This window comes from Methanomassiliicoccales archaeon LGM-DZ1 (assembly GCA_030168595.1).
Classification (GTDB): Archaea; Thermoplasmatota; Thermoplasmata; order Methanomassiliicoccales; family Methanomethylophilaceae; genus Methanomethylophilus.
On record CP115556.1, the window covers coordinates 230686 to 346028 of the forward strand.

Genomic DNA, 115343 nt, shown 5'->3' on the forward strand with positions numbered 1-115343 from the left:
CATAAGATCCAGGCCATGGTCATGCAGGACCTCGGGCTCACTTACGAGCCGGCCGCCACCCAGGTCGTCGGCAGGGACAGGTACACCGAACTGATTTGCCTCATGGCCACCCTCGGGACCTCCCTCGAGAGGTACGCAACTGAGGTCAGGAACCTCCAGAGGTCCGAGATCGGCGAGGTCTCCGAGTACTTCGACAAGGAGCACCAGGTGGGCTCGTCCACCATGGCCCAGAAGAGGAACCCCATCAACTCCGAGAACGTCTGCGGCCTCGCCCGCATACTGAGGGGCTTCGTCATGCCGACCTTCGAGAACCAGGTCCTCTGGCACGAGAGGGACCTCTCCAACTCCAGCGCCGAGAGGTTCACCCTGCCCCACGTCTTCACGCTCATCGATTACATGCTCTATAAGATGAACAAGGTCTTCTCCGGCCTCGAGGTCCACCGCGACAAGATGCTCAGGAACATCGCTTCGGCGCACGGCCTTGTGATGGCCGAGCCGGTGATGATGGCCTTCGTCGGCAAGGGCATCGGCAGGCAGGACGCCCATGAGATCGTGAGAGAAGCCTCCATGGAGGCCGAGGACAGGGAGATCGACCTCTCCGAGACCCTCTGGGAGAGGAAAGAGGTCCGCGACCGCTTCACCAAGGAAGAGCTGGCCGCGGTCATGGACCCCGCAGGCTACACCGGAGCTTCCGGCGAGATCGTCGACAAGATGGTCGACGCCGTCGAGTCCGCTCTGGAGAGGAAGGTCGAGTGATGGGCTCCAAGACCACCGCCATGACCCGCCACCGCATGAAGTGGGCGGCCATCATCGGCGGAGCCGTGGGCTTCGCCGTGGGGTGGGTCGGGTGGCTCATGTACGACTCGCTCTTCTACATGCTCATGATCGTATTCGGCGCCGTGATCGGCGCCTATACGGTCAAGTACATGGACGGAGCGCCCGACGACTGAGCGCCGGTCACTCCTTGTACTTCATGCCGGCGTGCTCGCCGGGGGCCGTGTCGTACACATCGGTGACGGCGATCTTTATGAGGCCCTTCGCAGGGAAGGCGGGGTTCTTCTCGTGCGCCATCTTGACGGCGGCCTCGTAATCGGGGCCGAAGTCGAAGTACCTGCATGCGCCCTTGACCTGTATGCAGTCATGGCCCTCTCCCGCCAGGGCGTACACGGCGGCGACAGGGTTCTCCTTGATGTTCGCAAGGGTCTTGTTCATGTAGTTGTCGATGACCCAGATCTCCTTATCATTGGCGACCCACAGGAAGCCGATGGGGACGACGTTGGGGACACCGTCCTTGGAGGCGGTGGCAAGCGCGAAGTACTTGTGCGATTTCTTATGGTCCTCGAACAGGGCCTTCATCTTGGGCGTAATCATTGCCATGCCATATGGATGGCCTAACGCAGATTTAAGAATTGGTCGGTGAGAGCGGGGGGCGGGCATGGCCCGCCCGGCGCTCAATGCCCCTGGCGCTGGAGGAGCTCAAGCAGACGGGCGGCCGCCTGCTTCGGGAAGGCAGGGTCGTCCGACCCGGCCATCGCCTCGAGCATCTTCCTGACGTTCGGGGACTGGGGGATCATGTAGCCCGCTTCGCGGTAGAGGTCCTCGGCCTGGCGGCGGAAGGAGAGCTCCATGGCCTCGGCGGTCTGCTTCCGGATGGGGTCGCGGGCAGCCTCCGCCGCCCCGCGGCACAGCGATTCGGCGGCAACGCGGCAGCGGGCCTGCGCGAACACGGCATCGCAGATCTCAGCGGCCTTCGGCTGCTGGAGCGGGTACAGGTCCGGCACCAGCGAAAGGGCCTTGCTGGGACAGCTGCGGACGCACATCCCGCACCCTATGCATTTGGTGAAGTCGATCTGCCCTGTCTCGGTGTCCGTCGCCCCGGTGGGGCATACGTACAGGCAGAGGCATTCCTTCTCGCACATCTTCAGATTCCTTATCGCATGCATCAGATCTGCCTCCTCTCGATCTTGACCAGCTTGTCGCGCGGCACCTTGCAGACAGGGCAGATCTCCGGCGGGTCGTTCCCGACATAGATGAACCCGCAGATGTCGCATACCCAGACGCCGGTGCTCTCCAGGAAGCCCTCGCCTTCCTTGCCGAGGCGCTCCACCAGGGCCTGCAGGATGCGGGCCACCTTGGTGCTCCAGAGCATGGCGCGCTTGGCCCCGCGGTCTCCTGCCGCGCCTGCCGCGGCATCCGCCGAGTCATAGGCGGCAAGCCCCTCGTTGATGAGTGCCAGAAGGCGCTCGTCGGTGAGGTCCGAGGCAGGCTCCGCGCGCTTGCGGTAGTAATCCGAGATCTCGCCGAAGAGGCCGGCCTCCTCGGTCAGGTACTGCTTCTCGCATCCCCTCTGGAGGTTGGAGCAGAGGTCGGCCATCTCCGCGAAGGACATCTCCCTCATGCGGTCGCCTCCCTCGCCGGCAGGTATGGATACGGCATCTTTCACCGGACCTGCGGAGACAGGCTCGGATGGTGCAGGGGCTTCTTCGATTTTCTTGAACATGCTCTTGGGCGAACCGCACATCGGGCATGTCCAATCGTCCGGAAGGTCTTCGAAGCGGGTACCGGGGGCGATACCGCTCTCGGGTATGCCCTTGTCCTCGTCGTAGACGTATCCGCACAGCGTGCAGACGTATTTCGCCATGATGCGATGTCACGGCCTCTGGCATATATAACTGATTACCGGCCAGAGGCCGATTGTGGGCCCTGTCCAAAGGCCCGAAAAGGTTTCGGTCAGTGCTTGGCCGCGCAGGCGTCCATGCAGTCCTTTATTGTCTTCTTCGCGGCCTCGGGGCCCTCGATCTCTCCGGTCTGGGTCTTCTTGCCCTCGAGCGCCTTGTAGACGTTGAAGAAGTGCTGGATCTCCTCGCCGAGGTGCTTGGGCAGCTGGGCGATGTCGGTGAAGTCCTTGAACATAGGGTCCTTGGGCATGACGGCTAGGACCTTGTCGTCCTGGTCGCCGCTGTCGTTCATCCTCATGATGCCGATGGGGCGGCATTTGGCCAGGCATCCTGCCTGGATAGGCACGCTGCTGATGATGAGGACATCGAGCGGGTCCCCGTCGGGAGCGACGGTCAGGGGAATGAGCCCGTAGTTCCAGGGGTAGGCCGTTGAGGTGTAGAGGATCCTGTCGACAGCGAGAAGACCGGTCTCCTCGTCAAGTTCATACTTCATCTTGCTGCCTTTGCTGATCTCGACGAAGGCGGTGAACTCCTCCGGCTTCACCCTGTCCTTCGATATGGTGTCGACGATGCTTGCCATGCTTCTCCTAATAAGGATTATTGATAAAAGGATAACGAGAAGGCGATCTGACATCATTTATCGGATTGATTGTCCCTCGATTGCAAGTTCTCCCCGAATTAGGAATTAATTCCGATAATCCCCGAAATTTTATCCTTTTTTGGAAAATATTTTACAAAGGTACATATAGAATCCAGCCAGATTCGATTTCAACAGAAAGGCATACCATGAACGCTAAATTTTGGTCCACCGCCATCATCGTCGTCGCCATCATGGGCGCGATGGCCGGCATCATCGTCTACGATGAATCCATCAACGATGACAACGGCTCTAACAACGTCTACAACATATTGGCACGTGTGAACACCGAGGGATCGGGCATATACATTGACAAGGGCGAAGTGGAATCCACTGTCACTACGACGTTCACCGCCACCGTCGACGGTTCAGAGGTAACATACAGCGTGAACGTCCCCTACCGGAACGGCACTCCTTTCTACACTCCCTCTGCGGACTCTGAGGGAAATCTAGTATATTCTGTCAGTTCGGATAATGCGGCTGCCTGGGGAGGCCTCATATGCGGAACCCCGGGAAACACCTCCATCCAGCACGTTCAGATGAACCAGATAGTTACCTCGATGGGGCTTTCGTTCGTGCTGTACGAATCCGGGACGTCGGTGTCATCCAGCCAGGTGGCATACATCTCGACGTTCACCAATGCCAGCAAGATTATGCACGATACTCCCCATCCGGACATCGGGATCATATGGGAACCTCAGTACTCTGCAGTCATCGATGCCGAAGGCACTGCATTCCAGGGCCTGGGCCTTACCAACTACTTCTTCCCCGGGCACACCTGCTGCGTCCTCGCGGGTTATTCCTCTTATGTGAACAGCCACCAGGACGTCACCGAGAGGTTCCTCGCCGGATACATCGAATCGGTCAACTGGGTCAATGCGGCCCTCAGCGACACTTCGTCCGATAATTACAATACCCTGGTGAGCACCTGCGTGAGCTCCACCGGACTCAGCGAGACCGACATCAAGGACGCTCTCAGCAACATCACCTACGTCTACGCGGACGAGGATGGGACCCTGACGCAGCTCAAGTACGATATCGCCGACATCGTCGAGGCGAACTCGAGCACCCTCAGGTACAGCATGTCCGACCTCGGCTTCTCCAACTCTGTGCAGTTCGCCAACAGGTTCGTCGACGAGTCGTACCTGCATGAGGCGGAGAGCTACGGCAGCTACAACGGGACCAGCACCACCGTGACGGTCGCCGTCATCTCCGGAGACATCCACCAGATCGCCCTCCAGGTCGGAGTGGCTCAGGGGTTCTTCACACACTACGGGATCAACATCCAGCAGGTCAACGAGTCGAACGGCGCCGGCGTTGCAGTCGCCATGCAGAACGGCTCTGCGGACTTCGGGTTCATGGGAGCTCCCCCTGCGACCATAACCTGCGTCAACGGGCAGCTCGTGACGGTCTGAAGGCGATAGATTGGCACTGGAGTTCAGGGAAGGCGGGATCGCGGACACGGTCCTGCATTTCAAATACGACAAACACAACAAATACCACCGGGCAGGAAGGAAGCTCCTGATCACCGCGATATCGCTGGTGATGTTCGTGGAGGCCTGGTGGGTCATATCCATCATCGCAAACTCGTACACCATCCCCAACCCCGCGGACACCTGGGACGCCCTTGTGGACTTCTACAGCAACGGGGACACCATGTCCGGCGGGAAGTCCATGTGGTCGTACATCAGCTCATCGCTGTCCACTTACCTGGAGGGATTCATCCTCGCCCTGGTGGTGTCCATACCCCTGGGCCTGGTCCTCGGCAAGTTCGCTACCCTGAGGGAGTTCGCCACTCCGATGATCGAGGTCCTCAGGCCCATCGCGCCCATCGCATGGGCGCCTATCTTCATGGTCGCCATCGACTACGAGACCGGGCCCATGCTGGTCGTCTTCGTCGGTATCTTCTTCCCTCTGCTGACCAACGTCATCTTCGGGGTCTCGAAGATCGAGCCGAACCTCATAGATGCCTCCAAGACGCTGGGGGCCTCCGACGCCCAGATCTTCGTGAAGGTCATGATACCGTCCACCGTTCCCTACATCATGAACGGGATTAAGGTCGGGCTCGGCATCGGCTGGATGTGCATCGTTGCCGCGGAACTGTACGCCTCTCCTCTCGGAGGCATCGGGTTCTACCTCTCCGAGCAGGCGACGGCAGGCTTCTGGCCTTCCGCCTACGCCGCGATCGTCATCATCGCAGTGCTGGGGATCCTCACCTCCGGGCTCGCCGACTACATACACAAGTACATATCGAAGAGAATGGGGATGGATGTCTGATGGCTGCCAACGACGGGATAAAGACAGAAGGCCCGAGGTACAGGTCCAGGGACCGTGTGAGAGCGGACCGCACCGACCTGCTTTACAAGGACATCCCCGAGGGCGAGACCCTGATGTCCATCAAGGACCTGCACGTGGTGTACAAGACCGACGAGTCGGAGACCACCGCGGTGGAGAACTTCAGCCTTGACGTGAAGAAGGGGGAGCTCGTCTCCATCGTAGGTCCGTCAGGATGCGGGAAGACAACCATCCTCAGATGCATCGCGGGGCTCCTGCAGCCCACATCCGGGACCATCACCATGGGCGGGAAGCCGTGCACCGCGCCGGGCTCCGACCGCGGGATGGTGTTCCAGGACTTCGCGCTCTTCCCCTGGAGGAGCGTGAAGCAGAACGTCGAGTTCGGGATGGAGGTCGCAGGCGTCCCCAAGGCGGAACGCGAGGAGAGGGCCATGAGGTACATCAAGGCCGTCGGCCTGGAGGACTTCGCGGACTCCCGTATCTATGAGCTCTCCGGAGGCATGAAGCAGAGGGTGGGCATCGCCCGCGCCCTGGTCATGCACCCGGCGGTGACCCTCATGGATGAGCCGTTCGGAGCGCTCGACGCCCAGACCAGGAACATCATGCAGGAGCAGCTGACGAGGATCCTCATGCACAGCGAGAGGACCATCATCTTCATCACCCACTCCGTCGACGAGGCGCTGTTCCTGTCCGACCGCGTGGTCATCCTAACCAAGAGGCCTTCGACGGTCTACAAGGTCATCGACGTCCCGTGGGAAAGACCCAGGGACAGAGCGTCCCCGGAGTTCACCAAGCTCAGGCGGGACATCCTCGATTACCTGGAGAACCAGAACGTGATGTCCGACGACGCGGGGATCGTGAGCAGGAAGAAGCCCAAGAAGGGATTCGGCCTCAGCATGTTCAAGAGCAAGGAAGAGCCGAAGGTCAGCTCCGAAAGTGCAACTTCCGCGACAGATCCGAGTCTGAATGAAAAACAGAACTGAAACCCTGCGAAACATTTTTACCAAATAGCCTCTCCCGTCCGCCGCCATCGGCGGGAGAGGACTATTTTCCATCGATTCTGGGCTCGCTGCGGCTTTCGATTGGCAACCGTTATATAGCCAAGCGGTGTGAGCATCATTTCGGGCCCGGACGGACGCAGTCTTTTCGTCCAAGGTATGCGCACGCTCGGACCCCTTTCTCCAGTTTTCCGACGTTCCGTTCGATACCATCTTATCGGTGCTCGCAATAGAACATACCATGAAGAACGCCGACCAGGAGCTGTCCGAGGGTGTGAAGTACATCACGGAAGGCGATCACCGCAGAGCAGGGCGCATCTTCAGGAGGCTGGCCCGCCGCAACGTGGCGGAGGCCATGTTCAACCTCGGCCTGATGTACTATGATGGCAACGGGGTGAAGCAGGATTACGCGAAGGCCGCCAAGTGGTACACGAAGGCCGCGGCCGGAGGGATGGACACTGCGAGGCTGAACCTGGCCATCATGTACCTCTACGGCGAAGGCGTCAAGCAGGACCGGAAGAAGGCCTTCGACCTGATGCAGGAAGCGGCCGACCACGGCTACGACCGCGCCGAGGCCCAGCTGGGGATCATGTACGAGAACGGCTACGGGACCGAGAAGGACACCGCGATGGCCAAGGCCTGGTACAGGTCCGCTGTCCAGCAGGGCCTCCCGGAGGCCGCCCTGCTGCTCGCCGAGCTCATACTGCAGGAGGAGAAGGGGCCTGCCCGCGGAGAGGCCGCCGAGCTCCTCAGCAAGGCCGCGGAGGATGGGTTCGGCCCCGCCCAGGAACGTCTGGGACTGCTGTATTATTCGGGGGACACCGTCCCGCGCGACCTGTCCAAGGCGTTCGAGCTCTTCACGAGGGCAGCGGATCAGGACCTGCCTGATGCGCAGTATTTCCTGGCCTGCATGTACTCCGACGGGGAGGCCGTCCCGATCGACGAGGCCAAGGCGTTCGAGCTGTTCAGCAGGGCCGCCGACAACGGCAACACCGACGCTCAGTTCAACGTCGGGGTGGCCTACGAGACGGGCGTCGGCGTCGGGATAGACTACGGCAAGGCCATCTCATGGTATTGGATGGCCGCCATCGGAGGGAGCAGCGACGCCGTCTGCAACCTCGGCGACATGTACGAGAACGGCCGGGGCATCGGGAAGGACTACGAAGTCGCCAAGAAGCTGTACGGCATCGCCTCCGAGCACGGAAGCAGTCTCGCCACCTGCAGCCTGGGCGACATGTACCGCCTGGGGGAGGGCGTGGAGAAGTCCCCGGAGACTGCGGAGAGGTACTACCGCCAATCGGCCGAGCAGGGCTGCCCGGAGGCGGTCGAGGAGCTTAGGAAGATGGGGAAGGACGTCTCCATGTACGGTAAGGAGGTAAGAGAACGAACGGAGGCACAGCGAGGAAGATCGAAGAGCACCTGAACGACTGCTTCGGGGCGGAGCCGCAGAGGAAGACGACGGTAGGGAGCGATCCGTCCTACGGGATGCTCATCTACGCCCCGGACCGGAAGTATGATTTCTGGAAGATCTGCACCGTCGGCGCCTCCGATTACAAGATGCCGAAGCGCGAAGGCGTGCGCTACGGGGAGACCGCGAGCTTCCACAATGAGTACATGATGTTCGTCCCCCCGGGCATCGACTTCAGCGAGGGGAAGAACGGCTGGCACTGGTACGCCGAATACCTGTGGAGGGCGGCCTCGTTCGCGCAGCTCAACAAGACCGGCGTGGTCGCCACCGACATCCTCGACTTCAAGGACCGCACCCAGCCCATGAGCGCCGTCACCCTGCTGTTCCCGGAGGCCATCGAGAACACCGATATCCTCCAGCTGCGGCTGGGCCTCGGGAAGACGATCACGTTCCTGCAGGTGATGCCTGTGACCGCCTCCGAGGCCGACCTCGGGGACGTCCTCTACGAGAGGTTCTACCCCCACGACGGCGTCCGCCCGCAGATGTTCCTGGCCAGGAGAGGCGCATGATCTCCCCCTTCGGGATGACCTCCGAGGGCCCCGCGGACAAGATCGACCTGGAGGCCGGGGAGGTCTCCTGCTCAGTCATCACCTACGGGGCCGCCCTGCAGTCGCTGACCGTCCCCGACCGCGAGGGCTTCTACACCGACGTCGCCCTGGGGTACCAGACGGCCTCCGAATACGAGAGCAGGCACGGCCGGATGGGGGCTGTGATCGGAAGGTTCGCCAACCGCATCGCTGACGGCAGGTTCCCCTTCGAAGGGAGGACCGTGGAGCTCTCGAAGAACCGCGGCCCGGACCACATCCACGGCGGATTCAGGGGATTCGACAGGAGGATCTGGCACATCGATGAGTCGGGAGAGGATCACGCCGTCCTTTCGATAAGGAGCGCGGACGGGGAGGAGGGCTACCCGGGGAACCTGGAGGCCTCGGTCCGCTACACCGTCTCCGAGGAAGGGCTCAGGATCGACTATCTGGCACATTCCGATGCCGACACCGTCTGCTCGCTGACCAACCATTCCTACTTCAACCTCGCGGGCCAGGGGAACGGCGATGTCTCGGGCCACACGCTGAGGATCGGCGCCTCCCGCTACCTCCCGTCCGGCGACCGCTCGCTCCCCACCGGGGAGATCGTCGCCGTGGACGGAACGCCCATGGACTTCCGGGAGCCCCGCTCGCTGGGGGCCAGGCTCCGCAAGTACGGGGGCTACGACTGCTGCTACCTCCTGGACGGGGAGGATGCGGCCGAGGTCTCCTGCGGCGACACCGGGATAACGATGAAGCTGAGGACGGACCTCCCGGCGCTGCAGTTCTACACGGCCGAGGGGCTGAAGCCCTGCACCGGGAAGGACGGGGCCTCCTACGGGAGACGCAGCGGCCTCTGCCTGGAGACCGAGTTCTGCCCAGACTCCCCCAACCACGGGAACTTCCCCTCCTGCGTCCTGCATGCGGGCGAGGAGTACCGCCACTACGCCCTCTTCTCCTTCAGATGAGGTTTTTCCAATCCAATCCTGTTGTTCCTGTGAAAGGATAATTATCGGCAGGGCGATGCCCGACCGAACCGGCAGGGCGTTTCATGATTTTCAGATACCTGGGGAAAGGAGGGTGGGCCCTCATCGCCGTCCTGGCATGCCTGATAATGGGGCAGGCGTACCTGGACATCAGCATCCCCGGCTACATGAACGACATGACCGACGCCATCCAGGAGCAGGTGGTGTCCGGGGACACCTCGAACTCCGCCGTCACCGAGAACGGCATCAAGATGGTCTCCGCCGCCCTCCTCAGCCTGATCCTGGCCGTCCTCTCCTCCACCGTCGCGGCCCGCATCGGCGCATCCCTGGGAAGCACGCTCCGCCGTCTGGAGTTCGCCAAGGTGCAGTCCTTCTCCGAGGAGGACATGAACACCTTCTCGGCCGCCAGCCTGGCCACCCGCTCGACCAATGATGTCTACCAGCTGATGCAGTTCACGGCCAGGGGCCTGACCCTGATGATAAAAGCGCCGCTAACCGCGGCCTTCGCCATCGTGATGATCTCCGGCAAGCACTGGGAATGGACGGCCGCCACCGCCGCCGCGGTCGCCGTCCTGATCTGCGTCACTGTCTTCACCACGTACTTCATAGTGCCCAGGTTCAAGAGGATCCAGTGGCTCACCGACGGGGTCAACCGGGCCGCCAGGGAAGAGCTGGAGGGCCTGCGCACCATACGCGCCTACGGTACGGAGGCCGTCCAGAGGGAGAAGCTGGACAGGGCCAGCGACGAGCTCCTGGACAACAACCTCTCCGTCGTCCATGCGATGGCCCCGATGCACCCGATATTCAGCTCGGTCAGCAACTTCCTGACCCTGGCCATCTACTGGATCGGAGCAGGGATAATCGCATCGTCGTCCGGCACGGCGGCCAAGATGTCCGAGTTCTCCGACATGGTGGTCTTCACCTCCTACGCATCGCAGATCATCTCGGCGTTCATGATGATGAACGGCGTGGTCAGGATGTTCCCCCGCGCCATGGTGGCGTCCCGGCGCGTGGAGGAGGTCATCGACCACGAGCCCTCCGTGAAGGACGGGCCCAGGGAGTCCGGCGAGCCGGGGAAGGAGGGCACCGTCGAGTTCAGGCATGTCACCTTCACCTATCCCGGCTCCGATACGGCCGCCCTGAGCGATGTGAGCTTCTCCGTCGGGAAGGGGGAGACCATCGCCTTCATCGGCCCCACCGGGAGCGGGAAGAGCTCCATCGCGAGGCTCATCCCTCGCCTCTACGACCCTGATTCCGGGCAGGTGCTGGTGGACGGGACGGACGTCAGGGAGTTCCGGCAGACCGCCCTGCATTCCAGGATAGGCTACGTGCCCCAGGACGCCGTCATCTTCACCGGGACCATAAGGGAGAACGTCGGGTATGGGGGAAACGGCGGGGAGAGGTCCGAGGCGGAGATCCGCGAGGCGCTGGACATCGCGCAGGCGTCGGAGTTCGTCAGCGCCTCCCCCGACGGCCTCGATACCCGCATATCCCAGTACGGCAGGAACATCTCCGGCGGGCAGAAGCAGAGGGTCTGCATCGCCAGGGCCGTGTGCATGCGCCCGGAGATCTACGTCTTCGACGATTCCTTCTCGGCGCTCGATTTCAAGACGGACCTAGCTCTGCGCGAATCCCTCCGGAAGAGCACCGAGGGGGCCACCCGCATCATCATCGCGCAGAGAGTGGGGACCATCATGGACGCGGACCGCATCGCCGTGGTGGACGGCGGGAGGATCGTGGGCCTCGGCACCCATGACCAGCTGATGCAATCCTGCCCCATCTACAGGAGCATAGCCGAATCGCAGCTCGCAGGAGGGTCCTGATGCCCGGGAATCCCGGCAGTGCGCCGAGATGGGCGGCCTCCGGCGAGAGACCGAAGAACATCAGGGGGACCCTGCGCCGGCTCATCGGCTACATGGGAGACTACCGCCGCGAGGTCTACGCGGGCATAGCGTTCTCGGTGCTGTCCACTATATTCTCCCTGATCGGGCCCCAGTACCTCGAGGCGATCACCGACGAGATCTCCGGCGCCGTGCTCGGGGGCAGGGACATCGACTCCGATTTCATCGCCGGCACCGCCTTCTTCCTGCTGGCCGTCTACGCCCTCTCGATGCTGTTCATGACCGCCAGCGACTACCTCATACCGGCGGCCTCTGAGAAGATAGCCAACCTGGTGAGGAGGGACCTGAGCAGGAAGATCAACACCGTCCCCCTGAACTACTATGACGGCCGCACGACCGGCGACGTCATGAGCCTGATGACCAACGACGCCGACATCATCGGGAACCAGAGCGCCGATTGCATAACCCAGGCGGTCTCTTCGGTGACGATCGCCGTCGGCGCGGTGATCATGATGCTGTACACCGACTGGAAGCTCGCCGCCCTCTCCGCCCTCCCCACGGCCGCCGGCCTGCTGTTCATGCTGTTCATCATCAGGCATTCCGGGAAGTACTTCAGCAGGCAGAGCAGGGACCTGGGCCTCATAAACGGCATCGTGGACGAGAACTACTACGGGCACGAGATCGTCCGCACCTACAACGGCGAGGCAGGCGCCACGGAGCGCTTCGCCGAGGTTGACAGGGACCTGTTCAGGAGCTCCTTCCTGGCCAGGACCATGGGCGGGACGATGCCGGCTGCCATCAACTTTGCCTCCAACATCTCGTACGTGGCGGTCTGCGTCTTCGGCTCGATGCTGGTCGTCGAGGGCGAGATCGGGTACGGGGTGGTGGTCGCCTTCATAGTCTATTCCGGCATGCTCTCGAGGCCTCTCATGATGCTGTCCGAATCGCTGACCTCGATGCAGTCCGTGTCCGCATCGGCGGACAGGATCTTCGCTTTCCTGGACACCCCCGACATGCCCGACGAGTCCTCCAAGACCGCCCGCCCCGGGAAGGTCAGGGGCGAGGTGGAGTTCGACGGCCTCAGGTTCTCGTACGTACCCGGGAGGGAGGTCATCCGCGGCCTGAACATCTCCGTGAGGCCGGGGGAGAAGGTGGCCATCGTCGGCCCGACGGGGGCCGGCAAGACCACTCTTGCGAACCTCATGCTGCGCTTCTACGACGCCGACAGCGGCGACATCAGGATAGACGGCGTCTCGATATACGACATGAAGCGCGAAGATGTGCGCTCCCTGTTCTGCATGGTCCTCCAGGACTCCTGGGTCTTCGACGGGACGATAATGGAGAACGTGGCCTACGGATGCGGCGGTGTATCGGATTCCCGCCTGGAGGAGATCCTCGGAGACGTCGGCCTGGGACCGTTCCTCGAGTCGCACGCCGGCGGCCTGGATGCGAAGATAGCTGCCTCATCGCTGTCCTCGGGCCAAAGGCAGCAGATATCCATCGCCAGGGCGATGGCCAAGGACGCGCCGCTGCTCATCCTCGACGAGGCCACCAGCTCGGTGGACACCATAACCGAGCGCAGGATACAGGATGCTATGGACCATCTGATGCGCGGGAGGACCTCGTTCGTCATCGCGCACCGCCTGTCGACCATCGTGAACTCCGATATCATCCTCGTGGTGAGGGACGGGAATATTGTGGAGAAGGGCAGCCATCAGGAGCTGATGGCCCTGGGCGGGTTCTACCGCAGCCTCTACGACAGCCAGTTCGAAGGGTGCGACTGAGGCCGTCCGCTGCGCAGATGAATCCAACTGGGTCATCTGCCCGATAACGGCTAAAAACACCTACCCCATATGGGCTTCGGATGCTGATCAGGTTCTGGGTCGAGAACTACCGCTGCTTCCGCGGGAGGGCGAAGCTCGACTTCACCGACAAGAAGAACTACCGTTTCGGGAAGATGTACGTCCGTGGCGACCTTCTCGGGAAGATAGTGCTCATCGGCAACAACGGGTCCGGGAAATCGAGCTTCGGGTATGCCCTCTGCGACATCATAACCACCCTGACGGGACTCGACAATAATGTCGGGCAGAAGGACCCGGACTGCTTCATCAACGGCTACGGAACGTCAGACCGGGCGGTCTTCCATTACGAGTTCGCCTTCGGCGGGTCCACCGCGGTCTATGAATATTCGAGGAAATCCCCGTCGCTCCTGGCCTCCGAGATGTACTCTGTGAACGGGAGGACGGTCTTCGATTACGATCTCGACGACCCTTCGGGCAATTCGTTCAGCCTGGCGTCGATCGGGGCCGGGAACGTGAGCACCGAGGGCCTGGACGGCTCCGAGTCCCTGCTCAGGAGGGTCCTGGACCGTTCCCTCAGCAGGGACGATGTCACCGAGGGGATGCGCGAGACCGCCCGGAGCTCGATGTACTACATGGCCATGTGGAAGCACGACTTCCACCTCGGCCTCACCGGCACCGAGAACGACAACGAGGAGTACATCATCTCCAACGGCCTCGTCGGGGACTTCCGGTCGTTCCTCAGGGACGTGTGCGCCATAGAGGCCGACCTCGTCTCCGACGGAGGGAGGCTGTACATCGTCAAAGGCAGCAAGAGGCTGCCGTTCTTCGAGACGGCGTCCCGCGGGACCGCCCTGATCTGCCGCCTGTACTGCTGGTGGAAACGCTCCCGCGGGCGCGGGGGCTTCGTCTTCCTCGACGATTTCGACGACCTGTTCGATTACCGCACATCCGACAGCTTCATCGAGAGGATAATCGCCGGCAACAAGACCCAGTGCATATTCGTCACCCACAACCCCGAGATAATCGCCGGCGAGGACGTCCGCCCCGACTGCTGCTTCCTGCTCAAGGACGGGGAGCTCAGATCGCTCGCCAGCCTCACCGACAAGAGCATCCGCAGGGGGAACAACCTCCTGAAGATGCTCAGGGAAGGCGAGTTCGACAAATCATGAGCGCCCGGCCCTATTGAACAGGGACCCGAGGATGTACATGGCGCCGTCGAGGCCCATCACAGGGGCCTTTGAGAAGTCCACATACGCGGATGACGGGAACCCGATGTCGATGCCCGTCCCGCAGCGCCCGGAGCGCTCGGCGAAGAGGGCGTCATCCCCCGGCGCGAAGAGAACGTCGGGCCTGCCGGCGGCGGGCACCATGCCGAGGGACGATTCCAGCCATCTGCCCAGCGGATCCGCCGTGGACGGAACGGAATCGATCCTGTACGACATCCCCGTCAGGTCCGTGTCTGAGGCAAGTATGCACTCGTAGGCCCGGCGGCGGGAGTTCTTCAGCATCTGGAAGCCGTGCTCGGTCTCATGCCCGGTCTCATCCGAGACCCGGCGGTAGAACCTCTCGAAGGCATCGAACCCCACGGGCGACTCCCCGGACGATACAGCCGGGGTCCCGAACATCTCCGTATAGAAGGCGGCGGTCTTCGCGCAGTGCTCGGGGCAGAGGACGATGTTGAACTCGGCCGATGCCGATGCGCGCAGCTCCTCCAGGGAGCTGCCGGCTCCCGGGAAGCTCAGCACTTTCAGCCCCGCCTTCCCGAGAAGATGCCCGACCTCCTGCTTCACGCACCTCCAGTCCTTGTGCATGATGCTCAGCCCGAGGACGTTGACCGTTCCGGGGATCGCCTCCGCCCTGTCCGGCACGGTACGCCTCAGGACCTCCCTCACGACGGTGTCGAAGCCTTCCGGGCATCCGGTGCCGAGCTGATCGGGATCGAAGGAGACCACCCTGTCCCCCGTTCCGGCCGCACGGGCCGCCCGGAGGCAGTCGTCGCCGACTATCGAAAGCCCCGGCGACGTGAACAGCAGGTACATCCCGTACCTTCCGCTGAGCGCGGAGAGCTTCTCCTCCAATTTCCTGTAGGAGGCCTCATTGGTATAATCCGCTGCAGTGACCCCCGTGAACTCTACGGAGCGGTGCCCGTCCGGGCCCCTCGGCGAGTCCTTCCTCGGATAAAGGCGGTTGCAGAGCGACAGCCCTTTCCTGCATCCGTTCTGCCCGTGCAGCACCGGCACCGCTCCGGGTATCCCCTGGGCGGCCATCACCCCTCCGACGTACGCTCCCGGGGCGCATCCTCCGGCCCCTCCCAATCCGTCTGTCATCTCCATCTCCTCCATCCGAGATCTGTCTCCGCCCTCAGTACGTTCCCGGCACGTTCCAGGAATCCTGCCGAGGCGAGATGCGATACGAACGTCTCCGGAAGGCCCATGGTGCGTATCCCCGCTCCGGGACGCGCCCAGAACGGGCAGACCGCGAGGTCCGGCTCATCCGCCGCGATCTGCTCCCTGATCTGCTCCGGGCTCCCTGCGAACCCTCCGTCCCCCGTCCCTCCCGAGCCTGCGAGGTACACGAGCGGGTCGGCGCCGGCGTCGGAGAGCGCCTCGGCGATCCAGGAGACCTCGTCCCTGTGGCCGGCGGCGACGGCAACCCTGCGCCCGGACACCCCCTTCCCGAAACTCTCCAGGGCCCCGGAGTACTCCTTCTCCGCTCTCGAGGCTGCAACAGAGGTATCATGCCCGGAGAACCTCTCCAGGGAATCCAGCCACCGCAGGGTCTCAGAGAACCCGCTGGGCAGGGCACCGTCCATGAAACGGATGCCTTTGGCGGAGAGGATCCCGCGGAGCTCCCTGCATCCGGTCCTGTCCTCCCCCATGACCGCGATGCCTGCGCGCTTCAGGTTCCTGATCGTGTATGAGCTGCAGTCCTCTAGGAAGCCCGCGGTGCGCCTGATGCCGGTGCCTGCGATGATACGGTCCGCGAAACGAAGGTTATCGCCTCTGCCGAGCCTCTCGAAAGTATCGTCCATCACCGCCAACAATGACATGTCGGGCGATACGCCGGCATCGATGAGGTCCGCCAGGCCCCTCAGGACGTCCATGTGGGCGTCCCCTCCGGTCTCGGCGGCCCCGCCGTCGGCTATGATGATGCGCATGCCGGGATGGGCCCTCTCTGTCTCCGAGGCCACGGCAGCGACATCGTCTCCGGACATCTGGGTCTGGCACGTCGTCAGGACGATGGCGGCGGGATATCCTTCGGACGCCAGCCCGTCCAGGACCGCCCTGAGGCTGTCCGCGCCTCCGAGGGCGAGACCGGCGGACGACAGCGATGACGAGATGATGTTCCATCCACCGGAGGCCGGGGGCCCGCCATACAGCCGGCGGCCCCTGAACTCGCCCATCATAGAGACCCAGCATTCGCGCGGACCGTGCACCACGGCCGGTATGTCGGACACCATGCCGGCCTCGAGCACCGCGGACATCGGCCCCTTGCCGATCCTCGGGGGTACCATCCGGATCCCGGATACGGGGGCCTTCGCGACCGCCGGGACGTACTCCCCCTTCCCCTCGATCCTCCCTTCCGACAGCAGCCTGTCGAGCTGGGCATCGGTCAAAGGCGAAGGCGTGCTGAGCGCCCTGCGTCCGGACGAGAGGGCGGTCAGGTCGTCCGCCAGTGCGGAGAACTCCGCCGCCTCCTCCGATCCGGGGAACATGCGGCAGAGAGTCTTCCCTGCCCTCTCGGCCTCGGCAAACAGCTGCGAGCGGCCGATGCGGACGGCCACCGGGACGCCGACAGCCTCGGCGAACGCATCGACCAGGGCATCCTCCCCCGGCACACCCCTGCGGTTGAGGACCAGGCCGGCGACCTTGCCGCCTCCTTCCTCGAACCGCTTCTCGCCGCGGAGTATGCTGTTGGCGGCATAGAGGGACATCGCCTCGCCGGAGGTCACGATGTAGACGGCGTCCGAGCGCCCTCTGCGCATGGGGACCGCGAACCCTCCGCAGACGACGTCCCCGAGGACGTCGTAGATGGTGATCCCCGACCTGTCAGCGCCCATTGCTTCGAGCGCCTGGAACATCATGATTATGCCCTTCCCGGCGCAGCCTACCCCCGGGTCCGGGCCTCCCGCCTCTATGCAGGTCACGCCCGCGTCACCGGCGGCGGAAACGTCCTCCAGGCGCCTGTCATGCGGGGCGGTCTCGGCCAGGTAGCCGACGACCGTGCGCAGGCCCTTCCCGGAGAGGAGGGAGCGGGAGGAATCGTGCTTCGGGTCGCACCCGATCAGCGTGACCTTCTTCCCTCTCGAACCGAGGACATATGCCAGATTTGATGAGACGGTAGATTTGCCGATCCCGCCCTTGCCGTAGACGGCCACTGAGAATCCTGCGGACAGCATGTTCACGGCTCCAGGCGGCGGTTGAGGAGGATCACCGGGCGCTCCTCGTGGGTGATGACCGTGGACCTCACCCTGTAGGTGTCGTAGATCGTCCTCTCCTCGATGACATCCTCCACAGTCCCGACCTTCTTGATCGTCCCGGGCGGGGCCATGAGCAGTATGCTGTCGGCGAACATCGAGGCGATGTTCACGTTGTGGCTTATCATGATGACCATGACGCCTTTCCTCATCGCGATCTCGTGGAGCAGCGAGGTGACGAAAAGCTGATGACCCAGGTCCAGGTTCGCGGTGGGCTCGTCGAGTATGATTATCTCGGTCTCCTGCACCAGGCCGCGCGCGATGGCGACGAGCTCGCGCTGTCCCGCGGAGAGCTCGTTGAACCTGCACTGGGCCAGATCGCCGATCCCCAAGACCTCCAGCACCGTCTTCACTTTGGCGATGTCCTCCGCCCTCGCCCTCCAGCGGTACTTGTTGGAGCGGCCGATCATCACGGTGTCGAAGACCGTCATCGAGAAGAGGTCCTCCGCCTGCACCGGGACGTAGGCGATCTTGGCGGAGATATCCTTCCTGCTCAGCGAGGACAGGTCGGCGCCGTCGATCGATACCTTCCCCTTCATCGGCGGGAGGAGCCCGTCGATGCACTTGACCAGGGTGGACTTCCCCACCCCATTGGGCCCGATAATGCAGTTCAGCCCCGGGCCCTCGAGCGTGAAATCGGCGCCGCGGACGATCGCTTTCCCGCCGTAGCCGATGTCGACATCCTCCATCTTCACCTGCATCTTATCACCATGCCCTCCTGCGCTGCTTGACGATCAGGTACAGGAACATGGGGCCGCCGATGAGAGCGGTGACCACTCCGACCTGGAGCTCAGCAGGCGCGATTATCGTCCTGCCGACGAAATCGGCGACCTCCAGCAGCACCGCGCCGAACATCGCCGAGGAGATCACGAGGTAGCGGTTGTCCGCCCCCACGAATATCCTGCAGATGTGCGGCGAGACCAATCCGACGAACCCGATGAGGCCGGTGAAGCTCACCACGACTGAGACCATCACTGAGACGACGAGGAGCAGGACGATCCTGAAGTCCTCGACGTCTATCCCCATGGACTTGGCCGAGTCGTCGCCGGCGGAGAGGATGTTCAGCTTCGCGGCGCACATCTGGGTGACTGCGACGCCTGCGACGGTCACGGCCGCCATCAGCGCTATGCTGTTCCATTTGGCGTCGCTGACCGTTCCGACCGTCCAGGCGTAGATCTTAGCCAGGGAGTCGGGGTCGGCGTTGAGCTTGAACAGGGTGGTGAACGCGTTGAAAATGAACATGACGGCGATCCCCGCCATGATCATGGTCGTCGGGTCCGCGCCCTTGATCTTGGATATGGTCAGTATGACAGCGAGGGGGATGAGGGAGAACACGAAGGCGTTGACCACTATCGCATAGTCCCCCGCCACCAGGGAGACTCCGGCGACCACCGCGATGGTGGCACCGAAGCCGGCCCCGCTCGATATGCCTGTGGTGTAAGGGTCGGCCAGAGGGTTCTTCAGGAGGGTCTGCATGGCGCATCCGGAGACCCCCAGGGCGCATCCGGTCACCAGGGCGGTGACGATGCGGGGCAGGCGCTCCTTCACCACGATGTAGTCGAGCTGCGTGTCCCCGATGTCCCCCGTGATGTGGTCCCAGAGGATGCTGTAGCATTCGGAGAACGGGATCTTCATCGTCCCGTATCCGAGCGAGAGCCCGGCGACCGCTACGGTCGCGGCGACGCAGACGAACATGAAGCCGAGCTTCCTGAGCGCCGAAGTGCGGTATTCCTTCACCGCCCGGAAGATGTCCGCAGCTTCCCCGGTGCCGTCGCACCAGAGCTTGGCCGATCTGACCACCGGGTCGTCGTCCGACATGTCCATGCCCCGCCGTCATCTCCTCAGGAGGTCCCGTATCCGGATCCGGTGTACGTGTATCCCTGCCTGGCGTCCGCTCCCGAGCGGATTCCGAAGCTGTCCAGGTACTCCTGGAGGCAGTCGAGGGCCTTCTCGGTGTCGAACATGTCGGGGTACAGGTACGAGGCGAGGATGTAGCATCCTGCCGGCCCGGCGGCATAAGGCATGATCTCGAACGAGATCGCGTACAGGGTCTGGTTCTTGTACTGGCTCGTCTCGGGGAACAGTGCCTTGTATATCTCCTCGACATAACTGTTGAAGCCTTCGTAGGTGACGCTCGCCGGCTTCTGGAACATGACGATGACCTCATCAGTCGCGCTCGACGAGAATCCCTCGTAGCCGAGGCTGGTGAAGTTGGTCTTCCCGACGTAGGCTTCCTGGAAGTTGATGATCTCGTTGAACCAGAGAGCAGGTCCCTGATCGGACCCGAAAGCGGCGATGGTGCTCTGGTCCGTGCTGTATCCCCTGACCGCGGTCACCGTCTTCTTCTCGGTGATGCCGCTGAAGCTGTCGATGATGTTGTCGTACCACTCGCGGTAGTCGTCCGAGAGGGACTGGTCTCCGAGCATGCAGGCGACCTCGAGGATCCCCTCGATGCACCTGGGCCCCTGGCAGGGGACGATGACGATCGACACCTTATCGGCTATGCCCGATTCATAGGCCTTGTCCCAGAGGTAATCGCTGTTCTGGCCTCCGGTCCATTGGAGAAGGGTGTCCAGCTTGCCCTCGCTGTTGAGCTTGGTCATGGTCTCGACGGTGATCTCCCTCCAGTTGCCGAGGGATTCCAGTTTGGTGATACCGGGGAACATGCTGTCGCCGTACATGGTGGGCGTCGTGGTATCGATGGCGGTCAGCATGCTGTAGGAATGGATGATCGGGAGGATCTGCAGCTGAAGATACTCCGCCCCGATGTTCTGCCCTATGGGATAGTTGACATAGGTCACATTCCCGTAGTAGTTAAGATAGTACATCCTCGCCGACTCCCTGTCGATGAACTTCTGTACGAGTGCGGCATCGTCCGCATCCACATCGCCGTCGTTGTCGGCATCCGCGAACGGATACTGGGTCTTCCAGTCGATGTGCTTCGTCTCATCCTCGTCGCTGTTGGCCTCGATGATCCTGTTTATGAGGTCCACATCATCGGAATCTATGGCGTCGCTTCCGTCGGCGTTGCCGAGGATCTTGAGGCGGACGTCATCCGAATCATAGGGGTTGAACGTCTTGTCGTTTCCGCCGTCGTCCCCGAGGACGGCTATGGCCGCTATCCCGGCGACGGCGATTATTACCGCGGCAGCCGCGGCGATGATGATCTTGCTTTGGATTATACCACCAACATTGGATGACTAATCCAATCTATTAAAACGAAATCCGAAGCGTAAAACAATTACAGAATGCGGCAGGAATGGATTGGAAAGGCATCCCGCAGAAGTCACAGATCAGGGAAGATGTGCGGATAAAATACCGGCCGCATCATTCTAGCATGCCGGTCAGACGGGCCATCTGGCCGTAGAATACCTGCCTGAACGTCCTGTCCGAAACGATCCTGCCGGCAGCTCTGATGGCTTCCTTCTGTTTATCGGAGAGATAACTCACAGGATATGTTCCGTGGAAAAGGATCAGTATTCCTTCGATGAAACAGCGCGAGTCCTCAGCCGACGTCCCGGGGAACCTGTTGGCTATGAGATCTGCCATGCGGTCATTGAACTCGAAGTACTTTTTCTTGAAGGCCGATATCCTTTCGATCCTGCAGCCCTCTTCGATGTTCCTCAGATCGCTGAACATCAGGAAAAGGTTCTGATAGCGGTCGGATACATCCGTTATGATCTTGCAGAGGCCGTTGGCCGTCAGAGAAGGCGCAGAATCTGTTCCCGCGAAGATCTCACCGTACCATCTGACGAAATAACGCTCGAAGAGGTCGAGCATTACCTCTTCCTTGGTCGCATAGTAGTTGTAGATGGACGGGCGCGTGAAGGAAGTCTTCTCCGATATGGCCTTGAAGGTCACTGCATCGAATCCTCCGGCCATGTAGATCTGCTCGCAGGCATTGACGATCTCGTTGCGCCTTTCAGCGATCTGCTCTGCAGTCCTAGCACGGATGAAATCCTTCATCAGGGCACTGATTAGTTTGATGGAGATAAAAACGTAACGGGGCTGTGATTATTATTGTGCATCCCGTCCCCTTCGTGATTATTGCAATCAGGATTCTTTCCGGAAAGGCCTGGGTGCTGAAGGAAAACCTTCGACGTCTCCGTGTTTTTTCCGCAATAATGGCCACAATCTTAATCTGCTGAAAAGACCGCCCCATTCAAAAAGCGACCTGCTGATTCATAGTTGCAACAAAAAACCGCAGGCCGAGAGGAATATCGCCGACCTGAGATAAAGATTGGCGCCTCGGCAGGCCTCCGGGGAAGGTTGCGGCAGGGAGGCAAGGAAAGCTTGAGGATAGCGATCGGGATGGACCTGCACAAGAAGACCGCGGTATGCTGCGCGGTCCATGCGGGCCCGGGGAAGCCGAGCGAAGACGAGGAGGAGTTCCTGAGGCGCTTCAACAGGGACCACGGCACGCAGCCGTCGGAGCCCGAGGACATAGCGCGGATCGCGGAGGCGCTCCGCGGGCATGAGGCGCATGTCCTCATCGAGAACTCCACGAAGACGCACGAGACCTACTGGGTCCTGACCAACCTCGGGATCGACACGGTCGTGGCGCAGGCCCAGGACCTCTACCGGATCACCAAGTCCGTGAAGAAGACCGACGCCAACGATGCGGCCGAGCTCGCGGGGTACATGCGGCGGAGGCTGAACGGCGAGCGCGAGTTCGCCGTCTGCAAGATGCCGTCCCCGGTCTGGATGGAGCGGCGCGAGATATGCCGCGCGGTCCTCGCGGAGAAGAGGCACCTGGCGGACCTCAAGCGCCGGGCCAGGATGCACATGCTCCTCCACGGGATCAGGCTGAGCAAGGATTACTCCGACATCTTCTCGAAGAAGGCGATGAAGGAGATGTGGGACTCGAGGGACACCTGCCTGAGGCTCCTCGTGTCGGAGGCGAGGTCGATAAAGGCCCGCACCGACGAGGAGGCCAGGCTGATCCGGGCGACGTTCGGGCACATCACCGACTTCGACCTGGTGATGAGCATCCCGGGGTTCGGCGCGGTCTCGGCCGCGTACGCGGTCTCTATGATCATCGACGTGAAGCGCTTCGGGTCGTCGGCCCAGCTGGCGGCGTACTTCGGCCTGGTGCCGAAGGTGCGCGAATCGGCGGAGACCTCGCACCGGTGCGCGACCACGCACCGCGGCGACAGAGAGATGCGCAGGCTGCTGTGCCAGTCGGCGATCGTCCACGTCCGCACCGCCGAGGACTCGGTGGTCTCGGCCCTCTACAACAGGCTGAGGGCGAGGGGGGTCTCCCACCGGGAGGCCCAGGTGGCGGCCGCGCGCAAGCTGGTGACCGTGGTCTGGTCGGTGCTGAGGAACCGCAGGCCCTTCAGCACCGACAGGGAGCTCCTGGAACGCTCCGCCGAGATGGCGGAGGAAGCGGAGGGGGATCCGGCGGCGGACTGAACCCCTGATATGCGGGCGCCGAGCGCGGGCATCCCGGGGCCTTAATCGCCGAGCACCATTTGGCCGCCGCATCAGCGGCAGGCCGAAGCAAAAGATGGCGCAAAGCCGAGGGACAGCCGGATACGCGGTGAGGTCCTCCGTCCCGGAGGGGCGGATGGGCGTGAATAAGATGGCGGCCCGGCGGAGATCCCGCCCGCACGAGAGCTGAGGCACAGCACCTGCAGAAGGCGGTCGCACAGCGGAAGCTACGCAAAGTTTAACCAAAACGGGGCTGATAATGTGGTTGGCGGGCGCTGCCTGAATGGAATAATGCACTACAACTTGCAGTAAATTTTCAGTCATATCCCGAACTGCATCGATCCGCAGATAGCGTCATGTATTCCGTTCAGTCCGTCCCGGATATCGATTCATCCGACGGGGCAGAACGGAATCGAGGAATACGCAGATTTGCTTGATTGGTGTGATGATGGTGGACAAGGCGCGATTCGAACGCGCGGCCTCTGCCTTGCGAAGGCAGCGATCTACCGGGCTGATCTACTTGCCCAATGAAAATCCCGGCAAACTCCGCTAACAGAGCAAAGGATATAAAACTTTCAATCGGTCAGCGCGGATCCAGCCGACAGCCGGACCGCAAGTGCCAGCCATAATTATCAGAACAGGACGGGACGGCTGCAAAACATCCTCTCCGGTTTCAATAAAGTTATTTCCCCGAGTGACTTCAGCTTTTGCAAAGGGAAAACTGATGGCCACCAACGCGGAGCTCACGGAGATCTCGAGGCAGAAGATAACCGATGCCTTCTGGGACATTGTGTTCGAATCAGGCCTGAACGCAGCGAACGTGAGGACCGTCATGGCGCGCACAGGCATGAACCGCTCCACGTTCTATGAGCACTTCAGCAGCATCCAGGACCTCATGGAAAAGGTTTCGGAGGATATCCTCTCATTCATCCGGGAGAATGGAGAGAGGATAATCGAGGAGGAGATGATGACCGAGCCCCCGGACTTCGAAAGATTCGTCACCGATTTCTTCCAGAAGTTCAGCAGGAAGGCCATGTTCCTCATCGGGAGCGGCGCTGTCCCTGAATTCCTTCCGAAATTCAGGGACGCCCTCAAGCCGCTGGTCTTCAAGACTTACAGCATCGAATGCCCTAAAGAGGATGAGGGCCTCATCATGTCATTCGTCATGTCTGCCCTCATGGGAGCGTCCTACAACCTTCTCGACATCGGCCCCGATACCGACATCTACGCTATGCTCAGGAAGGCGCAGGGGCTCATACTCAACGGCATCAGGCAGTACATCAAAGACGCTCATCGAGCCTTCGGGCGATACAGGAGAATTCTTCCTGACGGAGATGAAATGTGCGGCGATCAGCAGGGCTGCCGAGAACATCATCAGGCCTGCGTACCCGATTAAACATCCGTAATCGGGGGAAGATGTCCCTATGGATGTCAGCGAGTCGATGTCTACAAATCCAGTCAGCGAGAAGCAGTAGAAGTAATCGCACCAATCCGCGCCTGCCCCTGCCATCACCATCGTCGGGAAACTGAGGATCCCCAGCATCGATGACAGCAGACTCAATGCTGACAGGCCTCCTCCGAACATCAGCATCTTCTTCGGATCGGAGAACAGGCTTACTCCCAGGTATGCAATGCTCGCGAATCCCATTGCAAGAAGGAACATACCCATGTATCCCACGGGAAGGAACGCATACCCGTCCAGGTCCCCGTTCTTCAGAAGGACCAGCGCCATGTGGACGAAGAGCAGGACGGTTTCCACTGCAGCAGCCGCGAGGGCGATGGCGGCCAGCCTGTACTTGATCCTGCCGGCGACAACGCACTGCCCTCTCATTCTCGGGATGATCTCGAGCAACGCCGCAGACCCCAGCCCGCAGATCATCGCCGGAACCACTCCGGTGGCTTTGAAGTACATCCGGCTGTACATGGATCCCATTCCGGCATTGTAGTTCGTCGTCGACACTGCGATATTGTTCACGAAGAGGCAGAGGAAGCAGCCCATTACCAGAGAAAATGCGATAATGGGGCGCAGCCTCAGGAAATACCTCTTGACGTAGTGTTTGAATTCGCTTTCCATGAAGATCACTTGTTTTCCGCGATTAACTTGTACAACATTGTGTTGTATAATTTGCACAACACTATGTCTTGTAAATATAGCTTTGCTTGATCCCGGAAGGAACCTGGCACGGACGTGCTGTACGGCAAATGAACTCCCTTCAGCCGCAGACTGAATGCTAATTCGCATGCCCGGGCATTTCAGGAATCATCTGCATGAATCGGCCCCTGAATGAAGCCGCAGAATGTGCCAGATTGCATAAACAGCATCTCCGCAAAGGTCTATACCCATGTTCGGAGATACTGTGCGGAATGCCGATGAAGAGATTCTACCTGGCCGGACCGCTGTTCTGCGATTCTGAGAGGACCTACAATCTGAAGCTCAGGGACGCGTTCGCCGAAGAAGGCCTCGAACTCGTCCTTCCCCAGGAATGCCCGGCGGAGATAGACGCTGCCCGCATGGATGATGCAGAATACGCTTCCTCGAAGGCAGCGGAGGTGTTCCGCAGCGACATAGAGCTCCTGGAGTCCTGCGACGGTCTGGTGCTCAACCTCGACGGGAGGGTCCCCGACGAAGGGGCATGCGTCGAGCTCGGCTATGCGCTGGCGCGCGGGAAACCCTGCTTCGGCATCAAGACCGATGTCCGCACCGCCGAGTACGGGATAGACAACATGATGATCTCGGGGCCTCTGGCCGGACGCACCGCCCGCAGCGTCGGGGAGCTTCTGGCACTTATTACAGAAGAGGGGCGCAGGGCCCCGAGGTAAGAGGTTTCTCAGTCCTTCTTGGGGACCACGTGCACGTGGACCCCCTCGGAACTGTCTACAATGACCTTCGTGCCGGCCGAGATAGGCTCGTCGGAATCCGCGCTCCAGGTATCAGAGCCGATCTTGACCTTGCCGCGGATGTTATCCGGCGTGACCTTGACCGTCACGACCCCCTCCTTCCCGACCAGGGACTCGGAGACCGTCGTCGACGGGGGCTCCGGAGCGCCCAGGCGCTTGTAGAGGTATATCGTGCCGGCGGTCACGGGCACGGCCGCGACTATGGCCACCGCCGCGGTCACCCAGGTGAACAGGTCGTCCTGATCGGCCAGCCCGAACGCCCCGACGATGACGAGCACCCCGCCCGGGATGAGCAGATACCCTCCGGGGAAGAACGCTTCCGCAGTCAGGAGGATCAGCCCGAAGGCCAGGATGATCACGGCGGCGACCAGCTCCTCCATGGCTCACACCCTCGGCGCTTCAGGCGCGGCCATGGCGGATGACTCGTCCAGGTCGTCCTGCACGTTCTTCTTGAAGGAGTCGGTCTCGTTCCTGATGTCCTCCTGGGTCGGGATGGGGCCGAGCACCTCGTCAGGGTCGCCGACGGCCTTCTTCACGCTGTCGATGTCGGACACGGCACGGTCCGGGACCCTCTGGGCGGAGCCCATGTAGTCCGAGATCCCCTCGACCAGCCTGGTGAGCTCCATCGGGAAGAAGAACTTCGAAGATTGGCCCTCGCCGACGGCCTTCAGGGTGTCCATCGACAGGACGGACAGGGCCTTGGAGTCCATGGCCGCGGCTCCGACAGACATGATCCTGAGCTTCTGGGCCTCTCCCTGGGCCTCCAGGATGGTCGCCGTCCTCTTTCCTTCGGCCTCGAGGATCATCGACTGCCTGGTACCCTCGGCCTCGAGGATCTTGGACTTCTTCTTACCCTCGGCCTCCAGGATGGCGGCCCTCTTCTGGCCGTCCGCTTCAAGGATGGCGGCGCGCCTCTTCCTCTCAGCGGAGGTCTGCTCCTCCATGGAGTCCTTGACCTTGGCGGCCGGGTCGACCTCCTTGATCTCGACGTTCTCCACTCTGACGCCCCACTTGTCGGTGGCCTCGTCGAGGGTGTCCCTGAGCTGGACGTTGATGCTCTCCCTGTTGGAGAGGATCTCGTCAAGCTCCATCTGGCCGATGACGGAACGCAGTGTGGTCTGAGCGAGGTTGACAGTCGCTATGTGGTAGTCGGTGACCTCGAAGAACGCCTTCTCCGGGTCTATGACCTTGATGTAGATGATTGCGTCCACGGAGACAGGAGAGTTGTCCTTGGTGATGACCTCCTGCTTGGGGACGTCCAGGACCTCTGTGCGGAGGTCCAGCTTGACCACCTGGTTGATCAGGGGGCAGACAAAGTTCAGTCCCTGGTTCAGTACGCGCACGAACTTCCCCAGGCGCATGTATATCGCCTGCTCGTAGGGCTGCACGATCTTCACTCCGCTCGCCACTGCCACGACAATGGCGAAGAGGATCACGATTGCAATCGATATTACGGTCGCTGCGTCCATCGGTTAAACACCTATGGAAATGTATGCATCTGCGCATATTATACTGATTCGATGTTACGGACCGGCGATCCGATGATTGACATCATGGGGAAGATGAACAAAAAGGGAGATGGCTGGGCCCCGGGATTCCCGGGGCCGGCGGAGTTTCCCCCGCTCCCGGTTAAAAGGTTTGATCAGTACTTCCCGCTGCGCTGTGCGAGGAAGACCGCTCCGAAGACGGCGATAACAATGACAACCGCGACGATGAGCGCGAAGATGAACTCATCATCATTGTCGTCGGAGGGCTCTTCGTACATGATTGCGTAAGTCGAGAAGTGGCCAGTGGTGAAGGTGACCGTTCCGTCATCCGAGTAGTCGCAGTCGAAGGTCTCAGCCACCTGTCCGTCGTAGATGTATGCGATGTATAGGCCGGCTGCGTCCCTTCCATCGGCAAGGGCGTAGGGGAGGGTGACGGTCGCGGTTCCCTCACCGAAGTTGGTGTTGGAGCCGAAACTGATGCTGTACACAGTTCCGTCTCCGACGATGTTCCTGACCGCATCGGTCAGTTCGTCGGTGGGAATCTCATCGGCAGTGAGCTCTGCAGCCCCGGTACCGAAGTTCCTGATGGCCGCATTGTCGAACACAACAGTGATGCCGCTGCCGATGGAGACCTCCAGGGTAACGTTCTCGTCGGATTCGGCGGAGCTGACGATCGCCTGTATGCTGTCGGAGGAGATCGGAGCACCATCCGCGTCAACATTGACGGAAATGATGTCAGTTTCACTGTCGGCATCGGGAATGACAACGTCCCAAGTTGCAACGAGGGTCACATCGTGGGCAGGCATCTCGAACGGGAAGGTGCAGGCACTGCCGTTGAGGAGCCATCCTGCGAAGACGTAGCTGCCTTCCCTGACGGGGTCGGCGGGCGCGGTCACAGAGGAGTTGTACTCGACGGTAAGCTCGGAGAGTAGGACATCGCCCGCCGTGAGGTAGGTGAGGACGTAGCTGTTGATGCTGTAGGTGTAGGTCACGACGTTCTTCGAGACATCGGAGGCGATGGTGATCGTCTGGGTCTGTGCAGGCGCGGTGTATCCGTCGATCGCAGGGATCTCGGGGGTGACATCGGTGCCGAAGACGGCCTTGCCGGTGGCGGCATCAGCGATCTCATTGCCGTCGGCGTCCACGTACTTCACAGTGTAACCGTAGCTGTTGATCGTGTAGACGTAGGTCACGACATTCTTCGTTTCATCGGAGGCGATGGTGATCGTCTGGGTCTGTGCAGGCGCGGTGTATCCGTCGATCGCAGGGATCTCGGGGGTGACATCGGTGCCGAAGACGGCCTTGCCGGTGGCGGCATCAGCGATCTCATTGCCGTCGGCGTCCACGTACTTCACAGTGTAACCGTAGCTGTTGATCGTGTAGACGTAGGTCACGACATTCTTCGTTTCATCGGAGGCGATGGTGATCGTCTGGGTCTGTGCAGGCGCGGTGTATCCGTCGATCGCAGGGATCTCGGGGGTGACATCGGTGCCGAAGACGGCCTTGCCGGTGGCGGCATCAGCGATCTCATTGCCGTCGGCGTCCACGTACTTCACAGTGTAACCGTAGCTGTTGATCGTGTAGACGTAGGTCACGACATTCTTCGTTTCATCGGAGGCGATGGTGATCGTCTGGGTCTGTGCAGGCGCGGTGTATCCGTCGATCGCAGGGATCTCGGGGGTGACATCGGTGCCGAAGACGGCCTTGCCGGTGGCGGCATCAGCGATCTCATTGCCGTCGGCGTCCACGTACTTCACAGTGTAACCGTAGCTGTTGATCGTGTAGACGTAGGTCACGACATTCTTCGTTTCATCGGAGGCGATGGTGATCGTCTGGGTCTGTGCAGGCGCGGTGTATCCGTCGATCGCGGGGATCTCGGGGGTGACATCGGTGCCGAAGACAGCTTCTGCAGCGACAGCGTCCCTGATGGAGTTGCCGTCGGCGTCCACGCACTTCACGGTGTATCCGTAGCTGTTGATAGCGTAGGTGTAGGTGTAGACGTTCTCGGCCTCGACCTCAGTGATCTTGACAGATCCCTGAGTTGCAGGCGCAGTGTAGCCATCGACATCGATGATAGGCGCTTCGACGGTGGCTCCGTAGTCTGCCTTGCCGGTGGCGGCATCGGCGATCTCGTTGCCGTCGGCGTCCACGTACTTCACGGTATAGGAGTACTGGTTGACGGCGGTGGTAGCCTCAATCTCGACGTCCTTCGCGGGCATCGTGAACTTGCCGTCCTCGATGGCGACATCGTCGGATGACCAATCGGAAACGGTGTAGCCGGTCTTCGCATACTTCTCGGCGACAGCGACCGCGGACTTGTAGTCGTAGGAGACTGCGCCTTCGAGAACCACTCCGTCGACCAGATAGGTGACCTTGTAGCTATTGATGGCGTAGGTGTAGGTCACGATGTTCTTCGTCTCATCGGAGGCGATAGTGATCGTCTGGGTCTGTGCAGGCGCGGTGTATCCGTCGATCGCAGGGATCTCCGGAGTAACAATGCTGCCGAAGACAGCTTCTGCAGCGGTCGAGTCCTTGATGGACTTGCCGTCAGCGTCCACGTACTTCACGGTATAACCGTAGCTGTTGATGGTGTATGGGTAAGAGAAGACATTGTCGGCCTCATTCTCAGTAATCTTGAGGATTACCTGAACCGTAGGCGCAGTGTAGCCATCGACAGCGATGATAGGCGCTTCGACGGTGGCTCCATAGTTTGCCTTACCGGTAAAGTCAGGAGCAATCTCGTTGCCGTCGGCGTCCACGTACTTCACGGTGTACCCGTAGGTGTTGATAGTGTAGACGTAGGTCACAACGTTGCTCTCAGGGTCAGCCGTGATGGTAAGGCTCTGAATCTCAGGCGCGGTATAACCGACAACAGCCGCAAGAGGGGCTTCGAAAGTCATACCGAAATCAGCGGTGCCGCTGACTGCCTCAGCAAGAACGTTCTTGTCCTTGTCAAGATAGTTGATGGTGTAACCGTACTTGTTAGGAGTCTTAGTGGCCTTGAAAGTGACATCGGAAGTGCCGATGACGAACTTGCCGTCAGTGACCTCGATGTCATCAGTGGACCATGGGGTGATCGTGTATCCGGTCTCCTCAAGAGCCTCGCGGACTGAAACTTCTGACTTGTAATCGTAGTTCTCGATCTCGCCGACTGCCTCGCCATTGACGAGGTAGGTGACCTTGTACTGGTTGATGACGAGCTTTCCGTCATCGTTCCAGGAATAGCCGATAGGAGCAGACAGCTTAACATCAGCGGCCTTGGTCATTGTTGCATTGCCGTTGTACAGAATCGGATATTCGCTGAAGGTTCCGCCGTTGATCTCGATGGTGCCATTATCATCCGACACGCTGAGGAAGTAGCCCTTGAAATCTCCGCCCGAAATCGTCAGCTTTCCGATATCAGTGGCAGCATCGCATCCGCAATTGATGATTGCGCGGTAGACCTTGCCGTCGTCTGCGATCGCATCGAAGATGCCGCCGGTGATGGTTGCAATGTTGTGGTTCAGAACGCAAGCCTGCGTGACGTTCTCGAAGGTTCCTCCGTTGATTTCGAGGACCCCGCCGTCGTCGTTCTTGACGGTGTTGATGCCGCCGGAGAACGAACCGCCGGCGATGGTCAGCGAGGGAGCGGCCTGGTTGGTGCCCTCGACATAACCGCTCCTGGAATCAGTGGCGGGGTAGTCGTAGTATCCGTTCTCAATGAGGCTCGAGAAGTGCCCAGTGGAGTAGACAGTGGCATCCATGATTGTCATAGAGCCGTGGTTCACCAGGTTGTAGTACGAGTTGCCGTTGCCGGATTCTTTCGTGTTGTCTGCTTCTGCAGAGCGGATGAAAGTACCGTTCAGGATGGTCACGGTGCCGTTGTTGAAGACATCGGCCTTGCCGTTGGTGACGTTATCCACTGTTCCTTTGCCGTTCGAGCTGTCCTTAATGGTGAGCTCGGCCCCGGACGCTACTGCGATCGTGTCGGACGATACATTGGTCAGCTTGTAACCGTTGAGGTCGAGTGTGACAGAGCCTCCGTAGTCCTTGGCCACGATGATGTCGGCAGTGACGTCGCCGGAGAGGGTGACGTCGGCGTCGTCCGTCAGGATGATCCTTCCGATAGCCCCGGAGATCTCCAGCTTGCCGAGGTCTGTGGGTTCGTTCTTGTCGCCCTCGCAGTAGATAACGGCCGTGGCCGAATCGGAGACCTTGTAGGTTCCTCCAATGATCGAAGCATTCCCGTAGGTCATGACACAGTACTGGGCGACGTTGGAGAAGGTTCCTCCGGCAATCTTGAGGATTCCTCCGTCGTCATTCTTGACGGTATTTTTACCGCCTGTGAATGAGCCTCCGGTGATGGTCAGCTCGGGGTTAGCCGCGTTGATGCCCTCGACATAACCTTCCCTGGAGTTGGTACTGGTGTAATTGTAGTATCCGTTCTCGATGAGGCTGGAGAAGCTTCCGCTGTTCTCGAAGGTGCCGTTCTCGATGGTCATGATGCCGTGGTTGAGGACGGTGTAGTAGGAATTGCCGTTGGCGGAACCGTTGGTGTGATTCTCGCCGATGGTGCCTGCTTCCAGAGAGCGGGTGAACTTACCGTTCTCGATGACGACAGTGCCGTTGTTGAAGACGTCGGCCTTCCCGTTGGTGAGGTTGTCGACGGTGCCGTTCCCAGTGATAGTAAGGCTGGCCCCGAGCGCCACTGTGATGGTGTCATCGGAGGCGTTGGTCAGCTTGTGGCCGTTCAGGTCGATGGTGGCGGCGCCGCTGCCGCATACGATCACATCGGTAGTGACGTCTCCCGAGAGGGTAACGTCGGCGTCGTTCGCCAGTATGATCTTGCCGAGGTTCCCGGAGATCTCCAGCTTGCCGAGATCGGTGGGAGTGTCCTTGTCGCCCTCGCAGTAGATGGTCGCTGTGGCCGAATCGGAGATCTTGAAGGTTCCGCCAGTGATAGAGGCGTTCGAGTAGGTCATTACACAGAACTGCGTGACGTTCTCGAAAGTGCCGCCGACGATGGTGAGTTCCCCACCGTCATCGTTCTTGATGGTGTTGATGCCACCGGAGAACGAACCGCCAGATATTGTGAGCTCGGGCATATCGGCGTTGACGCCGTCGATATGTCCTTTCCGGGAATCGGTACTGGAATAATCGTAGTAGCCGTTATCGATCAGGCTCGAGAAGTGCCCAGTGGAGTAGACAGTGGCATCCCCGATGGTCATCTTCCCGTGGTTGACGATGTTGTAGTAGGAGTTGCCTCCGCTGTCATTGGCGTCTTTGCCGGCCTCCATCGAGCGGGTGAAGGTGCCGTTCTGGATCGTGACGGTGCCGTTGTTGAACACGTCCGCCTTCCCGTGGGAGAGGTTGTCGACGGTCCCGTTCCCGGTTATGGTGAGCTCGGCTCCGAGCGCAACGGTGATTGTGTCGTCCGAAACATTGGTCAGCTTGTGGCCGTTGAGATCGAGGACCACATTGCCAGCAGCGATCGTTACGTCTTCTTCGACGTCTTTGGCAAGCTGTATGTGGTCTCCATTCCCTGCTTTCTCGAGAGCGGCTGCGTCGAGAGCGGCTGCGATGGTCGCATACTTTCCGTCCCCGTCGCCCACAACGAGGGTCTGGTATGCATCATCTGCAGCTGAATCCTCAGAGCCCTGTACGACCGCAGCCGCGGCGAAAACCATCGCCAGCGCGGCGATCGCAGACAGGATCGCTAGTTTCTTCGCATTCATATTATCATACTCTGCATCTTCGGAGCATCTCCTGCCTTTCCCACCCATCACAGAAGATGTACAGGTGCTCTTCAGGTGTTGAATAAAGGTCTGAGGTAACACAGCCTGCCGCTACCGCATGAGCCATCGCGCATGCGAACGATTCATTGCGGCAGTCAGTCCCCATAAACGACCATTCCTTGTTTCAAGGTAGGCTACAGGCCTTTGTCGGCCTGCGGTCGGACTCAGCCGCCTCCCGAACCCAGAGAAAGACCGCCCCATTCAAAAAGCGACCTGCTGATTCATAGTTGCAACAAAAAACCGCAGGCCGAGAGGAATATCGCCGACCTGAGATAAAGATTGGCGCCTCGGCAGGCCTCCGGGGAAGGTTGCGGCAGGGAGGCAAGGAAAGCTTGAGGATAGCGATCGGGATGGACCTGCACAAGAAGACCGCGGTATGCTGCGCGGTCCATGCGGGCCCGGGGAAGCCGAGCGAAGACGAGGAGGAGTTCCTGAGGCGCTTCAACAGGGACCACGGCACGCAGCCGTCGGAGCCCGAGGACATAGCGCGGATCGCGGAGGCGCTCCGCGGGCATGAGGCGCATGTCCTCATCGAGAACTCCACGAAGACGCACGAGACCTACTGGGTCCTGACCAACCTCGGGATCGACACGGTCGTGGCGCAGGCCCAGGACCTCTACCGGATCACCAAGTCCGTGAAGAAGACCGACGCCAACGATGCGGCCGAGCTCGCGGGGTACATGCGGCGGAGGCTGAACGGCGAGCGCGAGTTCGCCGTCTGCAAGATGCCGTCCCCGGTCTGGATGGAGCGGCGCGAGATATGCCGCGCGGTCCTCGCGGAGAAGAGGCACCTGGCGGACCTCAAGCGCCGGGCCAGGATGCACATGCTCCTCCACGGGATCAGGCTGAGCAAGGATTACTCCGACATCTTCTCGAAGAAGGCGATGAAGGAGATGTGGGACTCGAGGGACACCTGCCTGAGGCTCCTCGTGTCGGAGGCGAGGTCGATAAAGGCCCGCACCGACGAGGAGGCCAGGCTGATCCGGGCGACGTTCGGGCACATCACCGACTTCGATCTGGTGATGAGCATCCCGGGGTTCGGCGCGGTCTCGGCCGCGTACGCGGTCTCGATGATCATCGACGTGAAGCGCTTCGGGTCGTCGGCCCAGCTGGCGGCGTACTTCGGCCTGGTGCCGAAGGTGCGCGAATCGGCGGAGACCTCGCACCGGTGCGCGACCACGCACCGCGGCGACAGAGAGATGCGCAGGCTGCTGTGCCAGTCGGCGATCGTCCACGTCCGCACCGCCGAGGACTCGGTGGTCTCGGCCCTCTACAACAGGCTGAGGGCGAGGGGGGTCTCCCACCGGGAGGCCCAGGTGGCGGCCGCGCGCAAGCTGGTGACCGTGGTCTGGTCGGTGCTGAGGAACCGCAGGCCCTTCAGCACCGACACGGAGCTCCTGGAACGCTCCGCCGAGATGGCGGAGGAAGCGGAGGGGGATCCGGCGGCGGACTGAACCCCTGATATGCGGGCGCCGAGCGCGGGCATCCCGGGGCCTTAATCGCCGAGCACCATTTGGCCGCCGCATCAGCGGCAGGCCGAAGCAAAAGATGGCGCAAAGCCGAGGGACAGCCGGATACGCGGTGAGGTCCTCCGTCCCGGAGGGGCTGATGGACGTGAATAAGATGGCGGCCCGGCGGAGATCCCGCCCGCACGAGAGCTGAGGCACAGCACCTGCAGAAGGCGGTCGCACAGCGGAAGCTACGCAAAGTTTAACCAAAACGGGGCTGATAATGTGGTTGGCGGGCGCTGCCTGAATGGAATAACTGAACGAACAGGCCAGCGGCTCTTCGGCCTCTACCTGGCAAAAGTATCTAACCTAGAGTAATTTAATATTTCGACGGATAACATCCAGAAAGTTATAATTCGGTTTACAATCGCCATATTTTTCTAAGCAATTTATCCCTATAAACAATTGTAAACCAGTACATTTCCACGGATATGCGGCATCTCCGGAACTTCCCCTGAAACCGCGCATGAATGCCGTTTCCCGTATCGCTGATTCCTTTCTGCGGCATGATCGCGGCCGGCACAATACAGGTAAGAAACCAATATCGGGCTCGCCGGCGGTTCCCGGGCAGTCCTTCTGATCCTCTTATTCTCGCAGTATTCTCATAGCTTGGTTTATCTAAAAGCAGACCATCGCTCTCCCGTAGCCCCCGCGGGCAGGAAGTACCATGAAGCAGCTTGTGCTTGTCAGACACGGAGAGAGCGAGTGGAACAGCCTCAACCTTTTCACGGGCTGGACCGACGTGGACCTTTCCGAGAAGGGAAGGAAAGAGGCCGCCGAGGCAGGCCGTCTCATGAAGGCAGAGGGCATGGCTTTCGACAAGGTGTACACCTCATACCTGAAAAGGGCGATCCACACCGCACATCTGGCACTTGCCGAGATGGACCTCGAGTGGATCGAGGAGGAGAAGTCCTGGAGGATCAACGAGCGCCATTACGGCGCCCTTCAGGGGCTCAACAAGTCCGAGACCGCGGAGAAGTACGGGGAGGAGCAGGTCAGAATCTGGAGGCGCTCCTATTCCGTGAGGCCGCCTGCCCTGGCCGAGGACGACCCCAGGAACCCGGCCCGCGAGCCCAGGTATGCTGGCACTCCTGCCGAGGGCCATCCGCTCACCGAGAGCTTGGCCGATACCGTGGCTAGGGCGGTCCCCTACTACGAGTCCAGGATAAAGAAGGACATCGAGAACGGCAGGAAGGTCGTGGTCTTCGCTCACGGGAACTCCATCCGCGCCCTGGTCAAGTACCTCGACGGCATGAGCGACGAGGAGATCACCAAGGTCAACATACCGACCGGCGTGCCGCTCGTCTACACCTTCGACGATGCGATGAATGTCGTCTCGAAGAGGTACCTCGGGGACCAGGAGGCACTGGCCGCCAAGCAGGCGGCCGTCGCCGCCCAGGGCAAAAAACAATGAGAACCATGGTCCGGGCCGTATGATGCCGGCCCGGGCTGCGAACATTATATAACCTGCGTTCATGGATGGGCATACGAAGTGTTCATATGAGCGATGTCAAAGTCACTGTCGACCCCGGAGTATGCAAGCTCGGCACCGTCATCAACGCCAAGATGAGCGATGACATGATGCATGTGGATTTCCAGGTCGAGTCCGCCTGCCCGCACATAAACAAGCTCGCCCAGGAGGTCAAGTCCGTCGAGTACATGGACGTCATGGGCAAGAACATGCTGGAGAACCCCTTCTACCAGGCAGCTGCCAAATGCTGCCCCCACGCCGCATGCCCCGTCCCCTGCGCCTTCAACAAGGCCCTCGAAGTGGCCGCCGACCTCGGCCTCAAGAGGAACGTTGAGTTCAAGATCGAGTGAATTCCCGGCAGGGCGCCTTATAGCATGCGCCCTGCTCTCTGATCTTTTATTCTGAAATTCTGAACGGCACCGCTCCTTCAGGCGGAAGGACCGTCACGCATCCGAGTAATGTGCCAGAGCACGGAGGTTCTCATCGGATGCCGACGGCGGCACCCCGCATCCAGGAGCGATGATCCTGTATCCTGCTTCTGCAGATGCAAGCGCCTCAGCCTTCACATCTTTCGGCGTTCCGGTGTACAGCGGGCTGACGGGCCCGATACCCCCGATGAGGACCGTCCTTCCCTCCGCCTCCCTGACCGCCGTTGCGGTGTCGGTCTGCACATCGATCGATATCCCGTCGGCTCCGATGCGGGCCATTTTTCCTACCGTCTCCGTGCAGTCCCCGCAGATATGCAGCGTTTTGCAGCACTTCAGGGAGGAATAAATCGAACGCAGGCGGTCCCCGCACACGGCATCGAACTCATCCGGAGGAAGTATGTCGGGGGATGCGAGGCCGTCCGTTATCTGCACGCAGTCGGCGGCCTCGGCGCAGAGCTTCGCTTCCGCGGCTATGAGCGGCTGCACCGCCGAGATCCACCTGCCGATCAGCGGCATGTCGGACATGGTCCCCATGACCAGGTTCTCGATGCCCAGCAGGAGGCCGACGACCGACACCGGCCCGGCGACTCCGGATACGGAGAAGAGGTCCGGGCGCTCCTTCCCGGCCAGGCGCAGGGCCTCCGGGGCCAATCCGATCAAAGGAGAGGCGGCGAACTCCTCCGGAGAGGGCATGTCGGGCACGTCCGGGACGGCCCCGCTGTCCCTGTAAGGCGATCCGACGACCATCGGCTGGCTGCTCTTCCCGCAGTCCCTCACCCTGCATCCCAGCGACTGGGCCTCCGCGGTGATGGAGAACGGCACGCGGACGGTCGGGAACCCGAACGACCTCGAGGGCTCCAGCGCCAGCCTCGCCATGAGGTCGGCCCGGTAGTTGGCCTCCGGCCAGGCGGCCCCGCACCTGTCCATCTGGGAGACGGTCGCCGATTGGGTGAAGACGGCGGCAGGAGGCCGCTCTCCGTTCCCATCCGAAAATGCTCTGATGATGCGCTCCCTCGGTTCCATGAACAGAGGACGCTTCTGAAACGCTTATCTTTTCCGCATGCCATCCTCTGCCATGGAGCCTGAAATAACCCAGGACCGCTGCCGCTGCCGCATCTCGGCGATGACGGACGGGAAGGAGGTCGGATACCTCACCTATTCCATCGAAGACGGCAGGATGGACATCGAGCACACCGTGGTCGATCCCGCATGCAGGGGGCAAGGCATAGCCGGCATGATGGTCGACCGCGCTGAATCGTTCGCCGCCGAGGAAGGGCTGAAGCTGACGGCCTCGTGCTCTTACGCGGCGAAGAGGCTGGCGGACGGCGGGAAGTAAACTCGCCACATCTCCCTCTTCGGGCCGACGAGCGGGATGAGCTTCCCGTAGCCTTTCCTCTCCATGTCCTCGATCGGGATGAACATGAGGGAGGCGCTGTTCATGCAGTACCTCACGCCGTTGGGCGATGAGCGGTCGCCGTAGAAAACATGTCCCAGATGGCTGTCGGAGACCCTCCCGCGGACCTCCAGCCTGGTCACCGGGAGGGAGTGGTCCTCGCGGATGACGACCGCGCTCGGGTCTATCGGGCGCGAGAAGGCCGGCCATCCGCAGTGGGAGTTGAACTTGTCCGAGGATACGAAAAGGGGCTCCCCGCTCACCCTGTCCACGAATATCCCGCGCCTGAACTCCGCATCGTACTCGTTATCGAAGGGAGGCTCGGTCGCGGCATGCTGGGTCACCTCGTACTGCTCCGGCGTGAGCCTCTCCCTGATCTCCTCTTCGGCGGGGCGCCGGTAATCGCCCGGGTCGAATATCCTGCCCGCGGCCGCATCGATGGTCCAGGGCTCGATGTGGCAGTAGCCGTGCTCGTTCCTGTCCAGGTACTTCTGGTGGTACTCCTCGGCGCGGACGAACCTCTTCAGCGGCTCGAGCACGGTCATGAACGGGCTGTGCCTCCGTGCCTCGACCGCCGATATCCTGCGGACGGTCTCCTCCGACTCAGGATCCCCTTCTTTCCAGAATATGCATGACTGGTACTGCGGCCCGTAGTCCCCGCCCTGCCTGTCCTTCAGGGTCGGGTCTATGGACGAGTAGAACACGTAGACGAGGAAGTCCAGGCTGACCTCGGCGGGATCGTAGACCACGTGCACGGTCTCCCGGTAGCCGGTGGTCCTGCGGCAGACCGCCTCATAGGTGGGCTCCACGGACGGGTCCCCGTTGGCATATCCGGCCTCGGTGGACACGACGCCGCGGACGGATGACATCAGCTTCTCGGTCCCCCAGAAGCAGCCCCCTGCGAACCAGATCTCCTTCTCCATCGGACGATGTACCGTCTGCCGGCGATAATTACATTGCCGTCCCGTCTCGGCGGACCCTGAAGACGGCCGGGACCTGATGGCAGAGCTCCTGGCAACAGAAGACCATTATGGAATCGTCTAACGAGGCGATGAACCGCTCCTCGCCCAGCAGGCAGGCGGGGTCCTCCACGCAGACGGCCAGCGGGCCTTCTGCACCTGCCAGGACCTCCTCCAACGGGTGGCCCCGGCCGCACATTGCCGTCGGGAGGCCCGGAGCCTCCTGCGCGATCCTGTCCCTCACCTCGGCGAGGAGCTCCTCCTTGGGCACCCTGCGCCTGCCGAGGAGGATGCGCCCCCTGCCCCCGGGCGAGATCAGCGTGCGGACGGAATCCGCCGGCATGCCGCTGATGCAGGACCGCTCCCCTTCCATGACCCAGTCTATGCCGGCCGCGGTAATCATGGTTTCGCTTGATGCCGATGACAAAAAGTCCGCGTGGCGATAGAAGTATTTTTAGGGATGACCGAAATTCACTCAAACATGCCACTTCTTGAGATCAAGGACTTGCATGTCTCCGCCGGAGGCCGCGAGATCCTGAAAGGTGTCAACCTGTCGGTCGAAGAGGGAGAGACCTGCGTCCTCTTCGGACCCAACGGTTCCGGGAAATCGACCCTCATGAGCGCGATCATGGGATTCGGACAGACCACGGTCACCCGCGGGGCCATCATATTCAAGGGCAAGGACATCACGCACATGACCGTCGACCAGCGTGCGAAACTCGGCATCGGGATCATGATGCAGAGGCCCCCTAACGTCATCGGCGTCAAGCTGGGGACCCTCGTGGAGGCCACCGCCGCCAACGGGAAGGGGACCACGGGGCGCGAGAAGGAGTTCCGCATGTCCGATTTCATGGACAGGGACGTCAACGTCGGGTTCTCCGGAGGGGAGATCAAGAGGTCCGAGCTCCTGCAGCTCGCCGCTCAGGAGCCCGACTTCGTCATGCTCGACGAGCCGGAGTCCGGGGTCGACCTGGAGAACATCGGCCTCATCGGCAGGAAGGTCCATGAGCTCATCTACGGGACGGAGACAGGCATCGTCCGCAAGAGGAAGGTCTCGGCGTTCGTCATCACCCACACCGGGCAGATCCTCGACTACATGAGCGCGGACAGGGCGTTCGTGCTCATCCACGGGAAGGTCGTCCGCGAAGGCGACCCCGACAAGATCCTCGGCGAGATCAAGAAGAACGGATACGGAGTTGACGACGAATGACCCAGCGCGATGATTCTGAGATAAAGAAGGCACTCGGCAAGAAGGCCGCGTTCGGGTCGGACATCGACCTGGACCGCTACGAAGAGGGCGAGAGGGACAAGGCGGCCCCGATAGAGAACCTGGCCGATGCCCCCGACGACCTCAAGCTCAAGATGATCAACGTCGGCGTGGACACCGACGATTCCGCCCGCTCCGGGACCATCCTGTTCATGGACAACGGCATGACCCACTGCTCCAACAGGGCGCAGGAGGGGGTCATCATCGAGCCCACCAGGCTGGCGTTCAAGCATTACCCCTGGGTCAAGGGCTACTACTGGAAGGCCGTCGACCCTGCCAAGGACAAATACACCGCCAAGACCTATGAGGAGGACTCGGACGGCTACTTCATCTACGTCAAGCCGGGATACCACCTCAAATACCCCGTCCAGACCTGCATGATGCTGGGGCAGGACAAGTCCATACAGAACCTGCACAACATCATCATCGTCGACGACAACGCGTCCCTCGACATCATAACCGGATGCACCTCGGTCCATCATGCCAACGACGCCCTCCACGTCGGCGTCTCCGAGATGTACGTCGGGGAGAACTCCTCGATGTCCTTCACCATGATCCACAGCTGGAACACCCAGACCGCCGTCAGGCCGAGGACCAACGTCATGCTGAAGAAAGGCGCCAGGTACGTCAACAACTACATCGTCCTGGACCCTGTCGGCACCGTGCAGACCTTCCCCACCGCCTACCTCGACGGCGAAGGGGCGACCTGCAGCTTCAACACCATGTGCATCGCGCACGGCAACTCCAACATCGACACCGGGGGATGCGCGGTCATGAACGCTCCCAACACCGGCGCGGAGATCCTCAGCAGGAACATCACCTACGGAGGCAAGATGATCGCCCGCGGGAGGCTGGAGGGCAACGCGCCCGGGGCCAAGGCCCACCTGGAGTGCAAGTCCATCATCCTGAAGGACGGCGGCTCCACCCAGGCCATCCCCGAACTGATCGCCACCTGCGCCGACGTCGACATGACCCACGAGGCGGCGGTCGGAAAGATCGCCCAGGACCAGATCGAGTACCTCATGTCCCGCGGCCTCACCGAGGACCAGGCGGTCTCGATGATCGTCCGCGGCTTCCTGGTCGGCGGCATCAAAGGGCTGCCGTCGAACCTCCAGAAGGAGATCGACGCCGCCATCGACAAGGCCAGCGCCGGGAACTGAAACCTTTTCGGGCGGGAACCGGCCCGCCCATTGCTTTTTTCCACGTCTGGGTCTTTTCCTGTCACGCACCCCTTCGAGAATTCAGCCGCTGCAAGCCACGTCTATTCTTCCGCTCAAAGCGGAATGCGCCCCGGCTTGCCTGGGACTTATGGATGTCAGCCGACGCCGGCATTCGGGGATGAGAACTGAAGAGAAAGGTCAGGCCCGGAGGTTTCCGGGCCGATAAGAAAAATCGGAAAAGGTTTACGCGGCCGGAAGGAAGGAGGTCACTCCTCCTCGACCTTCTTGCCGGCGATGATGTCTCCGCGCTTCTCTATGAAATAATAGGCGAAGGAGATCGAGACGAACCCGATGATGAGGGGCACGAACATCGCGTTGTTCTCGCCGCCGTGGTACAGGTAGCCCGTTATCACTCCCAGGATGAAAGTGATGATGATGCAGGCGCGGATGTACGCGGTGCACTTCTCTGCCGTGAGCTCGGAACTCATCTCAATCCCACTCCGTCACGCCGGTGCTGTCCGACAGGGCATCCTTGTGGAAGACCGGTTCCTCCACGCCCTCCGCCTTCTGCTTCCGGTAATCCCGGTAGGCCTCGAAGACCTTCCTGCTGAGAAGCGCCACGATGGTCATGTTGACCGCCGCCATGGCCGCCATGAAGGTATCGCTGAACGAGTCGACCAGGGACACGTCCTCCACGCACGCGGCGCAGAATGCGACCGCGATGACGAGCAGCCTGATGCAGTTGATGACCCTCTTGTCATCCTTGATGAACCTGGCGTTCGACTCGCTCATGGTGTAATATCCGATGAGGCTGGTGAACGCGAAGATGAACATGAACAGCGCGATGATGTAGTTGGTGATGTCGTTGCCAACGCTCTCCGAGGCGATGCTCTGGACGAGCACGGACCCCTTCTCGCCGAATGCGAGGATGCTTTCGAAGTTCCCGTAGGAGAGGATGACGACAGCGGTGAAGGTGCACACGATGAGGGTATCAACCAGAACGCCGAAGGACTGGATCATCCCCTGCTTGATGGGATGCTTCACGTCCGCGGTGGCCGCGACATTGGCGACCGAACCGAGACCTGCCTCGTTGGAGAACACTCCCCTCTTGAGGCCGGTCAGGACCACTGTCCCGATCATTCCGCCGAGAGCGCTGGGCACGGTGAAGGCATACTCGAATATCATCTTGAACGCGTGGGGCACTCCGCCGAGGTTGAAGCAGATGAGAACGACGGCGAAGACGAGCCACAGGAGCGCCATGTAAGGGACCACGCCCGCAGAGAACTTGGCAGCGGCCTTGAGCCCGCGGAAGATGATGAGCGCGGCGATGGCCGCGATGATAAGCGCGAACACGATGTGGTTATTGTCGAATTCGAAGGCCCCGCAGAGGGCATTGGAGGCGTTCGTGGACTGGACGGCGACGAAGCCGATCCCGAAAGTGAGCACAAGGAGAATTGCGGCAAGGATACCGAGATTCCTGTTGCCCAGTCCCTTAGAAGCATAGTATGCCGGGCCGCCGTAGAAGTGGCCGTCCCCCTTCCTCTCCTTGTAGATCTGCGCGAGCGTGGACTCCATGAAGCTGCTCGCGGATCCGATGATGGCGAAGATCCACATCCAGAAGACCGCTCCGGGCCCTCCGGTAACTATTGCGGTGGCGACACCGGCGATGTTTCCTACGCCGATGCGCGCGCCCATTCCTATGCAGAAGGCCTCGAAGGAGGAGATCTTATTGGTCTTCCTCCCCTCCGAGACGCCAGAGAGGGCAAGCCTCGACGTCTCCCTGATCTTGGCGATCTGCAGCCCCTTCAGCTTATAGGTGAAGATGAGGCCGAGGCCGATCAGGAAAACGAACGAAATTCCCCAGAAATAATCGTTGAGGAAGGCTATGCCGTCATTGACGCTATCACTTAAACTGTCAATAAACGAATCTAATCCCGACATTAGCTATCACACCGAAACCTGCGCGTCAAGCGCTCGGCGTCAGAGCGTGCAGGTCGAGTCGAATGCAATCACACGACTGGATGGGCAAAACAGATGTTCGTAAATAAAAGTATCCGAAAAAATTGCTGCGGATTTCGTAGATTTTTTGATATTATGCCATGCCTAAAATGAATTACTTACGATAAAATGCGTAATCCCGAAACGAAAATTGCAATTCCCGGGGCATTCGCCCCGCAGTTTATTTGAAAATCAAGGCAGGAAGGCCATTACTTCCTTTCATCCTCATTTTCTCTGCGTCCTGTTCTTTTCCCGAAGCGGCCACTGAGAAAGGCGGATGAATGATTCTTGGCATTCGATATCCTCGCCTCCTTCCCCTTGTAGTTCCCCACCTGATAGATCGTCCCGGGGTCCCTGTCAAGTTCGGCCGCATCGTCTGAGTGGAAGATGATATACGGCCTTCCGTCCACATTGCGGACCTCCGACCTGACCCCGTACACATCCTGGATGTTCTTCTCGGTGATGACCTGCTCCGGCGTTCCGTCCGAGTGGACATGCCCATCGGACAGGAGTATCACGCGGTCGCAGAACCTCGAGGCCACATTGAGGTCATGGCAGATGGTCAGCACGATGATGCCGTTCCTGTGGGCGATCTCGCGGAGGATCTTCATGACGTACATTTGGTAGTACACGTCGAGGTTCGCGGTCGGCTCGTCCAGCATAAGGATGTCCGGCTCCTGGGCCAATCCCCTGGCGATCATGACCTTCTGATGCTGCCCTGCCGACAGTTCGTCGAATTGGCGCATCGCGAATTCCGACATATGCATCAGATCGAGGCAGTTGGCAGCGATCCTGATGTCATCGTCGGAGGTGTTGAAGCCGGAAACCGGATAGCGCCCCATGAGGACGGTGTCCATGACGCTCATCGAGAAAGTCTCGTTGGACACCTGAGGGACGTAGGCGACGAACCTGGCTATGTCCTTGTAGTCCATCTCGGCAATATCTGTGCCCCCGATGTACACATGGCCGCCGCTGGGGTCGATGATCTTGTTGATCGTGTACATGAGGGTGGATTTCCCGACCCCGTTCGGGCCGAGGATCCCCACCAGGCCGGGGCGGTCGATGGTGATGTTTATGCCGCTCCAGACGTTGGTCCTGCCGTCGTAGGAAGCGGACAGGTCCTTGGTGACTATCGGTACGACCATTTCACCACGCCCCTTTCTTCTGCGAGATGATGAGGATCAGGAACAGCGGCCCTCCGATCATGGCGGTTATGATGCCGATCTGCAGGCTGTAGCCGGCGACCGTGTACCCGATGATGTCGCACAGCACCATGAGGCTGGCGCCTATCATCGCCGAGGCGGGCAGGAGGATGCGGTTGTCCGAGCCAACGAATATGCGCGCGATGTGAGGGGAGACCAGCCCGACAAAGCCGATGACCCCGGTGAAGCTGACAGTCCCCGCCGCTATGAGGGAGACGAGGATCATGATGACAATCCTGACGCGGTCGACGTTGATCCCCAGGGACTTGGCATAGGAATCCCCGGAGTTGAGGGCGTTGAGGACCTTGGTGCAGAAGAACAGCGCCACCGCGCCCAGTAGGGCGATGCAGGCCAGCATGGGCACCTCGTCCCAAGTGGTCATACCGATGCTCCCGACGCTCCAGGTGTACACAGATGATGCCGAATTAGGATCGGCGGTGAGCATCATGAACGCCTGGAAGGCATTGAAGATGTACATGACGGAGATCCCGACGAGGATCATCATGGCAGGAGTGGGCCTCCTCCATTTGGCCAGGACGAGGATGATGGCCGCCGGCACCATAGCGAACACGAAGGCGTTGACGATACGGCCGTAATAACCGCCCACGATGGTGATCCCCATCGTCATGGCCAGCGTGGCGCCGAACAGGGCGCCGGCAGAGATGCCGGTGGTGTACGGATCGGCCAGGGGGTTCTTCATCATGCTTTGCATGGCCGCACCGGCAGCCGAGAGGCCGACGCCTACGAAGATGGCCGTCAGGAGCCTCGGCATGCGCTGGTTCCAGACGATGTTATCGTAAGAGTAGTTCTCGATATCTCCCGTGAGATGGTGCCAGAGGGTGGTGTACACATCGCCGAAGGATATCGGATAGGAGCCGATTCCCAGTTTGATCCCGATGAGGATGAGCAGGATGGCCGCCGATCCGATGAGGAAAAGCATCTTGGTGTAACGGAATGCCTTGTACTGCTTGAAGGCAGTCTCTGCAGGAGCATCGCCTTCGCTCACTGCGCGTTTGGAGATGCTCGATAGGCTCACGTTCTCCCTGATTATCTTCAATCTTTCCCGTATTTTCATGCTTTTCGGCTCCGGTCCGCGGCATTTTCCCGCGGCACAGCGGGCAACGGATTCGTTTCGTACCCGCCGGCATACCATAGACCTATATCGAGAGGAGGAGCCGTGCCCCATGAGCACTGGCCCCTCTGAAAGGAGTTTGGAAGTTTCAGATCCCGTTCATGATGTTCCTGGCATCATCCTCTCCGCAGTAGAGGAGGTTCATCCCGTAGACGCCGTCGGAAGATTCGAAGGCCCAGGAGCCGCTGATGCCGATCTTCTGGCAGTAAGCATCGACGTATTCCCCGATCTTCTCCTTGGCGGCCGCGTCGTCGCTGCAGCCGAAGTACGCCTTGAACTCATCAGGGTACAGGTAGTAGCACATGATGAGCTGGTTCAGGACCTCGGATACACCGCTGCTGAACGAGTAGCCGGTGATGCATATGTCGCACTTGCTGAGGAACTCCTCCTGCGCAGCGGATTCTGTTCCGGCTATCCTCTCCAGCCACTTGTTGTAGATCTCCTTCATGTATGCCTGGGACGACTGGTAATTATCGGACCCGGTGGCCTTGGTGACGACCTGGAAGGGCGTTCCGATCATGAGAATCAGGTGCTTGAGGTTGTACTTCTCGACCATAGTGCTTACCTCTTCCGTAGATATCGTGTTCCCATGGCCCCCGGTGGTTCCTCCGTTGAGGAACGCTTCGGTGGAATCGTAAGGGTCGAGAACCATCAGGTTGGTGTACTCGCCGGAATATTCGCCGAGGATCGACAGCTCGTCGAGGTAGCCGTAGCAGGCAGTGGATCCGATCTTCCCTGCAGATTTCTTCTCATCGGGGACGCTGTTGACGATATCTATCACTTTATCGTGGACGCCCTCATACCAGTCGTAGTAAGACTGGCTCTCGGCCGTCTTCTTGAGCAGGAACCCGGCGGTCATAAGGCCGTAGAGGGTAGCGCCGTACTCCCACGAGCCGATGCGGATGACGCTGACATCGGTGCCCTTGAACACAGTCTCCATGCTAGAGCCGTAGCTGTCCGCGGTCCCGCAGACAACATTGACGCCGCCGTTGTCATCGGAGGCCTTCAGGATCTTCTCGGTATCTGGCTCATTGCAGCTGCCGACGTCGACGAGACTGTTGAAGTCGAGAGTGCTCTTGTACTCCTCATGGTACTTCCCGGTGGTGATCCTGTTGTCGGTCCCGACAATCAGATCCTGGCCGCCCATAGCGAGAACAGTGTCCAGGGGAGGAGCGATAAGGGTTATGACCTTGTTGTTGTGGGTCATATCGTAGGACACCACATTGTAATCGACGTTCACGTAATGGACCTCGCCGACCTCGGACCAGTCGCCGCTCGTGAGGGCAGACAGGATGGCATTGACCTTGTCCACGTCGTCAGAGTCGATCTTGCCGTCATAATTGGCGTCGTACATGTAGTAGTCCTCATACTTGTACGAGTCCGATTCGTCCACCTTGTCATCGATGAACTTCTGGATGGCTGTCGCATCTGCAGATGAGAACTCGGTATCGAGATCAGCGTTGCCGAGGACCGTGAGATACGTGCCGGGGTAGGCATCGAGGCTCAGGTTAACACCGTCGTCATCGTCGTCGCCGCTGAGGGCAAAATATGCCCCTGCGGCCACCACAGCGACCACAGCCACGGCGATGATCGCGAGAATTTTGTTGTCCATCATTTCACCTGTTTCGGGACACCCCTTCCGCAGCCGCGCATACGGCGGAAATGCGGCCGTGCGGCCTCTCCGAACTGGGACCTTGTATCAGACGCTCGTTAATAATACTTTCTTGTAAATAGTAACACGCTACGCATACCAACGGAAAATGAGTCACACCCAATCCCGATTGACCGATGACCGCTGCTTGCTCCGCTGATCCCGATTCTGTCGGTACTCCGTCCGGTGCCGATCCCTAGTCAGCAGCCATCCAAATCGCCGTCCGAATGTCCGCAATCGCCATGAACAGTCCTCCTGATCTGCTGATTCATTCCGGCCGGGCTTCGTTGCAGAGACTCTTTTGAATTCTGCATACGCGATGATCATAAGGCACACTCCTCCGAAGACGTGCACAGCCACCATGCACCAGAGGATCGCCCATATCGAATACTGGCACGCCACGGCATAAAGCCCCAGTTTGATGAAACCCCATACCAAGTAGAAGTCCATGGGGATCTTCGCCTTCTTCATCGATTGAAGCAGTGACGAGGCCATGCCCATCATGGCACCGAACGGGAGGACGAAGACCGAGATCCTCAGCGCCTTCACGAAATCGGGGCGCACTTCCCTCATGGACTCCTCGACGGTCATGACGGACATCAGCGGTTCCGCGAACACATACATGAGCACCAGCATCACCAGTGAGATCGACAGCGTCAGTTTCATAGTATAAAGGAAAGCAGCGCGCATCTTGTCCGTCTGCGCTTGGCCGTAGGCGGCAGAGCAGACCGGCACCATGGACCTGTCCAAAGCATGTGCGGGAAGCTGCGCGAGGCCCATGTACCTCCAGGGATAATTGTACAGCATCACGGCGTTCGTCCCGCCTGCGATGATGATGAACACCCTCTGCAGGAGATCGGTCAGATCGGAAATGATCTGCTGTCCTGTCTTCGGACCGCCGACCCCTAAGACCTCCCTCAAATCGGCCTTGGCAGGATGCAGGATGCTCCTGCGGGAGATCTCCACAACAGTCTTCTTGGTTTTGTACCAGTATATTCCAATCAAAAGGGACACCGCAGTAGAGGCAACAGTTGCAACGCCTGCTCCCATGACGTCCAATCCCAGAGCATAAATGAAGAGCGGGTCGAGGATCATATTGAAAACGGCGGCGCTCATCTGCATGAGGGTCGATTTGCGGGCGGCCCCCTCTCCCCTCAGGATCCCTCCCAGAACCGCTTCCGAAAGCAGGACCGGAGAGAGCAGGATGTAAGGCAGCATGTACAGAACGGCCTCGTCCATGACGTCCTCCGCCCCCATGAAGCGGACAGCCTGCTTGAGGAAGACGGCTGTGAGAACCGAAGCGATAAGAGAAAGCAGCAGGCCCAAGAACACGGCGGCCCCGGCGAGCCTTTCTGCGGCCTCCCTTTCGCCCCGGCCTAGACGGAAGGCAATCGTCGTGGTAGCGCCGAGTGCGATGCCGATGCCCGCAGCCGTCATCAGGTTGTAGATAGGCACGACAGTCGATACGGCGGAAGCAGATGCGGTCCCCAATCCTGAGACCCAGAAGGTGTCCACGAATTGGTTGATCTGAATGACCGCCTCAGCGATGATGAAAGCAACGAACATGCTGCGGATGGCCCTCTTCGGCTCGCCGAGCATTAGCTGAAGGTTCGAATCGCGATCATCCATTCCTTTGTGTATCGGCTTCATGTATTTAATAATAAGAAATCAAATAATCGTAACAATCATCGCTGCCGTATAATGCAACAGCGAGATGTTTCACAAAGATCTGGCACAATGCCTTTCCTGCATATCCGGGAGTCCGTCGCCATCCTTCGGGGATCTTAGATTCCATGACCTCTATCATAAGGCCGTCCGCTCCGAGCGGGGCGGCCATCGTCATTTCCTCCCCTTCCGAAGCTCCGGCAAGTATCTGTGCAGAGCGCTCCGTCCATACGATCGTGAGCGGAACTGCGATGATCCTGCCTGCAACCTCCGCTCTAAGCCTGCTCAGAGCCTTCCCGATGCTTCCCGTCTCGGACAGCGACGCTTCCTCGACCGTGTATCCTTTCTCCCTCAGCCTCTCGGCATGCTTGGCGGAATCCTTGGCGGAGTATGACATGGAAGAACCGTGCCTGATCAGCAGGATTCCGTCCCCGGAACGGCCTCCGGCCTCCATTATCCTCTTCTCCAACAGTTCAGTCACCTTGATGTGCCAGTTGAATGAGGTCGAGAACCTGACGGCCGCCTCGTGCCCTTCGGAATCATAGGTGAACGAGCAGCAGTTATCCGGCATTCCCATCGCCTTCGGCATCCTGTGAACCGAAAGCTCTCCCTCCGAAACTACCAGCGGCAGGACGACGATAGGGTCTGCATGCATGGCGGTCAGCTCATCCAATGCTTCCGTTTCCGAAGGGTGCCCTCTGTAAAAGGCCCCGGCCACGTTGGAATGCCCCCTTTCCGCCAATCTGCGGACGCACTCTTCCGTGACCCTGCGGCATTCTGGTATCTCTGAATCGAAGCCCAGGACCATGACCCCTGTAATCATCGGCGGCACTATCGATTACGAATTGAAAAATCAATCGCAATTAGTATGTTTTAAATTAATCATAATTATTACCAGACAGAGACAATGAAGAAGATCATCGCGACCGGGAAAGGCGGAGTGGGAAAGACCACCACCATGTCGACCGTGGCCACCATCATGGCCCGTGCAGGGAAGAAGGTCATCGTCTTCGACACAGACCCCAGCATGAACCTCGCGATGACGCTGGGCATTCCCTTCCTGGAGACTCCTACCATAACAGAGGACAAGGCTGAGATCAGCGATGAACTGGAAGAAGAGGGCGCCGAAGCGATCGGGAAAGAAGTCATAGAGAAGCATTCACGGGTGAATCCTGACGGCATCAGGATAGTGGTCATGGGCGCCGTACCCGAGGGCGGCAGCGGGTGCCTATGCTCCGCGATAGCGCTGGTGAAGGTCCTGCTGAACTATCTCGAATCGGACGCCTGCGAGGAGAAGTACGATATCGCTATCGTCGACTCCCAGGCAGGACCGGAGATCTTCGGGCGCGGACTGGCAAAGGAATTCGACCTCAATATGATCCTGTCGGAGCCCACCCCGAAGTCTGCCGAGGTCTCCAGGCAGGTTATGAAACTGGCCAGGGACCTCGATGTCAGAAGGAATCTGCTGGTGGTCAACAAGTCCGAGAACCCGACGGATGCCGCCAGGATGGCTGAAATGGTCGGAGTAGGTCCTGAAGATACCGTCCGCATCAGTTACGACCGCGCAGTCATACAGGCCGACTGGGACAACAGGACTCTGCTGGATGCCTATCCGAACAGCAATGCCGTGAAAGATCTGACCGCCGTCGAGAAGAGGATCGAATCCATTGTAGGGATGTGAGGAAATGTGCGAGTTCACTGTATACCTGGACGGACATGATGATGAGAACGTAGTGGCCGAGAAGGTCATCAAAGTGACATCCAAACCCGATCACATCACCCTGATGGACACTTCCGGGAAGACCTACAAGTTCCCGAGCGCAGAGATCACCAAGGTTGACACCATCATGACCGAGCTCTGGCTGCAGACCAGGGCCTGAGAAACTGCTTCCTCTCCGGGCCCGGCCTGGAACGAAGAATGTTATTTATTCATAAATTAGTATTACCGCACATGGACCCCTATTACGATCAAGACCCAGAGTTCGTCAGAAGCCAGTGCAGGATGCTCTACGGCCACGAGACCTGGCTGGAGAACCCTAGAAAAGAAGACGGGAAGATCGTCATAGACGGCAACTACGGCCACCACATGGTCAACGACAGGCCTATGCCGATAGACTACGCGAACGTCGCCATCTTCGACGCCAAAGGCAAGGCCGACATCAAATATGAGCAGGGGCCGGAGGACAACTGCCTCCGCGTGAAGTTCCCCGACGTCGGGGCCGGTCCGTACACCGTCTACTACACCTCGGACTCCGTGCCGTGGATCGAGAACGACGAGGGCTGGTCCCGCGGGATCAAAAGGGACTTCAGGAACGTGAAATACTCCGCAGCCTACAGTTTGGCGTGCAAGGCGATCGTCTCGGATGATGGAAAAGCACCCGATGTGCTCTTCTCCGACCTCGACATCACCGTCGATACCGCTAAGCCCAAGGCAGGTTCGAAAGTGAAGACCCAGATATTCTATGAAGGGAAACCCAAAGCGAACCTCAGAGTGAACGTCGTGAAGAAGGGCGCCTCCGATACAGTGAAGTTCATTACTGACGCTGACGGAAGGTTCGAGTTCCCTGTGGACTCCCCCGGCACCTACATGATCGCCGCCAAGTACGCCGATACGTCCAAGGCCGTCGAGGACGAGTTCGACGAGGCCGTCTACGAAATCACCCTGCTCGTCTACGCCCAGTGAAACATCTCGGGGGCCATGCCCCCGTTCTCGCATTTTCAGCATAGGCAGATTCGGAGAAAGGAGGGGACCCGACGGAAGAGAACATCAGGCATCATTTCAACAGGGACTGGAAAAGCTACGAGAACTACACCGAGAAGTCCCTGGAATACGACCGGAAGAACTGGCAGGCGCTGTACTCGGAAGTCCTCGCCGAACACGGCAGAAGGATCCTGAACGTCGGATGCGGGCCCGGCACCGAGGCTCTCGCGCTCGCCGACATGGGTTACGACGTGACCGCCCTGGATTTCGCGGAGAACATGATCGAGGCCGTGCGCCGGAACTCAGACAGATGGGGCATACCGGTGACAGCAGTCCGCGGAGACGCCGAGGACCTGCCCTTCGCCGACGGATCGTTCGATGCCATCGTCAGCAACTACGCTCTCTGGGCGATCCCGCACCCCGAGAAGGCCATGTCCGAATGGATGAGGGTCCTCGCCCCTTCCGGCATCGTCGCCTATGTCGATTCCGGAAAATACAACAGAGATTCCCTTGTCAGCCGGATCTGGAGGAAACAGGCTTTCAGGATGCGCGCCAAGGACGGCAACGCCCACGCCATAGAGCCGGATCCCGATGAGCAGAAGAGCCTGGAATCGCTGTGGTCCAGGGATGCGGACCGTCCGGCCGAGGACCTCCGCATGATGAAGGCCGCAGGTTTCTCCGATGTCATGGCCATAAGGGACGTGCAGAAGAAGGTCTTCAAAGGGAAGCGTTACATAGAATACGGCTACCTGAAGAACACTTTCCTGATCTCAGGCGTAAAAAGGGAGCAATGCCTCCTCTCATACCCTGCTGACAGTGTAAGTGTATCCATTGTGCAGGACGGTCATCTTCGCGACCGTTCCGTCGGAATCGACCCAGTACGTCGCGGTGCCGTCCTCGCTGCTTGTCGAGGTGTCCGATACCGTCCATATGCCGAGGTCCCCGTCGGTGCCGATCTGGGTATAGCCGCTCTCCGGCACTTTGCTCTCGGCGTTGATGATGATAATATACTCATCGTCCACCGAGTCGTCCCCGCACGATGCCTTCAGCGTGAATCCGATCAGATCCTCCCAGTCGGATTCATTATAGTTCTTGTACTCGACGGTGCCGCTGCAGGCGGTTTCCGTTCCGTTGAATACCGCAGTGTCCGACAGGGAGTACTCGGGGTCATCGCCGTCATCCGTCAACGACAGCATCATGTACCCCATGAGCGCCACCCCCATGCTCAGGATGACGACCACAACCGCCAATCCGGCATACTGGGTATTCTGCATCGGACGCCTTTCAGAGCTTCATGCTGGTCCAGCAGAGCTCGCGGTTCTCCGTGTACAGGGAACCGTCCTCCTGCATCACGGTCCTGACGTCCCTGAAGACGACGTTGTCCTTGCCGAGGAAGATCCTCTCGGACCTGCCGCCCCCGTTGAACTCGTAGATGTTGGCATAAACATGCCCGAACTGGGTCTTGATGTTTTCCGCGCCTTTCTTCTCCAGGCCTTCGAGGCTGAAGATGTAGGAACCGCAGTCCTTGGTGGTATGGAGCTCTCCCTTGGGAACAGCGTTGACCTCCAGCTTGACCGTGACGCTGTCGCCGTCGATCTTGGCGACCGTGTACTTCTCGATGGAGGGCTCATTGTGCGATCTCCCGCCGCGGGATGCGGTAAGCTGGTATGCGAACCATGTTCCTTCGGTAATCTCTGACATTTAGCTCTCCCGGAGTTCCTTAGGGAACCGCCGTTTATAAAACTGTGTATAAACAAGATGTCGGCTGGGTCATGCTGCACAGCATTCTTCCGGATAACACACGGCAGGGAGATGGATAATCTCTCAGCCATCCGGCGGGAGATGTGCGGAACAGATTAGAATCCAACATCTGGCACATCTGCAGGACAGCGTCCGGCGAAGTTCATTCCGAGATACGGTGATGATGGTTCGCCGGGCCCTTCTCTCCCGTCCTCAGCCGTATGCCGTATTCGGCCCAGGCCGCCATGAGCGCCACGCCGAACACCTCGCAGAGGTCGAACCCCCACCAGATGGCGTCCGGCGATACCAGGACCATCCCGCCGAACCAGAATGCCACGATGATGAGCATGTTGCGGATGATGGTGCTGAACAGCGAGGCCCTCGCCATGCCTATGGACTGCAGCAGCGCTGATGATATGTTGATGCCGGCGAACAGCACCGCCACCACCAGGAGGATCCTGGCCACGTGGATCATGTCCCCGCGCATGCCGATGGTGCTATCATCGTAGGTGAACAGGATCACCGCCCAATCCATGGCAGCGAAGAAGATGACGGCCAGGACCAGCGTGATCGCGGCAGCGGCCTTCATGGAGTAGGCATAAGCCGCTCTGAGCTTCTCGTAGTTGCGGGCGGAGAATGCGGCTGAGGCCACCGGTACCAGAGCGCCGGCCAGGGCCACCGACGGCACCAGGATGAGGTCGACATACTTGTACGCGGTCACATAGACAGCGAAACCGTACGAGCCCCAGCAGTAGACCACGAAGTAGTTGAGCAGGAAGTTGACGCTGTACATCACATCGAGCTCCACTGTCTTCGGGATGCCGACGGCCAGGAAGTCGTCGAGGTCGTCCCTTTTCACCGGGTATTTCCTCAGTTTCACATCGGCATAGACCGATTCCGGCTTGACGAAGTACCAGTAGATGAACGGGATGAGCGAGATGGCGGTGGCCATGACGGTCGCCCAGGACAGGCCGGCGATCCCCCAGTCGAAGACGAACGTGAACAGGGGGTCGAACACTATATTCAGCAGGGCGGCTATGACAAGGATGTACATCGATTTGCGGGATGCGCCCTCTCCTCTCAGGATACCGGCGCAGACCCCCTGCATCACGAGGATCCAGGCGCAGATGTAGAACGGGAACCCGTAGTCGCTTCCTTCGGCATAGGTATCGTCCCCTCCCACCAGCTGGAGTATGGGGTCCCCGATCAGCAGGAACACCGGGACGCAGATCAGGCCGACCGCGAGCATGAACTTCAGGGACACGGTGGCCACCCTGTCCACCCCTTCCTTGTTCTTGCGGGCGATCTTGGCCGCTATGGTAGAGGAAATTCCGATTCCGACGCCTGACCCGATGCCGACGATGATCAGGTAGAACGAGGCCACTATGCCGACGGCGGCGAGAGCGGTCTCGCCGAGCGACGAGCACCAGAAGGTGTCGACGAAGGTGTTGAGCTGCGCCACCATCAGGGACACGAACATCGGCAGTGCCATGGCCACTATCGCTTTGCGGTAGTCGCCAAGCATGGTCTTGGCATCCTGTGTCAGTTGTTTTTCGGCCGTTTCGAGTCCCTCCAGCAGACCTAAGGGCTCGGAACTATATCGTTTTTCATGAGCGACAGGGAGCGCGGCCGGCCCGGAGGACGGGCCGAAGGCCGCAGACCTCAGTCGCTGTCCAGGTCTCCCCAGAGGCCTTTGGAGAAATAGCGCTCCCCGCGGTCGGGGAATATGGTGACGATGTCGCTGTCCTTCACCTGCTCCGCGAGCTTCAGCGAGGCCCAGAGCGCCGCTCCCGACGACGACCCGGCCATGACGCCCTCGCGCCTCGCCAGCTCCCGGCAGGTGTCCATGGCGTCGGAGTCCCTGACCTTGATCACTCTGTCCACCAGGCTGATGTCCATGGTGTCGGCGATGAAGTCGTTGCCGATGCCCTCTATGTCGTAGTCGCCGTGCTCCCCGCCGCCGATAGTGGACCCGACCGGGTCCGCAAGGACCCCTTCGACGGACGGTTTCCTTTCCTTCAGGTACTTCACCACGCCCGTGAAGGTCCCTCCGGAGCCGGCGCCCGCCACGAAGTAATCTATGCGCCCGTCGAGGTCGCGGTAGATCTCCGGCCCCGTGGTCGCGTAATGGGCGGCGGGGTTGGACATGTTCCGGAACTGCTTCATCATGTGGGTATGCTCCGGGTCCCCGGCGACGATCTCGTTGGCCTTGCGCTCGGCCCCGAGCATCCCCTCGGACCTCGGCGTGTGGACGATCTCCGCGCCCAGCGCCTTCATGATGGCCAGTTTCTCCTTGGAGAACTTCAGGGGCACCACGAACACCACCCTGTACCCGCGGTTCAGTGCTGCGAGGGCGATGCCGATGCCGGTGTTCCCGGCGGTCGCCTCGATGATGGTGTCCCCTCTGTGCAGGGTACCCTGCGCCTCCGCGTCGGCAATCATGCGCATCCCGACGCGGTCCTTGACGGAACCTCCGGGGTTGAACAGCTCCATCTTGGCGAATATCCTGTTCCCATTCGGGATATCGAAGTTGTTTATCTTCAGGATCGGGGTGTTCCCGATCCCGTCCTGTATCGAATTGAGGTATCTCGTATGCTCCCCTTCTCTTCCTGTTTCCGAAACAGTTCAGATCTTCGAGGCATCGAGCGCCCGGCCGATGTCCTCCAGGATGTCGTCCCTGTCCTCGATGCCGACGGACAGCCTGACCAGCCCGTCGGTGATCCCGACCTTCTCCCTGATCTCCTTCGGGATCGATGCGTGGGTCATGCTCGCAGGATGGCAGATGAGGGACTCCACCCCGCCCAGGGACTCCGCCAGGGCGATGAGCTTCACCGAGTTCAGGAACTTCCGGTAATCATACCCGGGCGCGAACTCGAACGATATCATCCCTCCGCCGGAGCTCGCCTGGCGGCGGTTCACCTCATACCCTGGGTCTGTCGGGAGCCCCGGATAGTGGACCTTGGCTATCCTCGGGTCGGCGGCGAGATGCTCCGCTATGTACTGGGCGTTGGAGCAGTGCCTCTCCATCCTGACCCCCAGGGTCTTGAGGCTCCTGATGAGCAGGTAGGAATCGAATGGTCCCAGGACGCCTCCCGAAGCGTTCTGTATGAACGCCAGGCGCTCCGCCAGCCCTTTGTCCTTCACCACCGCGAGCCCGGCGACCACGTCGGAGTGCCCTCCGATGTACTTGGTGGCCGAGTGGACCACGATGTCGGCGCCGAGATCGAGGGGCTTCTGCAGATAGGGCCCCATGAAGGTGTTGTCCACGATGGTCAGCAGCCCGTGCCTTCTCGCCGCCTGCGCGGCGGCGGCGATGTCCGTGACGGTCATCAGCGGGTTCGCGGGGCTCTCGATGAGGACGGCCTTCGCATCTGCCGTAATCTCTGATTCGAATTTCTCTGCATCCTCGGTGTGGACTATGGAATATGAGATCCCGAAATTGCTGAACACCTTGTCGAGGATGCGGAACGTCCCTCCGTAGACGTTGGAGGAGATGAGGATCCTGTCCCCGCTCCGGAAGAGCGAGAGGACGGCGGCGATGGCCGCCATCCCGGAGGCGAACGCGAAGCCCGCGGTGCCGTGCTCCAGGACGGCGATCTCCCTCTCGAGCGCAGCCCTGGTGGGGTTGCCGGTCCTCGAATATTCGTATCCCAGGCAGCGCCCCAGCTCCGGCTGCCTGAATGTGGCGGTCTGGTAGATAGGCACGTTCACTGCCCCTGTGAGGGGGTCTTCCTTCCCGTATCCGTGGATCAGCTGGGTATCTTCCCTCAATATGATCTCCTGAGTTTCCTCAGCGTTATCAATAGTTAAGCACTATTAATAATTTAACAATAGATTAGTCGCGATTAAGAAGGAAGGCCGCGCAGGAATCACACGGCCGATAGAGTAGAGAAAACAGCCCCCGGCCGGAGCCGGGGGTAAAGGGTTTTTGGCAATCAACTCTCGCTCAGATCTCAGAATCCGTAGTTCTTGAGGTTGAGGTTGGGGATGGTGCCGACGTACTTGGCCGCGCACTGCTCCGCGAACTTGTCGGTCTCGGTGGGCAGGGCGTTGATGTCCGTCTTGCACTTCTCGAGGACCTCGTACTGCTTCTTGGTGAGAGGCAGGAGCTTGGAGTTGTATCCGCCCTCGATGAGCTCGATGGCCTTGAGCGCAGCGGCCCTGGACCTGAGGTAGTAGTCGTTGCCCTCGGCAGCGATGGCCTTTCCGATCTCGAACGCGTTGTTGTAAGCCAGGATGAAGGCCTCAGGCGACCTGGTCAGGTCGGTGATGGTGTAGAGGTCCCTCAGGGTCTTGGCCTGCTTGGTCTGGATAGCGGTGTTCATCAGAGCGCACTCGTATCCGAGGGATCCGAGCCAGCACTGGACAGAGGATCCGCCGAACTCGGGGTGGTACTCGACGGACTCGTTGGACCAGGCGTCGCAGCAGGCGGCGATCAGGTTGCCCTGCAGGTCGCAGTGGGCGCACTGGCAGTTCTTACCCTCGCAGGTGATGGGCTTTCCGTCGATCGCTTTGCAGATGACTCCCTCGTATCCGCAGTCCTTGTCGGGTCCGAGCGCACCGCACTCGCGGGCCACAAGGGACCTGGAAGCGGAGATGGCGCGGGTGACCGCGGAGAAGGTCTTCTGGACATCCTGGTCGAGCATTCCGCCGGACATGAACATGGCGACGTTCGCTCCGGAGCAGTCGGTGTCTCCGCCGGGAACGACCCTGTTCCTCTTGGCGACGTCGACCATTCCGTTCCAGACGTACTCCATGTCGTAGCAGGCGAGGTATCCGACACCGTAGAGGAAGGCGACGACGTCTCCCTGGGTGACGGCGTAGTCAGCGCACTCTTTTCCGCCGACAGACTCGACGGAGAGGTTGGATGCACCGTTCTCGCAGGCGATGTCGCAGCAGGACCAGAAGTCCTCGGGGTAGGCGTGGACGGTGTCCATGCCGGTCCTGAGTCCGTGGTCGTGCTCCCTCTTGTCGGGGATGGTCTGCCTGGTTCCGGTCAGGATGCCGTACTCCTCGTGGTACTTCTCGCAGAGCTCGTTCTGGCCCTCGACGACGGGGATGGAGAGCTTGGGGTCGGACATCTGGGAAACCCACTCGGTCTCGATGAAGAGGGCGGGCATTCCGGCGGTAACGGCCCTGTTGAGCTCGTCGGTGGTGATGTAGTCGCAGTACTCTTTCCTGAGGGTCTCAGGATCCTTCTCCCTTCCGGGCCTGGGGGCGTGGTTGATCTCGGGGATGACCATGCCGGCTCCGAATTTGAGGCCGTATCCCTGGGGAGAGGGATGGACGGCGGTTCCCATGACCATGTCGTCCGCGTTCTTGTAAGCCATTGAGGTGTATTTGATCGATGCCATTTCAGTTGCCTCCCACGATGTTGTCCCAGTCTTCCCTGATCTTCTTCCAGTCGTATCCGTCGAGGATCTTCTGGGCGATGAGCGGGGTCTGAGGCGCCTTCCTGGAGTAGATTCCGAGGTCGTAGCTGTTCGCGAACTCCCTGTTGACTGCTCCTCCGCATCCCATCAGGGGGATGTTCCAGCCTTTCTTGACGAACTCGGCCGCCTCCTTGGGGAAAGCGGACATGGTAGTGGTCATCAGAGCGGTTCCGGAGACGAAGATGGGCGGGGTTCCCGCGTCCTTGAGCTCCTGGACCTTGGCGACGACGTCGGTGATCGGAACGTCACGTCCCATGTCGACGACGGTGTAGTTGGCGGCCCTCATCATGACGGCAGCGATGTTCTTTCCGATGTCGTGGGGGTCTCCCTCGACAGCGTGCATAACGCAGAGGGCCTTGGTCTGCCTTCCGCCCTGGATCTTCTTCTCGGCAACCTTGATTCCCATTTCCATGGTCTTGGCGGCCATCATGATCTCGGGGAGGTAGTACACGTGCTCAGCGTACAACTTGGCGACGATGTCCATACCGGCGACGAGTCCGTCGTTGATGATGACGAGGGGGTCGACGCCCTTGGCGAGAGCATCGGACACAGCGGGCATGACCTCCTTGAACTTCATGTACATGACCTTCTCGGCCACGTTCTTCAGTATGGGGTCGGTCGGGAGCATTTTCTTGGCCATCTCTTCGGGAGAGAGGTCGTTCTCCAGCTGGAGATCGTAGCGGGTCAGGATTTTAGAGAAATCCACACCTTCGATGCTGATCAATTCTTCTTCCTCCAACAGGACGCTTCTTGTCCTGATGTGTAAAACATGCTGATTTCGGTATTTAATTCTATTTCCTAATGGATATCCAACACCGTCATTTTTAGAATAGATTTAAATAATAGATTAGTGGAATATACATCCAATCATAAATTGTATATTGATTCGGACTGCGTTCGAAACAGAAACAGTTAAATAACGACAGGCACCGGCCCGCCGTCAACTGATTAATAATCGGTCTGCCTAATCGGATGCATGCGGATAATCATCCTGGGAGGCTTCCTGGGCAGCGGGAAGACCAGCCTTCTGATCAGGCTCGCCGCCCAGTTCACGGAGAAAGGGCAGAACGTTGCCATAATCGTCAACGAGTCCGGATCGTCCGGGGTCGACGGCGAGACCCTGAAGCAGCGCGGGTATGATTCTTATGAGCTCCCCGAGGGCTGCATATGCTGCACCCTGGCGGGGTCCCTGCAGGACACCATCAGGCAGATCGAGAAGGAGAGGTCGCCGGACGTCATCATCATCGAGCCTACCGGGCTCGCCATGCCTGGAAAGGTAAAGGAGATGGCGGAGCAGACAGGCGCCGGGGAGGAGAAGGACATCGTCATCGGCATCGCCGATGTTCAGAGGTTCAAGGACCTCATCAAGAAGAGAGAAGGATTCTTCGTCGAGCAGATGAAGGGCTCGGACTTCATACTCATCAACAAATCCGACCTCGCAAGGCCCGGGGACATGGAGAGCGCGATGGCCTGGCTGTCGGAACGCTTCCCCGAGACCGAGGTCATCCCGGTGTCCGTCAAGACCGGCGAGAACCTCGGCAGGGTCTATGAGCTGATGGCCTGAACCGTCCCGCCCTGCCCCTCCTCCCTACTTATAGGATAAGAATAGAATATAGGGAGTATGAGAACAGCCAGGTACGGCCGGACCGCAGGCCGTCCTGCATCCCGTACTACCACTGTTATGCGGTCAGAAAACTCTATTTATACTTCTTTTTATTAGTTTCGGGTATGATTGTCTACATCATCGGCGGCTTCCTCGGAAGCGGAAAGACCAGTCTGCTCATGAGGCTCGCCACCATGCTCGGCCAGAAGAAGGAGAGGGTCGCGATCGTCGTCAACGAGTCGGGCGAGATCGGCGTCGATGGGGCGACCCTCAAGGCCCAGGGATACGATGCCATCGAGCTCCCGCAGGGATGCATCTGCTGCACCCTCGCCGGGACCCTCCAGAACGCGCTCAGGAACATCAAGAACGACATCGACCCAGACATCATCATCATCGAGCCGACCGGGCTCGCTCTCCCCGGGAAGGTCAAGAACCTCGTCCGCTCCTCCTGCATCGACGAGGACAAGGACGTCGTCATCGGCATCGCCGATGTGCAGAGGTTCCACGACCTGGTCACCAAGAGGGAGGACTTCTTCACCGGCCAGATGCGCGCCTCGGACTTCATCCTCATCAACAAGTCCGACCTCGCGAAACCCGGGCAGATCGAGGAGGCCTCCGCCTGGCTCCATGAGCGCTTCCCCGAGACCAAGGTCATCCCGGTGTCCGTCAAGACCGGGGACAACCTCGACAAGGTCTACGAGATGATAGAATGAGCGAGGAGCACGAGCACCACCACGAGAACTCCATCGAGGAGGCCGGGGGCGCCGCCGCCGGCTTCACCGGGAAGATCTTCAACTTCAACACCGACGCCGAGGCAAGGCTCGCCGATGCCCTGATGGCCGTCGGAAAGTACGTCCAGGGCGAATCTGGCTGTCTTCTCGGCCACATCAAGGCCGCAGTCTACAAGGACGACGGCACCGGGATAACCCTGAACCTCATCGACATGGACAACGGGGTCGAGCACCACGGCACCATGGCCCGCCAGGACGAGGTCAAGTTCAACTTCATGTGCGCCGTCCTCGACGTCGATGAGCACGAGCTCACCCATGTCATGCTGCATGCCATCGATGATTCCGGGCTCGACTACGCCATCGACCCGGAATCGCTGAAGCATCACCATCACCACCATCACCATGACGGGGATGAGGATGACGACCATGATGAGGAGGAAGAGCATGAGCATCACCACCATGACGATGATGAGGAAAAGCACCATCACGGATGCTGCTGCCATGATGACGATGACCATGATGAGGACGGGCACCACCACCATGACGGTTGCTGCTGCCATGATGACGAGGACATGAGTTCCCTTCTCGACGAGAACGGGAAGCTGAGGCCCGACCACCATCACGACCATCATGATGAGCACGAGCACCACCACCATGACGATGATGACGGAGAAGAGCACCATCACGGGTGCTGCTGCCACAAGCATCATGACGAGTGACAGTCCAGTCCCCGATCAGGTCCGCAAGAGCCAGACATCCTAAATAGGATGAACTGTCCTCTAAGTAGTGTTAAACGACTTCGGCCGGCTCTGCGCCGGCCGCGGGGGAAAACCGTTTCCGTGCCAACCGGCGGCACATCAAGAAGGAGTCTCTATGAGCATAGGAATCGCCATCGATGTAGGAACATCAGGCAGCAGAGCGCACGCCATCGACCTATCCAACAACAAAGTGCTGAAAACCGTCACGACCGAATGCCACCCCCTGCCTGGCGCCAACGTGATGGACCATCTCACATTCTGCATCAACAACGGCAACCAGGTGGCCCATGAGATCCTCATCGACACCGAGAACAAGGTCATCAACGCGCTCGGCATCGACAAGCACCAGATCGAGAAGGTTTCCATCTGCGGCAACCCGATCCAGATGTCCCTGTTCCAGGGGATCCCCGTCGACGACCTCGCCTTCGCAGGCGAGAACGCCAAGAAGGCCAGGGGGATCAAGGAGCAGAAGAGGGATGCGGGGGTGTTCTCCGCCGTCGACGTCGGCCTCGACGTCCCCGACGGCACCGAGCTCTACGTCCCGCCGGCGATCAGGCACGAGATCGGTGCCGACGCCCTCGCCATGATGTACAAGTCCGGATTCCTGGAGCAGAAGGCCAACTGCATGGTCACCGACTACGGTACCAACGCCGAGATGGCCCTCAAGGTCGGCGACGACATCTACACCGGGTCCGCCGCCGCGGGTCCGGCCATGGAGGGGCAGTCCATCCGCTGCGGGATGCTGGCGGCCCCCGGCGCCATCAGCGACCTCGAGTACGATTTCTCGTGGAGATGCAAGGTCCTCGACGACAGCATCTCCCCCCAGGACGGGGACCTCATAAACTTCGCCCTGGAGCAGGAGATGGAGAAGGGCCCGATGGACGGCAAGGCGAAGGGGATCACCGGGACCGGCGTCATCGCGGCTGTGGCCGTCGCCCAGTACGAGCACCTCTGGCGGAAGGGGCAGCTCACCACCTCAGACGGCAGGATGCACCTCCAGGACGGCATCTACGTCGATTCCCACGACATATCCGAGGCAGCCAAGGCCATCGGCGCCATGAGGGCGGGGCATTTCACCCTCCTGGAACATGCCGGTATCAAGTTCGACGACATGCACACCATGTACATGGCGGGCGCGTCCGGAACTTATGTGGATGCCATGAAGGCCCGCGACGTCGGCCTCATACCCCCGACCTCGACCGAGATCTACCAGTGGGGCAACACTTCCCTGGCGCTCGCCGAGGACGTCCTGAGGGACCCGGAGCTCCTCGACAAACTGCAGGACATCGCCAACGGCATCCGCGCCAACCACGTCATGTTCGCGTCGGACCACGTCTTCGAGCAGATCTACATGCAGGAGCTCTCCTTCTGGGAGGAGGGCATGAGCCTCGAGGAATACAACAGGAACAATGCTGTCGAGGGCATCCAGGCCCTTCCGAAGGCCCGCGGGCACGCCAACGTCCACCGCATGGTCACCAGGGACATCCAGGACCTCGGAGTGAACGGCCTCACGATCATCCACGACATCGGGACCCAGCTCGTCGGGAAGATGGACGGCTGCACCGTCTGCAGGAAGTGCGAGAGGAACTGCCCCGAGAAGGCCCTGACCATCTCCGACGACGGAGTGGCCACCGTGCAGACCAAGAACTGCCTCGGCACCGCCTGCTACAGGTGCGAGCGCGAGTGCCCCTCCAAGGTGTTCAAGTACGGCACCCTGAGGCTGGCTGAGAAGGCCTGAGATCCGGGGAGGCACCGCCTCCCCCGGCAAACCGTTTCAAGATTTTTTCGGGATCTAAAAATGTTCCAGATCCCAGATTTTCCTGCCGGATCAGAACATGCAGGATCCGCTGCCTGAACGGAAAGGATTCAAGATCCGCAGCTATGCGGAACAGATATGCCAGATAAAGAAAACTCAGGTGCAGAGGCGGGGATTCGAACCCCGGAAACGCTAAGTACAGGATCCTAAGTCCTGCGCCTTTGACCTGGCTCGGCTACCCCTGCAGCTGAACCGCAGATGCTTACCTGGTTTATATCGTTCGCGTCTGCTCCCGCGTGCACGGAGCATGACACATCCCTGAGGACAGGCCTGCTTCACGCTCCCCTGATACGGGGGTGGGGCATCGGCTTCCGAGCCGGATCCTCTTCAGAAGCGCCTTCTGTGCCCGCTGCCCCCGTTCCCTTTCCTCGCTTTCAAGGCGGCCTTCGGGTCGTAGGACTTCAGCCATTTCACGAGATCGGCGTCGGCATCGGTCCACTGCGGCGTCTCCCCCCTGTCTATGTACTCGTGGTACCATGCCTCGGCATCCTCCATGGGCTTGGCCATGTCCGGACGGTCGACGGCGATGACCGCGCAGTTCTCCGGCGAAGGGACCCAGTTCCCGGGACGGTCGTAATCCTGGTCCTCCAGGAAGCCGACGGCGAAGACGATCCTGTCGAGATCGGAAAGCTGGGCGTACAGCCCCGCCTGGAGCATATAGGTCTCCGGGATGACCGATACCTTCCCCTCGGAGTCCAGCCATTTGGGGCGGTTGCCGGAGGTCTTGATCTCCAGGACGGCCTGCCTCCTCCCTTCGTACCCGATATAGCCGTCGACCAGACCGCCGAAGACCTTGCTGTCGTGGAAATGATCGTATCCGCATTTCTCGCGGGGGACCGGCTCCTCCACCGTCAGCTGCTCCGACTGCGGTATACCCAGTATGCCGGGAAGGAGGGATTGGGCGTTCTTCCTCACGTAATTCCTGATCACCGGTTCCAGGGCGTTCCCCGCATCGATGTACTTGTTCCTGGGGTCCCCCGGATATATGCCGGCGAGTTCCAGGGATACTTTGAAGGGGGTGGAGAGGTCGCTGACGCCCAGGATGGGGCCCAGTTTCGTCCCTGAGATCTTCTTCTTCCGGTAAAGATCGAAGACGACCACCCTGTCGCTGTCGTCGATCTCGACGATGTTCGCTCTGCCGTCGAATGCCATGCTCGGACTATCCGTTCTCTGGGTATATACACGGAACGGTCTGCATGCAGCGGGAGCGCCGATATCAGGTCTGTTCCGGCGGTCTGCGGGCAGAACGCATATGCCTGTGTCCCCGCCATATATGTCCATTCCCGCGCGCATAATATAAAGGAAGATTCCATGCGGAAGCATGTTGGAAGGGTTTTCGGCCCTTCCGGGAAATGAATCGCATGGCAGATCTTCTAGCAGAAAACGGGAAGCAGCTGCTCCTCGGGAACGAGGCGATCACCCGCGGCCTGTTCGAGGCTGGGGTCAGGTTCGCCTCGACATATCCAGGCACTCCTTCGTCAGAGGTCGGGAACCTCCTCGAGGTATATTCGGACAAGGCCGGCATGTACTTCGAGTTCTCGTCCAACGAGAAGACAGCGGTCGAGGTGGCCGCGGCCGCCGCATCGTCGGGCGTCAGGTCGTTCACGTTCATGAAGCATGTCGGGCTTAACGTGGCCGCCGATCCCATGATGACCCTCGCCTACGCCGGCGTCAGGGCGGGTATGCTCATCATGTCCGCAGATGACCCTTCGGCGCACAGCTCGCAGAACGAGCAGGACAACAGGTACTACTCGACCCTCGCCCTCATCCCGATGGTGGAGCCTTCGAACCCCCAGGAGGCGAAGGACTTCATCGCCCCCGCTTACGAGATATCGGAGCGGCTCGGCCTCCCGCTGCTCTACAGGACCACCACCCGCGTCAACCACGCCAGGTCCCCTGTCGAGCTCGGGAAGATCCGCACCGATACCCCCGCCAAGGGACACTTCGACAAGGACGACGCCTGCTTCGTCAACATCCCGGCCTACGCCATCCACAACCGCGTCAGGCTGCTGGAGAAGATGAAGGCGGCCGAAGAGCTCTCCGAGAGCTCCCCCCTGAACCGCATCGAGGGCAGCGGGGACGTCGGCGTCATCACCTCCGGCGTCGCCTACTGCTATGTGAAGGAGTTCGTCTCCGGCGTCTCCATCCTCAAACTGGGGTTTACCAACCCGGTGCCGGAGAAGAAGATCGCCGATTTCGTCAGAGGCAAGAGGATGGTCATCGTCGCCGAGGAGCTCGAGCCCTTCCTCGAGGACCAGGTCCTCAGGATCTGCGCCCAGAACGGCATCTCCGTCCCGGTGCACGGCAAGAGGGACGGCACCCTCCCGAGGGAATGGGAGTACTCCCCGGACACCATGAAGAGGCTGAAAGGCCTCGTTGATGTCAGGGAGACCCCCGAGCCCATGCCCAAGAGCTCGCTGAAGATCCCCGGAAGGCCCCCGTCGCTCTGCGCCGGATGCCCCCACCGCGGGATGTACGCCGCCGTGAAGAAGGCCGTCGGCAAGACCCCCGTGGTCTACTGCTCCGACATCGGCTGCTACACCCTCGGCGTCCAGCCTCCCTTCCGCACCGCGGACTTCATCATCTGCATGGGCGGGGGCGCAGGGGCCGCCGGAGGCTTCGCGCAGGCCACCGACCAGAAGCCGATCTCGTTCATCGGGGACTCCACCTTCTTCCACGCGGGCGTCCCCCCGCTGACCTCGGCGCTGTTCAACCACCACAACATCGTCATGGTCATCCTGGACAACCGCACCACGGCCATGACCGGCCACCAGCCCAACCCCGGCACCGGGCGCCACTTCGGAGGCATTGACACCGATGCCGTCGACATCGAGGGCGTCGTGAAGGGCCTGGGAGTGAAGTTCGTCCGCACCGTCAACCCGTACAACGTCAGGGCGGCCGCGGACGTCATGAAGGAGGCCCTCGCGTTCGACGGGGTCGCAGTGGTCATCAGCAAGTGCCCCTGCCCCCTGCTCCTTAAGAAGGAGAAGAGGCTAGAGAAGAAGGTCTGCGTTGTGGACCAGGACAGGTGCGTCAGATGCTACACCTGCCTGAACACCATCGCCTGCCCCGCCCTCATCAAGAAGGACGGCGCGGTGCAGGTGGACCCGTCCCAGTGCATCGGGTGCGGGATGTGCGCCGATGTCTGCCCCAAGAAGTGCATAGAGGTGAGGCAATGAAGTACTCAGTCCAGATCGTCGGGGTCGGAGGGCAGGGGGTCCTGCTCGCCTCCATGGTGCTCGGGAACGCCGCGATGCGCGCCGGGCACAGGGTGATGATGAGCGAGGTCCACGGGATGGCCCAGAGGGGCGGCAGCGTCACCTCCACCGTCAGGTTCGGGGACGAGGTCTACAGCCCCCTCGAGGCAGCCGGCAATGCCGACCTCATCATGGCCTTCGAGCCGGTCGAGGCCGTCCGCAGCCTTCCGATGGGGAACCGCGGATCGGTCGTCCTCATGAACCTCGATCCGGTCTACCCCGGGAACGTGGCCGCCGGGTTCGATACCTATCCGGACATCGGCAGCCTGGTCGCCGAAGCGAAGAAGAGCTGCAGCCGCGTCCTCACCGTCAGGGCAACGGAGATTGCCGTGAAGGCCGGCAAGGCCGTGGCCGCCAATGCCGTCATGATCGGCGCCGTGGCCGCCGCCGATGGGTTCCCGATCGGGAAGGACCTGCTCAAGGAGGTCCTCCTCGAGACCGTCCCGGCCAAGTTCAGGGACCTCAACGCCGCCGCCTTCGACATGGGCTACGACGCGATGAAGAACAGCGCCTGATCCGAGGGATTTCTTCCCGGCAAACCTCTTCCCAAACCACTTCCTGCTTCTGTTCTCATTCCGATTTCTGCGCTGAACCGCTCCTGGCATGCAGTCTCTCCAGCGTATTCTGCACCGGTGTACCCTGCATTTTTGCGCATAATAATGCATATTTATGTTCATTAATACCATTTTTAAGACATAGATTTATATCCCTGAGCCAGATTCCAAGTATCGTTCTTAAAACATCATTAATGTACATAAGAATACAGAGATGAGAAAAATGCTCACACCAACCATCGAGGAGGTCAGGAAGTACGCCGCGGACGGCAGGTACGACATCTGCCCCGTGCGCAGGGAGATCCTCTCCGACTTCAGGACCCCCATCGAGGTCATGAGGGCGCTGATGAACGTCTCGGGCCACTGCTACATGTTCGAGAGCGCGGATGCGACCAAGAGGAGGGGACGCTACACCTTCCTCGGGTTCGACCCCAAGATGGGGATCAGCATCCGCAACGGGAAGATGAAGGTCGGCGACCTCGAGTTCGAGACCCGCGACCCCAACAGCTACATCAGGCAGGTCCTCGGCAAGTACAGGAGCCCGAAGGTCGACGGGTTCCCCCCGTTCACCGGCGGCCTCGTCGGATACTTCTCCTACGACTATCTGAAATACGCCGAGCCGTCGCTGGACCTGGACGCGAAGGATGATGAGATGTTCAACGACATCGACCTCATGCTCTTCGACAGGGTCGTGGTCTTCGACAACTTCGCCCAGAAGCTCCTCCTGATCGCCAACGTGAACCTGAGCAGGCTGGACACCGATTACAACCGCGCCGAGTCCGACATCCGCCAGATGGAGGAGATCGTCAGGCACGGGGCGCCCAAGCCGGACCTCTCCGGCCGCCTGAAGTCCGAGATCAGGCCGTTCTTCACCGAGGAGCAGTACTGCTCCATGATCGAGAAGGCCAAGGAGCGCATCTACGAGGGGGACATCTTCCAGGTGGTCCTCTCGAACAGGCTGGAGGCCGACTACGAGGGCAGCCTCTTCAACACCTACAGGGTGCTGAGGACGGTCAACCCCTCCCCCTACATGTTCTACTTCTCCGGTTCCGACATGGAAGTCGCCGGCGCCTCGCCGGAGACCCTGGTCAAGCTGGAGGACGGCATCCTGCACACCTTCCCCCTGGCCGGCACCCGCCCCCGCGGGAAGACCGAGGAAGAGGACAGGGAGCTCGCCGAGGGCCTGCTGAAGGACCCCAAGGAGCTCGCCGAGCACAACATGCTGGTGGACCTCGGCAGGAACGACATCGGGAAGATCTCCGAGTTCGGGACGGTGAAGGTGGAGAGGTTCCACTGCATCGAGCGCTACTCCCATGTGATGCACATCGGGTCCAGCGTCCGCGGAGAGATCGCCCGCGGTAAGGACGCTCTCGACGCGGTCGGCGCCGTCCTCCCGGCCGGGACCCTGTCCGGGGCCCCCAAGATCAGGGCGTGCCAGATCATCAACTCCCTGGAGAACTGCAAGCGCGGGATCTACGGCGGCGGGTTCGGCTACATCGGCTTCGGCGGGAACCTGGACCTCTGCATCGGCATCCGCCTCGCCTACAAGAAGAACGGCAAGGTCTTCATCAGGTCGGGCGCAGGGATCGTCGCCGATTCCCAGCCGCACAGAGAATACAAGGAATGCCTCGACAAGGCCGCGGCCGTGGTCTTCGCCCTGAAGAAAGCGGAGGATGAGGACCTGTGATACTGCTCATCGACAACTACGACAGCTTCTCCTACAACCTGTACCAGTGCATCGGAGAGCTTGACCCAGACATCCGCGTGGTCAGGAACGACGAGATGACCGTGAAGCAGATCGACGCCCTCGCCCCCCAGGCCATCATCATCTCCCCCGGCCCTGGCAGGCCGGAGGACGCGGGCGTGAGCGTGGACACCGTCAGGGAGCTGGGCGGGAAGTACCCCATCCTGGGCGTCTGCCTCGGCCACCAGGCTATATGCCAGGCGTACGGGGCGAAGATTGTCCACGCCAAGCACCTGATGCACGGCAAGACGTCCGAAGCAAAGATCGACACGGAGGACCCCATATTCAGGGGGCTCCCGGAGCGCATCACCGTGGCGAGGTACCACTCGCTGGCGGCGGACCCGTCGACGATGCCGGAATGCCTGGAGACCATAGCAGAGACGGACGACGGCGAAATTATGGCCGTGAGGCTGAAGGGGGGCCGCGTCTACGGCCTCCAGTTCCATCCCGAGTCGGTGATGACCCCCGAGGGGACGAAGATACTGGCCAACTTCCTTGCGATAGCGGGAATCGAGACCGGGAAGAAGGAGCGGACAATATGATAAAAGAAGCAATCATCAAGATCGTTGACAAGAAGGACCTCACCTACGATGAGGCCTACCAGGTCATGGACGAGATCATGACCGGCAAGACCACGCCCACCCAGAACGCAGCGTTCCTGGCGGCGCTGTCCACCAAGAGCACCAAGGCCGAGACCATCGACGAGATATCCGGGTGCGCCGCAGCCATGCGCGACCATGCGCTGAAGGTGGACAACCCCTACAAGACCCTAGAGATCGTGGGGACCGGCGGGGACGGTGCCGGGAGCTTCAACATCTCCACCACCTCCGCGTTCGTCATCTCCGCATCCAAAGCCAAGGTGTCCAAGCACGGCAACCGGGCGGCGTCCTCCAAGTCGGGGGCGGCCGACGTCCTCGAGGCGCTGGGGGTCAACATCCACCAGAGCCCGGAGAAGGCCGTCAGCCTCCTGAAGGACCCTGGCATGTGCTTCTTCTTCGCCCAGGACTACCACAGCTCGATGAAGTACGTCGGGCCCATAAGGAAGGAGCTCGGGATCAGGACCGTCTTCAACATCCTCGGCCCGCTCACCAACCCCGGCCGCCCCGCCTACATGGTGCTCGGCGTCTACGACAGGTCCCTTGTCGACCCGCTCGCCCGCGTGCTGACCCAGCTGGGCGTCGAAAAGGGCATGGTGGTCTACGGGCAGGACGGGTTCGACGAGATCTCCTGCAGCGCCCCGACCTCCGTGTGCGAGGTCAACGGGGGGAAGTACGACTCCTACGAGATCGCCCCCGAAGACTTCGGGATAGGGAGATGCATGAAATCCGATGCCTCCGGCGGTTCCCCCGAGGCCAACGCCAAGATCACCCGCAACATCCTGAGCGGAGAATACGGGCCTAAGCGCGACATCGTCCTCCTGAACTCCGCGGCCGGCCTCTACTGCGCCGGCAAGGCGGCGGACATGGCCGACGGCGTCGAACTGGCCAGGAAACTGCTGGCCGACGGTTCCGCGCTCAGGCAGCTCGACTCCCTGAAGGAGCTGTCCAACATCTGAGAACATGAGCAGCAGCATCATCGACGACATAGCGGCCGACACGAGGGCCAGGGTGGAGGAGTCCCGCAGGCGCGTGCCCATGAAGGTCCTCCGCGAGAGGGCCCGCATGATGGGGTCCGATACCGGCTTCCCCTTCGAGAAGGCCCTCCGTTCGCGCGGCGGCATCTCCTTCATCTGCGAGGTGAAGAAGGCGTCCCCCTCCAAGGGCATAATAGCCAGGGACTTCCCGTACCTCAGCATTGCCGAGGACTACGAGGCCGGAGGGGCCAACGCCATCTCCGTGCTCACCGAGCCCCGCTGGTTCCTGGGGAGCACCGAGTACCTGCGCGAGATCGCCTCGTCGGTGAAGATACCGTGCCTGAGGAAGGACTTCGTGGTCGACGAGTACATGATCTACGAGGCCAAGGCCCTGGGCGCGTCCGCAGTCCTGCTCATCAGCTCCCTGCTCGACGATGACAGGCTGTCCTACTTCATCCGCACGGCCGACAGCCTGGGACTTTCAGCATTGGTGGAATGCCGCGACGCCTTCGACATCGGCAGGTCCGTCTCCGCCGGCGCGAGGATAATCGGCGTGAACAACCGCAACCTGGCCGACTTCTCCGTCGACCCGAGGAACAGCGCCCGCCTGAGGTCGCTGGTCCCGGACGACGTGATATTCGTGGGGGAGAGCGGGATCAGGACCCCGGAGGACGTCCGCACGCTCGCGGACTCGGGGGCGGACGCCGTCCTCATAGGGGAGACGCTCATGCGCTCCACGGACAGGAAAGGCATGCTGGCACATCTGAGGGGAGTCTGTTGACCAAGGTCAAGTTCTGCGGCAACCGGACCCCTGAGGACGTGAGCTTCGTCAACGAGGCCCGCCCGGACTATGCCGGGTTCATCCTGGCGAAGGGCTTCCGCAGGACCGTCGACGACATTACGGCCGAGAAGCTGGCGGAGGCCGTCCGCCCGGGGATTTCCCGCGTAGGCGTCTTCGTGGACGATGCGCCGGAGAGGGTCGCCCGCTTCCTCAACGAAGGGATCGTGGACATAGCCCAGCTCCACGGCAGCGAGACGGAAGAATACATAGGCCGCCTCAGGGGGATGACCTCCGGGACGGTCATGAAATGCTTCCGCCCGGAGACCGCAGAAGATGTACGCCTGGCCATGGGGTCCTCGGCGGACCTCGTGATGCTGGACGGGGGTTCCGGGTCCGGGAGGGCCTTCGACTGGTCGCTCCTGCGGGAAGCCGACAGGGACTATTTCCTGGCCGGGGGGCTGACGCCGGAGAACGTCGGGGACGCCGTGAGGCGCCTGAGGCCGTTCGCGGTGGACACCAGCTCCGGGACGGAGACCGAAGGTAAGAAGGACATCCGCAGGATGCGGAGGTTCATGGATGCAGTGCGGGATGCGGACAGGGATGTCCCCGCCCGGGACGGACGCCCCGAATGCGCAGAAGATGATTGAGATGACAAATCCAAACGGAAGGTTCGGCGAATACGGCGGGCAGTACATGCCCGAGACACTGATGAACGCGGTCAACGAGCTGGAGGAAGCCTACAACAAGTACAGCAAGGACCCGGAGTTCCAGAGGGAGCTCGCGGACCTGCTCAAGAACTACGCCAACAGGCCCAGCATGCTGTATTATGCCGAGAGGATGACGAAGGACCTCGGCGGCGCCAAGATCTACCTCAAAAGGGAGGACCTCAACCACACCGGCGCGCATAAGATCAACAACGTGCTGGGACAGGCCCTCCTCGCGAAGAAGATGGGCAAGACCAGGCTCATCGCCGAGACCGGCGCCGGCCAGCACGGAGTGGCCACCGCCACCGCAGCGGCCCTGATGGGCATGGAGTGCGTCGTGTTCATGGGCGTCAAGGACATGGAGAGGCAGGCCCTCAACGTCTACAGGATGCGCCTGCTGGGCGCAGAGGTCCGCGGAGTGGCCGACGGGACCGGGACCCTCAAGGACGCGGTCTCCGCCGCCATGAGGGAATGGACCACCCGCATAGACGACACCCACTACTGCCTCGGGTCCGTCATGGGCCCGCACCCGTTCCCGACGATCGTCAGGGATTTCCAGAGCGTCATCGGCAAGGAGATCAGGGAGCAGCTGATGTCGAAGGAGGGGCGCCTGCCCGACATGCTCATCGCCTGCGTCGGCGGCGGGTCCAACGCCATCGGAACGTTCTACGACTTCATCGGCGACAAGTCCGTGGAGCTGGTGGGCGCGGAAGCGGCCGGGAAGGGCATCGACACCCCGGAGACCGCCGCGACCATGAACACCGGCAGCGTCGGCATCTTCCACGGGATGAAATCGTACTTCTGCCAGAACAAGTACGGGCAGATTGCGCCTGTGTACTCGATCTCCGCCGGGCTGGACTATCCGGGGATCGGGCCCGAGCATGCGTTCCTGCACGATATCGGCAGGGCGAAGTACGTGGCGATAACCGACGAGGAGGCCGTGCAGGCCTTCGAGTACCTCTCGAGGACCGAAGGCATCATCCCCGCCATCGAATCCGCCCATGCGGTGGCCTATGCCATGAAGGTCGCTCCGACCATGCCCAAGGACAAGATCATCGTCGTGACCCTGTCGGGGAGAGGGGACAAGGATGTCGCAGCCATCGCCAGGTACAGGGGGGTCGACCTCCATGATTGAACTGTCCCAGGCGTTCGGCCACGGCAAGGCGTTCATCCCGTTCATCACCTGCGGGGACCCGGACCTGGAGACCACTGGGAAGATCATCAGGGAGGCCGTGAGGAACGGCGCCGACCTCATCGAGCTCGGGATACCCTTCTCCGACCCCACCGCCGAGGGCCCCGTCATCATGGAGGCCGACAGGCGCGCCCTTGCGGGCGGGGTGACCACCGACGACATCCTCTCCTTCGCCAAGGAGCTCAGGAAGGACGTGAAGGTCCCGATGATCTTCATGACCTATGCCAACGTCGTGTACTCCTACGGCCCCGACAGGTTCTGCGAGAAGGCCGCCGAGGCCGATGTCCGCGGGCTCCTCCTGTGCGATGTTCCGTATGAGGAGAAGCAGGACTTCCTCCCGGCATGCGAGAAGCACGGCATCAGCCTGATATCGATGATCGCGCCCACCTCCGAGAACAGGATCGGCATGATCGCCAAGGAGGCCCAGGGCTTCATCTACATCGTGTCCTCGCTCGGGGTCACCGGCGTGAGGAAGAGCATCACCACCGATATATCCCCCATGGTGGACGTCATCAGGAAGAACACGAACGTGCCCTGCGCGGTCGGGTTCGGCATATCCACCCCCGAACAGGCCAGGAAGATGGCATCTCTGTCCGACGGCGCCATCGTCGGGAGCGCGATCATAAAGATCATCGATGCGGGAGGGCCCGACATGGTGAAGAAGGTCGGAGAGTACGTCAAGTCCATGAAGGACGCGATCTCCGACCTCTGAAGGGGACCGGCCGCCGGCCGGCCCTTCCTGCTTTCTTATACTTCCTTTTATACTTCCTCGGACATATCTTACATCATGTCCGATATTCTGGTCGCATACTATTCCCGCGCCGGGGAGAACTACTTCGGCGGATCCAAGCGCTACATCAAGGTCGGCAACACCAAAAGAGCGGCGGAGTCCATCGCTGCCTCCGTCGGGGCGGATATCTTCGAGATCCGCCAGAAGGTCCCGTATTCGGATGTCTACGACGAGTGCATCGCGCAGGCCAAGGACGACCTGAGGAAGAAGGCGAGGCCCGAGATAGAGGGCTTCCCGGAGAAGACCGGGTACCGGACGATGGTCCTGGCATACCCGAACTACTGGGGCACCGTGCCCATGGCCGTCCTCACGTTCCTGGAGGGCTTCAGCACCGGCGGCATGAGGATCCTCCCGCTGTGCACCAACGAAGGAAGCGGTATGGGCCGGAGCGAATCCGACATAAAGGCCGCATGCCCCGATGCGGAGATCGGGGAAGGCCTCGAGGTCCCCGGCAGCAGCGTCGGAACGGCCGGGGCCGAGAAGAGGATCTCCGATTGGCTGAAAGCGGCCGGCCTCTGAACGGCGGCCGGGAATCATCAGCGTGATGATGCAGGAAGAAAAGAAGCTCCCCGGGATATGGCACGAACCCGGGGAGCCAGGAGGACATCGGCTTCTGAGAGCCTCTTAAGAATGATTCAGGAAAGCGTCTTGCCGGACAGGCTGCCGACGGTCTCCGGAACGGAATCCCCGGACCTCTTGGCAGAGCTGCTGCCTGCGGCGGCCTTCCTCGCCAGATGCTCGGAGGAGATTATCGGAGCATCCTCGATGAAACCGAATATCAAGTTCACAACAGCGGCATCGACGGCGCGGAGCGCCTCGTCCATGGTCCTGTAGCCCATGCTGAGGGCGTTCTCGTTGTTGACCTTGATGACGGTCTTGCAGATGGAGTGGAGTCTCCTGTAACCCTCGGCGGCCTTGAAGGCCCTGTCGGATTCGAAGGAGAAGGGCATGATGGCCATCGCGGAAGCGTCGACCCCGACCCTGTCGCAGAGCTCTGCGATGACCGGCGCGGCGCCTGTCCCTGTTCCTCCTCCCATCCCTGCCACGATCAGAGCGTAATCGTATCCTCTGACGGCGGCCATGATCTCGTCCTCGTGGATTTGGGCGCACTTCTTGCCGAGCGCGGCGTCCCCGCGGGTGCCGAGACCCTGGGTCACTGCCTTGCATATGTATATGCGGCGGTCGGCGGAGGTCTGCTGAAGGGCCTCCCTGTCGGTGTTTATGGCGATGATATCCGCACGGCATGCCCTTTCGTAGAGCGCCGAAGCGATACGGCATCCTGCGCCTCCGACAGCGATCACCGCTATCCGGGGGTCGCCCCCGATCGCGATATCTGACGCGATATCGTTCCCCATACCTGCAATTCCCGACATGTTCCATCCCATCGAAGACGTTTCTGCAAATGCGTTTCAGCCGATAGGCGGCTGTCCATCCCTTCTGACTGGCTGGCCTGTACCGTCTTTCAGAGCATCTGCGCTTTCTGCTGCGCGGCCCTGAAGGCGTCTGCTGCGGAGCTTTCCTTGGCATCCTTGGGGATGATCTGATCCAGGACGAGCTGCCTGATGAAGGACTCCTCGTCGAAGATTATCCCCTGCTTCTTCATGTTGTCAAGGGTCAAGAGCTGAACCTGGCTCAGTCTGACGTATATCCCATCCTCGCCCGACCTCTGCTCAGATTCCGCTCCGACGCTCCTGATGGCGCTGCGGATGGCCTCCGAACGGGAGTCGATGCCGGTCTCCGACATGTACTGGTTGAGGATCTTGATGTCCTCATCAGTGAGTCTCAGAGAGATCAGCGTCATCTTGTCGTTCTCAGCCATTTCACATCGCCTTTGCGAGTGCACTCTAGGTCCCATCCCTTCGTGCGTGGGCAGTTTCCTGCTTGGAGAATCTATATGGTGTCCTACTATTTATAATGTGATACACGGAGATATCTCTTCGATATCTCTCAGATATCTCTTGTATTTCAAGAGAAAGGGCATCTGTTTCAGAAAATGCGCCGAAAGCGACCGTTTTCCGAATACAGTACCATTATACACCGGCTGATATAAAGCCTATCTGCCGGATGACAGCATTCGATTCGGGCACGTAATACGCAGACTGCTCCCTCGATCGCCCATCCGCTGTCATGCCTGCGAGTGACATGCTTATATTATACCAAACAATCGCGCGGGCATTATAAGGTGTGCAGATGAGCCGCGATTACGCCGAAATGGAGAAGAAGTGGCAGGCCAAATGGGCCGAGAGAAAGCTCAACGAGTCCGAGAGGATCGACGGCAAGCCGAAGTTCATGATGATCTTCGCGTACCCCGGGCTCACAGGGTACCTTCACGTCGGCCATCTGAGGGGATACTCCTACACCGACGCCATAACCCGCTACAAGAGGATGACGGGTTACAATGTGCTCTTCCCCGTGGGGACCCATGCTTCGGGGAACGGAGCGATCAGCCTCTGCAGGAAGATTGTGTCCAAGGACCCCAAGACCATAGACTACCTGCTCCGCAACGGCGCCACCCAGGAGGAGATCGATTCGATCAAGGAGCCGATGGACGTCGTCCATTTCTTCAACAACGTCTATCAGAACGACTACTGGAGGAGGTTCGGTTTCCTCTCCGATTGGAGGAGGTTCACCTGCACCCTCTATCCCGACTACTCCAAGTTCATCGAGTGGCAGTTCTCCAAGCTGAAGGACGCCGGCCTGCTCATACAGAAGCCGTATTACGCCCCCTTCTGCCCCCAGGACGGGCCTGTCGCCGTGGACCCCAGCGAGACGGACATCTCCAAGGGAGGCCTCGCCGAGACGCAGGAGTACACCCTCCTGAAGTTCCGCTGCGACGAGAAAGGGTTCTTCCTGGTGGCGGCCACCCTCCGCCCGGAGACGGTCTTCGGGCAGGTCTGCTTCTGGGCCCGCCCCGACATCACGTACTCCGTCATCTCCAAGAACGGAGAGAAATGGGTGGTATCGAAGGAGTGCGAGGAGAAGCTCGGCCTGCAGTTCGACGGCGTCTCTCACGTCGGAGAGATCGCCGGGAAGGACCTCATCGGCCTGAAGTGCGTCACCCCGATGACCGGCAGGGTCATCCCGGTCTTCCCGGCAGGGTTCGTCAACCCCGACGTCGGCACCGGGCTGGTCACCTCCTGCCCGTCCGACGCCCCCGACGATTGGAACTCCCTCGCGGAGGCCAAGGCGAACCCCGACCTGGAGAAGGTCTACGGCATCCCCAGGGATGTCATCGACTCCGTGAATCCCATCTCCATCATCTCCATCAAGGGATACGGGGACTTCCCTGCCGAGGACATCATCGAGAAGCTCGGCATTCCGAAGGTCTCCGACCCCGAGAAGAAGAGGCAGCTGCTGGACGAGGCCAAGAAGCAGGTGTACAAGGACGGCTACCACATGGGCGTCATGAGGGAGGCCGCCGGGGACCTGGCCGGCGTCCGTGTGGAGAAGGCCAAGGACATCTGCCAGCAGAGGATGCTCGATTCCGGCGAGGCGGAGATCTTCCGCGACCTCACCATGGAAGTGGTCTGCAGGTGCGGGCGCAGGGTCCACATCAAGAGGATCGACGACCAGTGGTTCATCAACTATGCGGACAGGAAGCTCACCGAGGCGACCAAGGAGAACGCCAAGAAGATGACCATCTTCCCCAAGATGTACTATGAGAACGTTCAGAACGTCCTCGACTGGTACCGCGAGAGGGCATGCGTCAGGCTCGGCAACTGGCTGGGCACCAAGTTCCTCTATGATAAGAAATGGACCATCGAGCCCATCTCCGATTCCACCCTGTACCCCGTATATTACACGATTTCCCTGTACGCCAACTCCAAGCAGATAACCCCCGAGCAGATGAAGCCCGAGTTCTTCGACTACGTCATCCTCGAGAAGGGAGATGCTGCCGCGGTGTCCGCGTCTACCGGGATAAGCGCCGGTCTCCTCGATAAGATCAGGAAGGACGTGCAGTACTGGTACCCCCTGGACATCAACCTGGGCGGGAAAGAGCACATGACCGTCCACTTCCCGGTGTTCCTGCTGAACCACCGCGCCGTGCTGCCGGACAAGATGCAGCCGCGCGGGATCCTGGTCAACTGGTACGTCACCGGGAAGAACAAGGACAAGATCTCCAAGTCCAAGGGCGGCGCGCAGCCCATCCCCGGAGCCGTCGCGAAGTACGGCGCGGACTCCATGAGGCTGTACTACGCCAACGTCGCTTCCATGGACTCCGATGTCGAGTGGGACGAGGATATCGTCTTCACCTACAGGCAGAGGCTGGAGAGCATCATGAGCTCCGTGGAGGACCTCATCGGGCAGGAGGCCGACGTCCCCTCGGGCGACATCGACGCCTGGCTCATCTCCAGGTTCAACACCCACCTTGCCGAGATCAGGGAGGCCATGGACAGGTACGACCTCAGGGCGATGACCACTGTCGTGTATTACGACATGGCGAACGACATGCGCTGGTACGCCCGCCGCAGCGGCAGGAACAAGGACACCGTGAGGAAGGCGCTCCGCATCTGGATCAACGCCATGATGCCGGTGACCCCGCATGTGGCCGAGGAGCTGTGGTCTGAGGCCGGCTTCGAGGGACTCGCCTCGGAGGCCCAGCTCCCCGAAGCGGATTCCTCCATGAGGGATGCATCCGCGGAATACGGCGAGGGCCTCATCCAGGAGGTCATCTCCGACATCAACGAGATCAGGAAGATGGCCAAGACCGAGGTGAAGAAGGCATACGTTTACACGACCCCGGCCTGGAAGGTATCGGTGCTCAAGGACGCCATCTCCATGGCCGAGAACAAAGAGCTCACCATCCCCGCCCTCACCAAGAAGTGCATGGCGGACGAGAACCTGAGGAAGATGGGCAAATCCGTCTCCGAATTCGCCAAGAAGACCGCCATGGACCTGATGCGCTCGAACCCCGAGGACAGGAAGGCCCTCGCCGGGCTCGACGAGGAATCCCTTCTGAAATCCGCCGTCGGCTTCATCGCGGCCGAGACCGGGATGGAGACCGAGGTGTTCGGAGCCGACGAGGAGAACAAGTACGACCCGTCCGGGAAGGCGCGTGTAGCGGTCCCCGGAAGGCCTGCGATATACCTCAAGTGAAACCTCTGCGGGGCTTTCCGCCCCGCTTTTCCTTTTGATCCGAGACGGGGTTTCCGCGTATCTCATGCGAGGTCTCTCGTCCGGCGGTCCTCCTGCCTGCCGAAGATGCCCCGGCTGCCTCTTCCGAACATCTGGCACATTCGGAATGATGGGTCCGGAGAGACCGATTCGTATACGACAGCAGTTCTGCCCGTACGCGGCCGCTGCAGTGCATCTGCGGGGCGCGGACGTCTGCCGAAGCCCTCTCTCCGCATTTACCGTAACTGGCCGGACGGGATGACAGCGCCATCCCTCCGGCGGCCCGCCCTGAAGCAGTGCGGGCTTCAGTCGGAAGAGCCCCATCTCTCGAAGAGGTCCTGGTCTATGCCGGCCTGCATCAGGCATCTGCCGACAATGAAATCGACCATGTCGGACACCGTCTTGGGGTTGGGGTAGAACGCAGGGTTGGCGTCGAGGATCACGACGCCCAGCCTGGCAAGCTTCAGCTCATTCTCCAGCATTATGGCGCTCTTGGGGGTCTCCCTGGGAACGAGGACGGTCTTCCTCCCTTCCTTGAGAGCGCACATGAAGGCCCTGGAGATCAGGTCGTCGCCCATCCCGGCCGCGAACTTCGCCACCGAGGACTCGGTGCAGGGAACGACGAACATTATGTCGTAATCGAACGTGCCGGACGCGATTGGTGCCATGAGGTCGTCCTGGGAATAGACCTCATCGGCCATCTTCTCCACCTCCTCGACGGAATGCCCGGTCTCAGCGGGGATTATCTTCTTGGCGGTGTCCGACATTACCAGGATCTTCTCGCCCGGGAGCTCCTGCAGGAGCCTTATGCCGTAGATGGCGCCCGAGGCGCCCGTCATGGCGACGACGGACTTCATCTCAGCCTCACCGTCTCGAGGTTCTGGGGAGCGACCGTCGAGATCCTGAACTTCTGGGATATCGAAGATGCCAGATCGACGCACTTGCGGTCCTCTCCGTGGACGATGATGATCTTCTTCGGCCTCGGCTCGAGCTTCTTGATGTAGTCCATGAGCTGGTTGCGGTCCGAGTGCCCCGAGAAGCCGTCGACGGTCTCGCGGTTCATCTTGATCTGGACGGTCACCGGCTTGCCCTTGAAGGGCAGGGTGATGTCCGCCCTCCCGCGCTGGATCGTCCTTCCGAGGCTGTTCTCGCTCTGGTACCCGACGAACAGGAGCCAGTTGCGCTCATCGTCCGCCCATTCCCTGAAGTACTCCAGGACCGGCCCTCCGGACATCATACCGCCTGTCGCGAGGACGATGCACGGGTCGGGGGAGTGGCATATCTCCTCTCTCATGGCCGCGGTCTCGACCCTGTGGAATATCGGCGACAGGAAGGGGTTCTCGTTCTTGTTGAAGATCTTCTCCTTCAGGGCGCTGTTCAGGTACTCCGGGTAGGCAGTATGGATGGCGGTGGCCTCCCATATCATACCGTCGAGATAGACCGGCAGCTGCGGGATCCTGCCTTCCCTTTCAAGCTCCTCTATGACGAGCATGACCTCCTGTGAACGCCCGACGGCGAAGACGGGGATGAGGATCTTCCCGCCTTTGCTGCATCCTTCCTGGATGAACTCTCCGAGCTCGTCGGACGCATCTTTCCTGGAGGGCTGGAAGTCCTTCTTCCCTCCGTAGGTTGACTCGAGGACCATGGACTCGAGCCGGGGGAACTTGGTGTTCGCCGGGTTGAAGAGCCAGGTCTTCTCGAACTTGGTATCGCCGGTGAAGGCGATGTTGTGCAGGCCGTCGCCGATGTGGAAGTGGGCGATGGCCGAGCCCAGGATGTGCCCGGCGTTCTGGAAGGTGAGCTTGACATCAGGGGCGATATCGGTGGTCTCGCCGTACTTCAGGGTGATGGTGTGGAGGATCTCGTTCCTCACGTCCTCGCCCTTGTAGAGGTTCTTCTTGGCCTCTCCGTACGCGAGCTTGATGTTGTCGAGCTGCAGCAGGGCCATGAGGTCCCTGGTGGGCTCGGTGCAGTACACCGGCCCCTTGTAGCCGTACTTGAAGAGCGCAGGCAGGGTCCCGCAGTGGTCGAGGTGCGCGTGGGTGATGACCACGGCGTCGATGTCCGTGATGGGCATGGCCTCCGGGACGGAGAAGTACGGGGTGTTGTCGGACCCGGGGTCGAGGCCGCAGTCGATGAGGATCTTGGAGTTCCTGGTGGTGAGGAGGGAAGCCGACCTCCCGACCTGCCTGTAGCCTCCGAGAGCGGTGACGCGGACCCACTGCTCGCCTTCCACCACCGGGCGGAGGAGGTTCCTCGCGACCTTCTTGAGCATGCTCTGCCTCTCGTCCTTGCTGTAGCGGAGATATCCTCTCACGTCAGAGATCGTCTTGGAGGGTATCGGAGGGGAGCGCATGACCTTGACGTTCCAGCCCGTCTCCTTCTTCATGTTGTCGAGGACGTCGGTGTGGGTAACGGCCGCCGGGTTGATGGCCTCGACGTAGCAGACCCCGGTCTCCTCGATGAAGTTGATGTCGGTGAGGCCGGCGCTCTTCGGGATGAGCTTCCTGACGGCCTTCTCCGTCTCGTCAGTGTCCCCCAGCGTGGAGGGGTCGGGGCGGATGTCGACCCTCCTCTTGAGGGCGCTGACTATGTTCTTGGTCACATCCCTGTTGTCGGCGAACTTGTCGTAGTTCCTGACGTATATCACTACGACTGCCGCTTCGAACTCTACGGAGACGACCTCCATGTCCGAGGGGATCAGGCCCATTACCTGTTCCCGGAGGCTGTCGAAATACCTGTCTGCGTTCATGATGTTGGCTTCCTGAAAAGATAAGTGAACGAAAAATAGGGGAAGAAGTTTGAAAGGTCCGGCGATGCGCGGAACTCAGTTGGGATACCTGAATCCCAGCTCCTCGCACCTCTTCTTGATCTTGCTCTGGTCTATCCAGTGGTACCCTTTCGAGTCGAACACGAGGATGAGCATGCCGTCGCCGGTGTAGTTGTCCCTCCTCCTGGCGGCGTTGAGGCCGGAGATGGCGACATCTATCGCCTCAGCCTCGGTCATGTCGGGCTTGTAGAGGGTCTCGAGGGCGCCGTACGCGGTGATGCTGCCGGAACCGGAAGAGGTGTAATCGTCCTCGATCACCCCTCCGGCGCCGTCGACGCTGAAGACGTGCCCGCCGGTGCGGTCGACTCCGGCCAGTATGGGGCCGAGGTAGAATCCCTGGCGGATGACGGAGCCCATGAGGGTGGCCGCGGTCTGCACAGAGATCTTCGCCCCTTTCTGCATCTCGTAGAGGGAGATCTGGCTGGACATGAACCTGACCATGAGCTGAGCGTCCCCGACGAGGCCGGAGATGGTCATGCCGATGTTGTCGGACAGGGGGTAGACCTTCTGAACATGGCTGTTCGCGATGAGGTTGCCCATTGTTGCCCTCTGGTCGGTGGCGAGCACCACGCCGTCCTTTATCTTCAGCCCGATGGTGGTCGTTCCTGTCTTCACGACGTTATCAGAATCAGCGTTAGCGTTCATGAGATGCTCCTCGAAAAACTCGATAGGCGGACTTGCGCCCGCAGAACAATGAGATGAACATTGTTCTTCTACATAAATATTCAGGTCAGGCTAAACGGATGGCCCATCCATCCCTGCATATGCGGGTCCGTGCTCCGAGGGGCGCGGGAAGGCCTTCCGGCCCGCTCGGCGCGCTTGTCCGCCTGGCACATCGAAAGCGCGTTCGGAGGCCGTTATAGCAGGAAAATATGTCCAATTCATTGGTTTTTAAAGTAGTCGCCTATGCTTTTTTAATCTCCCCTGCGATAGCCCGAGAGAAAGGGGAACTCCATGGAAATCGAGCAATGGCTGGGGGCTGACAACAATCTCGGGATCGACATCTGGAACAAGAAATATTGTTACAACGGGGAGACGTTCGACCAGTGGCTGGACCGTGTCTCCGAGGGCGATGCCGAGCTCAGGCAGCTGATCATCGATAAGAAATTCCTGTTCGGCGGAAGGATCCTCGCGAACCGCGGCCTGCAGAAGACCGGCCTCAAGGTCACGTTCTCCAACTGCTACGTCCTCTCCCCGCCCGAAGATTCCATTGAATCCATATTCGATACTGCCAGCAAGGCCGCCAGGACATTCAGCTACGGCGGAGGGGTGGGGATCGACCTCTCCAAACTGGCCCCCCGCGGCGCGAAGATAAACAACACCGCCTCCGAGACCTCCGGCGCGGTATCGTTCACCGACCTGTACTCCATGGTCACCGGCCTCATCGGCCAGCACGGGAGGCGCGGGGCCCTGATGCTGACGCTCTCCTGCGAGCACCCCGACCTCGAGGAGTTCATGCAGGTCAAGATGGATGTCGACAGGGTCACCAAGGCCAATATGTCCATCCGCGTGACCGACAAGTTCATGGAGTGCGTGAGGGACCGCGAGACCTTCGTGCAGACGTTCGTCAGGCCCGAGACGGACAGCACCGTCACTAAGAACCTCGATGCCTACGCGTTTTTCAAGAAGCTCTGCTACGCCAACTGGGACTTCGCCGAGCCCGGCTGCCTGTTCTGGGACAGGATCAGCTCGTGGAACCTCCTCTCCGAATTCCCTGATTATTCTTATGCCGGGACCAACCCCTGCGCCGAGGAGCCTCTCCCGGCAGGCGGGAGCTGCCTGCTCGGATCGATAAACCTCGCGGCGTTCGTCCATGACAAGAAGTTCGACGAGGAGGACTTCAGGAAGACCGTGAGGATCTGCGTCAGGGCGCTCAACGACGTCCTCGACGAGGGCCTCCCCCTCCACCCGCTGCAGGAGCAGCGCGATTCCGTCAGGAACTGGAGGCAGATCGGCCTCGGCATCATGGGCCTCGCGGACATGCTCATCAGGATGGAGCTCGTGTACGGGACCAAAGAGGCCATGGACTTCTGCCACAGGCTCGGGTTCATCATGGCCGACACCGCCATCGCCGCCTCGGCCGAGCTCGCCGCCGAGTTCGGAGCGTTCCCCAAGTGCAACATCGACGAGCTCATGGCCTCCCCGTACTTCCAGGAGAACACCACGGAGGAGACCCGCGAGCTCGTCAGGAAGCACGGGCTCCGCAACTCCCAGCTGCTCACCATCGCACCCACCGGCACCCTCTCGACCATGCTCGGGATCTCCGGCGGGATCGAGCCCATCTTCGCCACCCACTTCGAGAGGAGGACCACGTCGCTCTCCGACCATGACGTGAGCTACACCGTCTACCCGGCGGTCGTCAAGGAGTACATGGACAGCCACGGGCTCAAGGACGATACCCAGCTCCCGCCGTGGTTCGTCACCTCCCAGAACCTCGACTACAAGCAGAGGCTCAACCAGCAGGGAACCTGGCAGATGCACATCGATGCGTCCATCTCCTCCACGGTCAACCTGCCCCAGGACTTCCCCGAGGAGGACGTCTACGGCCTCTACATGTACGCTTGGCAGATCGGATGCAAGGGCGTCACTGTCTTCCGCGACGGATGCAAGAGGCTAGGGATCCTCACCCCCAAGGAGAAGGAGGCGAAGAAGAAGGAGCAGGAGGCCAAGAAGGAGGAGGCCGTCGAGAAGAACGTCCCGAGGACCCGCGGCGTGATCAGGATCGTCGACGACAACGTCATCGGGAAGAAGAGGAAGCTCATGACCGGCTGCGGCAGCCTCCACTGCACAGCGTTCTTCGACCCCAAGAGCGGCGACCTCATGGAGGTCTACCTCAACAAGGGATCCACCGGCGGATGCAACAACTTCATGATCGGGCTCTCGAGGATGATCTCCCTGGCCGCCAGGAGCGGATGCCAGGTGGAGGACATCGTGGACCAGCTCAAGTCATGCGGCACCTGCCCCTCGTTCGCCGTCAGGAGCTTCACCAAGAAGGACACCAGCAAGGGCTCCTGCTGCCCCATGGCCGTCGGCTGGGCCCTGAGCGACATGTACGAGGAGATGAAGACCCAGATCAAGACCTCGTCCCTGGTGGCGCCTCCGGCGGCCCCCAAGGAGAAGAAGAAGGTCCTCAACCCCTGCCCGAAGTGCGGCGACGAGCTCACCTTCCAGGGCGGCTGCAACATCTGCAAGTCCTGCGGATGGACCAAGTGCGAGTGAAACCTTTCCGGGGGCGGGCATCCCGCCCCCGTTTATTTTTCTCGATTTTCAGAGCTGGATGCTCATCGACACCAGGAAGACCAGCGCCGACACCGGCAGGAACATCGAGATGCGGCGGGCCACGGTCTCCGGCCGGGCGTCGCCTTCCAGGAACGAGTTGAGCGCGGAGATCAGCACGCAGAGCTCCGCGAGGTAGAGGACCAGCACCGACGAGGTGCCGGAGATGTCGGACCCGGAAAGGGAGGATACAGGCGCCAGCATGGCGACCGATAGTCCCAGCACCATCGGCGCGAAGAACACGGCGGTGGCGGACATGGTGTCCGTCATGCTCCTGAGCTCGGCGCGGATGCCGTTCCTGACCGACCTCTGGTCCTTCATCTGCCTCCCGATGGAGATCGCCAGCTTCCCGGCGTCCCTGAGGTCCTTCGATGCCGCGCGGCATATCGCGCGGAACGCATCGCTGACGGTCTCGGAGACAGGCGACAGGGCCCTCGCAACGGCGTCCTCCTCGTCGCCGCGGCATACGGCGAACTCCCTCCTGAGGGCCTCGGCGACCCCCGCGCATCCCTCCCTCGAGGCGATAGCACCGACGGCGGCGTCCTCGAAGGTCCCGCCGGAGAGCAGGCGGTTGCCGGCGTCGAACACCGCGTCCTCCAGGTGGACGGCGATCTTCTTCCTGGCCGATTCCCTCATGTAGGCTGGGAGCACGGCGGCGAAGGATGCCACTCCGCCTGCAATGCACCCGATGCACCCTGCGATGTCCGCTTCCATCCCTTCCCCCAAACAAACGGCGACCAGGACCGGGACGGACAGGAGTGGAGCGTAGTTCCTCAGCCAGGCGTCCCCGTTCCCCGGTTTGAGGAACGGGTTGCGCCGGCTTATCATGAGCACCACGCAGGCTACCGCCGCCGGTACGGCGACCAGCGTCAGGACGGCGATCTGCTCTATGCCTATGGGCGAAGAGCCGAACAGGCCCCCGAAACCCAGCATGGGGACGATGCACATGAGGACCATCGGTACCATGATGCCGAGGGCGAACACCGCCATGCAGGGGGCGTTCAAGGATGCGCTGAAGGACTTCCCGGCCTCCTTCAGGCCAGTCAGGGCGATCTCGGAGGCATCGCGGAGCGAACGCTCCCTCTCATCCTCGGCGCGGGCCTCGGACGCCGAGACCGCCATATGGATCGCCATGGAGTACGGCGAGGCGGAATCCGGGAGCCGGGAGAGCTCCGATATGAGCGACGCCCGCATGTCCGGCCTGACCCTGGTGTCGGCGAGGTCGGCCACCCTGCAGAATATCTTCTTGGAGATCTGCGGGCCGTCCTCCGCGACCGCGCGGACGGCCGAATCGAGGGACCCGCCGCCCGATATGGACGTCGACATGATGCCCACGACCCCGGGGGCCTCATTCAGGAGCTTCGGGACGTCCTCGCTGCGGACGGGCGGCCGGTCCTCGGTCTGCCGCGTCCGCATCCTCCTTTTGATATTCTCCCCGAACTCGGGCGCGTACGCCGCTCCGGCATCGTTCATGACCCGTCCCCCATGTCCTTCCCGGTCTCCGCGAAGACCTTGTTCCGGAACGATGCGAGGATATCGTCGGGGTTCCTCCCGGCCATCCTCGACAGATGGTCGTTCGCGGCGCTGATCCATTCGGGGCTGAAGAACTGCTCCCCCCAGCGCCCGCCCATGGACGCCAGGTACCCGCGGAGCATGGACCTCGCCTTGATCTCGTTCCTGGCCTCTTCTTCTGTCTCCACAGACGAGGCCAGCGCTCTGCGCATGACCGGCACCGAGAAATCCAGGCGGTTGCCGGACAGATCGGCGAACTCCCCCGGCCTGTCGGTGGTGGCCGCCACCTCGCTGACCCTCCTGGACTGCGCCCCCGTCCTCCTGTCGCGGAACGAACCCAGCGTCACGAGTATATCGGTGGCCATGAACGCCTCAGGCGATATCCCCATGTCGTGGACCACCCTCTCGTACACGGTCCTCGCGCTGTCGCCGTGGATGGTCCCCAGGATCGAGCTCCCGGCGCGGCCGGTCCTCATGCTCTGATACAGCGTCCTCGCCTCCTCCCCTCTGACCTCCCCGAGCACGATGGCGGACTCGCCGAGCCTCAGGGAGACCCTGAGGGCCTCGTTGGCCCTCGACAGGCTGTCCCCGTCCATGCGGTCGTCCACCAGCATGGACTGCACCTTGTACCCCATCTTCCTCATCTTCTCCCCCGGCAGCTCGATGGTGTCCTCGATGGTGAGGATCCTCTGGGACAATGGGAACTCGAACATCAGGGCCGAGAGCAGGGAGCTCTTCCCGGCCCCCCTCGCGCCGCAGATCATGAAGGTCGCACGATTCTGTATGAGGAACGACAGAAGCCCGGCGGTGGCGGCGTCCATGGTGCCGTTGGAGATCAGGCGGGTGAGAGTCCACGGGTCGGAGGAATGCTTCCTTATGGCCACGGCATCGCCGTTGGGGCTCATGGGGTACCCCACCACCGTGGCCCTCGCCTCCTGCGCTTTCATATCCGTCTCCAGCACCGGCGACGATTCGCAGAACGGGAGCCCCGATTCCCTCTTGAGCACGTTGATGAGGTTGTCCACCTCCCTGCGGTCGACGATGAGGTTGGTGCGGCAGCGCACATGGGAGTTCCCGTCCCCTATCCCGCGCATGGTGACGTGGATCCTGTTCCTATCGCAGGGGGCATCGATGTAGATGTCGTGTAATCCGAAAACCGCATCTTTTTGCCGAAAACGCACCAAATCCGATGAACCGAATGATCTGGCTAGGCTCAGGTTGGTAACAACTTGGGACATCAAAACACACAACGGAAGGGATGCGACCGCTTACGGGACGATCCCGATGCACTGATTATCGAACGCATAGCCATGACGGGAGGCTACGAGAATCCAGTTCAGATCCCTCCTTCGGGCGATGGCGATTTCTGGTTCAGAAGTTACGATCCGAACATCGAATCATTCTATTCCGATAGTGCCGAAAAACTCGTCGGACGCCTGTACCTGAACATCGGTGCGGTGGACCTCGTGAGGATGCACGGATATACCTGGTCCGTGGAACTCGGAGACGAGATCTGCGGCATCGTCCTCACAGGAAAGGATGCACAGATATTGCACAGCATCGAGGGGGTTACCGCACCCTTAATTCAAAGCCGCGCGCGTGAGGATGTGCAAGATTCGGTAACCCCCGGTAACGGGGGCTGCCAAACACTGCACTTTGCCATCTCCGTCCCTCTTCGGAGGTCCTGCCGATGTCGCTGAGACTGACCGAGAAGGACCGCAAGGTCCTGGAGGCTTTCACCGCCAAGAACGGCGTATCGAACGTCCCCATGGCAGGTATCTGGCTGGAAGAGAACAGGAAGTTCTCGATTTCCAGGAGATCGCTGTACAACATCGTCTCCAAACTGGTGAAGATGCAGTACCTCCGCAAACTGCCTGGTGATGTCTCTCCGGCAACGTATGAGCCGGGGGTTATGTGTTATAAGGAAAAGAAAAAGGGCTGTGCAAAAAACGGTGCCAAAAGTACCGTCGTTGCTACCGGCGACACCCCCCTCTACCCCGCGCCTTATCCGTTGGACGGCGTGGTGGTAGCGAAGGAGTGCCCCGATGGGTACGGAGCACTGCACCTCAACGGGAGCATGAGCCTGAACGTTGTCAAAGAGGGAACGCTTGATGATATCCGCATAGGCAACCTCGACGTGGGGAGATGGAAACCCGAACACGGAACGCCCGGTGCGGTGAATCACGGAGGAGAGATCGACATCGACGGGCAGATCATCACCTTCAACTTCCGCAAGGGAACAAACACGGGAAACCTCACCTTTACCCTGTGGCCCGCGAGGATCTTCATCGACCCCGCCAAGTTCCAGACCAGGGACCAATTGGTCGACGTATTCCGCAGGAGGGCCATGAAGGTCTCTTCGATCCTCGCCAGATACGGTTGGATGCTTACGGACCCCAAGTTCGACAGCAATTCGAAGATAGAGCTCGCATTCCCCGATTCTCCCTTGGTTACGATTCTTCCAAACGGACATTCCGATACCGGGTTCTATGCCGACGGTTCCAAAGGGCATCCCGAGGCGGAGCTGGTGATAAACGAGGACAGGGACCTTAAGAGAGCAGACATCGTGAACAACTTCGACAGGTACATCCTGGAAGCCAAGGCGGATGCATCGGAAGCGAAGACGTCCTGTTCGGACGCGCACAGGCGCATAGACTCCCTCCTGGTGCTGGTGGACCGCATCATCGAGGTACAGGACAGGACCTCAGACGCGATACTCAGGAACTCCGAGAACATAGCGAACCTCGTCAAGGCGGATTCGGAACTGACCGCACTGATCCTGTCTCAGCAGACCAGGTCGGTGTATTCCCCGGCAGATGTTCCCGGAAGGAAGCTGGAGGGATACCAATGAACTGCCGCCGCTGCGGGAAGGACGGGAAGTATTGGAACGACACCATCGATCCCGAGACCGAGAGCAAGCACCTGTTCTACCTCTGCAAGGACTGTCAGAAGAAGCTGTTCTCCATGATCGGGGAATTCCTGGAGGCGAGGGAATGACGGATCCGTACGAAGGCCTTGCCACATACTCCGTCGAGCTTGGTGCCTGCGGGACCTGCGGCTACTGCATGGTTGAGGAAGTCGATTACCCCATATTCGTCAGGACCGACGGCAAAGAGTTCCGCATCCCCGAAGGATGCGCACCTCCCGTGATGCTCTGCACGGCCAAGGGCGGGATACGTTCCTGTTCCTGTTCGGAGACCTGCCCCGACTACAGAGGTGGGGAGGAATGACCGAGATCGACTTCCGTGGGAAGAAAGCGGTCATCTATGCCCGCGTATCGACGGATGAACAGACAATGGGTCAATCGCTGGACGTTCAGATAGCATCATGCAGGAGATGGTGCGAATCGAAGGGCGTGGAGGTCGCCAAGGTATTCAACGAGGGGGACCACACCGGTACCACTCTGATGAGACCGATTCTGTCGCAGATGGTCCTGTTCTGCAACGTGGAGAAGATCAACCTCGCGGTTGCTTACGATTCCTCCAGGTTCTCCAGGAACGATGAATTGGATGCTCTCAAGGAGATGATTCCCAAAACCATCCTGGTCTTCGCGGACATGGGGGCCACGTCGGACGACTTTATGGGCGACATGACCACGGCCATCCTCGGCAAACTGAACAAACGCGAGGTGAAGCTCACCCACAAGAAAACATCGGATTCCCTTCAGAGGAAGATGGACGAGGGGTTCCACGTGGCGAGGCCCGCGGCCTTCGCCATAAAGGAAGATCTCCCCAATCTTCCGAAAGGCCTTGTCAGGCTGGAACCCTACGAGGTGTTCGACGACAGGAAGAAGATCATCGTTCAGCGTAAGCCCACGACGATCAAGACCGAGACCGAGCTTTGGTTCATGGCGGCTTCCGGCTATTCCGTGCCGCAGTGTGCGAGGGAGTGGGGAATCAAGGTCACCACCCTCAAGGACTACCTCAGGGGCAGGACCAAAGAGAAGCACCGGTACGAGATCCCGGAACGTCTTACGAGGTACAGGGAGCTGACGGAAAGGGTACGTGACGGAAAGGTATCGGGAATGCTTCCGATTCCCGATGAAAACCCCGACGGAAAGGGTGATTCCGATGAATGACGGAAAGGGAACCGTTTCCGTCGGTTCGGGAACCTTACCGACGGGTGCCTGCCTGTACTGCGGGAAAATCTGCGAGACGAAGAACGGTGCCTGTGCGGAATGCATGGGTTCTCCTACAGTCATATCGGGAAAGTTCCCCACGGCCCTTGCGGAGAGGTTCAGATTGTACAGGGAGGAGAAATCCTACCCGACGTCGAACGCGCTGCTGACGGAGATACTGAACTCCTTCTTCGGGTACGGAAGATCGCAGAGGCCTCTGCCGAAAGATAAGGACGAAGCCTACCTGAGACTGATGGACGATCTTTCCCTCTTCCCCGAATACTCGGATGTAGTCCTGAGGGTGAGGGAGGACTACGAGATGTTCAGGCTGCCGGACGCGGTGAGGAATCTGCTGCCGTCGCTGAAGGACTATCCGAAGGAGTACTCGGAGATCCTTTCTTTGGAAGCGAGGAGACCGTCGGAACTGAAGCTACTGACGGAGATGCCGCAGGATGTCCTGGAGACGCTGAACATATTCTCTTCGTATCCCGAAACCGTCAAATCATCGCTGCAGGTGATTACCGCATACCCCGAACTGGCGGAAAGACTGCTGGGTTATCTGGATAAAGGTTCCCTGACAGGCGAGGTCCCGGATACGGAGCCTGAAGCATCCGAACCGGAACCTCAGGTGATCGAGGTACCGAAGGAACCGCCTACCCCGAAAGAAGAACTGGGATTCGAGCCCCCTTCCGATCTTTCGGAGACTGAACTGAAGGTCCTGCTGCGTGTCAACTCCAAGGGCAACGTCCTTCCGTCCGATCTTGTCAGAGAAGAGAGGTTCAGGAACGCTTCAGCCGCCGCCTCGGTGCTGGTGGACCTGGAGAACAGGGGCCTCCTCGTATCGGAGGTGTCGGAGACGGACTTCAGGCAGACCTCGTTCTCGGTCAGGAGGGATGCCTGATGGATGCGGGTATGCGCATGAGCAAACTCGCCGATGCCGTCGGGAATGTCGGGAACCTTTCGGGTCTCGGCTATGCCGAGACCAGGAAGAGACTCCTGGAAACGGTCACTGCAATCGCACGCGATTCCCTGGAAGCCTACAGGCCGTTCCTGAACGAATCCAGAATCCAGTCGATAGCGGAACCGATGGAGGACGGGAAGAGACTGCCCGCAGGCTACCGCAAGAAGGTGAATCCGATGTTCGTCACCCGCGCACGCTCGTGCAGGGAACTGGGTTCCCCTTTCGAGACTTCGGTGGTGAGATCGGTAAGGGCGATGGAGGAGTATCTTTCCGTGTTCGAGGATTCCAAGACGGACCCTGTACTGCTGGTGAGGAGCGTGGATTCCACCAGGATGGCGGGTATGCTGGAGACGATCCTTTCCAACTACGCCGAAGCGAAGGACGAACTGGATTCGTTCATCAACGGGGAGAAGGACGAGGATCCCGATCGGGAATTCAGGAACATAGCGTCGATATTCAACCACGTGTTCGAGACCGTGTACCGGAAGGTTTCCGATTTCCTCTCGGCGTATCTGGGTATCTTCGACGGTAACGCCGGAAGAGTGTACAATCTGCTGGAGAAGATGCTTGCCGCCGACAGGACGGTCATATCCAACGGATTCAGGTCGGATGTGAGGGCGGTAAGGAACGCGGTATCGCACAGCATCTTCGAGAGGAAAGGGGACGGATACAGACTGCACGACGATCCCGGGAAGTACTCCAGGGAGTTCACGGCGGAGGAGCTTCATATCTTCGCAGTGAGGTGCCTGGAGAAGTCGGCGATCGTGCTGGATATGGTCGTGGCGATGATGTCCATGACGCTGTACCATCTCCTGGTGACGGCATACCGGGGGGCGGAACAATGACCGTTCCGTTACCTTGCAGGAGGATTCCGATTCCGAAGCTCACCGCTTACGAGAAAGAGATGCTGCGGCAGGGACAGTTCGTCTCTCTGACCCAGTTCCTCATGCCCGGCGACATGTTCGTCATAGAATCGGGAGGCGAGAGGTTCGCTACGGTGTGCATATCATCGGAGTGGAGGAAATCGGCCATACGGAGGATAACCCCGGACGAGGTCGTCGCGGTGTTCTGCGGCGAATGACCCTATCTCCGCCGGTTCCCCCGGCGGAGATACTAAAAGACAGTTACCGTATTATGTAACCGAATGGAAGGAACCGAGAAGCTGAGCGAGATTATTTGGATCGCCCCCGAGGATTTCAAGACGGCGATGCTGATCCTGAAGAACGAATGGAAGTTCGAAGGGAAGGAAACATACGCGGAAGCCGAGGAACTCGAAGAGGACGAGATAGATCCCGATGATGACGAGTACTACGAGATGGTGGAGTACTATGAGAAAGAGGACGGGAGCTCAGCCGAGGTGTACTATTCCGATTACGGAAAGAAGGAAGTGTCGGACATAAGGTTCTGGATGACCGTGGATGATGCGGAGAAGCAGAAGTTCATAGCCGCGTTCAAAGAGCTGAATCCGGATTGGATGCCTGACGGGGATGTTCTGAACCTTGAGGATGCTCTGTATTTGGGATTCCTTTACCAGAAGGCCTTGGGAAGGTTTTGAATGAATCTGATGGAGATGGGATTGAGAAGGAGGTCCGTGAGGAGATATGGGCCCACCCCGATCCCGGACGATGTCCTGGACTACATATTGGATTTCGCCCTCACGGCACCGTCGTCCTTCGGACACCGTCCCGTGGAGTTCGTTGTCGTAAGGGATAGGGAGACCATAAGGAAGACGGGGGACTGCAAGAGCCTCGGCGGTTCCCAGATCGTCGGTGCGGATGCCGTCATAGTTGTCATGGCCGACACACACGACAAGAGGATGTCCGAGTTCTGGATAGAGGATGCTTCCATCGCTTCCACCTATATCCTCCTGGCCGCGGAAGAGAAGGGACTCGGTGCGTGCTGGGTCCACATCAGGAACCGTACCGGGAGAAGAGGGACTTCTGATGAGGAGATACGTTCGCTCCTAGGTGTTCCAGAGGGTTACACGGTGCTGAACCTGGTGGCCCTGGGGGAGAAGGGAGAATCCAAGAAGCCCTATACTCCCGAGGACTTCGACAGGTCGAAGATCCATCGCGGGAGATTCTGATCTCCCATGGTCCTAATCATCGATACCGAGACTACGGGTCTTTCCGGTTATCCGAAGGACAGGGTGCTGGAGATAGGGATAGCGGAGCTGAAGGAAGGTTCCGTCAGACCGGTGTATTCGGAGATTATCAGGTACGAGGATATTGTCGAATTTGACAGGAAGTACGTGAACCTGGACGGTTCGGAAGGAATCTGGATCTACAGAAATTCCGACCTGAGGATGGAGGATACCCTGAATGCTTCCAAGGATGTGGAGAGGGTTGCCGCGGAGGTGAGGGAGATCGTCTCCGGGAGAGAGGTAACATCGTATAACGTTCCGTTCGATTTCGGAAAGTTCCTGTACCATGAACCGTGGAACCTGAAGGAGCTGTGTTCCGTTCCCTATGACATCATGGAGCTGGCGACGAAGAGGGTGTACTCCCTGGCGGAGGACGATATGATCCCGGATAAGGTTCTTCAGGAGAGGCTGCTAAGGGAGAGGGAGGAATCCTACTATCCGGAGAAGTGGGTGAGGTCGATCGATGCTTACAGGGCATTGTGTCCCGAGGATCCGATGGGATTGGAGGGGATGAGGCACCGGGCGATTGATGATGCGGTGATGGAAGGGTGGGTACTGAAAACTCTGGTTTGATTATCTCAATTATAACATTGAGAGATTAATATATCGGCCAAGGGTTCTTTCTACGCATGCAGAGCCTCTTAAACAGATTTACATCTCTTGACAATCCGAATAATGTTTTACTGATACCTTTACCGACAGGTGTTGGGAAAACATACAATGTCATGAGTTTCGTTGCTGATTTAATCAATTCAGGAGATGAGAGGAAAGTATTCTATGTGACTCCGCTGAAAAAGAATCTAAAATCGGCAAAGAAGGATCTCGAATCAATGCTGAAGGACAAAGGAAGAGATCCTTCTTCCATTGTCCTCAATATAGATTCGATTACAAATTACATTATTGAAAACTACACAAGGCTCTGCAAAGAATACCGGAATCTCAAAAGCGACATCAGAGATTGTTTTCAAAATCCGGAAGTGTTCGACGATTTCGACAGTAAAATGGAGTGCTTTATCGAATTGAAAGAATCGTCCAAGAAGGGTTACAAAGTCACCGATAAACTGATAGAGAAATTCAAAAAAGATGTTCTAGAGGCAGAAAGAAAGTTCAGGCGTGCATTGCATTCGATGTTACCCCGCGTGGAACCAGAAGAAAAATTACAATGCATCGAAGAAGAGAAATCAAAATGGTACTGGATCCCTCTACTGTATCCTTCAGTCAATACCATAAGGAGACAGGTTTACTTCCTTTCAGTAGACAAATTCATCAGCATACATGATACAATCATTGACAGAGCCTACAAATTTTACGAATCGGCGACACTCAACAATTCGATTGTGATTTTCGATGAATTTGACGCTTGCAAAGAGACGATGCTCAAACGCATAATCTCGGATGGACTTGATAGGATTGATTATCTAGGAATGTTCAAGACTATCCTGCTTGTCCTCCGTGATCGTCAGAACATTTATGTTGAATATTACAGGGATTCTGAGAACACCGTTTCTAGGAAAGGGGAAGGTCACCTCAGAAACAAATTAGAAGAGCTAACGGAAGTCGCGGAGACACTATGTAGAGAATACGATCTCGATTGGTCATTCAAATCCAAGGATCCAGCTCTTGGTAATTACATTTTCCACGACTTCCGCTCGATGACTGTTGGAAAGAGTGGAGAATTTAAGATAAAGGTCGATACTGATCGCAAGGTCCACGACATTCTTTTCGAAAGGAATACCTATCAATCGGATTTCGCAATCACCACGCTCTTCTCCAGATTGTACAGTTTCTTCATGAAGTTCAATGGTTTCATACGTACCCAGGCAGAAAACTATGTAGAAATCAAAAGAGAAGAAGGGAAGACGATACCGCTCGATGCTGCATTGAATACGATGTTGGTACCTTTTAGATTCGACCGGGAGCAGACCGATTATGTGCTTGGAAATATTCGTATGATGGGTAGGACGAAAAGAACCGACGAAACTCGCGGATATGATGCTAGCGTTTACAACACAGGTATAGCGTACTATGATTTCGAAGACGATCTTACTCACGATCTCTCTACGACCGTTTGTTCTACAGCATTCAATGTCACGCCGGAGAAAATCCTTCTGAAGGTATTGGAAAGGAGTGATGTGAAAGTGATTGGCATATCCGCCACAGCGATTCTTGATTCATCTGTTGGAAACTTCCATCTATATTATCTCCGCCACAGAGCAGAATGGATGGAAGAAACAATCAACGAGGATGAATGGAAAAGCCTTAGGGGATTATGTGACAAATCCACATCTGGATATTCGAAAGTCAATCTCCTCCCAGCAATAATCAACGGTGACGATGATGCTTGGTATTCCGAAGATCCGGCCATAGATGCGGTTTTCCATGATGCTTCTGCGTATGCTAGAGTGAAAATGATCCTTATTGGAATAGATGAATTCGCTCGTAATAGGTATCTAAAGTTGGCGAAAGCTTACAAAATTTTCATCCAGAACGACGATATGAAATCCTGTCTGGCATTCTTTTCCAAATCAGCCAAGTGGAAGGAGAAGGAACAATCACCTAACAATCCTTTTTCCATCGAGGATATCGATAAGATTACACGCAATATTGCAGAAGAGCAGGGTAAACCCCTAGAGATAGGTAAATTCGGATTTGAAATTCTGACCGGACTCAACGAATACGAATTCGACAAAAGAATGGATGAGCTGAGAATAAGACTGTACCAGGGGGAGAAGATATTCATCATCACCACTTATGCGACCGTAGGTGCTGGGCAGAATCTGCAATATCCATGCCCTGAAAACGGCGATTTCATCGAAATCAACCAATTCAAACAGAAAGTTTCAACCCCTAAATCTTTCGACATCGAAGATATGATGAAAGCTGCCCCCAAGAAGGACTTCGATGGAATTTATCTAGATGAACCCACAATGATCGCACCTGTAGTAAGAGAGCGGGATGAGGATTCGCTAGTTCGGGCGTTGTTTGTCATAGAATTCCTTATGGAGGGCCATGAGATTTCTGAACGTGAGGCTAGGGATGCCATAAAGAATGCTTTCAAGGCATACATCACTCCGATTGGCTACACAATAAAGACAAAAGACACCAGAAGCGTCAAGATGTCATACGCTAGACAGATCATACAGGCCATCGGGCGTATTTGTCGTACCAATCTAAAGAACCGCAACATCTATCTTCTTGCTGATGCGAATCTGAAGAAGGTGTTCAATGAGTCCATAGATTCGTATGGTAAACTGAGGAATCCGGAATTTGATGCTGTTTATAAGGCGCTAGATAACTACAGCGGAATACGTGTGGATGTAAGGCGTCAGGCAGACGGGACAGATTTGGCATCATCTAGGAGTTATGCTGAGATCCAGAAGTATATCAAGAAGAAATACTGGGATGAACAGCTTGTAGCGGCGTGGAAGGATTTACGTCTGAATGTTCTCAAAGAACCGACCTGTGATGAGATTCCGGGGAACATGTTCTACTACAGTTACTATTGCAATGCGGATTCTCCAGTGGATTGCATCCGTTACGAGGAGAAATACGATTATTTCGAAGTAACCCTGGATGACAACGGCAGCAAAGAAGTATCATCAATGGCTGCACGTTTAGATCGGTTATTGGCTATTCCAGGAGTGAAACAGTGGTTCGAAGAGAACGGATATGCTACTGTCTGGAATCCGAATTACCGCATCATGAGTCCCGTTCTTTTCCACAATATATATCTTGGAGCTCTAGGGGAGGAGTCAGGCAAGGCCATTCTTCAGAATTGGGGAATAAAACTGGAAGAACTCCCGCCAGAGATCTATGAGAGATTCGATTATCGCATCGATAAGGATACGTACGTAGATTTTAAGCACCATGCAGGGATAATGAACTCTTTAGACTACGAATCAGAATTGAATCACATTTGTGACAAGCTGCGTTTCATCAATGAAGTGAACGGAGAAAACAGCGAGAAGAAGGTATACGTTATCAATATCCTAGAAAACGATGGCAAATTCCTACCAATGAAAACTACCGTCAGAGACGGTTTCACAATAATAGAAATACCGTATCTTTACGACAAAAACAATGTCCGGAACAAGGATGCCTACTCCGAATTAATGTCCACATTTTCAAAGAGAGGATACTGATGAGGCTGAACAAAATCGCCGATCCATGTTTTGATTACGGTAAAATCAACGAACGTTTTGCATTCTATCGTTTCGAATGCAAAAGTTATCGCCAGCGTGCGAACATCTGCGATCATCTGAAAGCATATGCCCCAATAATGTCAGTAAGAAATGGAAGTCGCGGTGAAGGATACAGTGTAGACGTGATGGCGAAAAGCGATCCAACAATCGATGAGAATGTGAAATCGATAGGATTGACTGAAGAATCGTCCAAGGAAAACGTATCGCTCAGAACAATGTCTGCAGAGGATTTACCGACATCAGTCTTGTTACAACTATTGGTAGCAGCTCTGAACAAGGATGAATTGGAGAATGGTCCGAGCAATGCATCCGGTAATTTCTACCTCATAATCGACGAGAAACAGGACAAGAAAAGAAGCATAACTTCAGAAATCGTGGCATTGGAGTTTAGGGTGATAGAGCGCGACTATTCTGGTACTGGTACAATGGATTGCTACCTTGCTATGAATGTGAGGACGTTCACTAATTACAAGCTAAAAGATTACATCCGTTTCACCAAAAAGAATCCCGCAGAATCGTATCCGAGGTATGTCAAGGACGGCCCATGTATCAGGAGATTAGTCAAAGGTGATCAGGGAGATTCATTCATACTGCGTCGTATTGGGAATAAGAAATCGAAGGTCCAGTTCTTTTCGTTCCAGGATTATGAGAAGATGTCCAAATCCAAGGTCTGGATTCTTTCTGAGATTCAAGAAGCTTTCAATCTGAAGTATTCTAGGTTAGCTAAGTTGGAGTTTTCAGATGAAACTAGCTCCAAATCGATTAGACCTAATAATACTCAGATGAGGAAAACTTACGAATCTCGTATAAATGACGTCCTGAGAACAAAACCGATCCACATCATCAACACTCTCGGGGATGACGGCAAAGATATCCAGGAAGCAATCATCAATCGTTTCAAGGAACGTGGATTCGATGTAAGAGAAGATAGTACTCAGAGTTTCGATTCTTTCATTGTAAAACTGATTCACAACAAAGAGTACTATTCTAGCGGAGAGATTCACGATCCTCACTCCCCTGCTACATATAGCTCATTACAGCATGTGACTTTAGAGGATTTCAAAAAGTCCAAAGCCGCGATCGATGTCGTCGCTACCAATCTGGCTATCAAATCAGACATCAATGAAGGAAGGATAACGATAGCAGATTGGTCCCTTGGAAATTTGACCTTTTCCTTGAAACTCGATGATAAGGAGGATCTGGATGCGGAATATGTCTCGCTTTCAATCGACTCCAATGGATCATTAAGATTTGACAAGTTCCGGGCTGGGGATTCCACCAATATGCGTCTGGGTTCAGCAATGATGGTAAAGAACGTAATCGGAGCAATATCCAAAGGCAAGGATGTGAATGTCATTCGCGATACAGACATTTTTACCCTTCCAGACATAAAAAGAATCCGTTCACAGATGAAAAAGAACGAATCTAGTGGAATCGGCCTGGGTACAGGAATACGCGATGAAGGCGGCCGCCAAGACTTTCTAGAGGAGATGATCGATATCAACACCTTGACGCTGAACGATTCCCATCTACTGTATGCCGTCGGGTATGTCGGTTCCGGAGTGTCGTCGACTCTTGAAAGGGCAATCAATGTACGTCTAGTCGAAGCTTGGGAAGGTTCAAATCTCTTTTTCAATGATATTCTCGAATTGATGGATGTTTATTTCGTCAAACACAAACAGCTGACGGTTATGCCATATCCTTTCAAGTATCTCAGAGAATGGTGTTATTTGAACGAACTGCTGGATGAAGAGGATGATTCTGAACAAATATCTGAAGAGGATTCAGAAGATGAGGATTGATTTTCAATACTCATCTTCTTTAATCTTTAACTGGGATTTGCGAGATTTATAGATTCCAGGGAGATAATCATCAGATGGGTCTTCTAGCATAGCCATGTTGTTCCAATAGTCCGTAATCATCTTCACATTGAACATCGCTAGATTTGCGGGCACATACCCATCCATCTTGTGCACCTTGCTGAAGACCGTAGCCATTTGTCCTTCGACGGGATTGAAACTTTTCCCGAATACGGAATTGAGTTCGGGGGAGCTCGTATCATAACTGCACTCGATGCCCGTTTTACGGGCATATAATTCTGCTTGAACCAGGACGCGAAATACGCCCATGCCGAATATGTGAACACGGCTGTTCCCGTAATCATGGATTAATGGGAAACCTTTGTTCACGACTTCATAGAATTCGGTTTCATATTTCACAGACTTTGATAGGATGCAGAATCCTCCGAATCCTATGATGTCTTCAGGCGATGCGATATCTAGTATCGCTTTGAGACATCCCATGTACTGAGGAGCGGTCGCACCCTGGCAACTAAGAACTAATTTTCTTCCCTTAAGGCGGTTCCTTTGAGAAACAAGGTATTTTGCGGATTCGATCGTTTCTTCCACATACTCTTTTCCGAGGGATTCGGAGACCCTTTCTTTAAATTGAACTCCGTCTTCGATTTGTTCATCGACCAGACGATCATATGAAACAATGGCTTCTGCCTTGCGACCCACTTTCTTTTCAAAATCCAATTGACGCTGGAGAGCGGCCTGTGGAGTTAACCTGTTCTCGGTTTTTACATCCTGGAATGCCCCGGAATCTAGGATATAACTGACGCGGCTGTGTTTTTTGAGAGAAGCGTTATAATAGGGGTTCAGACAAAGATAGGGTGTAATCGTCTCGGGAGAGTATTCCTTTCCGTTCAGCGTATCGTGGCATTTCGAAACGTAGAACCTCATCAGGATTTCCTCCTCAGAATGATGTCTCCAGTATCTATTATAAATTCGCCCTTATTCCATTCAGGCAGCGCCCGCCAACCACATTATCAGCCCCGTTTTGGTTAAACTTTGCGTAGCTTCCGCTGTGCGACCGCCTTCTGCAGGTGCTGTGCCTCAGCTCTCGTGCGGGCGGGATCTCCGCCGGGCCGCCATCTTATTCACGCCCATCCGCCCCTCCGGGACGGAGGACCTCACCGCGTATCCGGCTGTCCCTCGGCTTTGCGCCATCTTTTGCTTCGGCCTGCCGCTGATGCGGCGGCCAAATGGTGCTCGGCGATTAAGGCCCCGGGATGCCCGCGCTCGGCGCCCGCATATCAGGGGTTCAGTCCGCCGCCGGATCCCCCTCCGCTTCCTCCGCCATCTCGGCGGAGCGTTCCAGGAGCTCCCTGTCGGTGCTGAAGGGCCTGCGGTTCCTCAGCACCGACCAGACCACGGTCACCAGCTTGCGCGCGGCCGCCACCTGGGCCTCCCGGTGGGAGACCCCCCTCGCCCTCAGCCTGTTGTAGAGGGCCGAGACCACCGAGTCCTCGGCGGTGCGGACGTGGACGATCGCCGACTGGCACAGCAGCCTGCGCATCTCTCTGTCGCCGCGGTGCGTGGTCGCGCACCGGTGCGAGGTCTCCGCCGATTCGCGCACCTTCGGCACCAGGCCGAAGTACGCCGCCAGCTGGGCCGACGACCCGAAGCGCTTCACGTCGATGATCATAGAGACCGCGTACGCGGCCGAGACCGCGCCGAACCCCGGGATGCTCATCACCAGGTCGAAGTCGGTGATGTGCCCGAACGTCGCCCGGATCAGCCTGGCCTCCTCGTCGGTGCGGGCCTTTATCGACCTCGCCTCCGACACGAGGAGCCTCAGGCAGGTGTCCCTCGAGTCCCACATCTCCTTCATCGCCTTCTTCGAGAAGATGTCGGAGTAATCCTTGCTCAGCCTGATCCCGTGGAGGAGCATGTGCATCCTGGCCCGGCGCTTGAGGTCCGCCAGGTGCCTCTTCTCCGCGAGGACCGCGCGGCATATCTCGCGCCGCTCCATCCAGACCGGGGACGGCATCTTGCAGACGGCGAACTCGCGCTCGCCGTTCAGCCTCCGCCGCATGTACCCCGCGAGCTCGGCCGCATCGTTGGCGTCGGTCTTCTTCACGGACTTGGTGATCCGGTAGAGGTCCTGGGCCTGCGCCACGACCGTGTCGATCCCGAGGTTGGTCAGGACCCAGTAGGTCTCGTGCGTCTTCGTGGAGTTCTCGATGAGGACATGCGCCTCATGCCCGCGGAGCGCCTCCGCGATCCGCGCTATGTCCTCGGGCTCCGACGGCTGCGTGCCGTGGTCCCTGTTGAAGCGCCTCAGGAACTCCTCCTCGTCTTCGCTCGGCTTCCCCGGGCCCGCATGGACCGCGCAGCATACCGCGGTCTTCTTGTGCAGGTCCATCCCGATCGCTATCCTCAAGCTTTCCTTGCCTCCCTGCCGCAACCTTCCCCGGAGGCCTGCCGAGGCGCCAATCTTTATCTCAGGTCGGCGATATTCCTCTCGGCCTGCGGTTTTTTGTTGCAACTATGAATCAGCAGGTCGCTTTTTGAATGGGGCGGTCTTTTCAGAATAGAATTCGAATACCGTCCCCTTGTCAATATGGTTGATCTCGGCGAAATCTTTGGGGATTGTTATGGTCAATTGCCCGGAATCTTTCCGTTTCTGAACTTTGGTCGTCAATACCATTCTATTCCTTAACTAGTAATAATACTAGTAATTTATATAATCGTCTATTGCTCGCGTAGAACTCGGCAAAGAACGAAACTTATGTCGTCAAAAACGAATAACATCCGTTCATTTATGTATCAGACAACAGTATACGATAACCGGATGCGGCAATGTTCCGGAATATGATTTTGAAATGCTCTGAAGCGTGGCATAAGAGTTCCGACTGTCCTGTCAGTGAAATGATCTCATACATCTCAATGAGGGGTGCGATGAGGGATGCTCAAATTGAAGCAATAAAGATCTATCTTTTTCTGAAAATTGCTTGTAATAATGAGCCTTTGGCTCAATTGTTTCTCGAGGGACGTTTCAACACTCTTGATCTTGAAGAGGAGGAACTCAAAAAGAGCACGAGAGAATACCTTATGGATCATCCCGGCGCTGCTGCCCTGTATGAATATTGTATCACAACCCCGGTTGCAAACGACGATAAATCAAATCTGGAAAAGATATTGAAGATCCTGAAAAATGACCCCGCATCAGTTGATTATCAGAAAGTCTTTACAGACATATTTTACGGAGTTACATACTCTGATTACATCTTTAGCTTACCGATGGGTGCAGGCAAAACCTTCTTGATGGCCGCATTCATTTACCTTGACCTGTATTTTTCCTCACTGGATTCTGAAAACAAGGCATTCGCACAGAATTTCATCGTACTTGCACCTTCTGGGCTGAAGAGTTCTATTATTCCGAGTCTTAAAACAATTAGAAACTTTGACCCTTCATGGATATTGCCGGATAATGTTGCCAGTTCAATACGCAAAGAAATTACATTCGAACCTCTGGAATCAAATTCATCAGCATCGAAATCAAATCGTACGAAAAATCCCAACGCACGCAAGGTGGGATTATACCTAAGGCGCTCGATGAGGGGTGTTGTTTTTGTGACCAACGCTGAGAAGGTCATATTGGATCGCCTCGGAGCAAAAAAAGGGCCATCCCAAAGAACACTGGACGATGAGAAACTAGACGAGATGTCAAACGAATTAAGAAGAATGATTGGATTAATACCTCGCCTATCCATATTCATCGATGAAGTCCACCATGCCTCGGATGATTCCATCAAATTAAGACAGGTTGTCGCAGGCTGGGCCGAACGGGATTCTGTGGTGACAGTGGTTGGTTTCTCTGGAACTCCATACCTTCAAAAAGCGGAGAAGATTCCGATCGCAGCCGGAGTCAACTATTCCAGTACTGAAATCAACAATGTAGTCTATTACTACCCACTAATCCAAGGTATTGGGAATTTCCTCAAGAAACCTTCGGTTACTCAATACGAGAACCGTGAGGCATACACCGAAATCGTTGAAAACGGATTAAGGGAATTCTTTTCAGAATCCAGAGATACTGTTTACAAAAACAACACTTGTTCAAAGATTGCCATTTATTGTAACAGTATCGAAGAATTAGAGAATGATGTTTATGCTTCGGCTTCCAAAATATGCGAGGAAGTTGGGCTCAACCCATCTGAATCCATTTTGAAATATCACGAAGATCACAATGAATACAAATTATCGCCTGACGCAAAAATGGAATTCGAGACGCTTGACACTCCTCAATCCAAAGTACGTGTTGTGCTTCTAGTCCAGATAGGTAAAGAGGGCTGGGATTGCAGAAGCCTAACGGGAGTCATTCTAGCCAAAGAGAATAAGAGTACACGTAACATGGTTCTGCAGACCTGCTGCAGATGCTTGAGGCAAGTGGACAAGTATGATTACGATGAGAAGGCGTACATCTACCTGTGCAAATCAAATGCGGAATTACTTGAGGCTCAACTGAAAGCAGAGCAGCACATCACTCTTAAAGAATTCCAGGAGGGTAAGCAAAAACCAAAGACTGCATTGGATTTCTATAATCGCAAAGTTATCTTGAATCTCCCCCCAATAGACTATTATCAGTTCCTGGTAAAATATAACGTAGTTTCAGAGGACGAACCCGATGTGGATGCAAACCTCCGGTCGATTCCCCTGGAAGATCTGAGAATAGTTAGGCAGGCAATCACCAAGGATTTCGAGAACAAAATCCTAGATCGTTCAGACGAAGATATCGAACGCGGAAAAGAGAATCTTGATGTAGCAACGTTCGAGACATGGATAGGACTAATTTCAAAAGAGAGTTTTGGGTTTGTACCCACAAAACAATTACAAGAACACGCAGAAGAATTGAAGAATATCTATTCCACCATTACCTTTGTAGTTGATGGAATAGCTTACTACAGCTCCAAATTCGAGCAACCAAAGATACGTTCCCTGATTCGCCAGGCATTCTATGCCAAGCGCAGACTCGATATGACATCTGAACTCATCGAAAACACAGGAGAACTGTTGCTTGATGCGTATTTTGAAAAACATAAGGAAGTAACTGATCCGGAATTGCACTACCCGAATCAGGATTTCGTTCACAAAACAATGGAAGATGATTTGAATGGTTTCGAAGGGCGTGATTTGATGAAGCGTCGCTACCACTACATGCCCTACCATTTCGACAGTAATTTCGAAATGAACATTTTGAAACATATTCAAGAGTTGTCCATGATAAAACAGTCTAATCTCGAGGTTTATTACAATGGAAATCGTTTCCTAACGGAATTCCATATCAAGTGTTATGAGAAGATCGGAACTCGTTGGAATTTCGTAGGACAATATACGCCGGACTTCCTTATCGTAGAGCGTAGAGATGATGAAATCTACAAAGCACTCATAATTGAAACCAAAGGTCAGATCTACGCACAGGACAAGAATTTCTTGAAAAGAAAAGAGTTCGTCGAGAATCATTTCTTAATTGAGAATGAAAAACAGTATGGCTATCGCAAATTTGATTACCTCTACATCGAAGATACAATGGCAGAATCCGAACAACATAGCAAGATAATGAAGGCAATCAAACAATTCTTTGAGGTGGAAACATGACTATCAGATACATTCCGTATCAGCCCGAACCAGTTACTGGTCAAGCGGTTCTTTCAAATTTCAATCGCGTGTTAAAATACAAAGGATCCAATGATCTTGAATCCAGAATCGTCAGAGGAATGCCTCTGTATGAAGCAGAATTGATCGAAACCGTTGGAAATCCAGACAGTGGAAACATGGTATTTCGTGGAGATTGTATCTCCACTTGTGCTTATCTGAGGGACAAGGGAATCAAAGTCGATCTGGTTTACATAGATCCTCCATTTGCATCTGGCGCAGATTATGCCAAGAAGGTATTTTTGCGTAAAAATCCTAAGATTGCAGAAGCAATAGAAAAAGCAGAATCAGAATTGGATATGGAGGATTTTAAGCAATTCGAAGAGAAGATGTATGGGGATATCTGGGATAAGGAAAAGTACCTTAGTTGGATGTATGAAAATCTTCTAGCCATTCGCTCCGTAATGTCTGAGAATGCTTCGATTTACGTACATCTTGATTGGCACATCGGCCACTATGTAAAAATTATGCTAGATGAGATTTTTGGCGAAGATTGTTTTAAAAATGAAATAATCTGGAAAAGATCCACTGCTCACAGCGATAATTCTACATTTGGAAACCTTCACGATTCAATATATTATTATGTAAAAGATCCCGAATCATATGTTTTTAATCCACAATATGCTCCATATTCTCAAGAATATATTGATACATACTATCGTCACGAAAACGATGATGGGCGTAGGTTCTTAGATCGGGATTTGTCTGCTAAGGGATTGAAAGGGTCGGGGTATACCTATACTTGGAAAGGAAAAGAAGGGTATTGGAGATGTCCTTACGAAACAATGTTGAAGTATGAACAAGAAGATAGACTATACTATACATCCAATGGAACTCCAAGGTATAAACAGTATTTGGATGAAATGCCAGGCGTCCCTTTACAAGATATATGGGCAGATATCTATGCTGTCAATTCTCAGGCAGAAGAAAGAGTTAGCTATACTACCCAAAAACCCGAATCTCTTTTGGAACGCATCATTAATGCTTCTTCAAATCCCAATATGATGGTAGCTGATTTCTTTGGCGGCAGTGGGGCCTCATCGGTCACAGCGAGCAAATTGAATCGCAAATTCATCCATTCAGATGTGGGCATTAACAGCATTCAGATAACACGTGACCGCTTAAAAAATGTTTCAGCTGATTTTGATATATATGAAATACGCGACGGGATTTCTCTATATCGCAACCCTGTCCAAACTATGGATAAGCTAAAGGCGCTTATACCGGGACTTAAAAATGAGGATTCGCTTGATAAATTTTGGGAAGGTGTCATAAACGATCCGCGGTATGGAGTTGTTCCGGTTTATGTACCCAATTTAATGGATTCCACTACACGTATCTTGGATGAGGTTTTGATGCGTAGAATCCTATACGAGGCCATACCCGAACTCACAGACTTGCCTTCAGTCAAAAGGGTTATCGTTTACTACATCGACGTGTCCGATATGGACAAGATTAACGAAATGATTTCCAAGGACAAGGAACTAAACGTAGAAATTGAATTCCGCGACCTTAAAGACATCCTCGATGACGTATCTTTAGAAGATGAAATGGATTATTCAATCAAAGAAGATCATTCCAAGATCGACGGCGGCTTTGTAATAGACATAAACAAGTTCTATAGTGATGCAGTCATCCGTCGTATCAATTCATTCAATCTTAAATCTGCACAGAATGATAAAAAAGGTAAATTTAAACCCATCACAATCTCCGACAACGGATTAGAATTGATAGAATACATTTCGTTGGATTGCACAAAAGACGATGGTGTTTGGAATTCTGATACCGAAATTAAGATTGAATATACCAGTAAACTTACTGTAGATGGAAAGAAAACAGACAATTACTGGAATGGTAAGATTTGCTCTTATCAGAAACCACTGCGTATTAAGGTACGTAACATCTGCGGTGATGAGACCATATTCAAAATTGAGTGAGTGAAAGGGAACAAAATGGTCAGCTATGATCTCTTCCTGAAATGTGTAACACCAGCTACCGGGCGCGATATAGAATCCAATTCGGATCAAAAGTCTATAGTGTCTTCGCCAGTGAACAGGTCCATAAAAGTAATCGCCGGCCCCGGTAGCGGTAAAACAACAGTCATTGCACTAAGATTGATGAAACTCATCTTTGTTGATGGGATTGACCCTCAGGAAATTGTAGCGACCACATTCACCGTCAAAGCATCTAAGGAGCTCAAATCGAGAATCCTTTCCTGGGGAATAGCGATAAGGAAAGAGATACTGCCACTTCTCACTGGCCTAGGCGATTTCGAGGAACGCGAACGTGTAAAACGTTTGAATTTCGATCAGATAAAAATCGGAACCCTTGATGCTATAGCTCAGGAGACACTCACCGACGAATGCAGGGCAGATCAGGATCCGCCGATCGTAATCCAAGACTTCATTGCTAAGCACTTCATGGTTTCGGAATGGTTCAATCATCACGATATTCAAGGAGGCATAGTTGAAGAATTACTGAAGATTGGATTCAACTCGTTCGGACTCGGTACACCTGACAGACCTGTAGTTGCCGGTGCTGTGAAACACCTTATGGACTTCCATAACAGGATGATGGAGAATGGAATCGACCCGATTCAGATGAAGGGTGACTATCCCAATCTGGCTGCCATTCTTTCAGATTACAATGAAAAGTTGATTGGTAAAAAACTACTGGATTTTCCCGCTCTGGAGCAAAGATTCCTGAGTTTTGTCTCCACATCCGAATCAGATCATTTCTTCGAGAAGATTAAGGTTCTCATGGTGGATGAATATCAGGACACCAACCTTCTTCAAGAAAAGATATACGGGCAGTTTGTAAAACGTATCGTCCAGAAAAACGGGTGCTTTATTGTTGTCGGTGACGATGACCAGTCGATATACAGGTTCCGCGGATCACGCGTACATCTGTTCTCTGAAATCGAACATCGTTTCGAGAAATACGGGGTGAAGATGGAGACGGAATATCTCTCTGTCAACTATCGTTCAACACAGAATATCGTCGAGTTCTGCAATGACTATGTCGGTTTGGACCCGATCTACCAGGAAGTTCGTGCCGGAGACAAACCTGACATGTCCGTGTCTAGGAAGGATGGTGACAATTTTCCCGTATTCGGAATATTCCGTGACAAGCTGAGTGATCTGGCAAAAGACATAGCAGATATCGTCCACCAGTTTTCATACAATGGTTCGTACACCTTTGTGGATGAAGACGGTGAGGAATACGTATTTGAAAAGTCCCCTGGTGGCGGGCCGGGGGATGCCGTTTTATTGATGTCTTCAACAGCCAACAAAACTTATTCCGACAATCCACGTTCACGCTTGCCAGAGTTTCTGGCTAAAGAATTATCAGAACGGTCTCCGCAGATAATACCATTCAATCCTCGTGGGAATAGACTTTGCGACGACCCCGATGTCGTTAAACTCGTGGGCACATTAATTTGGTGCATCGATCCTGGTTATCAATTACTTTCCAAGATAAAGCTCGATAAGAGAGCATCGAAAACGAGAGACTATTGGAAAACCGAATCAGAGTATTACATCAATCACGCTCCAGATTATGCGGGCATACGTTTGAAAGACATCGTTCATTCATGGGCCACGGGAACATCTTATCCTACTCCTGGAAAATGGACTAAAAACAAAGTTACAGTACTGGATATTCTTTACAATCTTTTGCCTTGGTTCTGTAATAACCGCTGCAATGCAGAATCCATGGTATCAACGCAGGCGATATTCAACGCAATCGCATCGGCCGCAATTATAAAGGGTGACGAGCTAGTAATCAAGTTCAACAAAGATAACCACAGGCCTGTGTCGACCACTGTTAATGAGTTTTATCGTTTAGTCGTTCGTCCACTTCTGGAAGATTCGTTGGAGATTGATGAGTCTTTATTTTTCTCGATTTCATCCGATCATCGTTTCAATATTATGACTATTCACCAGGCCAAGGGGTTAGAGTTTCCGATTACTTTTGTCGACGTATGCTCTGATTTTGAACGTAATTACGTTATGCAGCGTCTCAAGAGATTCCCTGATAAATTCGATGACACCTCACTAATCGAACGGGTCATGGCAAAATACTGCCCAGATATCGTAACCGATCGTTCTGAGATTGATATGCAGTTTGATGATTTGACCCGCAAACATTTTGTTGCATTCAGCAGAGCTCAAGACGTATTGATTTTAGTCGGATTATCGCAGTCATTGGTAAACAAGGAATTGAAGAATATCGCCCTTGGTTACACCAGGGACGGCAATTGGGCGTGGAAAGGAATGGACAATTTGAAAATCATGAGGTGAAAAGATGGCAATCAAGACAAAAGGACAACCTTATGAAATTCCACGCTACAGTCTGACTGGGGATCTTCTGTCATTCCTGGAATGTGAAATCCAGTATCGTTTCAATTCTAAAGGTTCGATGCCTCCATCGACTCCCGTCCAAAGATGGTTCGGAGACTTCATTCATGGAGTAATGGAAGTAGGATTTTCCGAATGGAAAGATGGCCGTCTTGACCTCAACAATATGGATTTCGAAGATACTCAACGTATCGCTAAAATCGTTGCCGAAAGGCTGGAGGATAGGGGCCTACACCCTTACGGCAGTCTGTACATTAAAGAAGATTCCGGAAATAACAAACGCAAGGATTACAACGGCAACATGATCGCCCACTTTTCTTTATCCAGATGGGCCCCCTATCTGTATCCTCTTATTAACGATAATGAGGTCAAAATGGAGGATCTTAGGCCGATGTTGGGATACGGTCAGGGCCTGAGCAATTCAGAATATTATGCCGTCCAGGGCATAGTCGATGTTATATCGACATTCGATGTACGCAAATTCCAAGCCAACAATCCCTTGGTAAAAGCCTTGATGCTCAAAGAGGAAGTTAGTGATCTAATCAGTAATCAGGATGAATATGAGATTATCATCGATTACAAGGGAATGGAGAGGCCTCCAACAGATTCTGATACTTGGAAACATCACGAATGGCAGCTGAACACATATATGTGGCTTAGAGATCAGCAGATTAAAGCCGAAGGTAGAAAAACTCCGATTCTGGCAGGTGTGCTACTTTATCTAAACGAATTACACCTCTCAAAGGCCGCCATTGAGAGGCTGCAGAAGGTAGTAAATGAAGGCAGAACGGATTTGATGCCTAAGGAACAGGATCTGCACCGGTTGCAAAATGGGAACAGATTCAACGAGAGTTTCCGTATTAAACGTAGCATAAGAGTGGTTGCGTACAATCCGGAACAAATCCAGTCCTCCCTAGAGCACTTTGATAACGTCGTGAAGTGCATCGAGTCAAATCTCATTTCTGAACAATCCGATTCAACAGACGTCTGGAAACATTGGACAGGGAAATACAGTAAAGATCGTTGTGTCGCATGTGATTTAAAGACATTCTGTCCACATGCAAAGGAGGGTAATTTCTCCATTCAGGTGCCATGATGACTTCTGTTTCGCTGCCACTCACTAAAAGGCAGATAATTGCCTCATTATCTAAGGTCAAATCCGACCCCTATGTGCAGGAAGTTTTCAGGAAGCATCCGAAGGCTGAGCAGGTTGCAAAGCAACAACTTGACGATTGCTCTACTTTGATCATTGAGAACGTCAAACGTCTAAAAAAAGATCGTAATTTGAGACCAAGCAAAATAATGGATTACGTATTGCATAACATGGAGATGGAGATACACAATCTTCCTCCGGATTCACCACATATTGAGTATTTGAGCAATTATCTAGAAAAACCGCCCCATCTCCTTTACAAATATGTCTCTAGAGAGGTCACGCAAAAAGATCTCGAGGGTCAGAATTTTCGTTTTGGTTTGGTTGAGGAATATCGTGTAGAAGATGAACATGAACTGGACCTAATCTCTGCCCTGAAAAAGGTTTCAATCAATGAAAAACGGTTCAGTTTTACCCGTATTCTTTACAATGCATTAGGCACCCAGGTGCTCAGTCTAGAAAAGTTTAGCAAGGCCACACATACTACTATTGGCAAACACTTTTTTGTAGGCTGCATTTCAGAGGCGAAGTATTCTGCCAAGTTGTGGGAGAAACGTGCAGGCGATTATGGATCGCGCCTAACATTCGATATCTCTGAATCAAAATTTGAATTTCATAAAGTCGTCTATTGTAATCATCCCATTAACACGAAATACATCGAAGATAAGGAAAGCAGTTTGTGTGAACGGTTATCCAAAGAACAATACGATGATGTTCGGGCCGATTTGGAATCGTTCCTCAAAGAATTGGCACTTCTAGGCATAATGTCAGCTTTTCGTAAGGATACAAAGTGGAAATGGGAACGTGAATGGAGAGCAATAAAACCAAAGCGTGGCCTATCTAGAAAATTAATTTGGATGACAAAAACAGGTCTAGGTTATTTTCCTAAAGAAGTCGGCAAAATAATTCAGGTTTATAGTAAAATGCCATTGGCAGAAACGAATGATGTGAAGAAGTATTGCAGAAAGAATCACATAACGTTTAGGCATTATCGCTATAATTGAAATCTGGCTAAATGTCCCCATTTGGTATACACTTGTATATCGCTTTTATTATATCCGCAACGCCTATTTACTACGCTTGATGTTTTATATCAAGACCCCGAAACCCTGACCTCGCCACTTTGTGATTGTTGAACGAAGTCCGATCCATTCGCCACTTGGCGGTTTCCATAGCTTACGCTGCCAGTTGACCCGATGATCTCGGCCCGGGATGACCGTTTTCAGGCCGTAATCGCAAGATCCTTCTCGATATCGGCACGCATATTGCCGAAGATCTCCTTGGAAACGGGGTTCCAATTGCTGTAGACGGCCTCTTTCCTGTTCCCGTTCTCCATCATCCTCGTAAGTGTCAAATGGCCCAAAGACCAGACGATGGATTCGGTGTTCGGTTTCTCGATGACGGTCTTCTTCCTTCCCCGTTTGCCCTTTATCCTCTCCCTGCCCTTCATCTCGTATCTCGCCATGGCTATCGCTGTTTCAGAAAGGAGAGCCAGCATCATGGATCCGCGGATGGACGGTTCGCTCCACACCCTCAGAGGTTTGAGCCCCGTGACCCTCTTCAGGGAATGGATCAGGTGCTCCACGGTGGCCCTCGCGCGGTACTTCTCAAGAGCTTCCAATGGTGTCAATTGCTCCGAGGATTCCAGTTTGAAAATCCCTGCACGGGTGCCCATGATCTCCCGGATTATGCCATCCCTCTCACTCTCGTCGAATGCGAATTTCGTCTGAAGGCTCACCTTCACCTCCACATCCGCGAGAACGTTCCTCTTCACCGTTACGAAATCCGATTTTCTGAAATGCCCGTCCTCGTAGGTCCTCACCGCCTCCACCATACGGTCGAAGCTCTTCGATGCGGAATGATACGAACGGTTCCAATTGTCTAAGGAGAAGAACAGATACGTCGTCCTCCCGGAAGAGTCGAAGGTGTGTTTCTTACAACACACCCCTTCCTCCACATACTCCCATTCGCATTCGGGATCGTTTATCCGTTTGTCATCGGATACGTTCATCTTCACCCTCGTGAGATATTTATGCCCCGCATCGACGATGGAATCCAGGATGTCCCCCGATGCACCTCCGTTGTCCACGATTATCCACGAACCCTCCCGTATCATGGAGAAGATGTCCGGGAGCGCATCCCTGTACTGCTCGGGATCGGATGTGTTCCCCTTGTACGCCCTCATGAAGAAAGGGATCTTAGACTTCTGGAGTTCCGCTGTCAGGAACTCCACCTGTTTCCTGCTCTGGTCCCTGAAATCCCTGGGATAACCTACCGCACCCAATTCGGCTTCCGGACCGTTGACCACTACCGCTGAACCGTCGATGTTCACATCGGTGTTCTCGAAATGGTATCTTGCATCGAGCCCTTCCCACAGCTTCACTATGATCTCGTCGCTGTGTTTCCCCAACAGCGATATCGCACGGTTGATGGTCCTCTGCGATAGACCCGAATCCAATCCGAGCTCCTTCCGCACATCCTTGTTCTTCAGCCAATCGGAACACCTGCTCATTGAATTGCTGCCCATGAGGATGTGCGTGCACATCGCCACCAGTATCCTGCTCATGGGGACCCCGCGTCCTTTGAACGTATCCACGAACTCCAGAACGCCTGCAGAACCGAGATAATGCTCCACGGTTTTCACGAGACCGATAGGAACCGATATATTGTCGTTAGGACTGGGAAGTTCCGTCCCAGTCGCGATTAGTTTTTGTGTCACAGCTGAACATCGGACCGGGACACTTTTCGTTTTCGCCTCATGCCCCTGAATCCGTGTTCAGTTTACCCCTGGTGGCGAGGTCAGGCGAAACAGATTACCAAGACTGGGAGAAAGCGGATCCTGGCCGTTGGTACCGAAGTGAAGAAGCTCGGTCTTGATGACGGCGACGATGTCATCGTTTACATCATGCGCCCGGAAGACGAGCTCTCCATGGACATGCTCATACAGAAAGCCGGAAGCAAGTTCTATCTTGTGATTTCAGAGAATCCCGACATCATCGTCGCCCGCAGCCTTTCAGAGGCCAAGGACATAGCGTCCGAGACCGAGAAGGGAGAACACATCGTCGTCGGATCCTTCACCAGCCAGTCCAAAGCACTGAGGTACAAGCGCATAATCCTCGACGAACTGAAGAAGGGACTGCCGCGGGAAGAGAAAGCCATACAGGAGAGGCTGGACAAACTTCTCCAATACGACTGATACCATGCCCCGCGACATCATGATCGCCTGCGTCACCGTCGAAGTAGCCATGGTAGTATCCCCCGTTCTTAGGTACAAACCTCAGGAACTCCATCTCTTCCGTTTCATCCGCGATCCCGGGAGCAAGAAATCAAAACTCTACAGAGACCACTACAACGAAGTGGTCAGAAAAGTGAGCACATCCCTCCCGTCCTGCAGGATAATCGAACACTCGGACGAACCCGTGTACGAAGTCAACAGGATGGCCAGGAGCCTCGACAAGCTCTACTACCGCATATCAAAGGACAATGACGATTTCCGGATCCTCGCCAATTTGTCCTCCGGACCGTCCGAGTTCGCCGCCGCTTTAGGCATATTCTCATACGTCCACCCCCGCGTGGTCCTGTTCAAAGTCCCCACACGTGAATACGCCGTGTCCCAGGCCATGCTGGAGGAGTTCTACTACGACAACGGCGTACCCGTAGGGCTCA

The 115343-nt window shown here is 57.7% G+C and carries 101 protein-coding genes and 2 tRNA genes (2 of these 103 only partly in view); 60 read left to right on the forward strand and 43 right to left on the reverse strand.

What is annotated here, in order from left to right:
- Positions 1-756, forward strand: partial view of an adenylosuccinate lyase gene (purB, locus tag O8W32_01040; GenBank protein WII09430.1) — the 3' portion only. It extends 615 nt beyond the left edge of the window; only the last 756 of its 1371 coding nucleotides appear in the window; its start codon lies off the left edge, out of view; the stop codon is at positions 754-756.
- Positions 756-950, forward strand: coding sequence for a hypothetical protein (locus O8W32_01045; GenBank protein WII09431.1), 195 nt, complete (start codon positions 756-758; stop codon positions 948-950). Before purB ends, O8W32_01045 begins: the two co-directional genes overlap by 1 nt.
- A 7-nt stretch (positions 951-957) precedes the next feature.
- Here O8W32_01045 and O8W32_01050 read toward each other — a convergent pair whose 3' ends face one another.
- The 4 genes from O8W32_01050 to O8W32_01065 all read right to left on the reverse strand — a co-directional run bounded on the left by O8W32_01050 (position 958) and on the right by O8W32_01065 (position 3258).
- On the reverse strand, positions 958-1377 hold the full coding sequence (locus O8W32_01050; protein ID WII09432.1) for a pyridoxamine 5'-phosphate oxidase family protein: 420 nt from the start codon (positions 1375-1377) through the stop codon (positions 958-960).
- A 74-nt stretch (positions 1378-1451) separates the two neighbouring features.
- The gene (locus O8W32_01055) at positions 1452-1943 is read right to left on the reverse strand and encodes a 4Fe-4S binding protein (protein WII09433.1); all 492 of its coding nucleotides are present in this window, start codon (positions 1941-1943) and stop codon (positions 1452-1454) included.
- The gene (locus tag O8W32_01060) at positions 1943-2641 is read right to left on the reverse strand and encodes a rubredoxin (GenBank protein ID WII09434.1); all 699 of its coding nucleotides are present in this window, start codon (positions 2639-2641) and stop codon (positions 1943-1945) included. Before O8W32_01060 ends, O8W32_01055 begins: the two co-directional genes overlap by 1 nt.
- Before the next feature lie 89 nt (positions 2642-2730).
- Positions 2731-3258 (reverse strand): inorganic diphosphatase, encoded by a 528-nt coding sequence (locus O8W32_01065; protein WII09435.1) that lies wholly within the window; start codon positions 3256-3258, stop codon positions 2731-2733.
- Positions 3259-3464: 206 nt separating this feature from the next.
- On the opposite strand from O8W32_01065, the gene O8W32_01070 reads away from it, so the two are divergent.
- The 9 genes from O8W32_01070 to O8W32_01110 all read left to right on the forward strand — a co-directional run bounded on the left by O8W32_01070 (position 3465) and on the right by O8W32_01110 (position 14398).
- Positions 3465-4730, forward strand: coding sequence for a hypothetical protein (locus O8W32_01070; GenBank protein WII09436.1), 1266 nt, complete (start codon positions 3465-3467; stop codon positions 4728-4730).
- Positions 4731-4740: 10 nt separating this feature from the next.
- Positions 4741-5592, forward strand: coding sequence for an ABC transporter permease (locus O8W32_01075; protein ID WII09437.1), 852 nt, complete (start codon positions 4741-4743; stop codon positions 5590-5592).
- Positions 5592-6593, forward strand: a complete 1002-nt coding sequence (locus O8W32_01080) for an ABC transporter ATP-binding protein (GenBank protein WII09438.1) — start codon at positions 5592-5594, stop codon at positions 6591-6593. The genes O8W32_01075 and O8W32_01080 overlap by 1 nt, the downstream gene beginning before the upstream one ends.
- Positions 6594-6849: 256 nt before the next feature.
- The gene (locus O8W32_01085) at positions 6850-8031 is read left to right on the forward strand and encodes a tetratricopeptide repeat protein (protein WII09439.1); all 1182 of its coding nucleotides are present in this window, start codon (positions 6850-6852) and stop codon (positions 8029-8031) included.
- Positions 8032-8093: 62 nt separating this feature from the next.
- Positions 8094-8585, forward strand: coding sequence for a suppressor of fused domain protein (locus tag O8W32_01090; GenBank protein WII09440.1), 492 nt, complete (start codon positions 8094-8096; stop codon positions 8583-8585).
- Positions 8582-9568, forward strand: coding sequence for a galactose mutarotase (locus O8W32_01095; GenBank protein ID WII09441.1), 987 nt, complete (start codon positions 8582-8584; stop codon positions 9566-9568). The genes O8W32_01090 and O8W32_01095 overlap by 4 nt, the downstream gene beginning before the upstream one ends.
- A gap of 83 nt (positions 9569-9651) precedes the next feature.
- Positions 9652-11409 carry an ABC transporter ATP-binding protein gene (locus O8W32_01100; protein WII09442.1) on the forward strand — a complete coding sequence of 586 codons (1758 nt, stop codon included), beginning with the start codon at positions 9652-9654 and terminating at the stop codon, positions 11407-11409.
- The gene (locus O8W32_01105) at positions 11409-13211 is read left to right on the forward strand and encodes an ABC transporter ATP-binding protein (protein WII09443.1); all 1803 of its coding nucleotides are present in this window, start codon (positions 11409-11411) and stop codon (positions 13209-13211) included. The genes O8W32_01100 and O8W32_01105 overlap by 1 nt, the downstream gene beginning before the upstream one ends.
- An 80-nt stretch (positions 13212-13291) precedes the next feature.
- A complete protein-coding gene (locus O8W32_01110; GenBank protein ID WII09444.1) occupies positions 13292-14398 on the forward strand; it encodes an AAA family ATPase in 1107 nt (368 codons plus the stop codon).
- Here the strand turns inward: O8W32_01110 and O8W32_01115 are convergent.
- The 6 genes from O8W32_01115 to O8W32_01140 form a co-directional block, all read right to left on the reverse strand.
- The gene (locus O8W32_01115) at positions 14393-15556 is read right to left on the reverse strand and encodes a hypothetical protein (protein WII09445.1); all 1164 of its coding nucleotides are present in this window, start codon (positions 15554-15556) and stop codon (positions 14393-14395) included. The genes O8W32_01110 and O8W32_01115 overlap by 6 nt on opposite strands.
- Positions 15553-17628, reverse strand: coding sequence for an AAA family ATPase (locus O8W32_01120; protein WII09446.1), 2076 nt, complete (start codon positions 17626-17628; stop codon positions 15553-15555). The genes O8W32_01115 and O8W32_01120 overlap by 4 nt, the downstream gene beginning before the upstream one ends.
- A gap of 2 nt (positions 17629-17630) precedes the next feature.
- Positions 17631-18407, reverse strand: a complete 777-nt coding sequence (locus tag O8W32_01125; protein ID WII09447.1) for an ABC transporter ATP-binding protein — start codon at positions 18405-18407, stop codon at positions 17631-17633.
- Positions 18408-18411: 4 nt separating this feature from the next.
- Positions 18412-19530 carry an iron ABC transporter permease gene (locus tag O8W32_01130; GenBank protein WII09448.1) on the reverse strand — a complete coding sequence of 373 codons (1119 nt, stop codon included), beginning with the start codon at positions 19528-19530 and terminating at the stop codon, positions 18412-18414.
- 17 nt (positions 19531-19547) lie between these two features.
- Positions 19548-20699 carry a hypothetical protein gene (locus tag O8W32_01135; protein WII09449.1) on the reverse strand — a complete coding sequence of 384 codons (1152 nt, stop codon included), beginning with the start codon at positions 20697-20699 and terminating at the stop codon, positions 19548-19550.
- Positions 20700-21033: 334 nt separating this feature from the next.
- The gene (locus O8W32_01140; GenBank protein ID WII09450.1) at positions 21034-21672 is read right to left on the reverse strand and encodes a TetR/AcrR family transcriptional regulator; all 639 of its coding nucleotides are present in this window, start codon (positions 21670-21672) and stop codon (positions 21034-21036) included.
- A 327-nt stretch (positions 21673-21999) separates the two neighbouring features.
- On the opposite strand from O8W32_01140, the gene O8W32_01145 reads away from it, so the two are divergent.
- Positions 22000-23121, forward strand: a complete 1122-nt coding sequence (locus tag O8W32_01145; protein WII09451.1) for an IS110 family transposase — start codon at positions 22000-22002, stop codon at positions 23119-23121.
- Positions 23122-23588: 467 nt separating this feature from the next.
- On the opposite strand, the gene O8W32_01150 is transcribed toward O8W32_01145, so the two are convergent.
- Positions 23589-23665 (reverse strand) — tRNA-Ala (locus O8W32_01150).
- Positions 23666-23863: 198 nt separating this feature from the next.
- Between O8W32_01150 and O8W32_01155 the strand changes: the two genes are divergently transcribed.
- The 3 genes from O8W32_01155 (at position 23864) to O8W32_01165 (ending at position 25959) form a co-directional block, all read left to right on the forward strand.
- The gene (locus tag O8W32_01155; GenBank protein WII09452.1) at positions 23864-24535 is read left to right on the forward strand and encodes a TetR/AcrR family transcriptional regulator; all 672 of its coding nucleotides are present in this window, start codon (positions 23864-23866) and stop codon (positions 24533-24535) included.
- 271 nt (positions 24536-24806) lie between these two features.
- Complete coding sequence (locus O8W32_01160) at positions 24807-25085, forward strand: hypothetical protein (GenBank protein ID WII09453.1); 279 nt, start codon at positions 24807-24809, stop codon at positions 25083-25085.
- A 418-nt stretch (positions 25086-25503) separates the two neighbouring features.
- Positions 25504-25959: a nucleoside 2-deoxyribosyltransferase gene (locus O8W32_01165; GenBank protein ID WII09454.1), complete on the forward strand. Its 456-nt coding sequence runs from the start codon at positions 25504-25506 to the stop codon at positions 25957-25959.
- Positions 25960-25967: 8 nt separating this feature from the next.
- Here O8W32_01165 and O8W32_01170 read toward each other — a convergent pair whose 3' ends face one another.
- From O8W32_01170 to O8W32_01180, 3 genes are all read right to left on the reverse strand, one after another.
- Positions 25968-26417, reverse strand: a complete 450-nt coding sequence (locus tag O8W32_01170; GenBank protein ID WII09455.1) for an NfeD family protein — start codon at positions 26415-26417, stop codon at positions 25968-25970.
- 3 nt (positions 26418-26420) lie between these two features.
- A complete protein-coding gene (locus O8W32_01175) occupies positions 26421-27506 on the reverse strand; it encodes an SPFH domain-containing protein (protein WII09456.1) in 1086 nt (361 codons plus the stop codon).
- A 173-nt stretch (positions 27507-27679) separates the two neighbouring features.
- A complete protein-coding gene (locus O8W32_01180; protein WII09457.1) occupies positions 27680-33238 on the reverse strand; it encodes a MucBP domain-containing protein in 5559 nt (1852 codons plus the stop codon).
- 392 nt (positions 33239-33630) lie between these two features.
- Here O8W32_01180 and O8W32_01185 point away from each other — a divergent pair, with 392 nt between their 5' ends.
- The 3 genes from O8W32_01185 (at position 33631) to O8W32_01195 (ending at position 36627) form a co-directional block, all read left to right on the forward strand.
- Entirely contained in the window at positions 33631-34752 is a 1122-nt protein-coding gene (locus tag O8W32_01185) for an IS110 family transposase (GenBank protein ID WII09458.1), read from the forward strand.
- 721 nt (positions 34753-35473) lie between these two features.
- The gene (gene gpmA / locus O8W32_01190; protein ID WII09459.1) at positions 35474-36220 is read left to right on the forward strand and encodes a 2,3-diphosphoglycerate-dependent phosphoglycerate mutase; all 747 of its coding nucleotides are present in this window, start codon (positions 35474-35476) and stop codon (positions 36218-36220) included.
- A gap of 86 nt (positions 36221-36306) precedes the next feature.
- Positions 36307-36627 carry a hypothetical protein gene (locus tag O8W32_01195; GenBank protein ID WII09460.1) on the forward strand — a complete coding sequence of 107 codons (321 nt, stop codon included), beginning with the start codon at positions 36307-36309 and terminating at the stop codon, positions 36625-36627.
- Between the two features lie 93 nt (positions 36628-36720).
- Here O8W32_01195 and O8W32_01200 read toward each other — a convergent pair whose 3' ends face one another.
- Positions 36721-37728 (reverse strand): hypothetical protein, encoded by a 1008-nt coding sequence (locus O8W32_01200; protein ID WII09461.1) that lies wholly within the window; start codon positions 37726-37728, stop codon positions 36721-36723.
- Between the two features lie 52 nt (positions 37729-37780).
- On the opposite strand from O8W32_01200, the gene O8W32_01205 reads away from it, so the two are divergent.
- Positions 37781-38041 carry a GNAT family N-acetyltransferase gene (locus tag O8W32_01205; protein WII09462.1) on the forward strand — a complete coding sequence of 87 codons (261 nt, stop codon included), beginning with the start codon at positions 37781-37783 and terminating at the stop codon, positions 38039-38041.
- On the opposite strand, the gene msrB is transcribed toward O8W32_01205, so the two are convergent.
- Both msrB and O8W32_01215 read right to left on the reverse strand, forming a co-directional pair.
- A complete protein-coding gene (gene msrB, locus O8W32_01210) occupies positions 38005-39021 on the reverse strand; it encodes a peptide-methionine (R)-S-oxide reductase MsrB (protein ID WII09463.1) in 1017 nt (338 codons plus the stop codon). The genes O8W32_01205 and msrB overlap by 37 nt on opposite strands.
- 28 nt (positions 39022-39049) lie before the next feature.
- Positions 39050-39460: a hypothetical protein gene (locus tag O8W32_01215; GenBank protein WII09464.1), complete on the reverse strand. Its 411-nt coding sequence runs from the start codon at positions 39458-39460 to the stop codon at positions 39050-39052.
- Positions 39461-39538: 78 nt separating this feature from the next.
- Between O8W32_01215 and O8W32_01220 the strand changes: the two genes are divergently transcribed.
- Together O8W32_01220 and O8W32_01225 are read left to right on the forward strand one after the other, a co-directional pair.
- Entirely contained in the window at positions 39539-40267 is a 729-nt protein-coding gene (locus O8W32_01220) for an ABC transporter ATP-binding protein (protein WII09465.1), read from the forward strand.
- Positions 40264-41484, forward strand: a complete 1221-nt coding sequence (locus O8W32_01225; protein ID WII09466.1) for a SufD family Fe-S cluster assembly protein — start codon at positions 40264-40266, stop codon at positions 41482-41484. The genes O8W32_01220 and O8W32_01225 overlap by 4 nt, the downstream gene beginning before the upstream one ends.
- A 266-nt stretch (positions 41485-41750) precedes the next feature.
- Here O8W32_01225 and O8W32_01230 read toward each other — a convergent pair whose 3' ends face one another.
- From O8W32_01230 to O8W32_01260, 7 genes are all read right to left on the reverse strand, one after another.
- Positions 41751-41972, reverse strand: coding sequence for a hypothetical protein (locus O8W32_01230; GenBank protein WII09467.1), 222 nt, complete (start codon positions 41970-41972; stop codon positions 41751-41753).
- A gap of 1 nt (position 41973) precedes the next feature.
- The gene (locus O8W32_01235) at positions 41974-43425 is read right to left on the reverse strand and encodes an alanine/glycine:cation symporter family protein (GenBank protein ID WII09468.1); all 1452 of its coding nucleotides are present in this window, start codon (positions 43423-43425) and stop codon (positions 41974-41976) included.
- Between the two features lie 266 nt (positions 43426-43691).
- Positions 43692-44627 (reverse strand): ABC transporter ATP-binding protein, encoded by a 936-nt coding sequence (locus O8W32_01240; protein WII09469.1) that lies wholly within the window; start codon positions 44625-44627, stop codon positions 43692-43694.
- A gap of 1 nt (position 44628) precedes the next feature.
- A complete protein-coding gene (locus O8W32_01245; GenBank protein ID WII09470.1) occupies positions 44629-45759 on the reverse strand; it encodes an iron ABC transporter permease in 1131 nt (376 codons plus the stop codon).
- A gap of 145 nt (positions 45760-45904) precedes the next feature.
- The gene (locus tag O8W32_01250) at positions 45905-47428 is read right to left on the reverse strand and encodes a hypothetical protein (GenBank protein ID WII09471.1); all 1524 of its coding nucleotides are present in this window, start codon (positions 47426-47428) and stop codon (positions 45905-45907) included.
- Between the two features lie 153 nt (positions 47429-47581).
- Positions 47582-49096, reverse strand: a complete 1515-nt coding sequence (locus O8W32_01255) for an MATE family efflux transporter (protein ID WII09472.1) — start codon at positions 49094-49096, stop codon at positions 47582-47584.
- Positions 49097-49121: 25 nt separating this feature from the next.
- Positions 49122-49955 (reverse strand): hypothetical protein, encoded by an 834-nt coding sequence (locus O8W32_01260; protein WII09473.1) that lies wholly within the window; start codon positions 49953-49955, stop codon positions 49122-49124.
- A gap of 84 nt (positions 49956-50039) precedes the next feature.
- Between O8W32_01260 and O8W32_01265 the strand changes: the two genes are divergently transcribed.
- From O8W32_01265 to O8W32_01275, 3 genes are all read left to right on the forward strand, one after another.
- Positions 50040-50813, forward strand: coding sequence for an AAA family ATPase (locus tag O8W32_01265; protein ID WII09474.1), 774 nt, complete (start codon positions 50040-50042; stop codon positions 50811-50813).
- A 4-nt stretch (positions 50814-50817) separates the two neighbouring features.
- Positions 50818-51012 carry a CooT family nickel-binding protein gene (locus tag O8W32_01270; GenBank protein WII09475.1) on the forward strand — a complete coding sequence of 65 codons (195 nt, stop codon included), beginning with the start codon at positions 50818-50820 and terminating at the stop codon, positions 51010-51012.
- Positions 51013-51083: 71 nt separating this feature from the next.
- Positions 51084-51815 (forward strand): DUF4198 domain-containing protein, encoded by a 732-nt coding sequence (locus O8W32_01275; GenBank protein ID WII09476.1) that lies wholly within the window; start codon positions 51084-51086, stop codon positions 51813-51815.
- An 818-nt stretch (positions 51816-52633) separates the two neighbouring features.
- Here the strand turns inward: O8W32_01275 and O8W32_01280 are convergent.
- From O8W32_01280 to O8W32_01310, 7 genes are all read right to left on the reverse strand, one after another.
- Positions 52634-53107 (reverse strand): hypothetical protein, encoded by a 474-nt coding sequence (locus O8W32_01280; GenBank protein WII09477.1) that lies wholly within the window; start codon positions 53105-53107, stop codon positions 52634-52636.
- A 10-nt stretch (positions 53108-53117) separates the two neighbouring features.
- Positions 53118-53534 carry a hypothetical protein gene (locus tag O8W32_01285; GenBank protein ID WII09478.1) on the reverse strand — a complete coding sequence of 139 codons (417 nt, stop codon included), beginning with the start codon at positions 53532-53534 and terminating at the stop codon, positions 53118-53120.
- A gap of 202 nt (positions 53535-53736) precedes the next feature.
- Complete coding sequence (locus O8W32_01290) at positions 53737-55098, reverse strand: MATE family efflux transporter (protein WII09479.1); 1362 nt, start codon at positions 55096-55098, stop codon at positions 53737-53739.
- A gap of 137 nt (positions 55099-55235) precedes the next feature.
- Positions 55236-56147, reverse strand: a complete 912-nt coding sequence (locus O8W32_01295; protein WII10035.1) for a cysteine synthase family protein — start codon at positions 56145-56147, stop codon at positions 55236-55238.
- A gap of 51 nt (positions 56148-56198) precedes the next feature.
- Positions 56199-57344: a PLP-dependent aspartate aminotransferase family protein gene (locus tag O8W32_01300; GenBank protein ID WII09480.1), complete on the reverse strand. Its 1146-nt coding sequence runs from the start codon at positions 57342-57344 to the stop codon at positions 56199-56201.
- A gap of 182 nt (positions 57345-57526) precedes the next feature.
- Positions 57527-58927 (reverse strand): methanol--corrinoid methyltransferase, encoded by a 1401-nt coding sequence (locus tag O8W32_01305; GenBank protein WII09481.1) that lies wholly within the window; start codon positions 58925-58927, stop codon positions 57527-57529.
- A 1-nt stretch (position 58928) separates the two neighbouring features.
- Complete coding sequence (locus O8W32_01310; protein ID WII09482.1) at positions 58929-59744, reverse strand: B12-binding domain-containing protein; 816 nt, start codon at positions 59742-59744, stop codon at positions 58929-58931.
- A 237-nt stretch (positions 59745-59981) separates the two neighbouring features.
- Between O8W32_01310 and O8W32_01315 the strand changes: the two genes are divergently transcribed.
- The 4 genes from O8W32_01315 (at position 59982) to O8W32_01330 (ending at position 63835) form a co-directional block, all read left to right on the forward strand.
- Positions 59982-60569 carry a GTPase gene (locus O8W32_01315; GenBank protein WII09483.1) on the forward strand — a complete coding sequence of 196 codons (588 nt, stop codon included), beginning with the start codon at positions 59982-59984 and terminating at the stop codon, positions 60567-60569.
- Positions 60570-60733: 164 nt separating this feature from the next.
- Entirely contained in the window at positions 60734-61321 is a 588-nt protein-coding gene (locus O8W32_01320; GenBank protein ID WII09484.1) for a GTPase, read from the forward strand.
- Positions 61318-62058: a hydrogenase nickel incorporation protein HypA gene (locus tag O8W32_01325; protein WII09485.1), complete on the forward strand. Its 741-nt coding sequence runs from the start codon at positions 61318-61320 to the stop codon at positions 62056-62058. The genes O8W32_01320 and O8W32_01325 overlap by 4 nt, the downstream gene beginning before the upstream one ends.
- A 154-nt stretch (positions 62059-62212) precedes the next feature.
- Positions 62213-63835 carry a methylamine methyltransferase corrinoid protein reductive activase gene (locus O8W32_01330; GenBank protein ID WII09486.1) on the forward strand — a complete coding sequence of 541 codons (1623 nt, stop codon included), beginning with the start codon at positions 62213-62215 and terminating at the stop codon, positions 63833-63835.
- Between the two features lie 179 nt (positions 63836-64014).
- On the opposite strand, the gene O8W32_01335 is transcribed toward O8W32_01330, so the two are convergent.
- Positions 64015-64098 (reverse strand) — tRNA-Leu (locus O8W32_01335).
- Positions 64099-64240: 142 nt separating this feature from the next.
- Positions 64241-65065 carry a YqaJ viral recombinase family protein gene (locus O8W32_01340; GenBank protein WII09487.1) on the reverse strand — a complete coding sequence of 275 codons (825 nt, stop codon included), beginning with the start codon at positions 65063-65065 and terminating at the stop codon, positions 64241-64243.
- 209 nt (positions 65066-65274) lie between these two features.
- On the opposite strand from O8W32_01340, the gene iorA reads away from it, so the two are divergent.
- From iorA to O8W32_01390, 10 genes are all read left to right on the forward strand, one after another.
- Positions 65275-67092 carry an indolepyruvate ferredoxin oxidoreductase subunit alpha gene (gene iorA / locus O8W32_01345; GenBank protein WII09488.1) on the forward strand — a complete coding sequence of 606 codons (1818 nt, stop codon included), beginning with the start codon at positions 65275-65277 and terminating at the stop codon, positions 67090-67092.
- Positions 67089-67685 (forward strand): indolepyruvate oxidoreductase subunit beta, encoded by a 597-nt coding sequence (locus O8W32_01350; protein WII09489.1) that lies wholly within the window; start codon positions 67089-67091, stop codon positions 67683-67685. The genes iorA and O8W32_01350 overlap by 4 nt, the downstream gene beginning before the upstream one ends.
- Positions 67686-67947: 262 nt before the next feature.
- Positions 67948-69411 (forward strand): anthranilate synthase component I family protein, encoded by a 1464-nt coding sequence (locus O8W32_01355; GenBank protein WII09490.1) that lies wholly within the window; start codon positions 67948-67950, stop codon positions 69409-69411.
- Positions 69408-70010: an aminodeoxychorismate/anthranilate synthase component II gene (locus tag O8W32_01360; protein WII09491.1), complete on the forward strand. Its 603-nt coding sequence runs from the start codon at positions 69408-69410 to the stop codon at positions 70008-70010. Before O8W32_01355 ends, O8W32_01360 begins: the two co-directional genes overlap by 4 nt.
- The gene (gene trpD, locus O8W32_01365; GenBank protein WII09492.1) at positions 70007-71023 is read left to right on the forward strand and encodes an anthranilate phosphoribosyltransferase; all 1017 of its coding nucleotides are present in this window, start codon (positions 70007-70009) and stop codon (positions 71021-71023) included. The genes O8W32_01360 and trpD overlap by 4 nt, the downstream gene beginning before the upstream one ends.
- A 4-nt stretch (positions 71024-71027) precedes the next feature.
- Entirely contained in the window at positions 71028-71822 is a 795-nt protein-coding gene (trpC, locus tag O8W32_01370; protein WII09493.1) for an indole-3-glycerol phosphate synthase TrpC, read from the forward strand.
- Positions 71819-72469 carry a phosphoribosylanthranilate isomerase gene (locus O8W32_01375; protein ID WII09494.1) on the forward strand — a complete coding sequence of 217 codons (651 nt, stop codon included), beginning with the start codon at positions 71819-71821 and terminating at the stop codon, positions 72467-72469. Before trpC ends, O8W32_01375 begins: the two co-directional genes overlap by 4 nt.
- A gap of 1 nt (position 72470) precedes the next feature.
- A complete protein-coding gene (trpB, locus tag O8W32_01380; protein WII09495.1) occupies positions 72471-73661 on the forward strand; it encodes a tryptophan synthase subunit beta in 1191 nt (396 codons plus the stop codon).
- Positions 73654-74430: a tryptophan synthase subunit alpha gene (gene trpA, locus O8W32_01385; protein WII09496.1), complete on the forward strand. Its 777-nt coding sequence runs from the start codon at positions 73654-73656 to the stop codon at positions 74428-74430. Before trpB ends, trpA begins: the two co-directional genes overlap by 8 nt.
- 75 nt (positions 74431-74505) lie before the next feature.
- Positions 74506-75027: a flavodoxin gene (locus tag O8W32_01390; GenBank protein ID WII09497.1), complete on the forward strand. Its 522-nt coding sequence runs from the start codon at positions 74506-74508 to the stop codon at positions 75025-75027.
- Between the two features lie 116 nt (positions 75028-75143).
- Here the strand turns inward: O8W32_01390 and O8W32_01395 are convergent, their stop codons facing one another.
- A complete protein-coding gene (locus O8W32_01395; GenBank protein WII09498.1) occupies positions 75144-75863 on the reverse strand; it encodes a cell division protein FtsZ in 720 nt (239 codons plus the stop codon).
- 107 nt (positions 75864-75970) lie between these two features.
- A complete protein-coding gene (locus tag O8W32_01400) occupies positions 75971-76327 on the reverse strand; it encodes a ribbon-helix-helix domain-containing protein (GenBank protein WII09499.1) in 357 nt (118 codons plus the stop codon).
- Between the two features lie 371 nt (positions 76328-76698).
- Between O8W32_01400 and leuS the strand changes: the two genes are divergently transcribed.
- Entirely contained in the window at positions 76699-79605 is a 2907-nt protein-coding gene (gene leuS / locus O8W32_01405) for a leucine--tRNA ligase (GenBank protein WII09500.1), read from the forward strand.
- A gap of 323 nt (positions 79606-79928) precedes the next feature.
- On the opposite strand, the gene O8W32_01410 is transcribed toward leuS, so the two are convergent.
- The 3 genes from O8W32_01410 to O8W32_01420 all read right to left on the reverse strand — a co-directional run bounded on the left by O8W32_01410 (position 79929) and on the right by O8W32_01420 (position 83098).
- A complete protein-coding gene (locus tag O8W32_01410) occupies positions 79929-80480 on the reverse strand; it encodes a UbiX family flavin prenyltransferase (protein ID WII09501.1) in 552 nt (183 codons plus the stop codon).
- On the reverse strand, positions 80477-82375 hold the full coding sequence (locus O8W32_01415; protein ID WII09502.1) for a beta-CASP ribonuclease aCPSF1: 1899 nt from the start codon (positions 82373-82375) through the stop codon (positions 80477-80479). Before O8W32_01415 ends, O8W32_01410 begins: the two co-directional genes overlap by 4 nt.
- 75 nt (positions 82376-82450) lie before the next feature.
- Positions 82451-83098, reverse strand: coding sequence for a proteasome subunit beta (locus tag O8W32_01420; protein WII09503.1), 648 nt, complete (start codon positions 83096-83098; stop codon positions 82451-82453).
- A gap of 309 nt (positions 83099-83407) precedes the next feature.
- Between O8W32_01420 and O8W32_01425 the strand changes: the two genes are divergently transcribed.
- Positions 83408-85672, forward strand: a complete 2265-nt coding sequence (locus O8W32_01425; protein ID WII09504.1) for an adenosylcobalamin-dependent ribonucleoside-diphosphate reductase — start codon at positions 83408-83410, stop codon at positions 85670-85672.
- 48 nt (positions 85673-85720) lie between these two features.
- Here the strand turns inward: O8W32_01425 and O8W32_01430 are convergent, their stop codons facing one another.
- Complete coding sequence (locus tag O8W32_01430) at positions 85721-87202, reverse strand: hypothetical protein (protein WII09505.1); 1482 nt, start codon at positions 87200-87202, stop codon at positions 85721-85723.
- The gene (locus tag O8W32_01435; protein WII09506.1) at positions 87199-88335 is read right to left on the reverse strand and encodes an ATPase, T2SS/T4P/T4SS family; all 1137 of its coding nucleotides are present in this window, start codon (positions 88333-88335) and stop codon (positions 87199-87201) included. Before O8W32_01435 ends, O8W32_01430 begins: the two co-directional genes overlap by 4 nt.
- Positions 88336-88551: 216 nt before the next feature.
- On the opposite strand from O8W32_01435, the gene O8W32_01440 reads away from it, so the two are divergent.
- From O8W32_01440 to O8W32_01500, 13 genes are all read left to right on the forward strand, one after another.
- Positions 88552-88941, forward strand: a complete 390-nt coding sequence (locus O8W32_01440) for a hypothetical protein (protein ID WII09507.1) — start codon at positions 88552-88554, stop codon at positions 88939-88941.
- The gene (locus O8W32_01445) at positions 88932-90092 is read left to right on the forward strand and encodes a hypothetical protein (protein ID WII09508.1); all 1161 of its coding nucleotides are present in this window, start codon (positions 88932-88934) and stop codon (positions 90090-90092) included. The genes O8W32_01440 and O8W32_01445 overlap by 10 nt, the downstream gene beginning before the upstream one ends.
- Positions 90089-90238 carry a hypothetical protein gene (locus O8W32_01450; GenBank protein WII09509.1) on the forward strand — a complete coding sequence of 50 codons (150 nt, stop codon included), beginning with the start codon at positions 90089-90091 and terminating at the stop codon, positions 90236-90238. Before O8W32_01445 ends, O8W32_01450 begins: the two co-directional genes overlap by 4 nt.
- Positions 90235-90471, forward strand: a complete 237-nt coding sequence (locus O8W32_01455; protein WII09510.1) for a hypothetical protein — start codon at positions 90235-90237, stop codon at positions 90469-90471. Before O8W32_01450 ends, O8W32_01455 begins: the two co-directional genes overlap by 4 nt.
- Positions 90468-91319: a recombinase family protein gene (locus O8W32_01460; GenBank protein WII09511.1), complete on the forward strand. Its 852-nt coding sequence runs from the start codon at positions 90468-90470 to the stop codon at positions 91317-91319. The genes O8W32_01455 and O8W32_01460 overlap by 4 nt, the downstream gene beginning before the upstream one ends.
- Positions 91312-92259, forward strand: a complete 948-nt coding sequence (locus O8W32_01465) for a hypothetical protein (protein WII09512.1) — start codon at positions 91312-91314, stop codon at positions 92257-92259. Before O8W32_01460 ends, O8W32_01465 begins: the two co-directional genes overlap by 8 nt.
- On the forward strand, positions 92259-93164 hold the full coding sequence (locus O8W32_01470; protein ID WII09513.1) for a hypothetical protein: 906 nt from the start codon (positions 92259-92261) through the stop codon (positions 93162-93164). Before O8W32_01465 ends, O8W32_01470 begins: the two co-directional genes overlap by 1 nt.
- Positions 93161-93400 (forward strand): hypothetical protein, encoded by a 240-nt coding sequence (locus tag O8W32_01475; GenBank protein ID WII09514.1) that lies wholly within the window; start codon positions 93161-93163, stop codon positions 93398-93400. Before O8W32_01470 ends, O8W32_01475 begins: the two co-directional genes overlap by 4 nt.
- Positions 93401-93463: 63 nt before the next feature.
- A complete protein-coding gene (locus O8W32_01480; GenBank protein WII09515.1) occupies positions 93464-93874 on the forward strand; it encodes a hypothetical protein in 411 nt (136 codons plus the stop codon).
- A complete protein-coding gene (locus O8W32_01485) occupies positions 93875-94405 on the forward strand; it encodes a nitroreductase family protein (GenBank protein ID WII09516.1) in 531 nt (176 codons plus the stop codon).
- Between the two features lie 6 nt (positions 94406-94411).
- A complete protein-coding gene (locus O8W32_01490; GenBank protein WII09517.1) occupies positions 94412-95035 on the forward strand; it encodes an exonuclease domain-containing protein in 624 nt (207 codons plus the stop codon).
- Between the two features lie 56 nt (positions 95036-95091).
- The gene (locus O8W32_01495) at positions 95092-98604 is read left to right on the forward strand and encodes a DEAD/DEAH box helicase family protein (protein WII09518.1); all 3513 of its coding nucleotides are present in this window, start codon (positions 95092-95094) and stop codon (positions 98602-98604) included.
- The gene (locus tag O8W32_01500) at positions 98604-100466 is read left to right on the forward strand and encodes a hypothetical protein (protein ID WII09519.1); all 1863 of its coding nucleotides are present in this window, start codon (positions 98604-98606) and stop codon (positions 100464-100466) included. The genes O8W32_01495 and O8W32_01500 overlap by 1 nt, the downstream gene beginning before the upstream one ends.
- Before the next feature lie 3 nt (positions 100467-100469).
- Here the strand turns inward: O8W32_01500 and O8W32_01505 are convergent, their stop codons facing one another.
- The gene (locus tag O8W32_01505) at positions 100470-101408 is read right to left on the reverse strand and encodes a hypothetical protein (GenBank protein WII09520.1); all 939 of its coding nucleotides are present in this window, start codon (positions 101406-101408) and stop codon (positions 100470-100472) included.
- 361 nt (positions 101409-101769) lie between these two features.
- On the reverse strand, positions 101770-102891 hold the full coding sequence (locus tag O8W32_01510) for an IS110 family transposase (GenBank protein ID WII09521.1): 1122 nt from the start codon (positions 102889-102891) through the stop codon (positions 101770-101772).
- Positions 102892-103379: 488 nt separating this feature from the next.
- On the opposite strand from O8W32_01510, the gene O8W32_01515 reads away from it, so the two are divergent.
- From O8W32_01515 to O8W32_01535, 5 genes are read left to right on the forward strand one after another with little or no spacing between them, the layout of a single operon-like run.
- The gene (locus tag O8W32_01515) at positions 103380-106109 is read left to right on the forward strand and encodes a DEAD/DEAH box helicase family protein (protein WII09522.1); all 2730 of its coding nucleotides are present in this window, start codon (positions 103380-103382) and stop codon (positions 106107-106109) included.
- Complete coding sequence (locus tag O8W32_01520) at positions 106106-108103, forward strand: site-specific DNA-methyltransferase (protein WII09523.1); 1998 nt, start codon at positions 106106-106108, stop codon at positions 108101-108103. The genes O8W32_01515 and O8W32_01520 overlap by 4 nt, the downstream gene beginning before the upstream one ends.
- Positions 108104-108118: 15 nt before the next feature.
- Complete coding sequence (locus O8W32_01525; GenBank protein ID WII09524.1) at positions 108119-110467, forward strand: UvrD-helicase domain-containing protein; 2349 nt, start codon at positions 108119-108121, stop codon at positions 110465-110467.
- 4 nt (positions 110468-110471) lie between these two features.
- Complete coding sequence (locus O8W32_01530) at positions 110472-111620, forward strand: PD-(D/E)XK nuclease family protein (GenBank protein ID WII09525.1); 1149 nt, start codon at positions 110472-110474, stop codon at positions 111618-111620.
- The gene (locus O8W32_01535; GenBank protein ID WII09526.1) at positions 111620-112681 is read left to right on the forward strand and encodes a hypothetical protein; all 1062 of its coding nucleotides are present in this window, start codon (positions 111620-111622) and stop codon (positions 112679-112681) included. Before O8W32_01530 ends, O8W32_01535 begins: the two co-directional genes overlap by 1 nt.
- A 218-nt stretch (positions 112682-112899) precedes the next feature.
- Here O8W32_01535 and O8W32_01540 read toward each other — a convergent pair whose 3' ends face one another.
- Positions 112900-114312: a hypothetical protein gene (locus tag O8W32_01540; protein WII09527.1), complete on the reverse strand. Its 1413-nt coding sequence runs from the start codon at positions 114310-114312 to the stop codon at positions 112900-112902.
- 222 nt (positions 114313-114534) lie between these two features.
- Between O8W32_01540 and O8W32_01545 the strand changes: the two genes are divergently transcribed.
- Both O8W32_01545 and O8W32_01550 read left to right on the forward strand, forming a co-directional pair.
- The gene (locus O8W32_01545) at positions 114535-114873 is read left to right on the forward strand and encodes a hypothetical protein (protein ID WII09528.1); all 339 of its coding nucleotides are present in this window, start codon (positions 114535-114537) and stop codon (positions 114871-114873) included.
- Positions 114874-114877: 4 nt separating this feature from the next.
- Positions 114878-115343 carry the 5' portion of a hypothetical protein gene (locus O8W32_01550; protein ID WII09529.1) on the forward strand. The gene runs 350 nt beyond the window's last position, so the window shows 466 of its 816 coding nt (coding positions 1-466); it begins with the start codon at positions 114878-114880; its stop codon lies beyond the right edge, outside the window.

What these genes read in the sequence shown, in the direction of transcription:
- O8W32_01045 (WII09431.1), top strand. Translation starts at nt 756, where the DNA reads ATGGGCTCCAAGACCACCGCCATGACCCGCCACCGCATGAAGTGGGCG.
- O8W32_01050 (WII09432.1), bottom strand. Translation starts at nt 1,377, where the DNA reads ATGGCAATGATTACGCCCAAGATGAAGGCCCTGTTCGAGGACCATAAG.
- O8W32_01055 (WII09433.1), bottom strand. Translation starts at nt 1,943, where the DNA reads ATGCATGCGATAAGGAATCTGAAGATGTGCGAGAAGGAATGCCTCTGC.
- O8W32_01060 (WII09434.1), bottom strand. Translation starts at nt 2,641, where the DNA reads ATGGCGAAATACGTCTGCACGCTGTGCGGATACGTCTACGACGAGGAC.
- O8W32_01065 (WII09435.1), bottom strand. Translation starts at nt 3,258, where the DNA reads ATGGCAAGCATCGTCGACACCATATCGAAGGACAGGGTGAAGCCGGAG.
- O8W32_01070 (WII09436.1), top strand. Translation starts at nt 3,465, where the DNA reads ATGAACGCTAAATTTTGGTCCACCGCCATCATCGTCGTCGCCATCATG.
- O8W32_01080 (WII09438.1), top strand. Translation starts at nt 5,592, where the DNA reads ATGGCTGCCAACGACGGGATAAAGACAGAAGGCCCGAGGTACAGGTCC.
- O8W32_01085 (WII09439.1), top strand. Translation starts at nt 6,850, where the DNA reads ATGAAGAACGCCGACCAGGAGCTGTCCGAGGGTGTGAAGTACATCACG.
- O8W32_01090 (WII09440.1), top strand. Translation starts at nt 8,094, where the DNA reads ATGCTCATCTACGCCCCGGACCGGAAGTATGATTTCTGGAAGATCTGC.
- O8W32_01095 (WII09441.1), top strand. Translation starts at nt 8,582, where the DNA reads ATGATCTCCCCCTTCGGGATGACCTCCGAGGGCCCCGCGGACAAGATC.
- O8W32_01100 (WII09442.1), top strand. Translation starts at nt 9,652, where the DNA reads ATGATTTTCAGATACCTGGGGAAAGGAGGGTGGGCCCTCATCGCCGTC.
- O8W32_01105 (WII09443.1), top strand. Translation starts at nt 11,409, where the DNA reads ATGCCCGGGAATCCCGGCAGTGCGCCGAGATGGGCGGCCTCCGGCGAG.
- O8W32_01110 (WII09444.1), top strand. Translation starts at nt 13,292, where the DNA reads ATGCTGATCAGGTTCTGGGTCGAGAACTACCGCTGCTTCCGCGGGAGG.
- O8W32_01115 (WII09445.1), bottom strand. Translation starts at nt 15,556, where the DNA reads ATGACAGACGGATTGGGAGGGGCCGGAGGATGCGCCCCGGGAGCGTAC.
- O8W32_01120 (WII09446.1), bottom strand. Translation starts at nt 17,628, where the DNA reads ATGCTGTCCGCAGGATTCTCAGTGGCCGTCTACGGCAAGGGCGGGATC.
- O8W32_01125 (WII09447.1), bottom strand. Translation starts at nt 18,407, where the DNA reads ATGCAGGTGAAGATGGAGGATGTCGACATCGGCTACGGCGGGAAAGCG.
- O8W32_01130 (WII09448.1), bottom strand. Translation starts at nt 19,530, where the DNA reads ATGGACATGTCGGACGACGACCCGGTGGTCAGATCGGCCAAGCTCTGG.
- O8W32_01140 (WII09450.1), bottom strand. Translation starts at nt 21,672, where the DNA reads ATGAAGGATTTCATCCGTGCTAGGACTGCAGAGCAGATCGCTGAAAGG.
- O8W32_01155 (WII09452.1), top strand. Translation starts at nt 23,864, where the DNA reads ATGGCCACCAACGCGGAGCTCACGGAGATCTCGAGGCAGAAGATAACC.
- O8W32_01160 (WII09453.1), top strand. Translation starts at nt 24,807, where the DNA reads ATGTATCCCACGGGAAGGAACGCATACCCGTCCAGGTCCCCGTTCTTC.
- O8W32_01165 (WII09454.1), top strand. Translation starts at nt 25,504, where the DNA reads ATGCCGATGAAGAGATTCTACCTGGCCGGACCGCTGTTCTGCGATTCT.
- O8W32_01170 (WII09455.1), bottom strand. Translation starts at nt 26,417, where the DNA reads ATGGAGGAGCTGGTCGCCGCCGTGATCATCCTGGCCTTCGGGCTGATC.
- O8W32_01175 (WII09456.1), bottom strand. Translation starts at nt 27,506, where the DNA reads ATGGACGCAGCGACCGTAATATCGATTGCAATCGTGATCCTCTTCGCC.
- O8W32_01180 (WII09457.1), bottom strand. Translation starts at nt 33,238, where the DNA reads ATGAATGCGAAGAAACTAGCGATCCTGTCTGCGATCGCCGCGCTGGCG.
- gpmA (WII09459.1), top strand. Translation starts at nt 35,474, where the DNA reads ATGAAGCAGCTTGTGCTTGTCAGACACGGAGAGAGCGAGTGGAACAGC.
- O8W32_01195 (WII09460.1), top strand. Translation starts at nt 36,307, where the DNA reads ATGAGCGATGTCAAAGTCACTGTCGACCCCGGAGTATGCAAGCTCGGC.
- O8W32_01200 (WII09461.1), bottom strand. Translation starts at nt 37,728, where the DNA reads ATGGAACCGAGGGAGCGCATCATCAGAGCATTTTCGGATGGGAACGGA.
- O8W32_01205 (WII09462.1), top strand. Translation starts at nt 37,781, where the DNA reads ATGGAGCCTGAAATAACCCAGGACCGCTGCCGCTGCCGCATCTCGGCG.
- msrB (WII09463.1), bottom strand. Translation starts at nt 39,021, where the DNA reads ATGGAGAAGGAGATCTGGTTCGCAGGGGGCTGCTTCTGGGGGACCGAG.
- O8W32_01215 (WII09464.1), bottom strand. Translation starts at nt 39,460, where the DNA reads ATGATTACCGCGGCCGGCATAGACTGGGTCATGGAAGGGGAGCGGTCC.
- O8W32_01220 (WII09465.1), top strand. Translation starts at nt 39,539, where the DNA reads ATGCCACTTCTTGAGATCAAGGACTTGCATGTCTCCGCCGGAGGCCGC.
- O8W32_01225 (WII09466.1), top strand. Translation starts at nt 40,264, where the DNA reads ATGACCCAGCGCGATGATTCTGAGATAAAGAAGGCACTCGGCAAGAAG.
- O8W32_01230 (WII09467.1), bottom strand. Translation starts at nt 41,972, where the DNA reads ATGAGTTCCGAGCTCACGGCAGAGAAGTGCACCGCGTACATCCGCGCC.
- O8W32_01235 (WII09468.1), bottom strand. Translation starts at nt 43,425, where the DNA reads ATGTCGGGATTAGATTCGTTTATTGACAGTTTAAGTGATAGCGTCAAT.
- O8W32_01240 (WII09469.1), bottom strand. Translation starts at nt 44,627, where the DNA reads ATGGTCGTACCGATAGTCACCAAGGACCTGTCCGCTTCCTACGACGGC.
- O8W32_01245 (WII09470.1), bottom strand. Translation starts at nt 45,759, where the DNA reads ATGAAAATACGGGAAAGATTGAAGATAATCAGGGAGAACGTGAGCCTA.
- O8W32_01250 (WII09471.1), bottom strand. Translation starts at nt 47,428, where the DNA reads ATGGACAACAAAATTCTCGCGATCATCGCCGTGGCTGTGGTCGCTGTG.
- O8W32_01255 (WII09472.1), bottom strand. Translation starts at nt 49,096, where the DNA reads ATGGATGATCGCGATTCGAACCTTCAGCTAATGCTCGGCGAGCCGAAG.
- O8W32_01260 (WII09473.1), bottom strand. Translation starts at nt 49,955, where the DNA reads ATGATTACAGGGGTCATGGTCCTGGGCTTCGATTCAGAGATACCAGAA.
- O8W32_01265 (WII09474.1), top strand. Translation starts at nt 50,040, where the DNA reads ATGAAGAAGATCATCGCGACCGGGAAAGGCGGAGTGGGAAAGACCACC.
- O8W32_01270 (WII09475.1), top strand. Translation starts at nt 50,818, where the DNA reads ATGTGCGAGTTCACTGTATACCTGGACGGACATGATGATGAGAACGTA.
- O8W32_01275 (WII09476.1), top strand. Translation starts at nt 51,084, where the DNA reads ATGGACCCCTATTACGATCAAGACCCAGAGTTCGTCAGAAGCCAGTGC.
- O8W32_01280 (WII09477.1), bottom strand. Translation starts at nt 53,107, where the DNA reads ATGCAGAATACCCAGTATGCCGGATTGGCGGTTGTGGTCGTCATCCTG.
- O8W32_01285 (WII09478.1), bottom strand. Translation starts at nt 53,534, where the DNA reads ATGTCAGAGATTACCGAAGGAACATGGTTCGCATACCAGCTTACCGCA.
- O8W32_01290 (WII09479.1), bottom strand. Translation starts at nt 55,098, where the DNA reads ATGCTTGGCGACTACCGCAAAGCGATAGTGGCCATGGCACTGCCGATG.
- O8W32_01305 (WII09481.1), bottom strand. Translation starts at nt 58,927, where the DNA reads ATGGCATCGATCAAATACACCTCAATGGCTTACAAGAACGCGGACGAC.
- O8W32_01315 (WII09483.1), top strand. Translation starts at nt 59,982, where the DNA reads ATGCGGATAATCATCCTGGGAGGCTTCCTGGGCAGCGGGAAGACCAGC.
- O8W32_01320 (WII09484.1), top strand. Translation starts at nt 60,734, where the DNA reads ATGATTGTCTACATCATCGGCGGCTTCCTCGGAAGCGGAAAGACCAGT.
- O8W32_01325 (WII09485.1), top strand. Translation starts at nt 61,318, where the DNA reads ATGAGCGAGGAGCACGAGCACCACCACGAGAACTCCATCGAGGAGGCC.
- O8W32_01330 (WII09486.1), top strand. Translation starts at nt 62,213, where the DNA reads ATGAGCATAGGAATCGCCATCGATGTAGGAACATCAGGCAGCAGAGCG.
- O8W32_01340 (WII09487.1), bottom strand. Translation starts at nt 65,065, where the DNA reads ATGGCATTCGACGGCAGAGCGAACATCGTCGAGATCGACGACAGCGAC.
- iorA (WII09488.1), top strand. Translation starts at nt 65,275, where the DNA reads ATGGCAGATCTTCTAGCAGAAAACGGGAAGCAGCTGCTCCTCGGGAAC.
- O8W32_01350 (WII09489.1), top strand. Translation starts at nt 67,089, where the DNA reads ATGAAGTACTCAGTCCAGATCGTCGGGGTCGGAGGGCAGGGGGTCCTG.
- O8W32_01355 (WII09490.1), top strand. Translation starts at nt 67,948, where the DNA reads ATGCTCACACCAACCATCGAGGAGGTCAGGAAGTACGCCGCGGACGGC.
- trpD (WII09492.1), top strand. Translation starts at nt 70,007, where the DNA reads ATGATAAAAGAAGCAATCATCAAGATCGTTGACAAGAAGGACCTCACC.
- trpC (WII09493.1), top strand. Translation starts at nt 71,028, where the DNA reads ATGAGCAGCAGCATCATCGACGACATAGCGGCCGACACGAGGGCCAGG.
- trpB (WII09495.1), top strand. Translation starts at nt 72,471, where the DNA reads ATGACAAATCCAAACGGAAGGTTCGGCGAATACGGCGGGCAGTACATG.
- trpA (WII09496.1), top strand. Translation starts at nt 73,654, where the DNA reads ATGATTGAACTGTCCCAGGCGTTCGGCCACGGCAAGGCGTTCATCCCG.
- O8W32_01390 (WII09497.1), top strand. Translation starts at nt 74,506, where the DNA reads ATGTCCGATATTCTGGTCGCATACTATTCCCGCGCCGGGGAGAACTAC.
- O8W32_01395 (WII09498.1), bottom strand. Translation starts at nt 75,863, where the DNA reads ATGGGGAACGATATCGCGTCAGATATCGCGATCGGGGGCGACCCCCGG.
- O8W32_01400 (WII09499.1), bottom strand. Translation starts at nt 76,327, where the DNA reads ATGGCTGAGAACGACAAGATGACGCTGATCTCTCTGAGACTCACTGAT.
- leuS (WII09500.1), top strand. Translation starts at nt 76,699, where the DNA reads ATGAGCCGCGATTACGCCGAAATGGAGAAGAAGTGGCAGGCCAAATGG.
- O8W32_01410 (WII09501.1), bottom strand. Translation starts at nt 80,480, where the DNA reads ATGAAGTCCGTCGTCGCCATGACGGGCGCCTCGGGCGCCATCTACGGC.
- O8W32_01415 (WII09502.1), bottom strand. Translation starts at nt 82,375, where the DNA reads ATGAACGCAGACAGGTATTTCGACAGCCTCCGGGAACAGGTAATGGGC.
- O8W32_01420 (WII09503.1), bottom strand. Translation starts at nt 83,098, where the DNA reads ATGAACGCTAACGCTGATTCTGATAACGTCGTGAAGACAGGAACGACC.
- O8W32_01425 (WII09504.1), top strand. Translation starts at nt 83,408, where the DNA reads ATGGAAATCGAGCAATGGCTGGGGGCTGACAACAATCTCGGGATCGAC.
- O8W32_01430 (WII09505.1), bottom strand. Translation starts at nt 87,202, where the DNA reads ATGAACGATGCCGGAGCGGCGTACGCGCCCGAGTTCGGGGAGAATATC.
- O8W32_01435 (WII09506.1), bottom strand. Translation starts at nt 88,335, where the DNA reads ATGCGCGGGATAGGGGACGGGAACTCCCATGTGCGCTGCCGCACCAAC.
- O8W32_01440 (WII09507.1), top strand. Translation starts at nt 88,552, where the DNA reads ATGACGGGAGGCTACGAGAATCCAGTTCAGATCCCTCCTTCGGGCGAT.
- O8W32_01445 (WII09508.1), top strand. Translation starts at nt 88,932, where the DNA reads ATGTCGCTGAGACTGACCGAGAAGGACCGCAAGGTCCTGGAGGCTTTC.
- O8W32_01450 (WII09509.1), top strand. Translation starts at nt 90,089, where the DNA reads ATGAACTGCCGCCGCTGCGGGAAGGACGGGAAGTATTGGAACGACACC.
- O8W32_01455 (WII09510.1), top strand. Translation starts at nt 90,235, where the DNA reads ATGACGGATCCGTACGAAGGCCTTGCCACATACTCCGTCGAGCTTGGT.
- O8W32_01460 (WII09511.1), top strand. Translation starts at nt 90,468, where the DNA reads ATGACCGAGATCGACTTCCGTGGGAAGAAAGCGGTCATCTATGCCCGC.
- O8W32_01465 (WII09512.1), top strand. Translation starts at nt 91,312, where the DNA reads ATGAATGACGGAAAGGGAACCGTTTCCGTCGGTTCGGGAACCTTACCG.
- O8W32_01470 (WII09513.1), top strand. Translation starts at nt 92,259, where the DNA reads ATGGATGCGGGTATGCGCATGAGCAAACTCGCCGATGCCGTCGGGAAT.
- O8W32_01475 (WII09514.1), top strand. Translation starts at nt 93,161, where the DNA reads ATGACCGTTCCGTTACCTTGCAGGAGGATTCCGATTCCGAAGCTCACC.
- O8W32_01480 (WII09515.1), top strand. Translation starts at nt 93,464, where the DNA reads ATGGAAGGAACCGAGAAGCTGAGCGAGATTATTTGGATCGCCCCCGAG.
- O8W32_01485 (WII09516.1), top strand. Translation starts at nt 93,875, where the DNA reads ATGAATCTGATGGAGATGGGATTGAGAAGGAGGTCCGTGAGGAGATAT.
- O8W32_01490 (WII09517.1), top strand. Translation starts at nt 94,412, where the DNA reads ATGGTCCTAATCATCGATACCGAGACTACGGGTCTTTCCGGTTATCCG.
- O8W32_01495 (WII09518.1), top strand. Translation starts at nt 95,092, where the DNA reads ATGCAGAGCCTCTTAAACAGATTTACATCTCTTGACAATCCGAATAAT.
- O8W32_01500 (WII09519.1), top strand. Translation starts at nt 98,604, where the DNA reads ATGAGGCTGAACAAAATCGCCGATCCATGTTTTGATTACGGTAAAATC.
- O8W32_01505 (WII09520.1), bottom strand. Translation starts at nt 101,408, where the DNA reads ATGAGGTTCTACGTTTCGAAATGCCACGATACGCTGAACGGAAAGGAA.
- O8W32_01515 (WII09522.1), top strand. Translation starts at nt 103,380, where the DNA reads ATGATCTCATACATCTCAATGAGGGGTGCGATGAGGGATGCTCAAATT.
- O8W32_01520 (WII09523.1), top strand. Translation starts at nt 106,106, where the DNA reads ATGACTATCAGATACATTCCGTATCAGCCCGAACCAGTTACTGGTCAA.
- O8W32_01525 (WII09524.1), top strand. Translation starts at nt 108,119, where the DNA reads ATGGTCAGCTATGATCTCTTCCTGAAATGTGTAACACCAGCTACCGGG.
- O8W32_01530 (WII09525.1), top strand. Translation starts at nt 110,472, where the DNA reads ATGGCAATCAAGACAAAAGGACAACCTTATGAAATTCCACGCTACAGT.
- O8W32_01535 (WII09526.1), top strand. Translation starts at nt 111,620, where the DNA reads ATGACTTCTGTTTCGCTGCCACTCACTAAAAGGCAGATAATTGCCTCA.